84 protein-coding genes, 4 tRNA genes and 2 pseudogenes are annotated in these 87,248 nt (G+C 69.6%); 64 read left to right on the top strand and 26 right to left on the bottom strand.

Annotation, left to right across the window (positions count from 1 at the left end):
- The 4 genes from Asi03nite_RS19025 to Asi03nite_RS19010 form a co-directional block, all read right to left on the bottom strand.
- On the bottom strand, window positions 1-1,127 hold a 1,127-nt coding region (locus Asi03nite_RS19025), incomplete at its 3' end, for a class I SAM-dependent methyltransferase (protein WP_203681461.1).
- Between the two features lie 294 nt (window positions 1,128-1,421).
- Window positions 1,422-3,227 carry a DEAD/DEAH box helicase gene (locus Asi03nite_RS19020; protein WP_203681459.1) on the bottom strand — a complete coding sequence of 602 codons (1,806 nt, stop codon included), beginning with the start codon at window positions 3,225-3,227 and terminating at the stop codon, window positions 1,422-1,424.
- A 215-nt stretch (window positions 3,228-3,442) separates the two neighbouring features.
- Window positions 3,443-3,667, bottom strand: coding sequence for a DUF3107 domain-containing protein (locus tag Asi03nite_RS19015; protein ID WP_203681457.1), 225 nt, complete (start codon window positions 3,665-3,667; stop codon window positions 3,443-3,445).
- Between the two features lie 39 nt (window positions 3,668-3,706).
- Complete coding sequence (locus tag Asi03nite_RS19010) at window positions 3,707-4,366, bottom strand: TetR/AcrR family transcriptional regulator (protein WP_203681455.1); 660 nt, start codon at window positions 4,364-4,366, stop codon at window positions 3,707-3,709.
- A gap of 305 nt (window positions 4,367-4,671) precedes the next feature.
- On the opposite strand from Asi03nite_RS19010, the gene Asi03nite_RS19005 reads away from it, so the two are divergent.
- The 6 genes from Asi03nite_RS19005 to Asi03nite_RS18980 all read left to right on the top strand — a co-directional run bounded on the left by Asi03nite_RS19005 (window position 4,672) and on the right by Asi03nite_RS18980 (window position 13,040).
- A complete protein-coding gene (locus Asi03nite_RS19005; RefSeq protein WP_239102775.1) occupies window positions 4,672-6,378 on the top strand; it encodes a Daple in 1,707 nt (568 codons plus the stop codon).
- Window positions 6,378-7,337, top strand: a complete 960-nt coding sequence (locus Asi03nite_RS19000) for an alpha/beta fold hydrolase (RefSeq protein WP_203681451.1) — start codon at window positions 6,378-6,380, stop codon at window positions 7,335-7,337. The genes Asi03nite_RS19005 and Asi03nite_RS19000 overlap by 1 nt, the downstream gene beginning before the upstream one ends.
- 293 nt (window positions 7,338-7,630) lie before the next feature.
- Window positions 7,631-8,302 (top strand): DUF3152 domain-containing protein, encoded by a 672-nt coding sequence (locus Asi03nite_RS18995; protein ID WP_239102774.1) that lies wholly within the window; start codon window positions 7,631-7,633, stop codon window positions 8,300-8,302.
- A 126-nt stretch (window positions 8,303-8,428) separates the two neighbouring features.
- Window positions 8,429-10,777, top strand: a complete 2,349-nt coding sequence (locus Asi03nite_RS37940; protein ID WP_239102773.1) for a DUF3152 domain-containing protein — start codon at window positions 8,429-8,431, stop codon at window positions 10,775-10,777.
- A 109-nt stretch (window positions 10,778-10,886) separates the two neighbouring features.
- Window positions 10,887-12,068: an adenylyltransferase/sulfurtransferase MoeZ gene (gene moeZ, locus Asi03nite_RS18985; protein WP_203681448.1), complete on the top strand. Its 1,182-nt coding sequence runs from the start codon at window positions 10,887-10,889 to the stop codon at window positions 12,066-12,068.
- A gap of 165 nt (window positions 12,069-12,233) precedes the next feature.
- Window positions 12,234-13,040, top strand: coding sequence for a prenyltransferase/squalene oxidase repeat-containing protein (locus Asi03nite_RS18980; protein WP_203681447.1), 807 nt, complete (start codon window positions 12,234-12,236; stop codon window positions 13,038-13,040).
- 131 nt (window positions 13,041-13,171) lie between these two features.
- Here Asi03nite_RS18980 and Asi03nite_RS18975 read toward each other — a convergent pair whose 3' ends face one another.
- The 6 genes from Asi03nite_RS18975 to proB form a co-directional block, all read right to left on the bottom strand.
- Complete coding sequence (locus Asi03nite_RS18975) at window positions 13,172-14,497, bottom strand: UDP-glucose dehydrogenase family protein (protein ID WP_203681446.1); 1,326 nt, start codon at window positions 14,495-14,497, stop codon at window positions 13,172-13,174.
- Between the two features lie 14 nt (window positions 14,498-14,511).
- On the bottom strand, window positions 14,512-15,600 hold the full coding sequence (locus Asi03nite_RS18970) for a right-handed parallel beta-helix repeat-containing protein (protein WP_239102772.1): 1,089 nt from the start codon (window positions 15,598-15,600) through the stop codon (window positions 14,512-14,514).
- Window positions 15,597-17,480: a right-handed parallel beta-helix repeat-containing protein gene (locus Asi03nite_RS18965; RefSeq protein ID WP_203681445.1), complete on the bottom strand. Its 1,884-nt coding sequence runs from the start codon at window positions 17,478-17,480 to the stop codon at window positions 15,597-15,599. Before Asi03nite_RS18965 ends, Asi03nite_RS18970 begins: the two co-directional genes overlap by 4 nt.
- Window positions 17,481-17,482: 2 nt before the next feature.
- Window positions 17,483-18,751, bottom strand: coding sequence for a glycosyltransferase family 2 protein (locus Asi03nite_RS18960; protein ID WP_203681444.1), 1,269 nt, complete (start codon window positions 18,749-18,751; stop codon window positions 17,483-17,485).
- 503 nt (window positions 18,752-19,254) lie between these two features.
- On the bottom strand, window positions 19,255-20,499 hold the full coding sequence (locus Asi03nite_RS18955; protein ID WP_203681442.1) for a glutamate-5-semialdehyde dehydrogenase: 1,245 nt from the start codon (window positions 20,497-20,499) through the stop codon (window positions 19,255-19,257).
- Window positions 20,500-20,509: 10 nt separating this feature from the next.
- Complete coding sequence (gene proB, locus Asi03nite_RS18950; RefSeq protein WP_203681440.1) at window positions 20,510-21,622, bottom strand: glutamate 5-kinase; 1,113 nt, start codon at window positions 21,620-21,622, stop codon at window positions 20,510-20,512.
- A gap of 62 nt (window positions 21,623-21,684) precedes the next feature.
- Here proB and Asi03nite_RS18945 point away from each other — a divergent pair, with 62 nt between their 5' ends.
- Both Asi03nite_RS18945 and Asi03nite_RS18940 read left to right on the top strand, forming a co-directional pair.
- On the top strand, window positions 21,685-22,008 hold the full coding sequence (locus tag Asi03nite_RS18945) for an MGMT family protein (RefSeq protein WP_203681438.1): 324 nt from the start codon (window positions 21,685-21,687) through the stop codon (window positions 22,006-22,008).
- On the top strand, window positions 21,986-22,792 hold the full coding sequence (locus Asi03nite_RS18940; protein WP_203681436.1) for a class I SAM-dependent methyltransferase: 807 nt from the start codon (window positions 21,986-21,988) through the stop codon (window positions 22,790-22,792). Before Asi03nite_RS18945 ends, Asi03nite_RS18940 begins: the two co-directional genes overlap by 23 nt.
- 6 nt (window positions 22,793-22,798) lie before the next feature.
- Here the strand turns inward: Asi03nite_RS18940 and Asi03nite_RS18935 are convergent, their stop codons facing one another.
- The gene (locus tag Asi03nite_RS18935) at window positions 22,799-23,482 is read right to left on the bottom strand and encodes a TetR/AcrR family transcriptional regulator (protein WP_203681435.1); all 684 of its coding nucleotides are present in this window, start codon (window positions 23,480-23,482) and stop codon (window positions 22,799-22,801) included.
- A gap of 102 nt (window positions 23,483-23,584) precedes the next feature.
- Here Asi03nite_RS18935 and Asi03nite_RS18930 point away from each other — a divergent pair, with 102 nt between their 5' ends.
- Window positions 23,585-24,508: an NAD-dependent epimerase/dehydratase family protein gene (locus Asi03nite_RS18930; protein ID WP_203681434.1), complete on the top strand. Its 924-nt coding sequence runs from the start codon at window positions 23,585-23,587 to the stop codon at window positions 24,506-24,508.
- Window positions 24,509-24,548: 40 nt separating this feature from the next.
- Here Asi03nite_RS18930 and Asi03nite_RS18925 read toward each other — a convergent pair whose 3' ends face one another.
- Window positions 24,549-25,940 (bottom strand): gamma-glutamyltransferase, encoded by a 1,392-nt coding sequence (locus Asi03nite_RS18925; protein WP_203681433.1) that lies wholly within the window; start codon window positions 25,938-25,940, stop codon window positions 24,549-24,551.
- 30 nt (window positions 25,941-25,970) lie between these two features.
- Here Asi03nite_RS18925 and Asi03nite_RS18920 point away from each other — a divergent pair.
- The 11 genes and pseudogenes from Asi03nite_RS18920 to Asi03nite_RS18870 all read left to right on the top strand — a co-directional run.
- Window positions 25,971-26,366: pseudogene (locus tag Asi03nite_RS18920) on the top strand (MFS transporter); the annotation flags it as partial.
- Window positions 26,367-26,405: 39 nt separating this feature from the next.
- Complete coding sequence (locus Asi03nite_RS18915; protein WP_203681432.1) at window positions 26,406-26,942, top strand: NADH-quinone oxidoreductase subunit B; 537 nt, start codon at window positions 26,406-26,408, stop codon at window positions 26,940-26,942.
- A 10-nt stretch (window positions 26,943-26,952) separates the two neighbouring features.
- A complete protein-coding gene (locus Asi03nite_RS18910; protein WP_203681431.1) occupies window positions 26,953-28,254 on the top strand; it encodes a DUF2252 domain-containing protein in 1,302 nt (433 codons plus the stop codon).
- 123 nt (window positions 28,255-28,377) lie between these two features.
- On the top strand, window positions 28,378-29,001 hold the full coding sequence (locus tag Asi03nite_RS18905) for an NADH-quinone oxidoreductase subunit C (RefSeq protein WP_203681429.1): 624 nt from the start codon (window positions 28,378-28,380) through the stop codon (window positions 28,999-29,001).
- A complete protein-coding gene (locus Asi03nite_RS18900; RefSeq protein ID WP_203681427.1) occupies window positions 29,001-29,960 on the top strand; it encodes a complex I subunit 1/NuoH family protein in 960 nt (319 codons plus the stop codon). Before Asi03nite_RS18905 ends, Asi03nite_RS18900 begins: the two co-directional genes overlap by 1 nt.
- Before the next feature lie 145 nt (window positions 29,961-30,105).
- Window positions 30,106-30,705 (top strand): NuoI/complex I 23 kDa subunit family protein, encoded by a 600-nt coding sequence (locus Asi03nite_RS18895; RefSeq protein WP_203681425.1) that lies wholly within the window; start codon window positions 30,106-30,108, stop codon window positions 30,703-30,705.
- Window positions 30,702-31,250: an NADH-quinone oxidoreductase subunit J family protein gene (locus tag Asi03nite_RS18890; RefSeq protein ID WP_203681423.1), complete on the top strand. Its 549-nt coding sequence runs from the start codon at window positions 30,702-30,704 to the stop codon at window positions 31,248-31,250. Before Asi03nite_RS18895 ends, Asi03nite_RS18890 begins: the two co-directional genes overlap by 4 nt.
- Window positions 31,250-31,609: an NADH-quinone oxidoreductase subunit NuoK gene (nuoK, locus tag Asi03nite_RS18885; protein ID WP_203681421.1), complete on the top strand. Its 360-nt coding sequence runs from the start codon at window positions 31,250-31,252 to the stop codon at window positions 31,607-31,609. The genes Asi03nite_RS18890 and nuoK overlap by 1 nt, the downstream gene beginning before the upstream one ends.
- Window positions 31,606-33,522, top strand: a complete 1,917-nt coding sequence (locus tag Asi03nite_RS18880) for an NADH-quinone oxidoreductase subunit 5 family protein (RefSeq protein ID WP_203681419.1) — start codon at window positions 31,606-31,608, stop codon at window positions 33,520-33,522. The genes nuoK and Asi03nite_RS18880 overlap by 4 nt, the downstream gene beginning before the upstream one ends.
- Complete coding sequence (locus Asi03nite_RS18875) at window positions 33,522-35,045, top strand: complex I subunit 4 family protein (protein WP_203681417.1); 1,524 nt, start codon at window positions 33,522-33,524, stop codon at window positions 35,043-35,045. The genes Asi03nite_RS18880 and Asi03nite_RS18875 overlap by 1 nt, the downstream gene beginning before the upstream one ends.
- On the top strand, window positions 35,042-36,496 hold the full coding sequence (locus Asi03nite_RS18870; RefSeq protein ID WP_203681415.1) for an NADH-quinone oxidoreductase subunit N: 1,455 nt from the start codon (window positions 35,042-35,044) through the stop codon (window positions 36,494-36,496). Before Asi03nite_RS18875 ends, Asi03nite_RS18870 begins: the two co-directional genes overlap by 4 nt.
- 7 nt (window positions 36,497-36,503) lie before the next feature.
- Here the strand turns inward: Asi03nite_RS18870 and Asi03nite_RS18865 are convergent, their stop codons facing one another.
- The 11 genes and pseudogenes from Asi03nite_RS18865 to Asi03nite_RS18820 form a co-directional block, all read right to left on the bottom strand.
- Entirely contained in the window at window positions 36,504-36,800 is a 297-nt protein-coding gene (locus Asi03nite_RS18865; RefSeq protein ID WP_203681413.1) for a GNAT family N-acetyltransferase, read from the bottom strand.
- A gap of 12 nt (window positions 36,801-36,812) precedes the next feature.
- Window positions 36,813-37,430, bottom strand: coding sequence for an MOSC domain-containing protein (locus tag Asi03nite_RS37935; RefSeq protein ID WP_239102777.1), 618 nt, complete (start codon window positions 37,428-37,430; stop codon window positions 36,813-36,815).
- A gap of 78 nt (window positions 37,431-37,508) precedes the next feature.
- Window positions 37,509-37,931, bottom strand: a pseudogene (locus Asi03nite_RS38550) (GNAT family N-acetyltransferase); the annotation flags it as partial.
- A 373-nt stretch (window positions 37,932-38,304) separates the two neighbouring features.
- On the bottom strand, window positions 38,305-39,312 hold the full coding sequence (locus tag Asi03nite_RS18855; protein ID WP_203681409.1) for an LLM class flavin-dependent oxidoreductase: 1,008 nt from the start codon (window positions 39,310-39,312) through the stop codon (window positions 38,305-38,307).
- Window positions 39,309-39,887, bottom strand: a complete 579-nt coding sequence (locus Asi03nite_RS18850) for a TetR family transcriptional regulator (RefSeq protein WP_203681407.1) — start codon at window positions 39,885-39,887, stop codon at window positions 39,309-39,311. Before Asi03nite_RS18850 ends, Asi03nite_RS18855 begins: the two co-directional genes overlap by 4 nt.
- A gap of 192 nt (window positions 39,888-40,079) precedes the next feature.
- On the bottom strand, window positions 40,080-40,556 hold the full coding sequence (locus tag Asi03nite_RS18845) for a DUF1707 SHOCT-like domain-containing protein (RefSeq protein WP_203681405.1): 477 nt from the start codon (window positions 40,554-40,556) through the stop codon (window positions 40,080-40,082).
- Window positions 40,557-40,685: 129 nt separating this feature from the next.
- Window positions 40,686-41,933, bottom strand: coding sequence for an MFS transporter (locus tag Asi03nite_RS18840; protein ID WP_203681403.1), 1,248 nt, complete (start codon window positions 41,931-41,933; stop codon window positions 40,686-40,688).
- 185 nt (window positions 41,934-42,118) lie between these two features.
- The gene (gene htpX / locus Asi03nite_RS18835) at window positions 42,119-43,024 is read right to left on the bottom strand and encodes a zinc metalloprotease HtpX (protein WP_203681401.1); all 906 of its coding nucleotides are present in this window, start codon (window positions 43,022-43,024) and stop codon (window positions 42,119-42,121) included.
- Between the two features lie 375 nt (window positions 43,025-43,399).
- Window positions 43,400-44,731 carry a hypothetical protein gene (locus Asi03nite_RS18830; RefSeq protein WP_203681399.1) on the bottom strand — a complete coding sequence of 444 codons (1,332 nt, stop codon included), beginning with the start codon at window positions 44,729-44,731 and terminating at the stop codon, window positions 43,400-43,402.
- 362 nt (window positions 44,732-45,093) lie between these two features.
- A complete protein-coding gene (locus tag Asi03nite_RS18825; RefSeq protein WP_203681397.1) occupies window positions 45,094-45,651 on the bottom strand; it encodes a Uma2 family endonuclease in 558 nt (185 codons plus the stop codon).
- Between the two features lie 409 nt (window positions 45,652-46,060).
- Window positions 46,061-46,141 (bottom strand) — tRNA-Tyr (locus tag Asi03nite_RS18820).
- 147 nt (window positions 46,142-46,288) lie between these two features.
- On the opposite strand from Asi03nite_RS18820, the gene Asi03nite_RS18815 reads away from it, so the two are divergent.
- The 4 genes from Asi03nite_RS18815 to Asi03nite_RS18800 all read left to right on the top strand — a co-directional run bounded on the left by Asi03nite_RS18815 (window position 46,289) and on the right by Asi03nite_RS18800 (window position 51,681).
- On the top strand, window positions 46,289-46,780 hold the full coding sequence (locus Asi03nite_RS18815) for a YajQ family cyclic di-GMP-binding protein (RefSeq protein WP_203681395.1): 492 nt from the start codon (window positions 46,289-46,291) through the stop codon (window positions 46,778-46,780).
- 1,069 nt (window positions 46,781-47,849) lie between these two features.
- Entirely contained in the window at window positions 47,850-48,296 is a 447-nt protein-coding gene (locus Asi03nite_RS18810) for a hypothetical protein (protein ID WP_239102771.1), read from the top strand.
- Window positions 48,293-49,375 (top strand): LPO_1073/Vpar_1526 family protein, encoded by a 1,083-nt coding sequence (locus Asi03nite_RS18805; RefSeq protein WP_203681393.1) that lies wholly within the window; start codon window positions 48,293-48,295, stop codon window positions 49,373-49,375. Before Asi03nite_RS18810 ends, Asi03nite_RS18805 begins: the two co-directional genes overlap by 4 nt.
- 515 nt (window positions 49,376-49,890) lie before the next feature.
- A complete protein-coding gene (locus Asi03nite_RS18800; RefSeq protein WP_203681391.1) occupies window positions 49,891-51,681 on the top strand; it encodes a hypothetical protein in 1,791 nt (596 codons plus the stop codon).
- A 116-nt stretch (window positions 51,682-51,797) separates the two neighbouring features.
- Here the strand turns inward: Asi03nite_RS18800 and Asi03nite_RS18795 are convergent, their stop codons facing one another.
- Both Asi03nite_RS18795 and Asi03nite_RS18790 read right to left on the bottom strand, forming a co-directional pair.
- The gene (locus Asi03nite_RS18795; protein ID WP_203681388.1) at window positions 51,798-52,625 is read right to left on the bottom strand and encodes an inositol monophosphatase family protein; all 828 of its coding nucleotides are present in this window, start codon (window positions 52,623-52,625) and stop codon (window positions 51,798-51,800) included.
- On the bottom strand, window positions 52,622-53,551 hold the full coding sequence (locus tag Asi03nite_RS18790; RefSeq protein ID WP_239102770.1) for a DUF5919 domain-containing protein: 930 nt from the start codon (window positions 53,549-53,551) through the stop codon (window positions 52,622-52,624). The genes Asi03nite_RS18795 and Asi03nite_RS18790 overlap by 4 nt, the downstream gene beginning before the upstream one ends.
- 749 nt (window positions 53,552-54,300) lie before the next feature.
- Here Asi03nite_RS18790 and Asi03nite_RS18785 point away from each other — a divergent pair.
- From Asi03nite_RS18785 to Asi03nite_RS18770, 4 genes are all read left to right on the top strand, one after another.
- Complete coding sequence (locus tag Asi03nite_RS18785) at window positions 54,301-54,462, top strand: hypothetical protein (protein ID WP_203681386.1); 162 nt, start codon at window positions 54,301-54,303, stop codon at window positions 54,460-54,462.
- A 717-nt stretch (window positions 54,463-55,179) separates the two neighbouring features.
- Window positions 55,180-55,473, top strand: a complete 294-nt coding sequence (locus Asi03nite_RS18780; RefSeq protein ID WP_203681384.1) for a hypothetical protein — start codon at window positions 55,180-55,182, stop codon at window positions 55,471-55,473.
- A 129-nt stretch (window positions 55,474-55,602) separates the two neighbouring features.
- The gene (locus tag Asi03nite_RS18775; RefSeq protein ID WP_239102769.1) at window positions 55,603-56,235 is read left to right on the top strand and encodes a LysE family translocator; all 633 of its coding nucleotides are present in this window, start codon (window positions 55,603-55,605) and stop codon (window positions 56,233-56,235) included.
- Between the two features lie 65 nt (window positions 56,236-56,300).
- Window positions 56,301-57,110: a sulfurtransferase gene (locus tag Asi03nite_RS18770; RefSeq protein ID WP_203681382.1), complete on the top strand. Its 810-nt coding sequence runs from the start codon at window positions 56,301-56,303 to the stop codon at window positions 57,108-57,110.
- Window positions 57,111-57,113: 3 nt separating this feature from the next.
- Here Asi03nite_RS18770 and Asi03nite_RS18765 read toward each other — a convergent pair whose 3' ends face one another.
- The gene (locus Asi03nite_RS18765; RefSeq protein WP_203681380.1) at window positions 57,114-57,437 is read right to left on the bottom strand and encodes a hypothetical protein; all 324 of its coding nucleotides are present in this window, start codon (window positions 57,435-57,437) and stop codon (window positions 57,114-57,116) included.
- 259 nt (window positions 57,438-57,696) lie between these two features.
- Here Asi03nite_RS18765 and Asi03nite_RS18760 point away from each other — a divergent pair, with 259 nt between their 5' ends.
- The 36 genes from Asi03nite_RS18760 (at window position 57,697) to Asi03nite_RS18585 (ending at window position 87,129) form a co-directional block, all read left to right on the top strand.
- Window positions 57,697-57,849: a hypothetical protein gene (locus tag Asi03nite_RS18760; RefSeq protein WP_203681378.1), complete on the top strand. Its 153-nt coding sequence runs from the start codon at window positions 57,697-57,699 to the stop codon at window positions 57,847-57,849.
- A gap of 44 nt (window positions 57,850-57,893) precedes the next feature.
- A complete protein-coding gene (locus Asi03nite_RS18755; RefSeq protein WP_203681376.1) occupies window positions 57,894-60,443 on the top strand; it encodes a putative bifunctional diguanylate cyclase/phosphodiesterase in 2,550 nt (849 codons plus the stop codon).
- A 95-nt stretch (window positions 60,444-60,538) separates the two neighbouring features.
- A tRNA-Thr gene (locus tag Asi03nite_RS18750) sits at window positions 60,539-60,611 on the top strand.
- A 47-nt stretch (window positions 60,612-60,658) separates the two neighbouring features.
- Window positions 60,659-60,731: transfer RNA gene (locus Asi03nite_RS18745), tRNA-Met, on the top strand.
- Window positions 60,732-60,838: 107 nt separating this feature from the next.
- Window positions 60,839-61,006, top strand: coding sequence for a 50S ribosomal protein L33 (gene rpmG / locus Asi03nite_RS18740; protein WP_014440704.1), 168 nt, complete (start codon window positions 60,839-60,841; stop codon window positions 61,004-61,006).
- Between the two features lie 72 nt (window positions 61,007-61,078).
- A complete protein-coding gene (locus Asi03nite_RS18735; protein WP_203681374.1) occupies window positions 61,079-61,528 on the top strand; it encodes a MaoC family dehydratase N-terminal domain-containing protein in 450 nt (149 codons plus the stop codon).
- Between the two features lie 152 nt (window positions 61,529-61,680).
- Window positions 61,681-62,076 (top strand): MaoC/PaaZ C-terminal domain-containing protein, encoded by a 396-nt coding sequence (locus Asi03nite_RS18730; protein WP_203681372.1) that lies wholly within the window; start codon window positions 61,681-61,683, stop codon window positions 62,074-62,076.
- 80 nt (window positions 62,077-62,156) lie between these two features.
- Window positions 62,157-62,229, top strand: a tRNA-Trp gene (locus tag Asi03nite_RS18725).
- A gap of 103 nt (window positions 62,230-62,332) precedes the next feature.
- Entirely contained in the window at window positions 62,333-62,716 is a 384-nt protein-coding gene (gene secE, locus Asi03nite_RS18720; RefSeq protein WP_203681370.1) for a preprotein translocase subunit SecE, read from the top strand.
- A gap of 44 nt (window positions 62,717-62,760) precedes the next feature.
- Complete coding sequence (gene nusG / locus Asi03nite_RS18715) at window positions 62,761-63,477, top strand: transcription termination/antitermination protein NusG (protein WP_203681368.1); 717 nt, start codon at window positions 62,761-62,763, stop codon at window positions 63,475-63,477.
- Window positions 63,478-63,566: 89 nt separating this feature from the next.
- Entirely contained in the window at window positions 63,567-64,289 is a 723-nt protein-coding gene (gene rplA / locus Asi03nite_RS18710) for a 50S ribosomal protein L1 (RefSeq protein WP_203681366.1), read from the top strand.
- 762 nt (window positions 64,290-65,051) lie between these two features.
- Window positions 65,052-65,600, top strand: a complete 549-nt coding sequence (gene rplJ / locus Asi03nite_RS18705) for a 50S ribosomal protein L10 (RefSeq protein WP_203681364.1) — start codon at window positions 65,052-65,054, stop codon at window positions 65,598-65,600.
- 57 nt (window positions 65,601-65,657) lie between these two features.
- Entirely contained in the window at window positions 65,658-66,044 is a 387-nt protein-coding gene (rplL, locus tag Asi03nite_RS18700) for a 50S ribosomal protein L7/L12 (RefSeq protein WP_203681362.1), read from the top strand.
- A gap of 596 nt (window positions 66,045-66,640) precedes the next feature.
- Complete coding sequence (rpoB, locus tag Asi03nite_RS18695; RefSeq protein ID WP_203681360.1) at window positions 66,641-70,081, top strand: DNA-directed RNA polymerase subunit beta; 3,441 nt, start codon at window positions 66,641-66,643, stop codon at window positions 70,079-70,081.
- 87 nt (window positions 70,082-70,168) lie between these two features.
- Window positions 70,169-74,059, top strand: a complete 3,891-nt coding sequence (locus Asi03nite_RS18690) for a DNA-directed RNA polymerase subunit beta' (protein WP_203681359.1) — start codon at window positions 70,169-70,171, stop codon at window positions 74,057-74,059.
- Between the two features lie 132 nt (window positions 74,060-74,191).
- Window positions 74,192-74,539, top strand: coding sequence for a hypothetical protein (locus Asi03nite_RS18685; protein WP_203681356.1), 348 nt, complete (start codon window positions 74,192-74,194; stop codon window positions 74,537-74,539).
- 156 nt (window positions 74,540-74,695) lie between these two features.
- Window positions 74,696-75,106, top strand: a complete 411-nt coding sequence (locus Asi03nite_RS18680; protein WP_307834017.1) for a hypothetical protein — start codon at window positions 74,696-74,698, stop codon at window positions 75,104-75,106.
- A 425-nt stretch (window positions 75,107-75,531) separates the two neighbouring features.
- Window positions 75,532-75,906, top strand: a complete 375-nt coding sequence (gene rpsL, locus Asi03nite_RS18675; RefSeq protein ID WP_007465318.1) for a 30S ribosomal protein S12 — start codon at window positions 75,532-75,534, stop codon at window positions 75,904-75,906.
- Window position 75,907: 1 nt separating this feature from the next.
- On the top strand, window positions 75,908-76,378 hold the full coding sequence (gene rpsG, locus Asi03nite_RS18670; protein WP_043531103.1) for a 30S ribosomal protein S7: 471 nt from the start codon (window positions 75,908-75,910) through the stop codon (window positions 76,376-76,378).
- Window positions 76,379-76,462: 84 nt separating this feature from the next.
- Window positions 76,463-78,559: an elongation factor G gene (gene fusA / locus Asi03nite_RS18665; RefSeq protein ID WP_373872138.1), complete on the top strand. Its 2,097-nt coding sequence runs from the start codon at window positions 76,463-76,465 to the stop codon at window positions 78,557-78,559.
- A 118-nt stretch (window positions 78,560-78,677) separates the two neighbouring features.
- Window positions 78,678-79,871, top strand: coding sequence for an elongation factor Tu (gene tuf, locus Asi03nite_RS18660; protein ID WP_203681352.1), 1,194 nt, complete (start codon window positions 78,678-78,680; stop codon window positions 79,869-79,871).
- A 378-nt stretch (window positions 79,872-80,249) separates the two neighbouring features.
- A complete protein-coding gene (gene rpsJ, locus Asi03nite_RS18655) occupies window positions 80,250-80,558 on the top strand; it encodes a 30S ribosomal protein S10 (RefSeq protein WP_007073037.1) in 309 nt (102 codons plus the stop codon).
- Between the two features lie 12 nt (window positions 80,559-80,570).
- Complete coding sequence (rplC, locus tag Asi03nite_RS18650) at window positions 80,571-81,221, top strand: 50S ribosomal protein L3 (RefSeq protein WP_203681351.1); 651 nt, start codon at window positions 80,571-80,573, stop codon at window positions 81,219-81,221.
- Entirely contained in the window at window positions 81,218-81,865 is a 648-nt protein-coding gene (gene rplD / locus Asi03nite_RS18645) for a 50S ribosomal protein L4 (protein ID WP_203681350.1), read from the top strand. Before rplC ends, rplD begins: the two co-directional genes overlap by 4 nt.
- On the top strand, window positions 81,862-82,164 hold the full coding sequence (gene rplW, locus Asi03nite_RS18640; RefSeq protein ID WP_203681349.1) for a 50S ribosomal protein L23: 303 nt from the start codon (window positions 81,862-81,864) through the stop codon (window positions 82,162-82,164). The genes rplD and rplW overlap by 4 nt, the downstream gene beginning before the upstream one ends.
- Window positions 82,165-82,178: 14 nt before the next feature.
- Window positions 82,179-83,018 carry a 50S ribosomal protein L2 gene (gene rplB, locus Asi03nite_RS18635; RefSeq protein WP_203681348.1) on the top strand — a complete coding sequence of 280 codons (840 nt, stop codon included), beginning with the start codon at window positions 82,179-82,181 and terminating at the stop codon, window positions 83,016-83,018.
- 13 nt (window positions 83,019-83,031) lie between these two features.
- A complete protein-coding gene (gene rpsS / locus Asi03nite_RS18630) occupies window positions 83,032-83,313 on the top strand; it encodes a 30S ribosomal protein S19 (protein ID WP_203681346.1) in 282 nt (93 codons plus the stop codon).
- A 37-nt stretch (window positions 83,314-83,350) separates the two neighbouring features.
- Window positions 83,351-83,809, top strand: coding sequence for a 50S ribosomal protein L22 (gene rplV, locus Asi03nite_RS18625; protein WP_203681344.1), 459 nt, complete (start codon window positions 83,351-83,353; stop codon window positions 83,807-83,809).
- The gene (rpsC, locus tag Asi03nite_RS18620; RefSeq protein WP_203681343.1) at window positions 83,809-84,666 is read left to right on the top strand and encodes a 30S ribosomal protein S3; all 858 of its coding nucleotides are present in this window, start codon (window positions 83,809-83,811) and stop codon (window positions 84,664-84,666) included. Before rplV ends, rpsC begins: the two co-directional genes overlap by 1 nt.
- Window positions 84,667-84,669: 3 nt before the next feature.
- Entirely contained in the window at window positions 84,670-85,095 is a 426-nt protein-coding gene (rplP, locus tag Asi03nite_RS18615; protein ID WP_014687763.1) for a 50S ribosomal protein L16, read from the top strand.
- Window positions 85,095-85,328 (top strand): 50S ribosomal protein L29, encoded by a 234-nt coding sequence (gene rpmC, locus Asi03nite_RS18610; RefSeq protein WP_067696129.1) that lies wholly within the window; start codon window positions 85,095-85,097, stop codon window positions 85,326-85,328. The genes rplP and rpmC overlap by 1 nt, the downstream gene beginning before the upstream one ends.
- Window positions 85,325-85,600, top strand: coding sequence for a 30S ribosomal protein S17 (rpsQ, locus tag Asi03nite_RS18605; RefSeq protein WP_203681342.1), 276 nt, complete (start codon window positions 85,325-85,327; stop codon window positions 85,598-85,600). Before rpmC ends, rpsQ begins: the two co-directional genes overlap by 4 nt.
- Window positions 85,601-85,692: 92 nt before the next feature.
- A complete protein-coding gene (gene rplN, locus Asi03nite_RS18600; RefSeq protein ID WP_093618755.1) occupies window positions 85,693-86,061 on the top strand; it encodes a 50S ribosomal protein L14 in 369 nt (122 codons plus the stop codon).
- A complete protein-coding gene (gene rplX / locus Asi03nite_RS18595; protein ID WP_203681469.1) occupies window positions 86,058-86,378 on the top strand; it encodes a 50S ribosomal protein L24 in 321 nt (106 codons plus the stop codon). The genes rplN and rplX overlap by 4 nt, the downstream gene beginning before the upstream one ends.
- A complete protein-coding gene (gene rplE, locus Asi03nite_RS18590; protein ID WP_444978644.1) occupies window positions 86,375-86,941 on the top strand; it encodes a 50S ribosomal protein L5 in 567 nt (188 codons plus the stop codon). The genes rplX and rplE overlap by 4 nt, the downstream gene beginning before the upstream one ends.
- Before the next feature lie 2 nt (window positions 86,942-86,943).
- Complete coding sequence (locus tag Asi03nite_RS18585) at window positions 86,944-87,129, top strand: type Z 30S ribosomal protein S14 (RefSeq protein ID WP_203681340.1); 186 nt, start codon at window positions 86,944-86,946, stop codon at window positions 87,127-87,129.
- Window positions 87,130-87,248: the final 119 nt, after the last annotated feature.

Here is an 87,248-nt window from a genome sequence, read left to right as displayed (position 1 = left end):
AGAGCGGCCAGTGCCGGCGCGACCTCCCACTGCCCGACCAGCGCGTCGTACTCCGCGCGCTGTTCGGCGGTGGGCGCCGCACCCGTGCGCCGGGCGCGCAGCATCAGGTTGCGCGGCGTGTGCGCGGAGTCGATGAACTCCACCACGTCCACCTTGTAACCGTTGAGCCGCAGCAGCCCGGCGCGCAGCGAGTCGGTGAGCACGTCGGCGAAGCGTTCCCGCAGGATCGCGTGCCGGGTGAACTCGCCGAACGGCGAGGGCGCGGCATTGCCCTTGAGCTGGGCGGCGATGTCGTGGTGGCAGCACGGCGCGGCCAGCACCCAGCGCGCCTCCCACCGCACCGCGCGGGCCAGCGCCTGGTCGGTGGCGGTGTCGCAGGCGTGCAACGCCAGCACGAGATCCGGCGTGAACGGCAGCTCGGCCGCTTCGATGGTGCCGGCCACGAACGTGACCTCGGCCGAACATCCGAGCCGGGCGGCGACCTCGGTGTTGCGTACCCGCTGATCCTCGCGGACATCGACCCCGGCGACCTGGACCGCGACGCCGCGCCCGGCCAGATAACGGTAGGCGGCGAAGGTCAGGTAAGCGTTCCCGCAGCCCAGATCGACGACGCGCAGCGTCGGCGGCAGCTCGTCGGGCAGCGTGGCGGCCAGCGCGCGCAGGAACGCGTCGATCTGCCGGCGCTTGGCCGCGTTGCCCCCGATCACCTCGAACAGCGGGTCGCCCGGATCGAGGAGCCACTGCTTGGCCCGGTCATGGGCGTGCGGGGCGGCGACCGAGGAGGACGCCGAGCGGTGCACCTGCGCGTCACCCTTCTTGGTGATCCGGACCTGCACCGTGGCCGACTCGGTCTCCACATGCCAGTTCCCGAACGGCTCGGCGAGCAGCTCGTCCACCGCGGACGCGGCCTCCGCGCCGGGCGCGACGTTGCGTGTGAAGGGCCGCGCCCCGTCGTCGGTGACGATCTGCAGCCGCGGACCGCTCTTCAGCGTGACGGGGCGAACCTGCGCGCGTGTGACCGACGGCACATGCCCGCGGCGGCGGCCGGCCGCGACGGCACGGGTCAGCCCCGGGGTCAGCAGAAGTTCGCGCACCTCGGCGAGCGCTTGTTCGAGCGGTTGTGGCATGACTCCATTCTGCCCGCCCGGTGAGATGGTCCGGCGGGGCTGTGAACCAGGGCTCACCGCTGCCAGGTCGTTCGGCCGGGAAGAGACACGATCCGATGAAGGCGAGCCGGGGGGTGCGCTATCGGATGAAGGCGAGCCGGGGGGTGCGCTATCGGATGAAGGCGAGCCGGGGGTGCGCCATCCGATGAGGGCAAGCCGGAGGAGGCCCCATCCGATCAGGGCAAGCGGGACGACGCACGATCCGATGGGCAAGCGGCCTGGGATCGTACGAACGATCCCAGGCTTCTTCGCCGATCAGTTCTCCGCGGTGCCCACCCCGGCCTCGGAACCGCCGGTCATGCTCTCGGCCGGCTCACCGGTGGCCCGGGTGCTCCGGCGGCGACGGCGCGGCGGGGCGTCGCCGGACGCGGCCTCGGCGGGGGCCGGCGGCTCTTCGGCGGCCGGAGTCCCGGCGGCCGGGGCCTCGGTCTCGGAGAAGATCACCGTGGCGGCCGACGTGGTCCGGCGGCGGCGGGTGCGAGCCCGCGGCGCCGCCTCGTCGGCGGGGGCCGCCGGCGCCTCGGTGGGAGCGTCCGACGACGGTCCGGAGGCTTCCGGCGTACCGCCGAGGTTGGCATCCTCACCCTCGACGACCCGCCGCCGGCGTCGCTGCCGCTTGGGCCGCTCCGCCCCCTCGTCGGCGGCCGGCGGGGCCGAGCCGTCCGGCGAGGCCGGGGCCGAGCCGCCGCGGGCGCGCCCGCCGCGGCCACCGCGGTCGCCACGGTCGCCACGCGAGCGGCGTCCCCGGCCCCCGCCGCCGAGATCCTCCTCGACCTCTGCGGAGAGACCGGCCCGGTTGCGCTCGGCGGTGGGCAGGGTGCCCGAGATGTCGGACGGGATGTCCAGGTCGGCGTAGAGCGCGGGGCTGGTGTGGTACGTCTCCGGGGGCTCCGGCATGCCGAGCGCGAGCGACTTGTCGATCAGCACCCAGCGCGGCATGTCCTCCCAGTCCACGAACGTGACCGCGACACCCGTGGCGCCCGCGCGGCCGGTCCGGCCGATGCGGTGCGTGTAGGTCTCCGGGTCCTCCGGACAGTCGTAGTTGATCACGTGGGTGACGCCGGAGACGTCCAGCCCGCGGGCCGCGACGTCGGTGGCGACCAGCACGTCGATCTTGCCGCTGCGGAACGCCCGCAGCGCCCGTTCCCGGGCGCCCTGGCCCAGGTCGCCGTGTACCGCGGCGACCGCGAAGCCACGGAAGTCGAGCTCCTCGGCGACCTTGTCGGCGGCCCGCTTGGTCCGCGTGAAGATCATCGTGAGGCTGCGGTCCTTGGCCTGCAGGATCCGGGCCAGCATCTCGATCTTGTTGAGCGGGTGGGTGCGGTAGACCACCTGCTTGGTCAGCGGGTTGGGCCCGCTGTCGGTGGTGTGACCGGCGTGGATGGTCATCGGGTTGTGCAGGAACCGGCGGGACAGCGCCACGATCGGGTCCGGCATGGTGGCCGAGAACAGCATGGTCTGCCGCTGCTCGGGGAGCATCGCCAGGATCTTCTCGACGTCGTCCAGGAAGCCCAGGTCGAGCATCCGGTCGGCCTCGTCGAGCACCAGCGCGCCGACCGCGTTCAGCTTGAGCTGCTTCTGCTTGGCCAGGTCGAGCAGGCGGCCGGGCGTGCCGACGAGGACCTCGACGCCTTTCTTCAGGGCGTCGACCTGCGGTTCGTACGCCACGCCGCCGTAGATCGGCAGCACCCGGACGCCGCGGGTGCTGCCGGCGGCGGCCAGGTCCCGGGCCACCTGCAGGCCCAGCTCGCGGGTGGGGACGACGATCAGTGCCTGCGGCCGGCCGTCGGCGCCCTCGGAAGGGGCGAGGACCCGCTCCAGCAGCGGCAGGCCGAAGCCGAGTGTCTTGCCGGTGCCGGTCGGGGCCTGGCCGATCAGGTCGGAGCCGCGCAGCGCGATGGGCAGCGCGTACTCCTGGATGGCGAAGGCGTGCGTGATGCCGGCCTTGGCCAGCGCCTCCACGGTCTCGGGACGGACGCCCAGCTCAGCGAAGGTCGGGCTGTCCGGGCGAACCGGAGCACGGTTCGTCACGGGGACTAGAGCTTGCTCATTGTCGGTCATGAAGTTTTACGGGTGCCCTCTCGTGGTGCGCCCGTCGAGTGTCTGGGGCGCGGTTTGGTTTGGCGCGGGCCGCACGCTCGGAAGCGGGCCACACGCGGGGCCGTCGAGAACAGATCGACGGCGACACCAGCCACTCTACCCGACTCAATAGCAGACACACCCAAGAGCAGTTACGGGAGGGAACCCTGGGACCAGGGCGCCCTCCCGTGACCGCATCAGCGGGTGGTGAAGCCGAACGGCCGGTGCGAGGCCTCGGCGATCTCCACGTAGGCCAGCTTGGCGACCGGGACGATCACCTTGCGGCCCTTCTCATCCGTGAGCGAAAGGACGCCGTCCTTGGCCAGAGCCTCGGACACGGCCTGCTCGACCTCCGCCGGAGTCTGAGCGCTTTCCAGCACGAGCTCACGCGGCGACTGCTGCACGCCGATCTTGACCTCCACGGAGTCCTCCTCTGTCAACCCGTGTACCGCTTCGAAAGGCTATCCGATTTCCGGTGCCGTTCCGGCAGTTGAACCGCCCTGCAGGGGGAAGCTCGCGATCCCACGCCAGATCAGAGCGGCGACGAGGCTCTCGGCTTCAGCTTTGGGCGTACGCCGGCCGTTCGCCAGCCAGTACTGCGCGGCGGCCCCGGAGGCCCCGGCGAGCCCGGAGGCGAGCAGTCGCGCCTGGTCCGGCCGGAGCCCGGTGTCCGAGATGATGGTCTCGGTCAGCGCCTCGATGCAGCCCTGCTCGACCCGCTCGACCCGCTGCCGGACCTGCGGGTCGTTGCGCAGGTCGGACTCGAAGACCAGGCGGAACGCCTCGCTCTCGTGATCCATGAAGTCGAAGTACGCGCGGACCGCGCCCTTCACCCGCTCCTTGTTGTCCGGGGTCGCCTCCAACGCGTCCCGGACCTTGGCGATGATGGCGTCGCAGTGCGTGTCCAGCAGCGCCAGGTAGAGCTCGAGCTTGCCGGGGAAGTGCTGGTAGAGCACGGGCTTGGAAACGCCCGCGCGCTCCGCGATGTCGTCCATCGCGGCGGCGTGGTAGCCGTGCGCGACGAAGATCTGCTGGGCGGCCGCCAGCAGTTGCTTTCGGCGTGCCGATCGAGGCAGCCGGGTGGGGCGAGTGGTCTGAGCCCCGCCGGACGCGGCGGTCATATCTGGTGAACCTCCAGGGGGTCGGTCCCCGCGGTCTGTCGGCGCGGATTGCCCGGATCGGCGCTTGTCGCGGTCGTGCGGGCAATTGTCGCGACGCTGCAACTTATCGCCACTGCAACCACACGGTAGCCTCAGCGGGGGCGAGCGAGGAGCACGCGGTGGATGAAACAGGGCATTCCGGAGACACCGGAGCCGCGGGTGGCGGCAACGGTGCCGACGCGTATGACCGCAATCGGATGAACGGCTGGGCGAGCGGCGAGAGCCCGTGGCCGAACCCGGGACCAGCGCTGGAAGAGGAGGCCGACGTGCCTCCGTGGCGGCGCGGCAACCTCGGCCGGCAGGCCTTCCCGGAGCGCCCCTTCGGGCCGGCCCCGAGCTCGGCCGTGCCGGCGCAGGTGCCCCCGCCGCCGGGCTTCGTGGACCCGCCGCAGCCCACCGAGATTCCCCCTTCCGGGGGCACCGAGACGTCCCCCTGGTCCGGCGATCGCAGCCGGTTGGCTGACATTCTCGGACACCGGCCGCGCCCGGTCGACCCGACATCGCCCGCCCCGTCCAGCGCGCCCCCCTTTCCGTACGAGGGGGACCTCGACGACTCGTACCGGGCCGCCCCGCCTGTGCAGCGCGCCGCCGTGCCGATGGCCCGGCCCGCCCCGCAGGCGCGCACCGAATGGACGCCCGGTGAGCCGGGCCCGACCCAGGGAGATCCACTGAGCCGTACCGACGCGCCGTCCGAACCGATCCGCTCCCGGCATGCGCTGGTCAACGACACGTTGGCGCAGGGCCTGCCCCGGGTGGAGCCCACCGCGCAGGTGGGGGACCCGCGATCGGCGGAGAACGAGATGCCGGCGTACGACGCCGCCCTCTCGCGTCGTGGTTACCAGCCGGCCGCGCCGTATCCTGCGGACAGCTACGGCTCCGCGCTGGAGGAGCCGAGCGGAGTCCTGCCGCAGCGCGTGCCGGCCCAGCCGGACGTGCCCCGAGTCCCGGAGCCGCCCGTCGTGGAGCCATCGGCCGAGGCCCCCGCCCTGGCACGGATCGCGACGCACCTGCGCCGCGGTGACGTGGTGCCCGCGCAGGAGCGCCAGGAGGGCTTCGACGTACAGGCCATCCTGGCCGCGGTGCGCGAGGTGGCGGGGGTCCGCGACGCCTCGCTGCGGGCCACCCCGGCCGGCGCGCACAGCCTCCGGCTGGACCTCGCCGACGGCGCCGACGCGGCCGAGGTGAGCCGTCAGGTCGCCCGCCTGCTCCAGGAGCGGATGGGCCTGGACGCGGCGATGCCCGGGGCGTTCGGCGCGGCCCCGGCGGCGCCGCCCGCCCCGATCGTGCCCGCCCAGGCCACCCGGCCCGGCCGTGCCCCGGTCCGGCCGGTCTCACCGGCCCCGCCGGTGGCCGCCGCGACCTCCGCGCCCCCGGCCCCGGCGCCGGTCTCCGCCGCCCCGGTCTCGGCCGCCCCGATCTCCGCGGCTCCGGTGACCCCCACGCCGCTGATGGCGCCCCCGCCGCCGCTGCCCACCCCGAGACCGAAACCGGAGCCGGCGCCCGCGGCCTTGGCCCCGCGCGACCTCAACAAGCCGCGCCCGCTCGATCCGGGCGACCGGCCCGGACCGCGTGTCCTGATCGAGAACGTGCACGTCAACACGTTCGGAGCGGACGCCACCGTGGAGGTCCGGCTGCGCGCCGGCGACCGGGCCGCCTCGGGCGTCGCCACCGGCCCGGCCGTCGACGGCTACCTGCTGCGCCTGTGCGCCACCGCCACCGCCGGCGCTGTCGACGAGTTGCTCTCCGCCTCGACGCACGCCGACGGCCCGGCCCGCTGCTTCGTCGAGCACGCCTCCGCGGTCTCGTTCGGCTCCACCCAGGTCGCCGTCGTGGTGCTGCTGCTCTCCTGCGCCGGGGGCGGCTGGGTCGAGCAGCTCTCCGGCTCGGCCGTGGTCACCGGCGACGACCGGCACGCCATGGTGCGCGCCACATTGGCTGCGGTGAACCGCCGCGTCGAGGCACTGTTGGCCTAGTGAGGGGAGCGGTGCTGGCCGGCGACAGCGAGCTGTTGCCGGAGGGTGAGGTGCCGCCACCCTGGCCCGCGCGGCGGGTCACGGTGGGCGGTGCGATGCTGCACGTCCGGGACACTCCGGCCACCCGGCCGGACGCCGAGCCCGCGGTGTACGTGCACGGCCTCGGCGGCTCCTCGCAGAACTTCACCGACCTGGCCGGCCTGCTCGCCGACCGGTTTGCCGGGCAGGCCGTCGACCTGCCCGGCTTCGGGTACAGCGACCCCAGCCCGAGGTACTCGATCCCGGCCTTCGCGGCCACCCTGACCGACTACCTGGACGCCGCCGGCCGCGGCCCGGTCCACCTGGTCGGCAACTCGCTCGGCGGCTCCATCTCGGTGCGGGTCGCGGCGCTGCGCCCGGACCTGGTGCGCACCCTCACGCTGATCTCGCCGGCCATGCCGTTCCTGGACCCGCGTCGCACCGCGCAGGGGCCGATGCTGCCGTTGCTCGCGTTGCCCGGCGCGGAGCGGCTGATGGCCTGGGGCCTGACCCGGATCACCGCGGAGCAGATGGCCGAGCAGGTGCTGGCCGCCTGCTTCGGGGACACCAGCAAGGTCCATCCGCAGCGCCGTGCCGAGGCGCTGGAGGAGATCCAGCTGCGGTACACCATCGACCACTACCCACGGGCCTATCTGGGCACGTTGCGCGGCCTGGTGGGCAGTTTCCTGAGGGCCTACCTGCCGGGGGTGAACTCGCAGTGGCGGCTGGCCGCGCGGGTGCAGGCGCCGACGCTGGTGGTCGGCGGCCTCAACGACAAGCTGGTCGACCCGCGGGTGCCGGCGCAGGTGGCCCGGACGATCCCGGACGGGCGCCTGCTGATCCTGCCCGGCGTGGGGCACGTCGCGCAGATGGAGGTTCCGCGGATCGTGGCGCGCGGGATCGTCGGGATGGTGAACGACGTGCGCGCCGGCACCCGATAGTGCGTGCCTCACAAGATCGACTCGGGCGAGTGCGAATGGCGCTCGTGTGCGAGGCTGAGCGCGAAATGATCGCTCCTGTCACGCCGGCGCGCGCGCCGGACCAGCCGCCACCCGCAGGCGATCGGTGGCGCCAGTGGTGGCTGGCGCTTTTCTCGGTCACGTTGGTGCTGCTCACCGTCGTTTCGGTGGCCTCTCGGCAGCCGGATCCGCCGGCTCCCGTATCGGCTCCGGCCGCGCCTTCGCCCTCGGCGCCGGCGCCGATCCTGGAATCCGCGGCAGCCCAGATTCCCGCGGTGCCCCCGGCTCCCTCGGCCTCGCCTTCGGCCTCGGCCTCCCCGGCGTCCATCGATCCCGGGATCCTGCAACTGCCCGGGATGGTCCCGGCGCGGGGTTCGGGCCGTTTCTCGTACGCCGTGAAGCGCGGTTCCGTGCTGGGCGGCAAAGGAGGGCTGCGCCGTTTCCGGGTGGCCGTGGAGAACGGCGGCGGCGAGGACCCGGAGGCGTTCGCCGCCCAGGTGGTGAGCACGCTCGGCGACACACGCAGCTGGATCGGCAACCGGAACCTGCGTCTGCAGATGGTTGGCGCGGACGAGCCGGCCGACTTCACGGTGTTCCTGGCCACCCGGGACACCGCGGGTGACATGTGCCGGCGGGGCGGGACGAACATCCGGATCGGCGGGGTGCCGTACACGTCCTGCCGGGTGACCGGCGCGGCGATCATCAACCTGGACCGGTACCGGAAGTCGGCGAAGCCGTATCTGACCGCCAAGGTTCCGCTGGCGGTGTACCGCAACTACGTGATCAACCATGAGGTCGGCCACGAGCTGGGGCACCACCACGAGGGATGCCCGGAGAACGGCGGTCCGGCCCCGGTGATGGTCCAGCAGACGCTGACCACCCGGGGGTGCGTGCCGTTCGCCTGGCCACGCCTGCACAACCGGCCCTTCACCGGTCCGGCCCTCTGATCGCCCGATCGCGCCCGCCGGTCCGGTCCGGCCCTGAGATCCCCTACCTGTGGGACTCGGTTCCCCCGGTGGGGAATCCGATTCTGCTGTGACAAGTGGCTCAGTTCTGGCAGGCTGACCCTTGTTATGGCAAACGCGACAAATGCCTCCCCTGAGCCGGTGGCCGGCCCGGACTCACCGGGCCGGCGGACCCGCAACGAGCCGTCCCGGGCGAAATCGACGTCCGCGGCGACCGCGGCCCCGGCCAAGGGCGTGATCACGGCCCGGACCGGCGCCGCGAAGAAACCCGCCCGCCCGCGCCCCGCCGCGGCCGAAGCGGCCAAGCCCTCCGCGCGCTCGCGGCCCGCGGCCGTCGAAGCGGCCAAGCCGCCCGCGCGCTCGCGGCCCGCCGCGGCCGAAGCGGCCAAGCCCTCCGCGCGCTCGCGGCCCGCGGCCGCCGAAGCGGCCAAGCCCTCCGCGCGCTCGCGGCCCGCCGCAGTCGAACCGGCCAAGCCGCCCGCGCGCTCGACGCCCACCCAGCCGGTGGCTACGCCCTCGACGGCCAAGCCGGCCGCCACGGGAGCGTCCAAGGCCAAGCCGGCAGCCGACCCCGTCCCCGGCACGGCGGCCCGGAGCGGCCCCACCACGCCAGGCGGCCGGCATCGTCGCGCCGCCGAGCCGCTGGAGCCCGTCGGCCGGCACCGCGCGGAACAGCAGCCCCACCACGCCCAGCCGCAGCCCTCCGGCCCGCCGGTGGACCCGGAGACCGGGCTGCCCCCGGGCATGACCCGCGGCATCCTGGAACTGGCCGCCGAGCGGCTGGCCGCGGCCCGGGCGGCGGCCCGGTCCGGCGACGACGGGCAGCCCGAGGCCGTGGAGCCGGAACCCGAGCCCACCCCGGCCGGGCGTCAGGGGCAGCCCGAGCCCGAGCCCGCCACGGAACAGCCGGCGCAGGCCGATCCCGCCGCGGCGGACGTCCAGCCGGGCCGGTCCACCCGGCGCCGCCCGGTCGCCCGCTCGGCCTCGCCCATCGACGCCCTGCCGGCCGCGCGCGCCGCAAGGCGGGAGGCGGAGACGACGGAGACGACGGCCCTGGCGTATCCCGCGCCAGCCGGCCCGACGCCGCTGAGCCACGCGGGCCCGGCTGCGCCGACGGCCGATCCTGATCCCGGTCTCGCCCCGACGGCTGATCCGGACCCCGCGCCGGACGCCCCGGCCGGGCGGACCGGGACTTCGGCGTACCCGGGCCTGGACGAGGACGAGATCACCCGACCGATCCGGCCGCACGACACCGCCGAGCTCCCGCGCATCCTCGCGGAACCCGAGCACGAGGACGCCGCCTGGTTCTGGTCCACCACCGACCACCCGCCGGCCGGCCTCCCGGAGAGTCTGCGGCTCCCGGTGGGCATCCCGGAGGGTCTGTGGCACCCGGCCGAGCACGAACCGCCCCAGGACGACCGGCCGACACGCGAGCAGCCCGTCCTCACCCGGCCGGCGCACGAACAGCCGGTGCTCACCTCGCCGGCACACCAGCCGCCAGCCCTCGACCAGCCGGGCGACGATCACCAGAGCCGTGCCGAGGCCGCGGAACCGCGCCCGGAGACCACCGACCCGGTCGTCGAGACCGACCGGAGCCTCGCGGAGGACGCCGGCGGGCACACCGGCATCCGGGCCAGGCTGACCCCGTCCGGCCGCAAGCTGTTGCGCCGTCGCCGCCGGGTGACCTTCCTGGCGTACCTCCTGATCGTTTTCTTGATCTTGATGGTCGGCCATGAGCTGCGGGACCCGCAGCGGCCCACCGCGGTCGAGCACGAGGCCGCCCCACGGGTGGAACAGCCGCACCAACCGCCCCGGCTGACGCCGGAGCAGGAGAAACGAGAACAGGTGGGCTCGGTGCGGGGAGTTCTGCCGACCGCCGCCGAGGCTTCCGGCCGGGCCGGGGATTTCCGGTACGCCCGGACGCGCGGCCCGGTTCTCGGGAGGTCCGGTCGGATGCACCGGTTCAAGGTGGCCGTCGAGGAGACGGTCGGCGACGTCGACCCGGACGACTTTTCCGCGATGCTCGACCGCACGCTGGGTGACGAACGGAGCTGGATCGGCAGCGGCGATCTGCGCCTGCGCCGGGTCCCGGAGTCGTCCGGCGACGCGGAGTTCACCGTCTTCCTGGCCTCGCCGGCGACGTCGGAGAAGATGTGCGCCGAGGGTGGCCTGCACACCGAGGGGTACACCTCGTGCCGGGTGCCCGGCCAGGTGATCATCAACGCCGAGCGCTGGGCGGCCGCGGTGCCGGACTACGGCGACGACCTCGACGCCTACCGTCAGTACACGATCAACCACGAGATCGGCCACCAGCTCGGGCACGGTCACGAGTCCTGCCCGGGACGGCGCAGGCCGGCCCCGGTGATGCTGCAACAGACGTACGGCCTGGACGGCTGCACCCGGAACCCATGGCCCTACCTCGACGGCAAGCGGTACTCCGGCGAGGCCCGTCGCTGATTATTCCGGGATCCCGCATGTCGGGCCGTGGCCGACGTCATGGGCAGATCGGCGCCGAACGAGCGACAATGGGCGGCGATCCTTACCAACCGAACCCGGGGAGTGAACTGTGGCTCTGCCCCCGCTCGTCGAGCCGGCCGCCGAGCTGAGCGTCGACGAGATCCGCCGCTATTCGCGTCACCTGATCATCCCCGATGTCGGGATGGACGGGCAGAAGCGGCTGAAGAACGCCAAGGTCCTCGCCGTCGGCGCGGGCGGCCTCGGCTCGCCGACCCTGATGTACCTGGCCGCGGCCGGCGTGGGCACGCTGGGCATCATCGACTTCGACACGGTCGACGAGTCCAACCTGCAGCGTCAGATCATCCACGGTGTCTCCGACGTCGGCACGCCCAAGGCGGAGTCGGCGGCGCGCAGCATCGCGGAGATCAACCCGCTGGTGAACGTGGTCATCCACAACACCGCGCTGGACCGCGACAACGTCAAAGAGATCTTCAGCCAGTACGACCTGATCGTCGACGGCACCGACAACTTCGCGACGCGCTACATGGTGAACGACGCCGCGGTGCTGCTCGGCAAGCCGTACGTGTGGGGTTCGATCTACCGGTTCGACGGCCAGGCCTCGGTCTTCTGGGAGGAGCACGGTCCCTGCTACCGCTGCCTCTACCCGGAGCCCCCGCCGCCCGGCATGGTCCCGAGCTGCGCCGAGGGCGGCGTCCTCGGCGTGCTCTGCGCGTCGATCGGCTCGATCCAGGTCAACGAGGCGATCAAGCTGATCACCGGCATCGGTGAGCCGCTGGTCGGCGGCCTGATGGTCTACGACGCCCTGGAGATGTCGTACCGCAAGATCAAGGTCCGCAAGGACCCGAACTGCGCGCTCTGCGGGGAGAACCCGACAGTCACCGACCTGCTGGAGGACTACGAGGACTTCTGCGGCGCGGTCTCCGACGAGGCGCAGGAGGCGGTCACCGGCTCGACGATCACCGCCCGCGAGCTCAAGGAGTGGCAGGACAGCGGCAAGGACGTGTTCCTGGTCGACGTCCGCGAGCCGGCCGAGTGGGAGATCAACCGGATCCCCGGCGCGGTGCTGATCCCCAAGGGCGAGATCCTGTCCGGCGAGGCGCTGGCGAAGTTCCCGCAGGACCGGCAGATCGTGCTGCACTGCAAGTCGGGCGTGCGCTCGGCGGAGGCGCTGGCGGCGATCAAGGCGGCCGGCTTCAAGGACGCCGTGCACGTCCAGGGCGGCATCGTCTCCTGGGTGAACACGGTCGACCCGTCGCTGCCGTCGTACTGATGATCGTTTCGGGACCGGCGCCCCGGGCTGCGGCCTGGGCGCCGGCCCCGGACAGTCTCGGGACTGACACTCCTCAGTGTGACAGTTTGGCGACGGAATCGGACCATTGCGACAGATGGCCGAAGGCGTCGGCGAAACACGGAATCGGCGGGTAGCGTCGTCACCGTGGTCGATATCGATGCCGCGATCCGTTACGTCGTGGCCCATGGTGACCCGGTCGAACGTGCGCGTTTGTCGTATCTGCGGACCGGTCAGCCGGCGTCCCCGGAGATCATCGATCGGATCGCCGGCGGGCAGATGCCGGAGGGCGGCTGGCCCGCCTCGGCCGAGGGACAGGTCCCCTCGGTCGACGCCACCTGCTTCCGCCTCGGCGAGCTGGATGATCTCGGTGGCCTGCAGGCGGGTCCGGTGGCGGAGCGCGCGCTGCACTGGCTGGCCGGCGCCCAGCGACCGGACGGCACCTGGCAGGAGCACGATTCGCTGGCCGGCGAGGCCCCGGCGTGGGCGCTGCCCGGCGACCCGGAGGCCACGCTCTACCTGACCTCGGTGGCCGGTTTCTGGCTGACCGCGGCGGCCGTCGAGATCGATCCGTATCAGACGCGCGGCCGGTATGGGGACGTGCTCGCCTCGGCGGCCGGTTTCGTCGCGGGCCAGCTACGGCCGGACGGCAGCTGGCCGTCCTTCCTGGCGGCCGGCTGGCACGCCGCCGGGCTGCTCCACCAGCAGCAGTACTTCTACGAGTCGGCCCGGGTGCAGCAGGTGCTCGGCGAGCGGCTGCCGGACATGTCCCCGGCCGACGTGGCGGCGATGGCCGCCGCGCTGCGCCGGGTGAACCTCGGCGACGACTGGCTGCTGCGCAACGCGCGCAAGAGGCTGGCCGAGACGCAGCGGCCGGACGGCGGCTGGGACAGCAACGAGGGTCCGGTCTTCGACGTGAACATCACGCTCACGGCCCTGCGCGCCTGCCGCTGACCCCACGGCATCGCGCGGCCCGGCTTTCGGCCGGCACTGATGGTTGTCTCGCGCCGGGATGACGACTATCAGCCCCAGCCGGAACAGCGGCGGCCCCGGACCGTGCCCGGGGCCGCTACCTGCCGAAGGGGTCAGGGACGGCCGAGCGCCCGGTACTCCCAGCCCGCGGCCCGCCACGACGCCGGGATCAGCGCGTGCCGCCCGTCGATGATCTTCCGGGAGGTCACGACCTGGCCCATGATCTCCGGGTCGATCTCCCGGAACTCGGTCCACTCGGTCAGCAGCACGACCACGTCCGCGTCCATCGCCGCATCCAGCGCGCTCGCCCCGTACCGCAGCTCGGGGTGCGCCCGCCGCGCGTTGTCGTTGGCGGCCGGGTCGAAGACGGTCACCGTCGCGCCCATCCGGTGCAGCGTCGCCGCCACGTCCAGAGCCGGCGCGTCCCGGATGTCGTCCGAGTTGGGCTTGAACGCCGCGCCCAGCGCCGCCACCCGCTTGCCGGCCACGTCCCCGCCGGCGAGCTCGAGCACGAGGTCGACGGTCCGCGCCCGCCGGCGCCGATTGATGCCGTCGATCTCGCGGAGGAAGCCGACCGCCTGCCCGACGCCGAGCTCCTCGGCCCGGTGCGCGAACGCGCGGATGTCCTTGGGCAGGCAGCCGCCGCCGAAGCCGAGACCGGGGCGCAGGAACTTGCCGCCGATCCGGTCGTCGTAGGCGAGCGCCTCGGCCAGGTCTGTCACGTCGGCGCCGGTCGCCTCGCACACTTCGGCCATCGCGTTGATGTACGAGATCTTGGTGGCCAGGAACGAGTTCGCGGCCACCTTGACCAGCTCGGCGGTCTGCAGGTCGGTCACCTTGACCGGCACACCCTGGGCGAGCACCGGCTGGAACGCCGACCGCAGCTGCGCCTCGGCCCACGGCGAGGTGACACCGAAGACCAGCCGGTCCGGCTTCATGGTGTCCTCGACGGCGAAGCCCTCGCGCAGGAACTCCGGGTTCCACGCCAGCTCGACCTGGTCGCCGGCCGGGGCGGTGGCGCGGACCAGTTCGGTGAGCCGGGCCGCCGTGCCGACCGGAACTGTCGACTTGCCGACCACCAGGGCCTTGCGGGTGAGGTGCCCGGCGAGCGCGGTGACCGACGCGTCGACGTACGTCATGTCCGCCGCCTCGGAGTCCTTGCGCTGCGGCGTACCCACGCAGATGAAGTGCACGTCGCCGAACTCGCCGGCCTCGGCGAACGAGGTGGTGAACCGTAGCCGGCCGCTGTCCAGGGCCTTGGCCAGCATCTCCGGCAGCCCGGGCTCGAAGAACGGCACCTCGCCGGCGTTCAACCGGTCGATCTTGCTGGCGTCGACGTCGACGCCGAGCACCTCGTAGCCCATGACGGCCATGCAGATCGCGTGCGTGGCGCCGAGGTAGCCGGTGCCGATGACGGTGAGGCGGGGAAGCTTGCTCATCTCTGGGTGCTCCTCTAGGCGCAGTCGACGTTGGCGAGGCCCTTCGCGGCGCCTACGACCTGGTTGTCGCAGCTCACGCGGTTGTCCTCGACGGGGGCGAAGTGGAATCCGTAACCGGAGCCGTTCAGCTGGGCGACGTTTCCGGTGAAGGTGTTGCCGCGGCCCCAGCCCTTGACGACCGAGTGGGTCTGGAACCCGTCCTCGGGGCTGTTCGTGCCGGTGTTCTTGCTGATGGTCCAGTTGTTGCCCTTGACGTCGACCCAGGAGTCGGCGTCCTCGAGCAGGCCGGAGCCGTCGAACGTGTTGCCGGTGACGGTCCCGCCGGTGGTGCCTTCCTTCACGTCCACCGCCTCGGCGGTGGTCGCGCTGATCTTGTTGTCGCGGACCACGTTGCGGTCGCTGTTGTCCGGCTGGCCGCCGGTGATGGTCGGCCAGTTGGAGACCGCCGAGCCCACGTAGACGCCTTCGCCGAACTTCTCCCGGCGCTGGCCGGTGTTCGAGATGGTGTTCTTCTCCACCACGTTGTCGCTGGAGAACTTCCGCAGGTGGATGGCCTCGTCGCCGATGCCGGTCACGGTCAGGCCGGAGATCACCGCGTGGTTCGTGCTGTCGGCCATGACCCCCTTCTGCGAGTTGCGGACCGTGAAGCCGGTGAGACGCCAGTAGTCGGCGCCGTCCAGGTGGACGGCGTACCCCTTCTTGATGCCACCGCCGTCGATGACGGCGCCGGCCCCGCCGCACAGGGTGATCGGCTGGGCCTCGGTGCCCTTGGCGGTGGCGACGAACCGGCCCTCGTAGACGCCGTCGGCGAGCTGGATGGTGGCGCCCGGGGTGGCCTGGCTGAGCGCCGCCTCGAGCTGTTCGGCGGAGGCGACCTGCACGGTGGATCCCGAGCAGCCGGAGGCCCCGCCGGTGGCCGGTCCGGAGCCGAGCGGCCCGGTCTCGGGGGTCCCGGAGTCGAGCGGGCCGGTGTCGACCGGCTGGGTGGGCAGCCCGGCGGGCGCGCCGGTGGTGGGCACGACAACCGGGTCGTCCTGTCCCGAGCAGCCGCTCAACAAAACCGCGGTGACCGCGCCGAGGGTGGCCAGGGTGCGGGCCCTCATCGGCCGGCTCCGACGAGCCGGACGGTGGTCTCGCCGGGGCCGCCCGTGGCGGCGTTCTGCTTGCCGCTGAGCTCCTGGAGGGTCCGGCTGTTGGCGTACGGGCTGGAGATCCCCTCGGCCCGCCGTCGCCGGAGCCCGAGCACCGCAGAGATGATGATGAGCAGCAGGATGCCCGCCCAGAGCAGCGTCATGGGGCTGGCGTAGTGCCGGAACCGCACCCAGAACGCGCTGGTGTCGTGCCAGGCGCCGATCTGGTTGTGCTCCGACTTGATCTTGCCTTCCACGCGGGACAGGTCGACCGCGCTCGGCCCGACTCCGGCCACCACGTTGTAGGACACCTTGCTGCCCCCGGTCGCGCCGACCAGCGCGATGCCGTGGTGGGTGGCCTCGTTGATGGTGTTCCCCTGTACGTCGCCGGACGATCCGCGAATATAGATCGCGGTGTCCGCCTTGGCAATGATGTTGCCGGTGACGGTGGCCTTGGTGACCCCGTCACGTAGGGCGACGCCCTGCCGGTTCGGGCCGGTGACCCGATTGCCGCTGATCGTCACGTGGTCGGCGCCGGCGCGTGCGACGATGCCCATGTCGTTGCCGGTGACCTCGTTGTTCTCCACCGAGATGTTGAGGCCGCCGATCACCTCGACCCCGTAGTGGTGGTTGTCCCGGGACACCGAGTTGGCGATCGAGTTGTTGCCGTAGCTGCCGACGTACTCGCCGGACGCGGAGGCGCCGGTGGCCAGTGGCAGGCCGTCGACGGTGAAGCCGTTGCCGCCGTTGCGCTCGGTCGTGCTGGCGGAGACCCGGACCTCCTGGGCGGCCCGGGAGAGGACGATGCCGTCGCCGCCGTTGTCGCTGGAGACCACCCGCTCCACCACGGCGCTGGACGCGAAGCGGTGCAGCAGCAGCCCGTCGTACAGGCTTTTCGTGATCGAAGTGTCGCTCAGAGTGATGCCGTTGGCGCTGGAGATGAACATCCCGAACGCGTTGCCGGTGATCGTGGAGTGGTCGATGTCGCCGGACACGTAGGACAGGCCGGGCACGTCGAACCGGGTGTCCGGGATGTTCAGGGCGCCGCTCGGCTGGGCGAAGACGTCACCCGCGCCGGGCGCCGCGGTGGCCGACCTGTCCTCGGACAGCCGCTGGTCCTTGGCCTCGTGCCGCTCCGTCTTGGTCAGGTGGGTGGGCCCCACGACGTCACCGGTGTCCGGCCGGTCGGTGCCGGTCAGGCTGACCCCGCCGGTGCGGCCGCTCCAGAAACCGAGATCGGAGACCTTGGTGTACGTCATGGAGAACTGCCCACCGATGGCCCGCAGATAGGCCCGCCCGTCGTTCACGTCGGTGTCCGGCCGCGTGGTCCGCCGGTCCCAGCTGGTGATCGTGGTGGGCGCCTGCGGGGTGCCGTCGATGGTCAGCGACCCGCCGAACGACACGATGGACACGAACCCGTTGGTGTTGGAGGCCAGCCGCAGCGTGAGGCCGCCCGGGTTGGAGAGCCGCAGCTTGGCGCCCGAGTTGAGGTAGATGTTCTCGGTCAGCAGGTAGCTGCCGTCGGACTGCCGGGTGAACGTCTGCGGCGCGAGCTTGAGCAGGTCGGTCACGGTGTACGGCTCGCGGCGCTGGGTCAGCACGAGGGTGTAACCCGCGCTGGTGTTGAGCCGGTACGGGTTGCTCCAGTTGGCGCCGCGGGTCGGGGCCACCGCGGCGACCGCGCGCACCTCGGTGAGCCGGCGGTCCTCGGCGGCGACCAGGGCGGCCTGCCGGTCCGCGTTCGTGGTGTCGATGGCGCCGGCCTCCTCGGCGAGCGCCGGTGCGGGCAGCGCGGCCAGCGACAGGCCGGCGGTGACAGCCGCCAGGGTGCTGGTCAGGATTCGGAACGTCATGCTCAGGCCTTCGCTGGTTCGGGCTCGCGGTTCAGGGTGGCGGCGTTCTGGCCCTCGCCGCCGATGCTGTCCGCGGTGCGCGTCAGCCAGCCCTGCTTGTTCATGGTGACGAAGGCGTACAGCTTGATCGGCAGCGCGATGAAGATGACCACCAGCGCGGTCACCGGCAGCAGCAGGATCTCCTGCGGGTGCCGGCGCAGGTGCGAGTAACCGCGCAGGCCGCGGCCGAGCAGCAGCCAGATGAGGGTCAGCGCGATCGAGTGGACGGTCAGCTCGAGCCGGCTGAAGATCAGGTACCCGAGGGCCATGCCCATGGTGACCGGGGTCAGCAGGATCTGCAGCACGGTCAGCTTGGTGACCATCGGGACCCGCCAGAGCCAGCCCTTCCACACCGCTGTCAGGTAGCAGCGGTACGAGTTCCGGCTCCACCGCACCCGCTGCTTGACGAACGCGCTGAACGAGGACGGGAACATCGACAGCGCCTTGGCCGACGACTGGTGCACGGTCTTGTAGCCCTGGGCCAGCACCAGCCAGGTGAGCCGCCCGTCGTCGCCGGCGACGCAGCGCCGGCCGAGGAAGAACTCGTCCTCCAGGTGCTTGAGCACCGGCAGGATCGCCGAGCGGCGGTACGCGGCGGTCCGCCCGGAGAGGCAGGCCACCGCCCCGGCGCGGCCCATGGCCGGCACGTAGTCGTAGTAGCGCAGGTTGACCAGCCAGTCCGCGACCCGCCGCCAGATGCTGGTGGTCCGCTGGTAGACGTTCTGCTGGGTGCCGACGCCACCGACGGCCGGGTCGGCGAACGGCATCTGCACCGCGTCCAGCAGTCCGGGCAGCCAGCGGGTGTCCGAGTCGGCGAGCACGACCAGCTCGGAGCGGGCGGCCCGGATGCCGACGCCGAGCGCCGAGCGCTTTCCACGGTGGACGAACGGAATGACCCTCAGCCGCGGGTCGCGGACCTGGGAGAGGCGTTCCAGCACCTCGGTGTCCTCGACGTCCGGGACGATGATGACCTCGGCCGGGTTCTGCGACAGCCAGCTGTCCAGGCATTCCAGCAGGATGTCCGGGTCTTCCCGGTAGGCCGGCACGACCACCGACACCGAGGTCCGGAAATCGTTGACGGTCGGTCGGGCGAATCGCGACAGAACAGCGCGGTAAATCCAGAGGAACCAGACGAAGATCCCGGCGAGACCCAGCGGCATGATGTCGCGCCAGCTCAGCTCCCCGACGGTTTCGACGATTGCGGACCAGATGACGTCAAGAAAGTGGGACACGGCTTTTCCTAGGTGCCTCGGATGAACTGAGGGCAGTACCGGCGAACCGGGCTCAGCGCGAGTCGGCAGTGCGTTACCGCGCGATGACGAGCGGCATTGCTCGCATATTCGTGGTCATTTGTTTCGTCGCCGTTTCCCCGGTTTTTTGGGGAGATCGACGACTCTGAGCAGCCCAGGGCACGACGCTCCGCCCAAGATCCTCGCGTCCGACTTTTCATCGGCCATCAACCGATCGGGTGGCTTCTTAGGAGATTTGCGGCACTCTCCACCGGCGATTGGCCGGTCCCGGATCGAGCGTTGAGTGAACGAGCAGGGCCATCACCCCCGATCGGGTGATGGCCCTCGGTCATTCGGTTGTCCGCCGCTCGGCCATTCGGAAAGCGGTTCCGGGCCGGCGGATTTCGGTTGTTGTCCGGGCATTGACCGCGCGTCGCCGCGGAACGGTCACCAGGGCACTACACACCGATTAGGGACTGGTGATTTCCGTCATGTCGAACAATCGGTCAGCCGCGGATGTGGCCGTTCCCGGTGACGATGTATTTGGTCGAGGTCAGCTCCGGCAGGCCCATCGGGCCCCGGGCGTGGAGCTTCTGGGTGCTGATGCCGATCTCCGCGCCGAATCCGAACTCCCCGCCGTCGGTGAACCGGGTCGACGCGTTGACCACCACCGCTGCCGCGTCCACACCGGCCGTGAACCGGCGGGTCGCGGCGAGCGACTCGCTGACGATCGCCTCGGTGTGGCCGGTGCCGAACTGCCGGATGTGGTCCAGCGCGTCCTCCAGCGAGTCGACGACCGCGACCGAGATGTCCGCGGACAGGTACTCCGTGCCCCAGTCCTGCTCGGTGGCCGGGACCACCGCGTCGCTGTAGCCGGCCACCCGGGAATCACCGTGGACCGTGACCCCGGCCTCGGCCAGCGACGACAGGATCAGCGGCAGGAACGCGCCGGCGATCTCGGCGTGCACCAGCAGCGATTCGGCGGCGTTGCAGACCGAGTTCCGCTGGGTCTTCGAGTTGATCGTGATGGCGAGCGCCTTCTCCAGGTCGGCGGCGGCGTCCACGTACACGTGGCAGTTGCCCACCCCGGTCTCGATCACCGGCACCGTGGACTGCTCGACCACGGTCCGGATCAGGTCGGCGCCGCCGCGCGGGATCAGCACGTCGACCAGGCCGCGGGCGCGCATCAGCTCCTTCACCGAGTCCCGGGTGGTGGCGTCCAGCAGCTGGATGGCGTTGGCCGGCAGGCCCGCGTCGGCGACCGCCTTGCGCAGCACCGACACGATCGCCGCGTTCGACGAGAAGGCCGAGCCCGAGCCGCGCAGCAGCGCCGCGTTGCCGGACTTCAGGCAGATGCCGGCGGCGTCGGCGGTCACGTTCGGCCGGCCCTCGTAGATCATGCCGACCACGCCGAACGGTACCCGGACCTGCCGCAGCTCCAGCCCGTTGGCCAGGGTGGAACCACGCACCACGTCACCGACCGGGTCCGGCAGGGCGGCCAGCTGGCGCAGGCCGTCGGCCATCGCGGCGATCCGCTCCGGGCCCAGTGCGAGCCGGTCGATCATCGCCTCGGAAGTGCCCTTCTCCCGCGCGTTCGCCACGTCCACCGCGTTCGCCGCGACGATGTCGTCGGCCCGCTCGACCAGCCGGTCGGCCATCAGCAGCAGCGCCGCGTCCTTCTCCGCGCGGGTGGCCCCGGCGAGGTCGACCGCGGCGACCCGGGCCGCGGCAGCCTGCTCCAGCACGCTCATGAGAAACCCTTCATAGGAGTACGAGATCGTCGCGGTGGACGACCTCACGTTCATATCCCGGCCCGAGGGCGGCTGCCAGTTCCGGAGTGGAGCGCCCGAGCAGCGCCGGCAGTTCCACGGCGTCGTAGTTGACCAGCCCGCGCGCCACCGGCGTGCCGGACCCGGCGTCCACCAGGTCCACCGGGTCGCCGGCCGCGAACGATCCGTCCACCGCTGTGATCCCGGCCGGCAGCAGCGACTTGCGCCGGGCCACCACGGCGGCCACCGCGCCCTCGTCCAGGTGCAGCCGGCCACGCGGCGCGGTGGCGTGGGCCAGCCAGAACAGCCGGGCCGCGGGCCTGGTCCCGGCCGCCTCGAAGAGCGTGCCCACCTCGTCGCCGGCCAGCGCGGGCGCGGCCAGCGGGGCGGCGGTCAGCACCACCGGGATGCCGAAGCCGGTGGCGATCCGGGCCGCCTCGACCTTGGTGACCATGCCGCCGGTGCCGACGCCGGACCTGCCGGCCGAGCCGATCGCGATGCCGGCCAGGTCGCTCTCGCCGCGGACCACCGGGATCCGCCGCGCGGCCGGGTCGGCCGGGTCGCCGGTGTAGAGCGCGTCCACGTCGGAGAGCAGCACCAGCAGGTCCGCGTCGACCAGCGCGGCGACCAGCGCGGCCAGCCGGTCGTTGTCGCCGAACCGGATCTCCTCGGTGGCCACCGTGTCGTTCTCGTTCACGATCGGCAGCGCGCCCAGGTCCAGCAGTTTCCGCAGGGTCTGATACGCGTTGCGGTAGTGCGCGCGGCGGGTCACGTCGTCGACGGTGAGCAGCACCTGCGCGACGGTCAGGCCGTGCCGGGCGAAACCTGCGGTGTACCGCGCGATCAGCAGGCCCTGGCCGACCGCGGCGGCGGCCTGCTGGGTGGCCAGGTCACGTGGTCGCCGGGGCAGGTGCAGCGGGGCCAGCCCGGCGGCGATCGCGCCGCTGGAGACCAGCACCACCTCCCGGCCCTCGCCGGCGAGCCCGCCGAGGGTGCCGACCAGAGTGTCCAGACGCTGCTCGTCGATGCCGCCCGCCGCGGTGGTCAGGGAGGACGAGCCCACCTTCACCACGATCCGGCGCGCACCGGTCACCACTTCCCGCACTCCGCCCATTCTGCTCGGCCGCCCGGTGAACAGCCGCGTCAGATCCCATATCGTGGCCGGTGATGACACCGGAGGAGTACGTCGAAGCCGTCCTCGAAGTGGTCGAGAGCATCCCGGAGGGCCGGGTGATGTCGTACGGCGCGATCGCCGACGCGCTGGCCGACCGTTCCGGCCGCAACTCGCCCCGCCAGATCGGCGCGATCATGTCGCGGCACGGTGGCGGGGTGCCCTGGCACCGGGTGGTGAACAGCGCCGGGCGGCTGCCACCCGGGCACGAACGGGAGGCTCGGGCGCGGCTGCTGTCCGAGGGCGTACCGTTGCGCGGCGACCGGGTAGTGATCGACGAGGCCGGGTGGACCCCTGATGCGGACCGGACAGGCGAGTAGGACTGCGTACGCGGCGGCGCGCTACCGTGCCGCGCACCAGGTGCTGGAGCAGGGAGCGATCTTCGAGGACCCGCTGGCGCTGCGGATTCTCGGGCAGCCGGCGGACGAGCTGCTCGGCGACGCCCCGCGGCGCGGGATGCGGATGTTCATCGCGGCCCGGCACCGGTTCGCCGAGGACCACCTGGCCGCCGCGGTGACCCGTGGGGTGGGCACGGCAGTGGTGCTGGGCGCGGGCCTGGACACGTTCGCGTACCGGAATCCGCACGCGGACCTGCGGGTCGTCGAGATCGACCATCCGGACACGCAGGCGTGGAAGCGGGAGCGGCTGGCCGACGCCGGGATCGGCGTGCCGGCGAACGTGCGGCACGTCGGGGTCGACTTCGAGCGGGAGAGCCTGGCCGATCGCCTGGAGCTCGACGGGCCGGCGTTCTTCCTCTGGCTCGGCGTGGTGCCCTACCTGACGGCCGGCGCCTTCGCGCAGACGCTCGGCCTCATCGCCGGCCGGCCCGGCAACGAGGTGGTCTTCGACTACGCGCAGTCCCCGGAGCGGATGCCGGCCGGGCGGCGGACCGCCCTGGAGGCCCGGGCCGCCCGGGTCGCCCGGATCGGCGAGCCCTGGCTGACCTTCTTCGAGCCCGAGGAGATCGCCGCCGACCTACGGGTCCGTGGTCTCCACGAGATCGAGGACCTCGGTCCGGCGGGCCTGGCGGCGCGCTACTTCAACCGCCCGGACGTGCCCCCGGAGACCCCGGGCGGCCATGTCCTGCACGCCCGGCGGCGGTGAGGCCGGTCAGGACAGGCCGGCGAACGCGGCCGTGGCGCGCATCTGCCACTCGAAGAAGCCCCGCCGGTCGTCGTCGATGCCGTTGTTGAGCTGGCCGAACAGCTCCGCGCTGACCGCGCCGCACAGGTGGATGAAGCCGTAGAGCCCGGCGCCCACCAGATGCGCCGGCACGTCCGGCCCGAACTGCTCGGCGATCGCCACCAGTTCCTCGCCGAACCGCCCGGCCGGCTGCGGCGGCACCGTGGCGATCCGCCCGTCGGCCAGCCCCAGCCGGATCGTCTCGGCCAGCGCGAAGATCACCCGGGTGGCGGGCACGACGGTGTCCCGCGGCGCCTGGTATCCCGGCACCGGGCTGCCGTAGATGAGCGCCCACTGGTGCGGGTTCGCCAGCGCCCAGTCCCGGACCGCGTGCCCGATCGCCACCCACTTCTCCGCCGGGTCCTCGTGCGCCGCGGCCGCCTGCTCGGCGTCCTGCCCGACCGCGTCGTACGCGTCGATGATCAGCGCGGTGAGCAGCTCGTCCCGGCTGGCGAAGTAGCGGTACACCGCGGAGGAGGCCATGCCCAGATCGCGGGCCACCGCCCGTAACGAAAGGTCCGCCCCGTCGGTTGCCAGATGGCGCCGGGCCACCTGCTTGATCTCTTCGGTCATCTCGGCCCGGACGCGGGCGCGCAGGTTGGCGGCTTTCATATATGCCAGTGTGACACAACGAGAGCACTGCTCTTGCAAAAGCCGCCAACGATGTGCAACTGTTGTTCCTGTCAGAGAGCAGTGCTCGCAAAGGAGAACGCCATGCACGTCATCGTCGGTTCCGGCCCGATCGGCTCCAACGTCGCCCGCCTCCTCGTCGACCGGGGCGAGCAGGTCCGGATCGTCACGCGCAGCGGCAGTGGCCCGGAGCATCCGCTGATCGAGCGGGTCGCCGCCGACGCGTCCGACGCCCGCCGGCTGACCGAGCTGACCCAGGGCGCCGAGGTGCTCTACAACTGCGCGAACCCGAAGTACACCGAGTGGGCCGACAAGTGGTTCCCGATGAACGACGCGATGATCGCCGCGGCCAAGGCGACCGGAGCGGTCTACGCCATCACCGGCAACCTGTACGGCTACGGCCCGCAGCCCGGCGGCCGGATGACCGAGGACTCGCCGCTCGCCGCGACCGGCCGCAAAGGCCGGATCCGCATCAAGATGTGGCAGGACGCGCTGGCCAGTGGGGTCCGCACGTTCGAGGCCCGCGCCTCGGACTACATCGGCGCCGGTGCGGCCAGCGTCTTCTCGCTGGTGCTGCTCCCGGCCATCCAGAAGGGGCGGCCCGCCTTCGGCCCGGCCGACATGGACGTGCCGCACACCTTCACCTACACCGGGGACATGGCCCGCACGCTGGTCACGCTGGCGCGCGACGAGCGGGCCTGGGGACAGGCCTGGCACGTGCCCTCACCCGAGCCGGTCACGATCCGCGAGATGTCCTCGCGGTACTGCGAGATCGCCGGGGTTCCGCAGGTGAAGGTGCACGCGATGCCGCGGTTCCTGATGCGCGCGGCAGGCCTGGCGGTCCCGATGGCGCGCGAGCTGGCCGAGATGGACTACCAGTTCTACGCGCCCTTCCGGATGGACAGCTCGCGCACCGAGCGGACGTTCGGTCTGGCCCCGACCGACCTGGACGTGGCGCTGCGCGAGGTCGTCGACGCCGCCGACCTCACCGCCGCCCGCAAGATGTGAGCAAGCCCGCGCGGACGTGGGACGCCGCGCGGATGCCGGGTCAGAGCAGCAGGCCGACGCCGCCACGCCGCGGGTCACCGGCGGCGCCGGCCTGGCCCACCGCGGTCACCCCACCGAAGTAGTGGTTGAGGTCGGGCCACTCGACCACCTGCCAGCCCGCCGCCCGCAGCGTCTCCAGCTCGGCGGGGGAGCACCCGCGCTCCGCGTGGACGGTGTCCTCCACCGCGTGGAAGCGGGGCCGGGCGATCGCCTCGCCCACGTCCAGCCCGTCCACCAGCACCCCGAGCAGCGTGTCGATCAGGGCGGTCCGGATCCGCGACGCCCCCGCCGAGCCGGCCGCCACGGCCAGCGAGTCGTCCGGCCCGATCACCACGAGCGGGCACATGTACGACGACATCCGCCGCCCCGGCACGAGCTCCCCGGTGAGCAGCTCACCCTCGCCCAGCATGGAGTTCAGGTTTATCCCCAGCCCCGGCAGCCAGACCCCGGCGCCCAGCCCGAGCGTCGTGGTGATCACGCAGGCGTTGCCCTCCGCGTCGACCACCGAGACGTTGGTGGTGTCGCCGAGGCGCTGCGCCCCGAGGTTGCGCAACGTCGAGGCGACCTCGGGGGCCCGGCCGGGACGGGTGAGGTCGGCCGGCAGGGCCCCGATGGTGTCCACGGTGCGGTTCAGGTCGTGCCGGGCGCAGACCCGGTAACCGGAGAGCGTCGCGTGATCCACCGGCACCTCGGCCACCCGGTACCCGGCCAGGTCGGCGGGCCCGAGCGTGCCGCCGGCCGCCCGCACCGTGGAGACCATCAGCTCCGCGTACTCCCCGGCGTAGAAGACGCCGGGACCGTCGGCGGCGAGCGCGTCCATCGCGGTCGACAGTCCCTGGTGGAAGAGCAGTTCGTCGCTCTCCAGCAGCCGGCCGCCGGGCTGGTAGGAGGCCGCGCCGTCGCCGTACGCCAGCGCCGGGGCGCACGATTTCAGCGTGCGGGCGTGCGCCGCGGGCAGCAGCACCCCGGTCCGGGCCAGGCCGGCCGCCGGGGCGACCACCTCGGCCCAGGACAGCCGGCCCCAGCGCCGGTGCACCTCGCCCAGGCCGGCCGGCACCCCGGGCACGGCCACGCTGGCCCCGCCGATCGAATAGATCTGTGGCAGCCCGCCGAAGAACACGTCGACCGCCACCATCGGCTCCGGTTTCCGGTCCCCGTCCAGGCCCGGCACCGCGACGAAGAAGTCGAGGCAGGTCACCTCGCCGCTGCGCGCGTCGAAGTAGGTGGCGAACCCGCCGCCACCGAGACCGGTGTAGATCGTCTCGGCGACACAGCAGGCCAGCACCGCGGCGACCGCCGCGTCGGCGGCGGTCCCGCCCGCTTCGAGAATCCGCACTCCGGTGCGGGCGGTCGCCGGATGGCTGGCGGCGACGCCGGCCGCAACGCTTCCCATGCGAGCGAGCGTAGGCGGCAACGCCCGATCATGGTTACGATGCGCGTCGATGACGCCCGGTGGTCCCCCTCCCGTGGTAACCCGGCCGGGTGTCCTGCCCAGGGGGTTTTGGCTGGATATGCCCTGGGCTCCCTGGTCACCGGGGCTTTCGGGACCGTGCCAGATTTGTTACTTCTGCCCCATCTGACGGACACGCTCGGTGTCGCGGCCGGCATATCGGGCCTGCTCGTGCCGGTGCCGAAGGCCTGGGGCGTACTGGTCAACCCGCTAGCCGGTCGGATCTCGGACCGGCGCGGTTCCCGGCGCCCGTTCCTACTGGTCGCCGGACTAGTCCCGGGGGTGTTCGCCGCCGCCTCCGCGGCGCCGTTCGCCGGCGGGTCGGCCTCCGCGGCGTACCTGGCGCCGCGGATCGCCCGCACACCGACGACCCGACCGAGCCCCGCGCGGATGCAGTAAGTTGATTCGGTGGCCCTACCAGGAGTGCTCGGAGAACCCATCCGCTTCGTGCTGAACTGGGGTCGCCGCTATTCCCTGTGGGTGTTCAACTTCGGTCTGGCATGCTGCGCCATCGAGTTCATCGCGTCCAGCATGAGCCGGCACGACTTCATGCGGCTCGGTGTGATCCCGTTCGCGCACGGCCCGCGCCAGGCCGACCTGATGGTCGTCTCCGGCACGGTCACCGACAAGATGGCCCCGGCCATCAAGCGCCTCTACGACCAGATGCCCGAGCCGAAGTACGTCATCTCGTTCGGCTCCTGCTCGAACTGCGGCGGCCCGTACTGGGACTCGTACTCGGTCACCAAGGGCGTCGACCAGATCATCCCGGTCGACGTCTACGTCCCGGGCTGCCCGCCCCGTCCGGAAGCGCTGCTGCACGGCATCCTCCGCCTTCAGGAGAAGATCGCCGCCGAGCAGTCCGGGCCCGGCGGCGTGCCCCGCCCCGACCCCCTGAGCAGAGACGCCGCCGCGTTGACGGCCCCCGTGGTGGCCCCGCCGGTCTAGCGTGATCGGCATGAGCCAAGCGTCTCGTGCCGACTTCATCGTCGATGTGCTCGCCCGGGAGTTCGGCGAGCTGATGGCGATCGATCCGGCGGCGTTTCGCCGCAAGTTCCGGAAGATGGCGGCGTCCCCGTTCGCGTTCTACCGGGGCAGCGCCGCGCTGTTCTACGCCGACCAGGCCGGCGACTACCGTGACGACAGCTACCTCGACGGGCGGACCAGCCGGGTGTGGATCCACGGCGACCTGCACGCCGAGAACTTCGGCACCTACATGAACTCCTCCGGCCGGCTGGTGTTCAACGTCAACGACTTCGACGAGGCGTACGTCGGCCCGTTCTCCTGGGACCTGAAGCGCTTCTCCGCGAGCGTCGCCCTGATCGGGTACTCCAAGGCGCTCTCCGACGACAACATCACCACGCTGGTCACCACGTTCGCCGAGGCCTACCTGACCGAGCTGCGGGCGATCGCGCGGGGCGGCGACGACGCGATCGGCTCGATCACGCTGGAGAACGCGACAGGGGTGCTGCGCCGGGTGCTCCAGGAGGCCCGGCTCAACACCCGCGTCGACCTGCTCGGCGCGCAGACCACGATCGACGACTACGACCGCCGGTTCTCGCTGGGCGAGGGCGTCCACGAGGTCGACCCGGACACCGCGGCACGGGTGACCGAGGCGTTCGAGCGGTACCTGGAGTCGCTGCCCGAGTCGGGACGGCTGATCTCCACCCGGATCAAGGACATCAAACTGCGCAAGGGCGTGGGGATCGGCTCGGCCGGGCTGCCGTCGTACAACCTGCTCCTGGAGGGGCACACCGAGGCGCTGGAGAACGATGTCGTCATCTACATGAAGCAGGCCCAGGTCCCGGCCGTGGCGCGGTGGATCGACGACGAGCGGGTCCGGTCGTACTTCAGGCATCAGGGCCACCGCACCGCCGAGTCGCAGCGGGCGCTGCAGGCGCACGCCGACCCGTGGCTCGGGTTCACCGAGCTGAACGGGGTCGGACAGCTGGTCGCCGAGGTCTCGCCGTACGCCGCGGACCTGGACTGGTCGGACGTCAACGAGCCGGAGGAGCTGTCCGGCGTGCTCGCCGACCTGGGCCGTGCGGTGGCCCGGATGCACTCGGTCGCCGACGACGAGTCCAGCCACGACCTGGTCGACTTCTCGACCGAGGAGGCGATCGTCGCGGTCGTCGACAAGGACGAGGCGGGTTTCGTACGGCACCTGGTCGATTTCGCGCACCAGTACGGTGACCAGGCCCGCGAGGACCACCAGGACTTCGTCGACGTGTTCCGCAACGGCCGCATCCCCGGCCTCTGACCGGCCTACCGCGGGATGAACCGCGCGGGCGCCGACCGGTCCTCGGCGATGGCTGTCCCGGCGACCACACGTGCGTGCCCGGCGGCAGGTTGCCGACCGGCCCGGAACCATAGGATGGCCGTCATGACGCCCGAAGAGGTCGGAGAGCGACTGGTTCACCTGCTGGCGACGGACGATCCGGCCCCGGGCGACGTGACCGCCGGGCTGTCCGGCGGCGGTCCCGGCCATGCCCGGGCGGTCGTCGACGTGCCGGTGGCCCGCTGGTGGCACGCCGCCGGGATCGCCCGCGACCCGGGTGCCCTGGGCTGCGACTTCTTCGACTGGCTGTCCGCGGTGGACGAGCTCGACGAGGGGTTCTCGGTCGTCGCCCACCTCTGGTCCACCCGCCGCCGGCACGGTGTGCTGCTGCGCACCCGGGTGCCGCGTGCCGACCCGGAGGTGGAGTCCCTGGTGGACCTCTATCCGGGCGCCGCGTGGCACGAGCGGGAGACGTTCGAGATGTTCGGCGTCGTCTTCGCCCGCCACCCGGATCTGCGGCCGCTGCTGCTGCCGCCGGAGTTCGAGGGGTATCCGCTGCGCAAGGAGTTCGTGTTGGCCTCCCGGGTGGCGAAGCCGTGGCCGGGCGCCAAGGAGCCGGGGGAGTCCGACCACGGCCCGGCCAAGCGTGCCCCGATGCGCCCACCGGGCGTGCCGGATCCGAGCGAGTGGGGCCCGGCTCGGTCGCGGGCGGCCGGGGGGACCGACTGATGCCGCTCTGGCTGGACCTTCTCGTCCGGGTCGTCGCCGTGATGGTCGCCTTCCTGGTCCTCCCGCTCGTCGTCGGCCAGGCCGAGCACAAGGTGATGGCGCACATGCAGGGCCGGGTCGGCCCGATGTACGCCGGCGCCTTCCACGGCTGGGCCCAGCTCGTCGCGGACGGCGTCAAGTTCGTCCAGAAGGAGGACGTGCACCCGCACGGCGCCGACCGCACGGTGTTCCGGCTGGCCCCGATCGTCGCGCTGTTTCCCTATCTGCTCGTCGTCCTGACCATCCCGCTCGGCCCGCACGGCCTGGTCGCCCAGCGCCTGGACATCGGGTTGTTCCTGGTCCTGGCGATCCTGGGGTTCGGCGTGGTGGCCGTGCTGATGTCCGCCTGGGCCTCGGCCAACAAGTACAGCCTGCTCGGCGGCCTGCGCGGCGCCGCCCAGCTGCTCGGCTACGAGCTCCCGCTGGTCCTGGCCGCGGCCAGCGTCGCGATGGCGGCCGGCACGCTCAGCCTGCCCGGCATCGTCGAGGCGTGGCGCCCCTGGTGGCTGATCTGGCAGGCCCCGGCCGGCCTGGTCTTCTTCGTCGCCGGCCTGGCCGAGATCCGCCGCCCGCCGTTCGACATGCCGATCGCCGACTCCGAGCTGGTGTTCGGCTACATGACCGAGTACACCGGTCTGCGGTTCGCGTTCTTCCTGCTCGCGGAGTACGTCGGCATCGTCGTGATCGCCGCGCTGACCACGGTCCTGTTCCTGGGCGGCTGGCACGGCCCGTTCGCCGACCAGCTGGGCTGGCTCTGGACGCTGCTGAAGGTCTTCGCGCTGTCCTTCGTGATCATCTGGTTCCGGGTGAGCTATCCGCGCCTGCGCGAGGACCAGCTGCAGCGCCTCTGCTGGCTGGTCCTGGTCCCGGTCTCCCTGGCCCAGCTGGTCCTCACCGTCGCGGTGAAGTCCCTGACCTGATCGGAGATGCCCCGGAAAATCGCTGATCGCCATGGTCGCCGAGCCTCGGGGAGGGGTGGTGACGACACCCGCGGGCGAACGCTACTCCAAGATACGGCCGGGTCGACCTCGCGTCACTCGAACGAAGCGGGCAGGATATGCCCTTGTGACTGATGACGGTGAGCGCGGCCTGCCCGGCAAGGGTCTGATCAATGGCCTTGCCGTCACGCTCAGGACGATGACCAGGAAGACCACCACCCAGCAGTACCCGGACGTCGAGCCGGAGCTCCCGCCACGCTCCCGTGGCGTGATCGCGCTGCTCGAGGAGAACTGCACGGTCTGCATGCTGTGCGCCCGGGAGTGCCCGGACTGGTGCATCTACATCGACTCGCACAAGGAGGAGGTCGTTGTCCCGGGCGCCGCGCGCGCCCGGCAGCGCAACGTGCTGGACCGTTTCGACATCGACTACGCCCTCTGCATGTACTGCGGGATCTGCGTCGAGGTCTGCCCGTTCGACGCGCTGCACTGGACGCCCGAGTTCGAGTACGCGGAGACCGACGTCCTCTCGCTGCTGCACGACAAGGACCGGCTGGGCGAGTGGATGCGCACGGTGCCTCCGCCGCCGGCGCACGACGTGCTCGGCGAGCCCTCCAAGGAGGAGGCGACAGCGGCGCGCAAGGCCGCCGGTCCGGGCGCGGCCACCGCCGCGAAGACCGCAAGACCCGCGGCGGTACGCCGGGAGCCGCGCCAGGAGAGCGACAAGTGACGGTCGCGGACGTCCTCATGATCGCCCTGGGCGCCGTCGCCGTCGGCTCCGGCACCCTGGTGGTCACCAGCGCCCACCTGGTCCGCTCCGGCCTGTACCTGGTGGTCAGCCTGGGCGCGACCGCCGGTCTGTACCTGGTTCTCGGCGCCGAGCTGGTCGCCTGGGTGCAGGTCCTGGTCTACGTCGGCGCTGTCGTCGTGCTGTTGCTGTTCGCGGTGATGCTGACCCGCGCCCCGATCGGAGCGAGCGCCGGCCTGGACCGCCCGGCCGGCCCGTCCGCCCTGATCGGCGCCGGTGTCGGGTTCGGCCTGGCCGCCCTGTTCGCCGACGCGTTCCGCTGGATCGAGTACCCGCGAGCCGACCCGGGCACCGCCGAGCGGATCGGCGGGGAGATCTTCGGCACCTGGGTGCTGCCCTTCGAGGTGCTCTCCATCCTGCTGCTCTCCGCGCTGGTCGGCGCGATCGTGCTGTCCCGTCCCGACATCGGCGCCCGCCGCGCGCCGGAGCAGACCCCGGAGGAAGCGGACGAGGAGGTGCCGGCCTGATGCACGTGACGATTCCGTACGTCGTCGCCGCCGCCCTCTTCGGCCTGGGCGTCCACGGCGTCATCCGCCGCCGCAACGCGATCCTGGTGCTGATGGCCGTCGAGCTGATGCTGAACGCGGTGAACCTGATCCTGGTCACCGCGGACGTCGCGGTGCGCTCGGCGCTCGTGGGCGTCCCCGGCGAGGCGTGGGCCAACCCGAACTCGCAGGCCGGCTCGGGCGGCGTGTTCGCGCTCTTCGTGATCGTGCTGGCCGCCGCCGAGGTGGGCGTCGGCCTGGCCATCGTCCTGCAGTACTACCGGATGCGGAAGGCCGTGGCGATCGACGAGGTGCCGCTGGCGGACGAGGTGCAGGAGTGACGGCCGCCGGCGTGTTCGGGACGCTGCTTCCCGGCGTACCCCTGATCCTGGGCCTGCTCGGCCTGACGCTGCGGCCGGCGGACGGCGGACCGCGGCGGGCCGCCGCCGCTATCGGCATCGCCGGAGCGGCGCTCGCGCTGATCGACGCGATCGTGCTGCTCGTGCTCAGCACGAGCCGCGGCGCGCCGCTGGAGGCCGGCACCGGCTGGGCGAACCTGGGCGGCATCGAGGTCACGCTGGCCTTCTCGGCCGGCCCGGCCGCGCTCTACGTGGCGCTCGCGGTCTGCGCGGTGGCCCTGTGCGTGCAGGTCTACTCGGTCACCTACCTGCACGACGATCCCCGCTACGCGCCCTACGCCGCCCAGGTCAGTCTCTTCACCGGCGCGATGCTGCTGGTGGTGACGTCCGGCGACCTGATCGGCCTGCTGATCGGCTGGGAGGTGATGGGCGCCTGCTCGTACCTGCTGATCGGCCACGACCGCCGGCTGCCCGAGGCGCCGGCCGCCGCGGCGAAGGCGTTCCTGGTCACCCGGGTGGGTGACGTCGGCTTCCTGCTCGGCATCGCGTTCCTGATCGCGGAGGCCGGCACGTCGCGGCTCAGCGGCGTCCTGGCCCACGACTACTCCAGGGGCGCCTTGACCGCCGCGTTGCTGCTGCTCCTGGCCGGGGTGGCGGGCAAGAGCGCGCAGTTCCCGCTGCACACCTGGTTGCCGGACGCGATGGCCGGCCCCACGCCGATCTCCGCGCTGATCCACGCCGCGACCATGGTCGCCGCCGGCGTCTACCTGGTCTTCCGCACCTTCCCGCTGTTCCAGCGGTCGCCGGCCGCGCTGGCGGCGCTGGCGCTGATGGCGGCGATCACCATCCTGCTCGGCGCGCTGTCCGCGACCGCCCAGGACGACCTGAAGCGGGTGCTGGCCTGGTCCACGGTCTCGCAGATCGGCTACATGACCGGCGCGCTGGCCGTCGGCTCGCCCGCCGCCGCGCTGTTCCACCTGCTGACCCACGCCGCGTTCAAGGCGCTGCTGTTCCTCGCGGCGGGCGCGGTGATCCACGCGGTGGGCACCAATCACCTGTCCCGGATGGGTGGGCTGCGCGAGCACATGCCTGCCACCTTCTGGTCGTTCGTGATCGGCCTGGGCGCGCTCGCCGGGGTGCCGCCCCTTGCCGGTTTCTGGTCCAAGGAGAACGTGCTGACCGCTGCCGCGCACGCCACCGACGGCGGCGAGACGGTGCCGGCCTGGGCCGCCTGGCTGGTCTGGGTCGCGGCGCTGCTCGGGGTCGGCGTCACCGCCTGGTACGCGACCCGGCTGCTGCTGCGGGCGTTCTTCGGACCTTCCCGGGCGTACGGCCCGGCCGGCCCGGACTGGGAGATCGGCTTCGACGACGCCCGGTACCGCGGGCCGGCCGTGCCGCACGATCCGCCGCCGCTGATGCGCTGGCCGATCCTGCTGCTCGCGGTCCCGGCCGCGTTGCTCGGCCTGGCCGCCTTCGCCCCCGGTTTCCGGCACGCCCTGGAGCTGACGGACCCGCACCTGGGCGTCGCCGTCCTGCTGCCGTTGCTGCTGCTCGCGACCGGCGCCGGGACAGCCTGGTGGCTCTGGTGGGCGGTGCCGGGCGTGGACCCGGCCGTCGCGCTCGGCCGGGCCGGGCCGCTGTTCGCTTCCGGGTTCCATCTGGACCACATCCAAGGCCTGATCGTCGTACGGCCGGTGAAGGCGCTCGCCCGCGTCGCCACCGCCACCGACGAGCGGGTCGTGGACGCGGCCGTGCAGGGCGCCGGTCGCGCGACCCGTGGCCTGGGCGGCCTCTTCGCCGGCGCGCACCGGGCCACCCTGTCCGGCGCCGCGGCGCTGGTCCTGTTCGGGGCGCTGATCCTCGGCGTCGTCGCGTGGTTGGGAGCTCTGGCCTGATGTCTGTCTCCGGGACCTCCCCGACGGCGCAGGCGCTGCTCGTCGCGCTTCTCGCGGTCCCCGCCGTGGGCGCGGCGGTGGTCGCCGTGCTCCCCGCCCGCCGCGACCGGCAGGCCCGGATCGTCGCCATGATCTTCGCGGCGGTCACGTTCGTGCTGACCGTCCTCCCGGTCCTCGCCGGCCGTCCGGGGAGCCGCCCCGGCGCGCCGGTGACGCCCTGGGTGGACCTGGATCTGCCCTGGGTGCCGGCGCTCGGGTTGCGTTTCCACGTCGGGGTGGACGGGGTCTCCTACCCCTTGGTGGTGCTGACCGGGCTGCTCACGCTGCTCTGCTGCGCGTACACGGTGCGCAAGGTGCCCAGGGGTTCCGGCTCCGGCCGTACCCTCTCGGCGTTGCTCCTGGTCCTGGAAGTCGGCGTGCTGGGCACGTTCCTGGCGCTGGACCTGATCCTGTTCTTCGTGTTCTTCGAGGTCGTCCTGCTGCCGATGTACGCGGTGATCACCGGCTGGGGCGGCCCCGGACGCCGGGCGGCGGCCCGGAAGTTCGTGCTCTACACGCTGCTCGGCTCGGTTCTGCTGCTGCTCGGCGTGGTGCTGGTGGTGACGAAGGCCGGCACCGGCGACCTGATCGGCCTGACCGGCGCGTCCACCCTCACCCGGACCACCCAGTGCGTGGTGTTCGCCCTGCTCGCTGTCGCGTTCGCGGTGAAGGCGCCGCTCTGGCCGCTGCACACCTGGCTGCCCGACGCGCACACCGAGGCGCCGACGGTCGGCTCGGTGATCCTGGCCGGCGTCCTGCTCAAGATGGGCACCTACGGCCTGATCCGGATCGGTGTCGGCGTCGCCCCGGACGGCGCCGCCTGGGCCGCCCCGGCGCTGGGCATCCTCGCCGTGATCGCGATCATCGCCGGTTCGCTGATCTGCCTGCGGCAGCGCGAGCTGAAGCGGCTGATCGCCTACTCCAGCGTCGGCCACATGGGCTTCGTGCTGCTCGGCATCGCCACGCTGACCGTCACCGGCCTGCAGGCCGCCCTGCTCGGCAACGTCGCGCACGGCCTGATCACCGGTCTGCTGTTCTTCCTGGCCGGGACGATCAAGGACCGTGCCGGCACGGGGTCGCTGGACCAGCTCAGCGGCCTGCGGGAGACCGCGCCCCGGCTGGCCGGCCTGTTCGCGTTCGCCGCGTTCGCCTCGCTCGGCCTGCCCGGTCTGGCCGGGTTCTGGGGCGAGGCGTTCGCGGTCGTCGCCGCGGTCCACCGGGGCGGCCCGCTCTGGTCGACGCTGGCGGTGGTCGCCGCGATCGGCGGCGCCCTGACCGCCGCGTACTTCGTGCGCCTGCTGCGCCGGCTGACGCACGGCCCCACCACGCCCACGGTGCATTCGCTGCGCCCCACGATCGCCGCCGCCGAGTGGTTCGCCTGGACCCCGCTGATCCTGCTGACCCTGGCGGTCGGCGTGCTCCCGGCGCTCGTCCTGGCCGGGACCGCGCGTCCGCTGACCACCCTCCTCGGAGGCCACCCGTGAGCCAGCCGGTCAACCACTTCGCCCTGCTCCCGCTGTACGCGGCGGCCAGCACCGCGATCCTCGCCCTCCTGGCCGACCTGTTCGTCGCCCGGCGCACAGCGGTCCTGGCGGTCACGGCGCTCGGCGGACTGGCGACGGCGGTCCTGGCGCTGGCCGTCGGCCCCGCGCCTGGCACGTTCTGCACCACCGGCGCCTGCTCCTGGGTGCCGACCTGGCCGGCCGCGGTCACCGCCGTCCTGTTCGCCGCCCTGACCGTCGGGGTGCTCGGCTTCTCCGTGCCGGCGCTGCGCCTGGGCCTGGCCCCGGCCGGTGAGTTCTGCTTCCTGCTGGCGTGCTCGATGACCGGCGGCGTGACGATCGCCTACGCCGGCGACCTGATCACCCTGATCGTCGGCCTGGAGACGCTCACCCTCCCGCTGTACGTGCTGGCCGGCCTGCGCCGATTCGCCCCCGGCGAGCGGGCCACCACCGCCGGCGCCTCCGCCTCGCTGACGTTCTTCCTGGTCAGCGTGATCTCCACGGCGGTCGCGCTGCTCGGCGCGGCGTTGAACTACGCCGCCACCGGCACCCTGCACCTGGCCCTGCTGCGCGGGGCGAGCGGCCCGTTCGCCCCGCTGGCCGGCGTCGGCGTCGCCCTGCTGGTGATCGGTCTGGCCTTCAAGGTCGCCGCGGTCCCGCTGCATGCCTGGGCCCCGGCCACGTACGACGGCGCCCCGATCCCGATCGCGGCCTACCTCTCCACCGCCTCCAAGCTCGGTGGCGTCCTGGCCCTGGCCGCGGTCGTCGCCCACCTGGACGCCCGGGCCGTGCTGGCCGTCCTCGCCGTGCTGACCATGACCATCGGCAACCTGGTCGCCCTGCGCCAGACCCGGATGGTCCGGCTGCTGGCCTGGTCCTCGATCGCGCAGGCCGGCTACATCCTGGCCGCCCTGGCCCTGGGGGCGCCCGGCATTCCCGCCGCGCTGGCCTACGCCGTCTTCTTCATGGTCCTGGAGTTCATCGCCTTCGGTGTGGTGGTCGCCCTGCGCGCGCCCGGCGCCGACGGCGGCCCGCTGCTGGACTACCGCGGCGCCGCCCGCCGGAGCCCGTGGCTGGGCGCCGCCCTGGTGCTGTCACTGGCCGGCCTGGCCGGTCTGCCGCCCGGCCTGGCCGGCCTCTTCGCCAAACTGTCCGTGGTGAACACCCTGGTCCAACACGACTGGGCCTGGCTGGCCGCGGTCGTGGTGCTGAACGCGGTGATCGCGCTGGCCTACTACGTCCGGGTGGCCGCGTCCCTCTACTCGCTGCCGCCGCGGATCGGGTTCAGCGTCGCCGATCCGGTCCTGCTGGACGCGGCCCTGCACCCGCGACTCCCGGTCGCCCGCCCGGTGGCCGCGACGCTGGCCGTCGCGGTCGCCGTGGCGGTGGTCCTCGGGTTCGCCCCGCAGTTGCTCTTCGACGCCCTCACCTGAGCGGTGGTCATCTGACCCGGCGGGTGTTGCGGGCGACCAGGGACTCGAACTCGGCGTGCTGGTCCAGCCAGCCGGAGACGAACGGGCACATCGGGACCACCGTGCGGGACTTCGCGCGGGCGTCCTGCATCGCGAACCGGACCAGCGCCGACCCCACGCCCTGCCCCTCGAACTCCGGGTCCACCTCGGTGTGCGTGTACACCACGATCGGCCCGGTCATCTGGTAGGTCAGCACCCCGGCCAGGACGCCGGCCTCGTCCCGGGCCTCGAAACGGCCCTTGTCCGGCACATCCACGATCTCCATCCGGCCATCCAATCACCCGAGCTTCGCCAGCTGCTCCCGGACGTCGGCGATCAGCGACGGCGGCAGCTCCGGCGCGTCGAGCAGCCGCGCCATCCGAGCGCGGTCGTGCATGTAGATCTCGTAGGACTCGGCCAGCGTCAGGCCGTGCGCCGGCCGGTCCACCACGGTGATCCGGTCGCCCGGGACCAGGGCGCCGGGGGTGACCACGCGCAGGTACGCCCCGGTGCGGTTGGCCAGGGCGAACCGCTTCAACCAATGCCGCTCGCCCATCCGGTTCTGGAACGTCAGGCACGGGATCCGCCCGAACGTGACCTGCAGCACCAGGCCGGACCCGAACCGCCACTTCTCGCCGATCACCCCGCCGACCAGGTCCAGCCCGGAGGTCGTCAGGTTCTCGCCGAACATCCCGGGCGGCAGGTCCCGGCCCAGCTCGGCGGACCACCACGCGTAGTCCTCGGCGCCGTACGCGTAGACCGCCTGGTCGTCCCCGCCGTGGTGCCGGGTGTCGCCGATGTGGTCGCCGACCACGCCGCTGTGCAGCCCGGTGGTCTTCGGGCCGGGCGCGCGCACCTGCACCGGCTCGGAGACCGGCCTTTTGATGATCCCGGTGGTCGCGACGTCCTTGCCCATGCCGGGCTCGGACGAGCCCACGTTCACCGACCGCGCGACCGCCGGGAAGGTGACCACGGCGCGGTCCTCGACCGGCCGGTAGCCCAGACGGTGGTAGAGGGCGTTGCTGGTCGGGTTGTCCAGGTCGGTGTAGAGCACGACCTCGGTGGCGCCGTCGTCGAGCGCGGCCCGGGTGGCGGCCGCGGTGGCTCCGCCGGCGTATCCACGGCGGCGCAGTCCGGGCGGCGTCCAGACGTGCAGGATGCGGGCCATCCCGGCGAGCGGCCGGCTGCGGGTGGCCATCGCGACCGGAACGCCGCCGTCGGTCCACAGGGTGATGCCGGAGTGCGCGAGGTGATCGTCGACGACCGCGGCGACGTCCGGCCGCGCCTCGCCGATGAATGCGGAGAACGCCTCCAGCCACTCGATCAGCAGGCCCCGGTCGTGCTCGGTGGCGGCCCGCGCGGCGCCCGGCGGCGTCGGCGGATCCAGCCGCTCCAGGCGGTGCAGCCGGGTCCGCATGCCGGGGACCGTCTCCCGGGAGCCGGCGAACGCGGGGACGTCGCCGGCCAGCATGTTGATGCCGCCGATCGGCCGGTCCCGGAGGGCCGCCGGCGCGGCCCGCACCGCCTCCGGGGGCAGCGCGCTGAACAGCACCGGATGTGGGGGAGTCTGCAGGAGCACTCCGGCCACCACCCCGTCCGGCCCGGTCCACCAGCCGAAGTACGGATCGGCGGGCCCGTACGCCCGCGGTCCTCGCAAGCGCAGGTTGTCGATCAGCGTGAGGAAAACGGTGTGCCGGACCGGCGACGACCGGAGGAACTCCCCGGTGACCGAGGCGAACCGTTCCAGGTCGGAGGTGATTTCCCAGGACATCGGGTCATCGTAGAGCCGGTCACAGTCCCCACGCCTTCGCAATTCGCGCCAGGCTGTCCCGCCGCGTCGCCGGGTCGTAGACGGTGCCGGCCAGGATCAGCTCGTTCGCCCCGGTCCGCTCGACCAGCGCGTCCAGCCCGGCAACCACCTCGTCCACGGTCCCCGCGTACTGCGTGCCCGGCAGCGAGTCCAGCATCTGCAGATCCAGATCGGACAGCTGCCGCTCCGCCGCGGCCTCCGGCGAGACGATCGGCCCGAGCCGCCCGGTGCGCAGGCTCAGCGCCATGATCCGGCTCGGGCCGGCCAGGTACCGCGCCTCCTCGGTGGTCTCCGCCGCGATCACCGAGGCGCTCACCATCACGTGCGGCTCCGGGAACCGCTCGGACGGCTGGAACCCGGAGCGGTACAGCCGCAGGGCGCTGTCCACGTCGGACGCGATCGCGAAGTGATACGCGTAGCAGAAGGGCAGGCCCAGCGTCGCTGCCAGCTGCGCGCCGTAGGTGGACGATCCGAGGATCCACACCTCGGGGTACGACTCGGGAGCCGGCGTGGCGTGCAGCCGCCCCGCCTTGCCGGCCGCCCGCCCGTCCCCGAGCAGCCCGAGGACCGTCTGCAGGTGCTCCGGGAACTGCTCCACGGTGAGATAGGGCGAGACCCCGCGCAACGCCGCCGCCGTCGCCTGATCGGTTCCGGGCGCCCGCCCGATGCCCAGGTCCACGCGGCCCGGGTAGAGCGCCTCCAGCAGCGCGAACTGCTCGGCCACGACGAACGGCATGTGGTTCGGCAGCATCACCCCGCCGGAACCCACCTTGATCCGCCCGGTCTGCGCCGCCACCGCCCCGATCAGCACCGGCGGGTTGGTCGACGCGACGGCCGGCATGTTGTGGTGCTCGGCCACCCAGAACCGGGCGTAGCCCAGCTCGTCGGCCGCCTTGGCGATCTCGATCGTGCCGCGCAGCGCGTCACCGCTGCCATGCCCTTCGCGAACAGTGGCCAGGTCCAGCACGGAAAGCGGTACACGGGTCATGACATCGTCCATTCCGGAGATTGCAGGAGGACTCGCAGGTCGGCGAAGCCCTCGTCGATCAGGCGGTGCAGGCCGGCGATGCCGGTCTCCGCGTCCCAGCGCGGCAGCACCGTGTTGAGCACCGTGCGAGCGGTGTTGATCAGGAGTTCCAGCTGCAGCGGGGTGGCGTCGTCCGCGCGCTGCTGCGCCCACCGGTGGACGGCGTCCCAGAACCGGTCGCAGACGTCCCGGGAGCAGACCGCCAGCTCAGGGGAGGCCCGCAGCACCCGCCGCTGGCGAACCATTCTTTCCGCGGTGGCCGTCGTGTGTTCCCGGATCAGCTGGTGGAGCGCGTCCCACAGCGGCTCGCCGGCCGGTCGCCCGGCGGTCAGCTCGGCCCACAGCGCGGGGTCGTCCGGGTCGGGGTCGAAGAGCACCGACTCCTTGCCCGCGAAGTAGTTGAAGTAGGTCCGTCGCGAGATGCCGGCGGCGGCCACGATGTCGTCCACCGACACCGCGTCGAAGCCGCGCTCGGCCATCAGCCCGAGGGCGGAGTCGCGGATCAGGCGCCAGGTCTCGGGGCTGCGTTGTCGCACCCTACCGACACTAGCGCGACGTGCACTCAGTGCAAGTTACCCTCGCTCCCCGGCCCACAGGTCTTCGCTCGCCAGCCGACCCCCGGCGGCGTGCCCCTCAACGGGGCCGAGGGACCTCCGGCTGCCGGCCGGCGCCAGGGGCACCCCCGGGCGGGGCCAGCGGCCTCGGGGAGATGATTCGCGCGGCCGGGGTCAGGGGCGTCGCTGCTGGTGCCGGATCACCTGGACGCCGGCCGTCACCGCGGCGAGGGCCGCGCCGGGCACCAGCATCCAGGCCGGCCACGGGTAGACCCAGTCGTCCACGGTCTCCCGGACCAGCACGTACACCACCAGGTTCACCGCGGCCAGCGACGCCCAGACGGTCCACAACACCACCAGCGCGACAGGCAGGCGCCGGGCGGCCTTGCGAGCCTCGGCCGCCTGCCGCGCGTGGACCTGGGCGGCGCTCATGCCGGGCCGGGGCAGATCCTGCACCAGAACAAGCAGTTCCGCGTACGTCCGGGCGGCGTACGCCCCGGCGACCCGCTCGTCGTACTCGTGCAGGGACAGCCGGCCCTCGTCGAGCGCGCCCTTGAGCTGGTCGGCGATCTGCTGACGATCGGCGTCGGCCGCCCGCAGCGTCTCGAGCGGCTCGGAGCGCCGACTGGGGCCGGTGACATCTCTCGCCATGACCGGGGCTCCTTCGCGTACGCCGGGTCTGGGCGTCAGGCTATCCAAACATCGCAACCCGGTGGTGCCGGTGCTCATCCGACACGAAGCGCCGGGGCGGCTCGCACCCCGTACCGAAGCGGAAATCCCCTAAGCGACCAGCTCCTCCGCGGCCCGGCGGTCGGCCCGGGCCATCGAACCCTGCGGGATCGCGGCGACCGCCGCGGCCAGCAGCAGGACGCCGCCGGCGAAGACGAACGACCACGGCAGACCGCCCGGCTGGTCCACGATCACCCCGGCCAGCGCGCCGCCGGCGGCGCTGCCGGAGACCGACACGGTGACCATCCAGGTGTACGCCTCGTTCAGCATCCCGGCCGGCGCCAACCGCCCGACCAGGTTGTTCTCCACGGTCAGCGCGGGCGCGATGGTCGCGCCGCCGAGCACCAGAGCGACGCCCAGGTGCAGCGGGCCGGGCATCAGCGCCAGGATCAGGAAGCTCACCGACACCGCGCCCAGCAGCCAGGCGAACTGCCGGCTCAACGCCATCGCCGGCCGGCGCGTGCCGAACCAGATGCCGCCGATCGCGCTGCCCACACCCCAGACGCCGAGCAGCACCCCGCCGAGCGCCTCACCCCCGCCGTGCTGCTCGGCGTAGGCCGGCACGATCACGCCGGCCGCGCCGAACGCGACGCCGAGAGCGCTGACGCAGAGCAGCAGCGCCGGGAAACCGCCGGCGCGCAGCGGGCCGAGCCCGCGGGCCGCGTGGTCCGGGTGAGGGGCGCCGCGGTGCCGCATCACCGGCAGCCGGGCGATCGACGCCGTGCCGAACAGCGTCGCCACCGCCGAGCAGGCCAGCGCCGTGGCCGGCTCCCCGGTGACCACCAGGAACGCCGCCACCAGCATCGGCCCGAGCACGAAGACCAGCTCGAAGAGCGAGGTCTCGGCGGCCATCGCGGCGGCCCGCAGGCCGTGCTGCCCGCTGCCGGCCGAGGTCATGTCGTTCCAGGCGCGCCGGATCGCCGCGGTCAGCGGAGGATACGTCGCGCCGGCCGCGGCCGAGGCCACGAAGATCCACTCCAGCGCGCTCTCCCCGCCCCGGCTGGCCAGCAGCAGCCCGCCCAGCGCCAGCGGGTGCAGCACCGCGGTGGCGAACAGGATCGGCGCCGGCCCGATCCGGTCGGCGAGCCGTCCCGCGACCGGGCTCAGCGCCGCCCCGGCCAGCGCGTAGACACCGCCGGCCAGCCCGGCCGCCGCATACCGCCCGGTGGCCTGCTCGACCAGCAGCAGCAGGCCGAGTGGCGTCATGCCGATGCCGAGCCGGGCCAGAATCCCGACGACCAGCAGGGTCCGCCCGCCCGGTAGCTGCCACACGCCAAGGTACTGACGCAACGCGGTCACAGGCGGGACCTCCCTGTCCGATGTTTCGATGTAACGACCAGATCGCTTTCCGACGCTAACTCCCCTCGGTCGCGACACCCCCGGAAAAAATCGCCGCTGTCGCGCGTCTCACTGGCCTTTCCCGGACAGCGAGCGGCGGCCGCGCTTGCTGCGCGGCCGCCGGCTCTTTCGGTGGTACGGGTGGATCAGCCCAGGTACGGTCGGAACGCCCCGCCCGTCAGCGACGCCTGCTCGCGCAGCCGCCGGATCCGCTCGGCCATCGGCGGGTGGGTGGAGAACAACGCCGCCAGGCCCTGCGCCCGGAACGGGTTGGCGATCATCAGATGCGCCGCGCTGGTGAGCTGACCGTCGGCCGGCAGCGGTGCCCGCTGCGTACCGAGATGGATCTTCTCCAGCGCGCTGGCCAGCGCGAGCGGGTCCCCGGTGAGCGTGGCCCCGGAGGCGTCCGCCTGGAACTCCCGGTTGCGGCTGATCGCCAGCTGGATGATGGACGCGGCCAGCGGGCCGAGGATCAGCATCAGCAGGAGCGAGGCCGGGTTCGGCGAATCCTCGTCGTCCGACCCGCCGAACGGCAGGAAGATCGCCAACTGGGCGAGCATCGTGACGATCCCGGCGAGCGCGCCCGCCACGCTGGAGATCAGGATGTCCCGGTTGTAGACGTGCGACAGCTCGTGCCCGATCACCCCGCGCAGCTCACGCGCGTCCAGGAGGCGGGTGATGCCGACGGTGACCGCGACCGCCGCGTGCTCCGGGTCGCGTCCGGTGGCGAAGGCGTTCGGCTGCATCGACGGCGAGACGTACAGCCTCGGCATCGGCTGTCCCGCCCGCTGCGCCAGCTCCCGCACGATCTGGTACAGCGCCGGGAACTCGGCCTCGCCGACCGGCTGCGCGCCCATCGCCCGCAGCGCGATCCGGTCCGAGTAGAAGTAGCTGACCGCGTTGGTCACCAGCGAGAAGATCACCGCGATGACCAGCCCGGTACTGCCGCCGAGCCAGTAGCCCACGGCCAGGATCAGGCCGGTGAGCAGCCCGAGCAGGGCGGCCGTCTTGAGTCCGTTGTGATGGCTGTGCACGTTCGACTCCTTCGGCATGCGGGTTCGTGGCCCGCACCCAAGAGAACGCGAGATTACTGCGCGTTCATCCACGGAGACGCTGTGAATTCCCTGAACCACCCCCCACCACCTCTGGAAACGCCCCCGACCGGCGGCATCCCCGGCGCCCCTTCAACCCTCGGCATCTCGCGCAGCCCCGGCACGTCCGGCACCCCTCGGTTCCCGGCTTCGGCCGGCCCCGGATGTGCCCCCTCCCAGACCCCAGGCGTCCGGCAGCCGGATCCCAGCTGGCGCGTCGGGGCTGCTGACCGGGCCTATCAGGCCCAGCCGTGGAGCCTCGGCTGTAGGCCGGCGGTCGCTGCGAGTCGCACGCCGTGGAAAGTGGGTCCCCGGTCGTCCCGGGGACCCCGACGGTCACTGCACGAAGATCTTCTTGCTCGCCGCGGCCTGGAAGTTGGCCGGGTCACCCGGGTACCGCGCTCGCCACCAGCCGGGACGGCCCTCGGTCAGCCGGCCCTCGAACTCGTAGCCGGTGCCGTCCCAGTACGACTGGTCGTCGTCACCGACGGTGAGCCAGTCGCCGGCGCCGGTCTCGGAGAACTGGAACTCGACCGGAATGGTCCCCGGCGTCATGCTCCCCGGGAACTGGACGTGGCCGTGCAGGTGCACCGCGCCGCTCGCCTCCCGCGAGGCCGTGAAGTCCGAGATCGACGACGGCTGGAGCACGGCGATCGGCACGTCGCGCTGACTGCGGGCCACGTACGGGTCCGGGTAGCCGTCCGGGCGGTCCGGCGCGGAGTAGGAGGCGCGCAGAATGGTGCTCGAATACGGCGTCGCGGTCAGCGTGTAGGTGCCGTCGGCGGCGACCGGCACGCCTTCGAGGTAGGTGCAGTAGTCCTGGGCGTTGCACGAGAGCACGTTGACCCGGCCGGTGGAGACCGGCGCCCACCCGTCCGGGGTGTTCCACGTGGCCGTCCCGGAGACGGTGACCGACTCGCCGGCCTTCACCTTCCTGGCCGAGACCGTCGCGGTCACCTTGGTCGCGCGCGGCTTGATCGAGACGACGGGCGTGTCGTAGGACGACGACAGGTGGTACGGGTGCGCCTGGTCGTACGAGTAGTTGATGAAGATGTTGCGGTCGCTGTCGACGATCGGCACCGTGGCGGTGAACTTGCCGTCCGCGCCGGTGGTCGCCTCCTGCCAGTCGCTGCTCAGCAGCGAGATGGGCGCGCCGGCCACCCGCCGGATCTCCATCGTGCCGGGCTGGCGGCCTTTGAGCACGCCGGTCACGGTGACCGACCGCTTCTCGTAAGTCGCCGTGGCCGGTTTGACCGTGACCGAGTCGATGTACGTCACGACCACGTAGGCCAGATCCCCGGCATTCGTCACGCTGGTGGTGACGCCGTTGGTGTCGGTCACCTGCACGTCGACCGGGTAGTAACCCATCTGGGGCAGGACGAACGCTTCCTGCGTGGCCCAGACCTGGGTCTCGTCCTCGGGCTGGCCGCGGTAGCGCCAGAACGAGTCGCTGGAGGCGATGACCTTGCCGGTGTTGTCCTTGACGTCGGCGTGCACCTTCGACACCCCGTCGGCGGACCGGATGCCGACGAGCAGGACGCCGGTGTTCCCCTCGAACTCGCTGGTCGCATACTGAATTTCCGGGCCGGCCGCGGCCTGCGCCGCCGCCGGGACCGCGAAGACCGTCAGCGCCGCCAGCACGGCCATGACAAGCCGAGCTGATCTCATGTTTCCTCCCCGCATGAACGTCGCTCACATCGAGCGGTCGCGATCATACGGACCGGCTACGACACTTCCCGCAGGGCGGACTCCAGCCAACGTGAAGATCGTTTCCACGGCGGTCCGAAGGTCCGGGTGGTCGCCGGTCATGGCCTGACGCAGGTTTGCCAGGAGATGCCACCATGCAAGAGAAGACGCCGTTCACCACCTGAGCGAACCGCCAGCCTGCCCGGCGGGACCTTACTGCTCATATATCGACCGCTGAGGTCGCATGTCGGGTGCCGGTGGTCCCGGGGCGAGGCTAAGTTGCTGCCGCGCCGCTTCGCGGCTTGCCCTCGAATAGGTGGTGTCGGCGGGAGTGAACCGCGCTGTCAGCGGCGAACGAGCGAACGCGTGTCGAGGTCGAACCGGAACGGGTACTCGGAGGTCAAGCTCGCGCCAGTCTTCACGACGGTTTCCTCGACGTAGTGCTGGCCATCGAGACGGTTGAGACGTAGCGTCAGCGAGTCCGGCGCCTCGTGCTCGACGAGGAGGTACCACCCGATGCCCGCAGCAGCGTAGAGCTGCATCTTGAGCACACGGTCCATGGCGGCGTTGCTCGGCGAAACGATCTCACCGATCAGAAGCACCCGGGAAGCGTCTGCCGTGACGCCCTCCTCGTCCTGATCCACCACAGCCAGGTCGGGAATGACGATCCGGCCGGTGTTCAGTCGGACGTTGATCGCCTCATAGACAAAGAGCCCGGCTGCCTCGGCGGCTTCCTCCAACGCGTTCGCCAGTCGGCGGGAGAGGCGCTGATGGCTCATGCTCGGCGCGGGGCTCACCACCAGGCTCCCATCGATGAGCTCGATCCGGTCCGTCGTCTCGCCGAGCGCAAAATACTCGTCCTCAGTCCATGGACCGACGTGGTCAACCACTCCCACGCTCATCGACGACGTCACCTCCAGTAGCGGCTCATAAGAAGGGTGCTTCCGTCCACGGTACGGCACGTCAGTCGGCGCGGCGTCCCTGGAAAGCGGCAGGCTGGCGTGAGTAGAAGGGGATCCGAAGCGTTGGCCATGCCACCCGGATGCCCCAATGCGCCTGCGGAATCGGATGCATGCCTACGCGCTCACCTACTTACTGACTTCCTCAGCCGCGTCGCTTCTGCCGGCACGCAGGATGCGGTTCCGGCGGGCTGGGTGAAGGCTCACCCAGCCGGGGAGCGAGTGGGGAAGTGTTCCCGCTATGTTCCCGTGGAGGGTCGTAGACGGCCGGATCTTGCCGGACTGCCTAGATCACAACGAGAACGGCCCCGGACCGCGTTTCCGCTGGTTCCGGGGCCGTTCTTCCTGCCTGTGGCGGGTAGAGGATTCGAACCTCTGTAGCTTTCGCGACGGATTTACAGTCCGCTCCCATTGGCCGCTCGGGCAACCCGCCTGGGCAACTGCTGCGGTTCCCCGCAGCAGCGGTCATGAGCATAGCCGTACCGCGGGGCCCACCCGCAACCGGGTACGGTCGGCATGTCGCGGGGCCGTGACCGGCCCGCCGCGACATCGACACGCATCCAGCCGCAGGAGTCTGATCATGGCAGCCAACCCGTCGTTCGACATCGTCAGCAAGGTCGACCGGCAGGAGGTCGACAACGCTTACAACCAGGCGGAGAAGGAGCTGAGCACCCGGTTCGACTTCCGGGGCACCGGCACCGAGCTCGCCAAGTCGGGCGAGGCCTTCACCATCACGTCGGAGACCGAGGAGCGGGCGACCGCGGCGCTCGACGTCTTCAAGGAGAAGCTGGTGAAGCGGAACATCTCGCTGAAGTCGCTGGACGCGGGGGAGCCCCGGCAGTCCGGCAAGACGTTCAAGATCGATCTCAAGGTGGTGGAGGGGATCGAGTCCGACAAGGCGAAGGCGATCAGCAAGAAGATCCGCGACGAGGGGCCGAAGGGTGTGCAGGCCCAGATCCAGGGCGACCAACTCCGGGTCACCGGCAAGAAGCGGGACGATCTGCAGGCCGTGATCGCCCTGCTCAAGGCCGAGGACTTCGGCGTCGCCCTGCAGTTCACCAATTACCGATAGTGGCATTCGGCCGGTCCTGATCACAGGACCGGCCATGCATGCTGAGCTGGGTAAACGCCGTTGGTCATGGTCATCTTTGGTCAACGTTTTGGAACGTCAGACGGCCCAGAGACGGCCCAGGGCGGCCCCAGCGCCCCGAGATCATCGGATCTGAACCCATCCCCTGCGGCCCGGCCGGTTCGTGGCTGCTTCGAGCTTCAGGACGCTTCTGCGGCCGGCCTTCTCCTCGCGCTGATCGCCGACTGCCGTGACCCACCTGTCTCAGGGGCAAGCCGCGGAGCGGCGCGGCAGCCGATCGCCGGAAGCGCGGCGGCGCCGGACCACCGAAGCGATCGTCGCGGCCTGGACCACCTACACCCTGATTTGGCTCTGAGCGACAGGACCTCAACGATGGCCATGCCTCGGAAGGGCAGCCGCCTCATCACGGTGGACGGCACCTCGTACCGCTGGGCGATCCGACCCCGGCCGACGTACGACGAAGGCCTCGCCCAAGCACCGATGACCTTTGTCGTCGAGCTGGCAGACGCTCCGGGCCAGGTTCTCGTCGTAGCGACGACGTCACTAAGGCCGGACAACTGGTTCAGCCTGCCGGGCGGGTCGGTGACGCCCCGAATTGTGGAGACGAGCGTGCAAGCAGCTCTCGCAGCCGGGTGGGAGCCAGGCAGGAGCGGCGACGCCTTCCGCCTTGCTGTCCACGACTGATCAGGCGTCGTGACACCCTGGCCGGCGCGCCGGCCGATGCCGGCCGAAGGCCGCCAGCAGGCCGAGCGCGACCGGCCCGCGCCGCGCTTGCGCGGCGCCTTGATTCAGAAGAGGCCGATTCGGCAGTGTCACGCTGTCGCACGGTGTCCCGTCACGGCTGATGCTTGACACTCGCGTCCCACTTGACGCTTGACATGATCGTCCGCGGTGACGCTCAGATGCCTAACGCTCAGGGACGAGCAGAGTGCGCTGATTGCGGCATGTGAGTGCGTGGAGCGATCTGCCCTGATCGCGGATCTGACGATTCGGAGCCTAGGGAATTAGTAGTCGCCGCCCACCGTTGGGCACATCCGGTTGGTGGCTCCCAGTGGATGTGCGGCTGGTATATATAGAACTCATGGACGTTGATATTGCGCAGACCGCTGCAGCGTTGATGCCGTACGTAACGGCAGCGGTGTCTGCGTACGGAGCCACAACACTGGACAAATTACGCGATGCGGTGGTGGATAGCGCAACCAACGCTACAGTGGGGGTCGGGCATCGGCTGTTGAACCGAATCTTGGGCAGAGAGCAGTCCCGACAGGTGATCGAAGGTGCCATTCTCGATGCTGCTGCCGGCGAGGAGGATAGCGAAGCTGCGTTGAGGCTACAGATTCGAAAAGCGTTGGCAGCCGACCCCGCTCTTGCACGCGATGTTTTGGCACTTCTTCCGGAATCTGCGACACGCGTAGAGGCTGCCGGGGAGCGATCGATTGCGATTGGCCACAATTCCGGCGTCGCCAGCACGGGCGATAACGCGTCGATTCAGCGATGATTGAACCGAACTCCGATAATCTGCATGCTTCAGGCGGCAGATCGGTAGCCGCGGCAAATATTAGTGGAGTTGCCTCCACTGGCGATGGCGCCATAATTGTCTCTCAACAGATGTTCGGAATCTCCTATAGCGATGCGCGGAACATTGCTATGGACGTATTTAAAGACAACTTCGAAAGACTAAAGGGCGACGCTATTGGGTTGGCTCAGGAGCGCGCCGAAAAGGTGACCGATGAATTCTTAAGAAAGCTTCATGAAATGTACCCTGAGGCTGTTAAGAACTTCAGCCAACCGGGTCTGCAGAGGTCCCTGTACAGGGTGCAGGAAGCAGCCGCCTGCTCTGAGGAACGGGATCTAGATGAAGTGCTCGTCAATGTCCTTGTCGAGCGATCGAAGGAGGAAAAAGCTTCTTTGAAGCGCGTTATTTTGGACGAATCGCTGCAAACTATACCGAAACTCACAGCTCCACAGATCAACTCTTTGTCATTGATTTTCTCCCTCAGGTACACGCGTATTGTTGCGCCACCAATCGAATCCGCCGCTGCGACCCTGGCGCTAAGCATGACCCGATACGGGGCGGCCTTGGGACCTATAGCGTCGAGTGAGATGGCCTTGCAGCATCTTGCATACGCGGGATGTCTGTCGATTAGTATCAATCAATTGCGACTGGGCCGTTCGTTAGCCCAAAATTACCCCGGAGTCTTCTCGCGAAGATTCGATCGAAACTCGATCGGACCTGAAATTGCTGCAGCTTTCAAGGAGGATCCAAACGACTCTGCCCTACTCTACTGCCCGATTTCTGATGAAGAGTCTTTAAGTGCGTACCTCGACAATATGAATATGGCCGATCAAAAAGAGCCGATCAAGAACGCTCTTCACTCAAATCTTCTGAGCGATTCCGAAGTGGAAGCTAAAATGATCGAGTTGCAGCCCACGCTGCAGGAGACTTTCTCCTTGTGGAATGATAGCAGTTTGAAGCACTCCGAATTAACGAGCGTGGGCACCGCCATCGGTTATACGAATCTGCGACTCAAGACCGGCTTTGCCGCACCCTTGGATATCTGGATATCCGAAAGCTAGCCGCCCCCGTCGCTTGCAGGAGCGCATTCACCCCAATAATTTTGCTCGAATCCAAGTGACCTACACCGATCTCAGCATGAGCCAACGACCGGAGTTGCACGCCTGGATCACGCGGTGTGACGTCCGCCGTGCTTGTCATAGATCACCCGTGAAGGATCACCTGGGTCGGAAACGTCAAGCATCAGATGGGGCTAGACCCATGCTGTCGCCAGGAGTGCGGTCATCCCGTGCGCAACTCCCATATATTGGGAAATGATCGTCATCAAATTGCCGGAGTCGGTTACTTGACCTTCAAGCAAGCAACGGTCCTCCGCGGCCTCCGCGTCGAGCAGCTCCAACTTACGAACTTTGCTCTTGCCCCGATCTAGTCACATTTGGCTGCTTGCGGAGCCCTCGGCGATTGAAAACACTTGCAACTTTCCTCGCCTCACATGCACTATTGCATGACTTTACATGAGAGGTAAAAAAAGATGGGGCGGGCGAGTCGAAGGCGAGCGGCGCGACGAAGGATCCGTATGCAATATAAGGAAGTTATTGAATCCGGACTGGCGGATGCTCGGGGACGCCAGGTTCCGCCAACGATCGATGCATATGAAAAGTTGCCTAATGCGACAGAGGTAAAGGTCGCGCTCGTCGCGCGACACAATATGCGGATGATGACGCTGCCGCAGCTGAACTCAAACGGATTTGTAGTCCTCCGAGCCGCTATCGGGCCAGCTGCAAGCTTGCGTCTCGCGATTCGCCGATTGGGAGGCTCGCGTGACCGAATGCCTGCCGATATGGGGGCCACGTGGGCGGAACATCTTGCATGGGGAATTGACAGCGTGATGGCAACCGCCAGACTCGCCTACGCCGGGCAGCTTGTCGGCGCGGCAATGTTGATTCGTCAGCAGATTGAGCGGTGGACCGAAAATCTTGCATTCAACTCAGGAAAGCACCAGAAAGCTGGCGAGGATCGAGCACAATTTATCGCACGCGTTTGGAGCATCGCACCGGCGCGGGCCTGGAGAATGCCATCTAAGACGAGTTCGGGGACTTACCCTGATTTCATCTCGACCCGATCGCCAGCTCGACTCTTTTCTGACCTGAGTGAGTTCTTGCATGGACGCTTGTACCCTCAGGCGCTGGCGTGGGATGCACGCCAATTGCTAGCGCCCGAAGGGTTCACGCACGCAGAGGTGAGCGGAGCCTATCGGCTTATCGCGGAAGCATGCGCACTCGTTATCACATGGCTCCGTGTGTGCGTGGCATCTCATGCGCATGAATCCGGAAAGCTACGAATCGAGCGCTCTATCGATCTATTGCCTCACGGCATTCCGGCGGGTCAGAATCCTCCGCCGCGATACTCGATCTATCCGCTGGTGCCGCATACTGGTTTGAGACCCGAAGTCTTAAGAAATCTTGCAACGGCACAGCATATCGTCGACGCTATCCTCGGAGGAGAACGTCCCGCAGGTCGCCTTTACAACGATGGCGAGCTACTTGATATCTGCTTCATTGAAACTAGGGCACGTGCCGCTTTCGGCGCAGTCGAAGCATTGAAGCGCGAAAAGGTGCGTTGGGGAAAGCTTAACCTGGATTATTTGCTTCATCGAGAGAACCACTACATCATCTCGTCAGAGATGGCTTCTATCGCTAGCCAGTGGGAAAGTGGCGAGATTTCCACGAGCCTTGCCCTCGCAGCATCAGCATTAAGATCGGCATACTGGCTATGGCTTGAGGATGATGATCGCGCCATGTCCATGCTGCGAATTGTGCTCGAACAGACTGCTCGCGTTCGCACGTGGAGGATGAAGCCAGAAAAGGCAAGGTATCTGGAGGAGTCCGCATCCACCATGCCGCGCGACTGGCTTGAGGAGGCAGGGCTTCGCCGGCTTTCCGCCCTCAACCGAGCCCTAGGAGAACTCGCCCATTTTCGAGCAGGCGGAAAGTGGTTTGGCGCCCGCGAACTTCTGGCGGAACTTCAGCTTCCGGACAAGCGGATAGAGGACTATCTGCATACCGGAAGAGGGAATGCGCTTAACTGGATGGCACTCCTACTTGCTAAAGAGGCGGTAGCCGTAGTCGGGCACCGTTCGACATCTCTCGCCGTGCTTATGGGGACTATTGTTAGCTGGTTTGACTTTGATAAGCCCGGGCGTGAGCGAGAGTATCAAAGGTTCCTATATTTCGCATGGACATTGCGGAAGGCAAAGATTGAACGTGCGGATTTGATTGGCCCCGCAGAGGATCGTGCAAATCTTCGCAAGCTTTTCGGCGATCCGGAGCGCGCGCATGTACCGCAACTGTTCATTGGTGAACACTAACGAGACCTTGGTGAACGCCTCCTGAGCGGTGCAAAGGCATCACCGCAGTCCGAGTGGAGTCGTTCCGGTCACCGGGCATGGCCATGCCGGGCCACCGCCTGGACGCGGCAACTCGGTTAGGGAGTAGCCGCGTGGGTTTTCGCTTCGTGATGACTGCGGACCGGTTCACTGACGAGGTCAAGAAGCGAGGGAAGCAATCCCCCGTTGGTTGCGATGGTCGCGGTTGATCCGATGCTGTGGGGTGACCCATCGCGGTCGGCAACCACTGCGCCGGCTTCCCGAGCGATGATGACGCCAGCTGCGGTGTCCCACGGCTTGTTGGCAAGCATCACCACTGCATCGACCCTTCCCTCAGCGAGCCAGGCGAGGTCGATAGCGGCGGAGCCGTGCATACGGACACGCTGCATGGTGGTGGCGAGTCTCTGAGTCAGGGCGAACCTGTCTAGGTTCTTCTCTTCGGAGTCCTCGCCTACGGCGTAGTCGCCGATGGCTACAACGGCTTCGCCGACCGCCCTGGTCGTGGTGGCTTTGATGGGCTTGCCGTTGGCCTCGGCACCGCTGCCCTCCGCCGCGGAGTAACGAGAGCCAAGAAAAGGCAAGTCGATAACGCCAAGCACGGCCTGGTTGTCGGCAATTAGGCCCAGCGAGATGGCGCACAGCGGTGAGCCGTGGACGAAGTTGACGGTGCCATCGACGGGATCAAGCGCCCACATCAGACCGTCCGAGGTTCCCGTGGTGCCGTTCTCTTCACCGAGGAAACCGATGTCCGGGGTCTGCTCGGCCAGGAAGGCCCGCACCTGCTCTTCGATGGCGTAGTCGACCTCAGAAGCCATGTCGCGGTCGCCCTTGGCCGTCAGGGCGCCGGGCTGCATGGTGCGCATGATGTCGCGGGCCAGGTCGACGGCCTGGTGGGCGATCGGGAGTAGGCCGGCGTAGTCGGTCATCGGGGCTGGCCACCGCTCCAAAGCTCGTCAAAGGTGCGCTCGAATACGTGGTACAGCCCTGCGGCCGGCCACCGCTTCCGGATCACCATCGTCGGCGACTCGACGCCTCGGGCGTGCGGTAGGTACTGCTGCGCGATGCAGAGCGAGTCGTTGATCAAGGTGATGTTGACACGGATGGTCTGGTCGTAGGTCGCTACCTCGATGCGGTCCCGAATGTCGGCCGGGAGTCGGTCGCGGACGCGGAGCAGGCCTTGCAGGTTGAGCGTCGTGAGGGCGCCGAGATTGCCCGCGGTCATGTCTTCCTCGATCTCGCGCTGACGCATCGCGCCGCCGGCCGGATCGAGGAACAACAGGCGGAGGCGGGCGCCGTTCGCGACGAGCTGGGCGAGCTGGCTGTCGGCGTACTGCTGGCAGATCAGGTTGAGGGATAGCCCGACGGCGCGGATGTCGGTGGCGCAGTCGAACAGGGCGTGCGGCGGCATCTTGGAGGTGAACTCCGACCGGCTGGGGTAGACCGCTTCCACGTCGGCGTACCGCTCGGCCTGGGCTTCCTCAGCGAGGGCCTGTGCATACGGCGCGGGCTGGGCCGCTATCACGTCGCCGGATGGTGTCGTGGTGGGCGCGATGCCGTGGCTGCGGTCGCCGAGCAGCAGCACCACGCGGGCCTCGCTGGGCATGCACAACCCGGTGGAGATCCTGGTCAGGACGTCGATGCTGCTGACCCGGCGGCCTCCGCCGATGATCTCGCTGACCTGGGCCTGGCTGAGGCCGGTGGCGACGCCAAGGTGGGTCTGGCTGACCCGGGTCTCGCGCTGGATCAGGCGAAACACCTGAGCGATGTCGCGAGCGGCCAAGGCGTCGAGCATCCCGTCCGTTTCCCATAGATGCTCCGGTACGGCGAACGTTGTCGCTGCCCGCGTGCTCAAGGGCGCCTCCCCTGGTCGCTCGGGTGTATCCGCATACCGGATAGCGGCCCGTGGCCTGATATCCGGTTGCCGGATAGAAGTTACTCCTTGATGGACTACCGCGTGTGATGGGTTAGACGCTGTCGCGCGACCACGATCAGCACATGGCGAATTCCTCGGGGGCGTGCCGGTCGTGTGAAGGACGCAACTGGCGGTTGGCGTCGCAGCGTCGTTCCTTGCGAGTTGGCGAGTCCGTCGTGCGGCTCGTGCGGCGTGCTTGCCCTGACTGCTCGCCGAGGCGACCGCGACGGGCCGCCTGATCGGGAACCGGCGTGGCCGACCGCGCTGCCCGAGGAATCGCCGTTCTGCCGCTGCTCGTTGCCGGTGGGTCCGTGCTGGCCCGTGGTGGTGGCTGTCCTGTTGATCGATCGGCTGGGAGTCGAGATGCGGCACAGGCAAGCTAAGCGGAGGTGGCTCCGTCGGGCGCGGTGTACCTGCGGTCTGCCGTGGCCGTGTCTGGAGTTGACGTTGGCGGCCATTCGGAGCCGGCCCCAGCCGAACATGCCGGGATGGGCTGCGCCTACTAGGGCGATGCCGCAGGTAGGTCGGGCTGGGAACCTTACGCCGGCGCAGGAGTATCGCGCCCGCGTTCGGTCCGGTGAGCCCGAGCGGCGGATCGCGTGAGCCGGCTGGCGGGCGATGAGGTCCCCGCATCGCCGGACATTCCTTCCGGCGTCGCGCTCTCCCGGACATCACTCGGTGGAGTGGCTGTGACGTACAAAGGTGTAGTCCTGGGCTGGATGTACGGCCGGGCCGACAAGTGGCGGGCCTACCTGCGGACCGGGCCGCTGACTCCCGGCACGCCGCTCGGTCAGTTCACCCGTTTGGAAGCGATCCAGCGGATTCTGAGCGCGAGCGGCGAGTCGGAATGACAGCGGCCTCGACGATCGCCGAGGTCACGGGTAGGCGCTGCGTGTCGCCGAGCGATTCGCGATGACCGGTGACCCGTGGCCGGATAGTCAAGAGCTACAGGGCCGGTTTCAGGCGCAGCTCGCCTTGGAGGGCCGCTACCCGGGTTGGCAGATCTTGCACACACCTCGCAAGCGGTGGGTGCGCTATGTCGAAGTGCCAGAGGGCTCCTTCTACGCCGTCCATGACCGCTTGGGTGAGCCTCCTCTGATCGCCGTCGACCTCGACCAGCTCGCCCGCCTCATCGAGCTGCGCCAACAACAGCTCCGAGCGGTCAACAGGTGGGTTACGCGCTCGGACCTCCGGAGACTCGATCTATGACCATGCCGGCGGTCCTGAGCCGGCGCCGAGGCTTCGATGTGCCTGGTGTCCTTGACGGTGAGGCGGCCCGGGTCGGGTAGCTGTCTGTCGGCGCTGTTCCCTCGCGAACTTCCTTTATCGTATTGACAAGTCAAGTTGTCGTCTCAACGAGTAGACGAGGGTCCGATGGCCATCAACGTGCCCCCGCCCTTGCCGTGGAGGCGAACTCGTAGCTGAAGGTGAGCCGACCTCCGCCGGCCCAGCGACGGCCCGGACGGGTCCGAGGATCACGGAACCGCAGCTTGAGGCGCTGCGCCTCGCAGGACACGAATTACCGACAACTGGCTGAACGCCGCCTGGGCCGGTCGCACACTGGGGCGATGAGTTCCGAGGTGCTGGGCGGCGTGCTGGGTCTCGCGCTCTTCGTCTTCGGCGTGCGCATGCTGGTCCTGGGCCGTGCGCCGGCCCTGATCGCCCGCTCCTTCCGGTCGATGCGGGACGCCGGGTACTACCACCTGCTCTTCGGGCTGGCCCTGCTGATCTACGTGGGCGGGCTGCACCTGCCGGGTCTGCTGGCGGGGCAGGTCGCCGCACTGGTCGCGGTGTTCCTGGTCGGTGTGGCCCTGGTCCGGTTCCGGCCGCGGGGTGGTCGGGGGCCGACCCGCAAGGCGTGAGGTCGACCCGCAAGGCGTGAGGTCGACAGGAGCGAGCCGACCCGTACTGGCGTGAGATCGATGATGGTGTGCGGCGTGAGGCCAAGGACACTCTGGTCTGAAGTACGCCCCACCGGCTAATAACAGCGTATGGACCTGACTCACGCCGTCGTCTCTTTCGCCCTGCTGGGCGCCCTCCTGACCATCACCCCGGGCCTGGACACCGCCCTGGTCCTGCGCTCCGCGGTGACCATGGGCCGCCGCGCCGCCTTCGCCACCGCCCTGGGCGTGAACACGGGCGCGCTGATCTGGGGCGCGGCCGCCGCTGTCGGCGTGTCGGCCCTGCTCACGGCGTCGACCGTCGCCTACACCGCGGTGCGGGTGGCCGGCGCGGCGTACATGGTCTATCTCGGCGTACGGATGATCGTCTCGGCTCTGCGGAAGGACGGCCGCAACCCGGAGATCACCGTGACCGCCGAGCCCACCTGGTTGAGCACCTTCGGCAAGGGCCTGTTCACCAATCTGCTCAATCCCAAGGTCGGCGCGTTCTACGTGGCGGTTCTTCCACAGTTCATCCCGGCCGGGGAGTCCCCGCTCGGCGTGGGTCTGCTGCTCGCCCTGGTGCACGACCTGGAGGCGCTGCTCTGGTTCTCGCTGATCATTTCCGGCGCGCAGGCCGCGCGCGGGTTCCTTGCCCGGCGGGCGGTGCGGCGTACCGTCGACGCCGGGACCGGCGCGGTCCTGATCGGCTTCGGCGTCCGCCTCGGCCTCTCCAGCGAGTGAAGGCGACGGGGCCGACAGGCGGGACCAGGCCGATAAGTAAGGCAAGCGATGGGAGAGGCGGCAAGATGATCGACCCCGTGGTGGACCTGGACTGGCTGTGCGCCCACGCCGGCGAGGTTCTCCTGGCCGACGTCCGGTGGTACCTCGACGGGCGGTCCGGCCGCGCCGCGTACGAGAAGGGTCATCTGCCCGGCGCGGTCTTCATCGACCTGGACACCGCGCTGGCCGGCCCGGCGTCGCCGGCCGAGGGCCGGCATCCGCTGCCGGATCCGGAGGTGTTCGCCGCGGCGATGTCCGCCGCCGGCGTCGGGGACGCGACGACAGTGGTGGCCTACGACGACGCCGGCGGCGTCATCGCCGCGAGATTGATCTGGTTGCTGCGCGCCGCCGGGCGCGAGGCCGCTCTGCTCGACGGGGGATTACTGGTGTACGACGGTGAGCTCACCACCGGCGTCCCGGTCCCGCCGCCGGCGGTCTTCACCCCGCGCCCCTGGCCGGCCGGCCGGCTCGCCACGCTCACCGAGACGGCCGAGGGCGGTCACGTGGTGCTCGACGCCCGGGACGCGCCCCGGTTCCGCGGCGACACCGAGCCGGTCGACCCGCGTGCCGGGCACATCCCGGGCGCCCGCAACCTGCCCTGCCGGGACAACGTGACGGCGGACGGCCGTTTCCTGCCGGTCGCCGAGCTGCGGGAGCGGTTCGCCGCGGTGGGCGCGACCGAGGGCGCGGACGTCATCTCGTACTGCGGTTCGGGTGTGACCGCCTGCCACAACCTGATCGCGATGGAGCACGCCGGTCTCGGCGCCGGCCGGCTCTATCCGGGTTCGTGGTCGCAGTACAGCCATACCGACCGTCCGGCCGCGACCGGCGCCTGAGGTTCATTCCGGTCCGGCCTGGTCGTCGAGCCAGCGCTGGTGCGCCTCCCAGGCGGCCTGCTTGCTGGTGCCGAGCGCGGCCCCGATCTGGGCCCACGAGGCGCCGGCCGCGCGGGCCGACCGCACCATGGCCTGCCGGCCGTAGCCGGCCTTGCGGATCACCACTTCGCTGAGCGCCAGCATCTCCAGGTTCTCCGCGGGGGAGAGGGCGTTGCCGTGGTCGTCCGGGTTCATCGCGGCGAGCGCGTCGCGCATCCGCAGGTCGTCGTAACGCCGCGTAGCCGTGGTGAGCGTGTGCTGCCGTTCCAGGTCGTCAGGCGTCGTCATGGGGAACCAGCCTTTCGTCAGGACAGCTTGACGTCAATATACCTTGACGTGGTAAGACGAATTGACCTCACTTCTCCACTTAAATCGCCTATAAAGCCGTCAATCCTTCAGCGTGGACAGTCCCCCACGCCTCAGCCGTTCGGCCAGGATTCGTCGGAGCGTCGCGCCGACCCGCCGTCGAACACTCCCTGTCGCACAATCGGTGTGGCACGATCAGGGAACCCTTTAGCGCAACCTTTCCCCAACAGAGGAGCGGGACATGTTCTCAAGAAAGCTGAGCCGCCTCGCGAGCTTGGTTTTCGTGCTGGCCGCCGCCTTCGGAGGAATCGGTGCGGCAGCTGGTGCCGGAGATGCCACCAACACGGACACTTCGGCCGTCGTTTACCAGACCCAGGACTGGATCTGGAACTGACAAGACGAGCGGGGCAGCCCGCCGCCCGCTGACGAGGGAGCGCAATGGTCGGCCGTTCGCGACCGCGACAGGGTGCGGCGGACTATGCGTGGCTCATCACGGGCCCCATGGGGCTGTTCTCGCTCGCTTGTGCCGCCTTCTTCTGGGTCGAGGACCCGCATTGGTATGAGGACTGGTTGGGCGGCCTGCTCATCCTCGGCCTCAACATCGTCACTCAGCGTGCCGCCTTCAACATCGTCGTCCGGCGGAGCACGTTCGAATTCAGCGTGACCGAGGTCCCGCTGGTTCTGGGCCTGTACTACCTGTCGCCCGTGATGATGATCCTCGCCGTCACGGGCGGCCTGCTCTTCACGCAGGTCTGGTCCAACTTCACGCCTGTCAAACTGTGGTTCAACGTCGCCAAGGCCGCGGCCAGCGTCTGCGCCTCGCTGCTGGTGATCGTGGCCTTCGGTGGCGCGCACGACGCCTTCGCCGCCACGCACGACGCGGGTCCGGGCACCTGGGGCGTTCTCTGCGCGGCGATCGCGGTCAACCAGATGGTCTCCCTGATGGGCCTGGCCGGCGTGATGAGCGTGGTGAACGGTCTGCGCGCCGGGCAGGACGTGATCCGGGCCAGCTGGTCCGGGCTGGCCATCGCGGCCACCAACGCCGCGGCCGGTCTGCTCTTCCTGGTCGCCCTGGAGGCCAGCCCGTGGTCGGCGTTGCTGCTGGTGATCCTGGTCGCCGCGCTGATCCTGGTCTTCCGGTCGTACGCCGACTTCTTCCGCCAGCACCGGACCCTCGCCGACGTCTACGAGCTGACCCAGGCGGTCCAGCAGGAGAGCTCCGACAACGCCTTGCCCGACGTGCTGCTCGGCCGCGTCCGCGCGCTGATGCGCGCGGAGTACGCGACGCTCTGGCTGGCGCCTCAGGGCCGATATCCGGAAGTGCTGCTCAGCGCCCAGGTCGACAACAAGGGCCTGCTGGACGTGTCGCCGGTGCCGGCGGAGGTCCGCGAGCTGGTGCTCAAGGAGCACCGCCCGGTCGCGGTCGGCCCCCGGTTCGGCGGGACCGGGCAGTTCGCCGCCCAGCTTCGCGCCGCCCGGGTGAAGGACGTCGTGCTGATCCCGCTGCGGTCGGGCCAGGCCACGGTGGGGACCCTGGAGGTGGTCAACCGGCTCGGCGACAACCGCTTCTTCCGCGACGGCGACGTGCAGGTCCTGGAGACGGTCGCGGCGCACGTCGCGGTGGCGGTGGAGAACTCGCGGCTGGTCGACCGGCTGCGCTACGACGCGTACCACGATCGGCTGACCGCCTTGCCGAACCGCCGCCGCATGATCGACGCGCTGGCCGAGTCGGTGCAGGTCCGGGTCGAGGACGAGGTCGTCGCGGTGCTGCTCTTCGACGTCGACGGCCAGCGCAACGTCAACGAGTCGATGGGCCACGCGGCCGGCGACAAGCTGCTCGCCGAGGTGGCCGAGCGGCTGCGCGGCATCGCCGGGCCGGGCGCGCTGGTCGGCCGGGTCGGCGGCGACGAGTTCATGGTCACCCTGCGCACCGAGGGCATCGAGGCGACCGTCGAGCTGGCCACCCAGATGCGCGAGCGGTTGCGCGGCCCGATGGCGGTCGGCTCGCTCACCCTGGACGTGGACACCGCCGTCGGTGTCTCGGTTCACCCCGACCACGGCAGCGATCCGGAGACCCTGCTGCAGCGTGCCGAGCTGGCCGCCAACGCGGCCAAGGTCCTGCCGTACGGCGTGCAGCCCTTCCACCCGGCGCTGGAGTCCCGCGCGGTCCGCCGCCTGGGCATCGCCGCCGACCTGCGCTGCGCGATCGACAACGACCAGTTGGAGGTCTACTTCCAGCCCAAGGTCACGCTGGCCGACCGGCACGTGCTGGGCCTGGAGTGCCTGGCCCGCTGGGTGCACCCGGCGCACGGCGAGGTCGCCCCGGAGGACTTCGTGGCGGTCGCCGAGCACACCGGCCAGCTGGCCCGGCTCACCGAGGTGGTGCTCACCGCCGGCCTGCGGCACTGCCGGGCCTGGGCGGACGCCGGACGGCCGCTCTCCATCGCGGTGAACCTCTCCGCCCGCACCCTGCTCGACTCCCGCTTCCCGGACCTGGTCCAGGAGTTGCTGGAGCAGCACCGGGTGGAGCCCTGCCAGGTCACCTTCGAGATCTCCGAGCCGGGCATGCTCAACGACATCGAACGGGTCCTGCCCACTCTCTACCGGCTGCGTGACCTCGGTGTCCGGCTGAGCGTCGACGACTTCGGCACCGGCGCCTCCTCGCTGGGCTACCTGCGGCAGTGGCCGGTGCACGAGGTGAAGATCGACGACACGTTCGTGCAGGGCATGGCGACCGACTCGGGGGATCTGGCGATCGTCCGGGCGATCGTGAGCCTGGCCCGCGAGTTCGGTCTCACCGTGGTCGCCGAGGGTGTGGAGAGCGAGCTCACCCTGGAGCTGCTCGAGGAGATGGGCTGCGAGATCGGCCAGGGGTATCTGTTCAGCCGGCCGCTGCCGGTCGAGCGGCTGGAGGCGTGGCTGAGCGCGCAGACCGAGCCGGAGTCCACTCCCACCGGCGAGGTCCGCAGGCTCCGGGCAGTTATCTGACCTGCGGTTTTGTGACGTCGGGGGTGCCGATTTCACCCCTCGGACCGGGCCGTGTAGTCTTACTTCTGCAGCGAGCGAGAGATCGCAAGCGGCAAGCCCCCTTAGCTCAGTCGGCAGAGCGTCTCCATGGTAAGGAGAAGGTCTACGGTTCGATTCCGTAAGGGGGCTCTACCGGGTTCGTCCCGCCGGGCTGGCGATGGATGTGAGCCTGGCTCGGCGGTGTAGCTCAGATGGCAGAGCAAGCGGCTCATAATCGCTGTGTCGCCGGTTCAAGTCCGGCCACCGCTACTTCTGGTGGGGCCTCAAATCCGAGGCCCACTTTGCAGAGCGATCGACCGAGCGTATACGCTGGTTCGTCGTCAAGTTAGATCCCGTTAGCAGGAAGGCACCCCGCCGTGGCCAAGGCGACCGACGTACGTCCGAAGATCACCCTGGCGTGCACGGAGTGCAAGGACCGGAACTACATCACCAAGAAGAACCGGCGCAACGACCCCGACCGCATCGAGCTGAAGAAATTCTGCCCGCGCGACGGGAAGCACACCCTGCACCGCGAGACCCGCTGAGGCCTCGCAGCCCCGAAAGTCTCTCTGCGCCGCCCGGAGTTACTCCGGGCGGCGCATTGTAGTTTGTGGGGTATGCCCCTGGATCAGACGTTTGCCGGCCGCACCTGGCCGCCCACCGACACCTACCTCGTCGGCCGGGAGAAGATCCGTGAGTTCGCCCGCGCGATCGGCGCCACCGAGGCGGAGTATCACGACCCCGAGGCCGCCCGGGCGCTCGGCTACCCGGACGTGGTGGCCCCGCCCACCTTCCCGGTGACCATCACGATGTCGGCCAACCGCCAGGTGGTGAACGACCCGGCGCTCGGCCTGGACTACACCCGCGTGGTGCACGGCGAGCAGAGGTTCGCCTACACCCGGCCGCTGGTGGCCGGCGACGAGGTGGTCTGCGTGAACACGGTGGACGAGATCACCACCCGGGGCGGCCACTGGTTCATCACGATCCGCACCGAGGTCCGCACCGAGGCCGGCGAGCCGATCGTGACGGCGTGGTCGAAGCTGGTCCAGCGCGGTGAGGGGTCATGATCGCCCGCGCCGAGGCCGAGGAGCCGATCGAGGCGTCCTGGCCGGAACCGGTCCAGGTTTCATGACCGCCCGCACCGGGCCGCGGCCGGCGGCACCAGGCGACAGCCCGGCCGGCGAGGGCCGGAAGGCCATGACGAGGGAGACGCAGACCGATGAGTGACGCCTTGCAGCCGCAGACCTTCCGGGTCACCCGGGCCGATCTGGTCCGTTACGCCGGCGCCTCCGGCGACTTCAACCCGATCCACTGGAGCGAGCGCGTCGCCACCGGCGTCGGCCTGCCCGGGGTGATCGCCCACGGCATGTTCACCATGGCCCTGGTCGGCCGCGCGGTCACCGCGTGGGCCGGCACGGGTGACACGGTGAAGGAGTTCTTCGTGCGGTTCAGCCGGCCCGTCCCGGTCCCGGACACCGACGAGGGCACCGAGGTCGTCGTCACGGCCACGGTGAAGGAGGTCACCGAGGACGGGGACACCAGGCTCGCCCTGACTGCCACATGCAACGGAGACAAGGTACTGTCTCTGGCACAGGCGCTTGTCGGTAAGCGGTAGGCCCGGGTTGGGATAACCACGGGCATACCCGTACACTGGTGCGCCGTGGGGCTGTGACTCGAAAGACGACGGTCTCACGAAGGGGTGTAGCTCAATTGGCAGAGCAGCGGTCTCCAAAACCGCAGGCTGCAGGTTCAAGTCCTGTCACCCCTGCGCAATCCTCCTCGACGTGCCCGCCCGGTGCGCGGTTCGCACAGTCCGCATCGGTCGAGTGCTGACGGGAACCCAACACCACCGACGACGGAAGTAGGGCGAAGTGGCCGACAAGGACCGGCCCGGTGACGACGTCCCGGGCGACGACGAGCTGCTCGCCGACGCCGCCGACGGTGACGACACCGATGAGGCCGCTGACGCCCCGGTGAGCCGTGGTGGCGGGACTGCGGTCGCCGAGCGTACGAAGGACGACGAGACCCCGAAGGCGAAGAAGGAGCGCAAGCGCACCGGCTTCTTCGGGCGGATCGGCGGGTTCTTCCGCGAGGTCGTCAGCGAGCTCCGCAAGGTCATCTGGCCGACGCGCAAGGAGCTGCTGACCTACACCGGCGTCGTGATCGCGTTCGTCACGGTGATGACGGCGATCGTGGCGGTGCTGGACTACGGGTTCGGTAAGGGCATCCTCTACGCGCTCGGCGGCAAGTCGTAGCCCTTTGATCCCGAACCGAGTGACTTATCTGGAAGTGAGCGAGCGTGCCTGAGTACGACGACGAGACCGCGCAGTTTGCTGACGAGCAGTCGTCGCTGGTCGCCGACGAGTCGGCCGGGGAGGCCGACGAGACGCCGGTGGAAGTTCGGGCGCCCGAGGTCGACGAGGACTACGACCCGGTCAAGGAGCTGCGGCAGAAGCTGCGGTACGCGCCCGGCGACTGGTATGTGGTGCACTCCTACGCCGGCTACGAGAACAAGGTCAAGACCAACCTCGAGACCCGGATCACGAGCCTGGACATGGAGGACTTCATCTTCCAGGTCGAGGTGCCGACCCGTGAAGAGGTCGAGGTCAAGAACGGCAAGCGCAACCAGGTGCAGGCCAAGGTCTTCCCCGGATACATCCTGGTCCGGATGGACCTGACCCCCGAGTCGTACTCGTGCGTGCGCAACACGCCGGGCGTGACCGGCTTCGTGGGTGCCACCGACCGGGTCGACCGGCCGGCCCCGCTCTCGCTCGACGAGGTGCTCAAGTGGCTGGCCCCGGCCGTCCAGGCCGAGGAGAAGAAGGCGAAGCCCGAGGTCAAGGTCCTGGACTTCGAGGTGGGCGACTCGGTCACGGTGACCGACGGCGCGTTCGCCTCGCTGCCGGCGTCGATCAGCGAGATCAACGCCGACCAGCAGAAGCTGAAGGTCCTGGTGTCGATCTTCGGCCGGGAGACCCCGGTCGAGCTGAACTTCAACCAGGTCACCAAGATCTGATCGCCGGAGTCCCGGCGGTTTCAGTGGGAGGGGCCGCGCGCGCGAGCGCGACGGAGCGGCCCCGCCAACAACCACAGGAGTATCGAGAGATGGCACAGCGCAGCAAGGTCTACCGGGCCGCGGCCGAGAAGATCGACACCGACAAGCTCTACGAGCCGAAGGACGCGATCGCCCTCGCCAAGGACACCAGCTCGAAGAAGTTCGACGCCACGGTCGAGGTCGCGATGCGCCTCGGTGTCGACCCGCGCAAGGCGGACCAGATGGTCCGGGGCACGGTCAACCTGCCGCACGGTACCGGCAAGACCGCCCGCGTCATCGTCTTCGCCCAGGGCGCGAAGGCGGAGGAGGCCGTCGCGGCCGGCGCCGACGAGGTCGGTTCGGACGAGCTCGTCGCCCGGATCCAGGGTGGCTGGCTGGAGTTCGACGCGGCGATCGCGACGCCGGACCAGATGGCCAAGATCGGTCGCATCGCCCGGATCCTCGGCCCGCGTGGCCTCATGCCGAACCCGAAGACCGGCACCGTCACCATGGACGTGACCAAGGCCGTCAACGAGATCAAGGGCGGCAAGATCACCTTCCGGGTGGACAAGCACTCGAACCTGCACATGATCATCGGCAAGGCGTCCTTCACCGCCGAGCAGCTGGTGGACAACTACGCCGCCGTGCTCGACGAGGTGCTGCGGGCCAAGCCGTCCGCGGCCAAGGGCAAGTACCTGAAGAAGGTCACCTTCAGCACCACCACCGGCCCGGGCGTCCCGGTCGACCCGAACGCGCAGAAGAACCTGCGTGGCAGCGAGGCCGGCCAGGCCTGATCGCCTGATCGCTGACGCGACGAAAGCCCCCGGGGACATCCCCGGGGGCTTTTTCGTGGAACCCATGCGGCCGTGCGTCTCTGACGGGGTCTGGTCGCGGGTACGCCCGGCGCGCTCCGTCCCGGGGCGCGGCGCGGAAGGCGGGCGTGGCCCCGGTCCTGCCGCGAGCGGCCGGGCGCGTGCTCGGCCTGACCAGTCCCGGTCGCCCCGTGGCTGGTCCTACCGATGATGGCCACCGCCCCCGCCCCCGCCCCCGACCGCGGCGCCACCCCGCCGGTGGGCGCCCCGACCTGGCTGGCCGCCTGGTCCTTGGCGTGGTCGGCGGCGACCCTGGCCGCCTACGCCGGTCCCGCGCCTGGCCCGCTCCCCAGCCGCCGGCCGGTCGTCATGGGTGTCCCGGAGGCCCTCAGACACCCATGACGACCAGCCGGCGGCTGGGGCGGACGTCGCGGGAGAGGTGGCCGGGCGGGGCCCGCGGGGGCGTACCGGGAAGGCGATTTGGTTTTTCCGGGTCCGGCCGCGTACGCTCGCTAATCGAAGTTCCACCCATAGACCGCTGGTCGCCGCAGCAACCGTCGTCACGACGGACGCCGCGGCCGAAGGTCCCGCAACGAGCGGGCGACCTGCGCAGGGAGAACGGTTCGTGATGTGTCGGTGTGCGCCCCGCGCGTGTGCCGGGATCCGCCCCGTGCCCTGCGCCGGGGCGTTTTGCTTGTTCGGACCCTCTCGACCAGTGGCACGAGCACTGAGGAGAGGAGGGACATGGCGGACAAGCCGGTCCGGGCCGACAAGGCCACGGCCGTCGCCGAGCTGACGGAGAGTTTCCGTGACTCGACGGCCACCGTGTTGACCGAATACCGCGGCCTCACCGTCAAGCAGCTCACCGAGCTGCGGCGGGCGCTGGGCCAGCAGGCCAAGTACGCCGTCGCCAAGAACACGCTCGCGAAGCGTGCCGCGGGCGACGCCGGCATCGAGGGCCTCGACGCGCTGTTCACCGGTCCTACCGCGCTCGCCTTCGTGAGCGGTGACGTGGTCGAGGCGGCCAAGGGCATCCGTGCCTTCGCCAAGGCCAACCCCGCTCTCGTCATCAAGGGCGGTGTCTTCGAGGGCAAGGCGCTCACGGCGGACGAGGTCAACAAGCTTGCCGACCTCGAGTCCCGTGAGGTTCTGCTGGCCAAGCTGGCCGGCGCCATGAAGGGCAACCTCACCAAGGCGGCCGGGCTGTTCCAGGCCCCGCTGTCGCAGGTGGCGCGTCTCTCGGCGGCCCTGCAGGAGAAGCGCGAGAAGGAAGGTTCCGCCGAGGCCGCCTGAGCGGCCCCGCGGTACCCACGCACGTTTTACATCAGTTGCTAGGAAAGGTTGCCTGACATGGCGAAGCTCAGCACCGAAGAGCTGCTCGACGCGTTCAAGGAGATGACGCTGATCGAGCTCTCCGAGTTCGTGAAGCAGTTCGAGACCACCTTCGAGGTCACCGCCGCGGCTCCGGTCGCGATCGCGGCCGGCCCGGCTGCCGGTGGCGGCGCCGCCGAGCCCGAGGCCGAGAAGGACTCGTTCGACGTCGTTCTGGAGAGCGACGGCGGCAAGAAGATCCAGGTCATCAAGGTCGTGCGTGAGCTGACCGGCCTGGGCCTGAAGGAGGCCAAGGACACCGTCGAGGGCGCGCCGAAGGCGATCCTCGAGGGCGTCAACAAGGAGAAGGCCGACGCCGCCAAGGCGAAGCTCGAGGCCGAGGGCGCCAAGGTCACCCTCAAGTGATCTAACGCTCCTCAGCGTTTTCCTTCGATGGCGGAGATCCGGACCGGGTCTCCGCCATCGGCGTTCGTGCCCCTGTCCACCCTGGTCAAGGACACGGGTTCGAGCAGGTCAGCACCAGTGCGACAAAGTCCGTCAAACCCTGTTTTTCATGCAGTAGGGTCCCTTTGGTGCGCCGGCCGGACGACCGGGCCGGTCCGACCCGCGGCACAGCCCTTGACTGTGTGTCCCCTTACAGGCACGCTGATGGCAGCAAGTTTCCGCGCTTGCGACAGCCGCCCCGTGGGTAACCGGTTGACCCAACCACGGTCGGCACCCGAGGAAGCGTTGCCCGCGTCTCCAGAGCGGCCCCGGCCACGGCACTGACCATGAATGCACAGGTCAGCGGCGTCGGGGACACGTTCCGCAGGCCACCTCGGGTGTGGGCTGGACAGCGGTTAGCCGAGCGGCTACACTGCTAGTTTGCGCTGCCTTCTGTCTTGACGCCTGTTGCTGCATCCACGTCTGTGGATCTCGACGGGTGTCTTTTGGAGTGCACGCAGACCAGTTGCACCAGCAACTCAGCCGCATAGCAGCACCGGTCCTCGGAAGGACGCATCTTGGCAGCTTCCCGCCCTGCGAAGACCAGCCGTACGTCGAGCGCTTACGCACCCCGCCGGGTCTCTTTCGGCCGGATCACCGAGCAGCTAGAGGTCCCCAACCTCCTCGCCCTCCAGACGGATTCGTTCGACTGGCTGGTCGGCAACGAGGCTTGGCAGGCCCGGACGACGGACGACCCGCACGCCCACTCGGGCCTCGCAGAGATCCTCGAAGAGATCAGTCCCATTGAGGACTTCTCCGGCACCATGTCGCTGTCCTTCTCGGCTCCGCGATTCGACGAGGTCAAGGCCTCGATCGAGGAGTGCAAGGAGAAGGACCTGACCTACTGTGCCCCGCTGTTCGTGACCGCGGAGTTCACCAACAACACCACTGGCGAGATCAAGAGCCAGACCGTGTTCATGGGTGACTTCCCGATGATGACCCCCAAGGGGACGTTCGTCATCAACGGCACCGAGCGGGTCGTGGTGAGCCAGCTCGTCCGCTCGCCGGGCGTGTACTTCACCAAGGAGCCGGACAAGACCTCCGACCGCGACCTCACCAGCGTCAAGGTCATCCCGAGCCGGGGTGCCTGGCTGGAGTTCGACATCGACAAGCGCGACACCGTCGGTGTCCGCATCGACCGCAAGCGCCGCCAGGCCGTCACCGTCCTGCTGAAGGCGATCGGCTGGTCCGCCGACCAGATCCGGGAGCGCTTCGGCTGGTCCGAGCTGCTCATGACGACGCTGGAGAAGGACCACATCGCCGGGCAGGACGAGGCCCTGCTCGACATCTACCGCAAGCTGCGTCCCGGTGAGCCCCCCACCCGGGAGAACGCGCAGACCCTGCTCGACAACCTCTTCTTCAACCCGAAGCGGTACGACGTCGCCAAGGTCGGCCGGTACAAGTTCAACAAGAAGCTCGACATCGACGTCCCGATCGTCCGGGGCACGCTGACCGAGGAAGACATCGTCAAGACCGTGGAGTACCTCTGCCGGCTGCACGCCGGTGAGGAGGGCTACGAGGCCGACGACATCGACCACTTCGGCAACCGTCGCCTGCGCACCGTCGGCGAGCTCATCCAGAACCAGGTCCGGGTGGGCCTGTCCCGGATGGAGCGCGTCGTCCGGGAGCGGATGACGACCCAGGACGTCGAGGCGATCACGCCGCAGACCCTGATCAACATCCGCCCGGTGGTGGCGGCGATCAAGGAGTTCTTCGGCACGTCGCAGCTGTCGCAGTTCATGGACCAGACCAACCCGCTGGCGGGCCTGACCCACCGGCGCCGGCTGAGCGCGCTCGGCCCCGGCGGTCTGAGCCGTGAGCGGGCCGGCTTCGAGGTCCGTGACGTGCACCCGTCGCACTACGGCCGGATGTGCCCGATCGAGACGCCCGAGGGCCCGAACATCGGCCTGATCGGCGCGCTGTCGACGTTCGCGCGGGTCAACCCGTTCGGCTTCATCGAGACGCCCTACCGCAAGGTGGAGAACGGTGTCGTCACCGACGAGGTGCACTACCTCACGGCTGACGAGGAGGACCGCTTCATCAAGGCCCAGGCGAACGCGCCGCTCGCCAGCGACAACACGTTCGCCGAGGCCCGCGTCCTGGTCCGCCGGAAGGGCGGTGAGGTCGACTACGTGCCCGGCACGGAGGTCGACTACATGGACGTGTCGCCGCGGCAGATGACCTCGGTCGCCACCGCGATGATCCCGTTCCTCGAGCACGACGATGCCAACCGGGCCCTCATGGGCGCGAACATGCAGCGTCAGGCCGTGCCGCTGGTCAAGGCCGAGGCGCCGCTGGTCGGCACCGGCATGGAGTACCGCGCCGCGGTCGACGCCGGTGACGTGGTCGTCGCCGAGGTCGCCGGTGTGGTCGAGGACCTGTGCGCCGACTACGTGACGGTGCACCAGGACGACGGCCACCGCCGGACCTACCTGCTGCACAAGTTCCGCCGCTCGAACGCCGGCTCCTGCGTCAACCAGAAGCCGGTGGTCTTCGAGGGTGACCGCGTCGAGGCCGGCCAGGTCATCGCCGACGGCCCGTGCACCGACGAGGGGGAGATGGCCCTGGGCCGCAACCTCCTGGTCGCGTTCATGTGCTGGGAGGGCCACAACTACGAGGACGCGATCATCCTGTCGCAGCGCCTCGTGCAGCAGGACGTGCTCACCTCGATCCACATCGAGGAGCACGAGGTCGACGCCCGGGACACCAAGCTCGGCCCGGAGGAGATCACCCGCGACATCCCGAACGTCAGCGAGGAGATGCTGGCGGACCTGGACGAGCGCGGCATCATCCGGATCGGCGCCGAGGTCGTGCCCGGCGACATCCTGGTCGGCAAGGTCACGCCCAAGGGCGAGACCGAGCTGACCCCGGAGGAGCGGCTGCTGCGCGCGATCTTCGGTGAGAAGGCCCGGGAGGTCCGGGACACCTCGCTGAAGGTTCCGCACGGCGAGACCGGCACCGTGATCGGTGTCCGCACGTTCTCCCGCGAGGACGGCGACGAGCTGCCCCCGGGTGTCAACGAGCTGGTCCGGGTCTATGTCGCGCAGAAGCGGAAGATCCAGGACGGTGACAAGCTCGCCGGCCGCCACGGCAACAAGGGCGTCATCTCCAAGATCCTGCCGGTCGAGGACATGCCGTTCCTCGAGGACGGCACTCCTGTCGACATCGTGCTCAACCCGCTCGGTGTGCCCTCGCGTATGAACATCGGCCAGGTCCTGGAGACCCACCTCGGGTGGATCGCCAAGACCGGCTGGTCGGTCGAGGGCGACGACGAGGAGTGGAAGCGCCAGCTCCGCTCGATCGATGCGCACGAGTCCCCTGCCGACAGCAACGTCGCGACCCCGGTCTTCGACGGTGCCCAGGAGGAGGAGATCAAGGGCCTGCTCGAGTCGACCCTGGTGAACCGGGACGGCAAGCGGCTGGTCAACGGCGACGGCAAGGCGCAGCTGTTCGACGGCCGCTCCGGTGAGCCGCTGCCGGACCCGATCTCGGTCGGTTACGTCTACATCCTCAAGCTGAACCACCTGGTCGACGACAAGATCCACGCGCGGTCGACCGGTCCGTACTCGATGATCACGCAGCAGCCGCTCGGTGGTAAGGCCCAGTTCGGTGGCCAGCGGTTCGGCGAGATGGAGTGCTGGGCGATGCAGGCCTACGGCGCGGCCTACGCGCTGCAGGAGCTGCTGACCATCAAGTCCGACGACGTTCTCGGCCGCGTGAAGGTGTACGAGGCCATCGTCAAGGGCGAGAACATCCCGGAGCCGGGAATCCCGGAGTCGTTCAAGGTGCTTCTCAAGGAGCTCCAGTCGCTGTGCCTGAACGTTGAGGTGCTCTCCAGCGACGGTGTGGCCCTGGAGATGCGCGAGACCGACGACGAGGTCTTCCGGGCCGCGGAGGAACTCGGCATCGACCTGTCCCGGCGCCCGAACGAGGGCGTCAGCAGCGTCGAAGAGATCTGACGGAGAGCGGCCCCGGTCACTTTCGACCGGGGCCGCCCCCGCCGGCCTTGAATTCACCCGAGCAACGAAACACGAGGGATAGTCCAAGTGCTCGACGTCAACTTCTTCGACGAGTTGCGCATCGGCCTGGCTACTGCTGACGACATCCGGCAGTGGTCGCACGGCGAGGTCAAGAAGCCCGAGACGATCAACTACCGCACCCTCAAGCCGGAGAAGGACGGACTCTTCTGCGAGAAGATCTTCGGCCCGCAGCGGGACTGGGAGTGCTACTGCGGTAAGTACAAGCGCGTCCGGTTCAAGGGCATCATCTGCGAGCGCTGCGGCGTCGAGGTGACCCGGTCCAAGGTCCGGCGTGAGCGCATGGGTCACATCGAGCTGGCCGCCTCGGTCACGCACATCTGGTACTTCAAGGGTGTGCCGAGCCGCTTGGGCTACCTGCTCGACCTGGCGCCGAAGGATCTCGAGAAGATCATCTACTTCGCCTCGTACGTGGTCACCAGCGTGGACGCCGAGTCGCGTCACCGCGACATGTCCACCATCGAGAACGAGATCTTCGCGGAGAAGCGGCAGTCGGAGAACGGCCGCGACTCGGAGATCGAGAAGCGTGCCGCCAAGCTGGAGCAGGACCTCGCCGAGCTCGAGGCCGAGGGCGCCAAGGCGGACGTGCGCCGCAAGGTCAAGGAAGCCGGCGAGCGCGAGATGCGCCAGATCCGGGACAAGGCGCAGCGCGAGATCGACCGCCTGGACGAGGTGCTCGACACCTTCCGCAAGCTCGACGCCAAGCAGCTGGTCACCGACGAGCTGCTCTACCGCGAGCTGCGCGACCGCTTCGGTGAGTACTTCACCGGCGGCATGGGCGCCGAGGCGATCAAGGCCCTGCTCGAGAACATGGACCTGGACGCCGAGGCGGAGAACCTGCGGGAGATCATCCGCACCGGCAAGGGCCAGCGGAAGATCCGGGCGCTCAAGCGGCTGAAGGTCGTCGCGGCGTTCCTGAACACCCGCAACTCGCCGCTCGGCATGGTGCTCGACTGCGTTCCGGTGATCCCGCCGGACCTGCGCCCGATGGTGCAGCTCGACGGTGGCCGGTTCGCCACCTCCGACCTGAACGACCTGTACCGCCGGGTCATCAACCGGAACAACCGGCTCAAGCGCCTGATCGACCTGGGCGCGCCGGAGATCATCGTCAACAACGAGAAGCGGATGCTGCAGGAGGCCGTCGACGCGCTGTTCGACAACGGCCGCCGCGGCCGGCCGGTCACCGGGCCGGGCAACCGCCCGCTGAAGTCGCTCTCCGACATGCTCAAGGGCAAGCAGGGCCGGTTCCGGCAGAACCTGCTCGGCAAGCGCGTCGACTACTCCGGCCGTTCGGTCATCGTCGTCGGCCCGCGGCTCAAGCTGCACCAGTGCGGTCTGCCCAAGCAGATGGCGCTGGAGCTGTTCAAGCCGTTCGTGATGAAGCGCCTGGTGGACCTCAACCACGCGCAGAACATCAAGTCCGCCAAGCGGATGGTCGAGCGTCAGCGGCCGGTCGTGTGGGACGTGCTGGAGGAGGTCATCAGCGAGCACCCGGTGCTGCTGAACCGTGCTCCGACCCTGCACCGCCTGGGCATCCAGGCCTTCGAGCCGCAGCTGGTCGAGGGCAAGGCGATCCAGATCCACCCGCTCGTCTGCACCGCGTTCAACGCGGACTTCGACGGTGACCAGATGGCGGTGCACGTGCCGCTGTCGGCCGAGGCGCAGGCCGAGGCCCGGATCCTGATGCTCTCGTCGAACAACATCCTCAAGCCGGCCGACGGCAAGCCGGTGACCATGCCCACCCAGGACATGATCATCGGTCTGTACCACCTGACGCACCTGACGCCGGGCGCCAAGGGCGAGGGCCGGGTGTTCAGCTCGGACGCCGAGGCCCGGATGGCGTACGACAACGGCGAGCTGCACCTGCAGGCGCCGGTGAAGATCCGTCTGCACGACGTGATCGGCGTGGACAACGGCGCGAAGCAGGCCGCCTGGGTGGCTCCGGAGGAGTGGGTCGAGGGCGAGCCGCTGCTCGTCGAGACCACGCTCGGCCGGGTCATCTTCAACGAGACGCTGCCCCCGGGCTACCGCTTCGTGAACTACGAGATCCGCAAGGGTCAGCTGTCGGCGATCGTCAACGACCTCGCCGAGCGTTTCCCCAAGGTGGCGCTGGCCGCCACCCTGGACGCGCTCAAGGAGGCCGGCTTCCACTGGGCCACCTGGTCCGGTGTGACGATCGGCATGGGCGACGTCATCGGTCCCCCGCGCAAGCCGGAGATCCTGGCTCGCTACCAGGTCGAGGCGGACCGCATCGACAAGCAGTACCAGCGTGGTCTGATGACCGCCGAGGAGCGTCGCGGCGAGCTCATCGAGATCTGGACCAAGGCGACCAACGAGATCTCCAAGGAGATGGAGACCGCGCTGCCGCAGGAGAACCCGCTCTGGGTCATGATCAACTCCGGCGCACGCGGTAACCTGCTCCAGCTCCGGCAGATCGCCGCGATCCGTGGTCTGGTGGCCAACCCCAAGGGTGAGATCATCCCGCGGCCGATCACCTCGTCGTACCGCGAGGGCCTGACCGTGCTGGAGTACTTCATCTCCACCCACGGCGCCCGCAAGGGTCTGGCCGACACCGCGCTGCGTACCGCCGACTCGGGTTACCTGACCCGGCGTCTGGTGGACGTCTCGCAGGACGTCATCATCCGCGAGGAGGACTGCGGCACCGACCGTGCCATCCCGATGGCGGTCGGCGAGCGCGAGCCGGACGGCACGCTGGTCGTGCACACCCACTCGGAGACCGGCGCGCACGCCCGCACGCTGGCCGACGACATCACCGACGAGAACGGCAACCTGGTCGTCGCCCGGGGCACCGACCTCAACTCGATCCTGGTCGACAAGCTGGTCGCCGCGGGCGTGGAGAACGTCCGGGTGCGCAGCGTGCTGACCTGCGAGTCGAAGCTGGGCGTCTGCGCGGCCTGCTACGGCCGTTCGCTGCCGACCGGCAAGTCGGTCGACATCGGCGAGGCGGTCGGCATCATCGCCGCCCAGTCGATCGGTGAGCCGGGTACCCAGCTGACGATGCGTACCTTCCACACCGGTGGTGTCGCGGGTGAGGACATCACCCAGGGTCTGCCGCGTGTGCAGGAGATCTTCGAGGCCCGCGTGCCGAAGGGCAAGGCGCCGATCGCCGACACCCCCGGCCGTATCCGGATCGAGGACGGCGAGCGGTCGCGCAAGATCGTCGTGATCCCGGACGACGGCAGCGAGGAGATCGTCTACGACAAGATCTCCAAGCGCGTCAAGCTGCGGGCACACGACGGCGACCACGTGCAGGTCGGCGAGAAGCTCACCGAGGGCACCATCGACCCGCACGAGCTGCTGCGCATCATGGGCCCGCGCGCGGTCCAGGTCCACCTGACCAGTGAGGTCCAGGAGGTCTACCGCTCGCAGGGTGTGCTCATCCACGACAAGCACATCGAGATCATCATCCGCCAGATGCTCAAGCGGGTGACGGTCATCGACTCCGGCGCGACCGAGTTCCTGCCGGGTGTGCTGGTCGACCGGGCGCTCTTCGAGTCGGAGAACCGCCGGCTCGTGGGCGAGGGTGGCGAGCCCGCCGCCGGCCGTCCGGTGCTGATGGGTATCACCAAGGCCTCGCTGGCGACCGACTCCTGGCTCTCGGCGGCCTCCTTCCAGGAGACCACCCGGGTGCTCACCGACGCTGCGATCAACTCGCGCAGCGACTCGCTGGTGGGCCTCAAGGAGAACGTCATCATCGGTAAGCTCATCCCGGCCGGTACCGGTATCTCGAAGTACCGCAACATCCGGGTCGAGCCGACCGAGGAGGCCAAGGCCAAGGTGTACTCGATGACCGGGTACCCGGAGACCGACTACGGCTTCGGGCCGGCCAGTGGCCAGGCGGTTCCGCTGGACGACTTCGACTTCGGTTCGTACCGCTGACGAGGCCGTACCGTTACGGGGCCGTGCCGCCGGCGGGTCGTACCGCTGGTGTCGTACAGCTGAAGAGAGTTTGATCCGCAGGGGTGGTCGCGCATCGCGCGGCTGCCCCTGCGGCGTTCCTAAGATGGACGGGTGACCGTTCCCGTTGCCCCCGCCCGTCACCCGCTGGACCCGGAGCCGGCGCCCTCGACGAAGGCCCGGGCGGTCTTCGTGCTGGGCCTGGTGGGCCTGCTGACCGGCCCACTGGTGGGTGGGGTGATCCCGGCCACCGTCGCGCTGCTGCTGGCCCGGCAGACCTCCCGGGAGGCGTTCGCGGCCGGTGGCTACCTGACCGGTGGCGCGTGGATCCGCCGCGGCCGCAAGCTCGCCTGGACCGGCCTCGTGCTGGCCCTGACCGCGCTGGTGGTCGCCCTGATCGCCGGCCTGCTGCACCTGGCCGCGTCGCCCGTCGGGCCGGACTTCGCGCCCGGTACCGACTGACCTCCGCGGCCTTCCGGCCGGACCTCGCGCCCGGTCGCCGGCGGCGCCACGGCACGCCGGCCGGGCTGCGCGGCGGCTCGTCCGGGTGACATGCTTCTGAACATGATGCAGCCGCCGCCTCCTCCGCCGTATGGTCCGCCGCCCTACGGCCCCCCGGTGCCCCAGCAGCCGGTGAGCGGCTGGGAGCCCGAGCGGGTGGACGTGGTGAGCGGCACCGGCTTCGGCCTGGTCCAGCTCCGTGTCGTGCCGATCACGTCGGGCCTGGCGATCGGCTCCCTGATCGCCGGCATCGGCGCGATCCTGGTGTCGATCATCGTCGTCTGCTTCGGCTTCGGCGGCGCCGGAGCGTGGGTGGCCGGCGCATTCACGCTGCTCAGCGTCCTGGCCGGTGGGGGAGCGGCGGTTGCCGCGACGCTCGCGCTGCGGCAGATCCGGCGCTCCGGCGAGCCCGGCCGGGTCCGGTTCACCGGGCACGGGCTGGCGATCGCCGGCTTCGCGTGCGGGGGCGCCGGCGCCGGAATATCGCTCCTGGCGTTGTTGCTCGGATTGGTGTTACAGAGTTCATAACGGTGCCCGCCGCGTGGATCCGGCACCGCGGCGTTGGCACGGCGGGGCACCCGGTACACTGGTATACGGAGATGTCCATCGTGGGAGCCCGGGTCAATTAGTGCTGTTCATTTTGACCTGGGTGCTTAGGGTGGGTACTCTTTCCCCTCGTGCCCGGGCTCGCCCGGGCAACTCGTGCGTGCACCCGATTCGGAAGGTACGACGGGGATAGCGGCACGACGGGCAGGGTTCGTTGCACGATCCTGGCCCGACAAAGACAAGACCTGGAACGCGTGGGTCGACCACGCGCGAAGGGACCGTGAGCCGGACGACACGCCCGACCGCGGGTGCGGGACACTCCCCCTCGGGGAGGGCTCCGCGCACAGAGGCAGAAAAATACGGTGCGGCCGTAAACAGGAAGCGGCCGAAGGGAGCGGAGAAACCCGGTGCCCACGATCCAGCAGCTGGTCCGCAAGGGCCGCCAGGCGAAGACGACCAAGACGAAGACGCCGGCTCTGAAGGGAAGCCCTCAGCGGCGCGGCGTGTGCACGCGTGTGTACACCACGACCCCCAAGAAGCCGAACTCGGCGCTGCGCAAGGTCGCTCGCGTGAAGCTGAGCAGCCAGATCGAGGTCACGGCGTACATCCCGGGCGTTGGCCACAACCTGCAGGAGCACTCCATCGTGCTCGTGCGTGGCGGCCGTGTGAAGGACCTCCCGGGCGTCCGCTACAAGATCGTCCGCGGTTCGCTCGACACCCAGGGTGTCCGCAACCGCAAGCAGGCGCGCAGCCGTTACGGCGCGAAGAAGGAGAAGAGCTGACATGCCGCGTAAGGGCCCCGCTCCGCGTCACCCGGTGGTCGCTGACCCGGTGTACAACTCGCCGCTGGTGACCCAGCTGGTGAACAAGATCCTGATCGGCGGCAAGCGTCAGCTCGCCGAGCGCATCGTGTACGGCGCCCTCGAGGGCGCCCGCGAGAAGAGTGGCACCGACCCGGTGGTCATCCTCAAGCGCGCGATGGACAACGTCAAGCCGACCCTCGAGGTCCGCAGCCGCCGTGTCGGTGGCGCGACCTACCAGGTCCCGGTCGAGGTGCGCACGCCGCGCCAGACCACCCTCGGTCTCCGCTGGCTGGTGCAGTACTCCAAGGCCCGCCGGGAGAAGACCATGATCGAGCGGCTGCAGAACGAGCTGCTGGACGCCAGCAACGGCCTCGGCGCCGCTGTCAAGCGTCGCGAGGACACCCACAAGATGGCGGAGTCCAACAAGGCCTTCGCGCACTACCGCTGGTAAGACCCTGCTGAGGCCCGGCTCACCGCCGGGCCGTGGCAGTCGTACCGGTCCACGAGACGACGACGAAGAAAAGTAGGGATGGAAGTGGCCGCCGCAGACGCGCTCGCCAAGGTACGCAACATCGGCATCATGGCGCACATCGACGCTGGTAAGACCACGACGACTGAGCGGATCCTGTTCTACACCGGCATCACGTACAAGATCGGTGAGGTCCACGAGGGCGCCGCCGTCATGGACTGGATGGAGCAGGAGCAGGAACGCGGTATCACCATCACTTCCGCCGCCACCAAGTGCGAGTGGAAGGGTCACACGATCCAGATCATCGACACGCCCGGCCACGTCGACTTCACGGTCGAGGTCGAGCGGTCGCTGCGGGTGCTCGACGGCGCGGTCGCGGTCTACGACGGTGTCGCCGGCGTGGAGCCGCAGACCGAGAACGTGTGGCGGCAGGCGGACAAGTACCACGTCCCCCGGATGTGCTTCGTCAACAAGCTCGACCGGACCGGCGCCGACTTCTTCCGCTGCGTGCAGATGATGATCGACCGGCTGAACGCGACTCCTCTGGTGCTGCAGATCCCGATCGGGCTCGAGGGCGACCACATCGGCGTCGTCGACCTGATCGGCATGCGCGCTCTCACCTGGCGTGGCGAGACCCAGAAGGGTGAGGACTACGCGATCGAGGAGATCCCGGCCGATCTGGTCGACTCCGCGAACGAGTGGCGCGAGAAGCTGGTGGAGACCCTCGCGGACGTCGACGACGCCGTGATGGAGAAGTACCTCGAGGGCGAAGAGGTCTCCGAGGACGAGATCAAGGCCGCCATCCGGCGTGCCACGATCGCCAGCAAGGCCAACCCGGTGCTCTGCGGCTCGGCCTTCAAGAACAAGGGTGTGCAGCCGATGCTGGACGCCGTCGTCGAGTACCTGCCGTCGCCGCTGGACATCCCGGCGATCGAGGGCACCGCGACCGACGGTGAGACCCCGCTGCTGCGCAAGCCGTCGAACGACGAGCCCTTCTCGGCGCTGGCCTTCAAGATTCAGACCGACAAGCACCTCGGCAAGCTGACCTACGTCCGGGTCTACTCCGGCACGCTCGAGTCCGGTTCTCAGGTGGTCAACTCCACCAAGGACCGCAAGGAGCGGATCGGCAAGATCTACCAGATGCACGCGAACAAGCGTGAGGAGCGCACCACCGCGCAGGCCGGCGACATCATCGCCGTCCAGGGTCTGAAGCAGACCACCACCGGTGACACGCTCTGCGACCCGGCGAACCCGGTCATCCTGGAGTCGATGACCTTCCCGGAGCCGGTCATCCAGGTCGCCATCGAGCCGAAGACCAAGTCCGACCAGGAGAAGCTGGGCACCGCGATCCAGCGCCTCGCCGAGGAGGACCCGACGTTCCGGGTCTTCAACGACGAGGAGACCGGTCAGACCATCATCGCCGGCATGGGCGAGCTGCACCTCGACATCCTCGTGGACCGGATGCGCCGCGAGTTCAACGTCGAGGCCAACATCGGCAAGCCGCAGGTGGCCTACCGCGAGACCATTCGCGGCACGGTCGACAAGCTCGACTACGTGCACAAGAAGCAGACCGGTGGCTCGGGCCAGTACGCGAAGGTCATCGTCCGGGTCGAGCCGCTGCCGCTCGACGCCGACGGCCCGACGTACGAGTTCGTCAACGCGGTCACCGGCGGTCGTGTCCCCAAGGAGTTCATCCCCTCGGTGGACGCGGGCGCGCAGGACTCCCTCCAGTACGGCGTTCTCGCCGGCTACCCGCTGGTGGGTGTCAAGTTCACGCTGCTCGACGGTCAGTACCACGAGGTCGACTCGTCCGAGATGGCGTTCAAGATCGCCGGCTCCATGGCGATGAAGGAGGCGGCTCGCAAGGCCGACCCCGCGCTGCTGGAGCCGATGATGTCCGTCGAGGTCACCACCCCTGAGGACAACATGGGTGACGTGATCGGCGACCTCAACTCCCGTCGTGGCATGATCCAGTCGATGGAGGAGCGTCACGGCGCCCGCGTCGTGAAGGCTCTGGTGCCGCTCTCGGAGATGTTCGGCTACGTCGGCGACCTGCGGTCGAAGACTGCGGGCCGGGCCAGCTACAGCATGCAGTTCGACTCCTACGCCGAGGTTCCCGCGAACGTGGCGAAGGAGATCATCGCTAAGGCCACCGGCGCCTGACGCGTTGAGGCACGTGCGGCCCGTCGAGGGCCGCACGTGCACGAGCAGTCGACAGAGTCCTGAGCGCCTTATCGGCGTGCCGGGCGAAAAGTAATGATCAGTCCACAGGAGGACACCAGTGGCGAAGGCGAAGTTCGAGCGGACTAAGCCGCACGTCAACATCGGCACCATTGGTCACATCGACCACGGTAAGACGACGCTGACTGCGGCCATCACCAAGGTCCTGCACGACGAGTTCCCCGACCTGAACCCGTACACCCCGTTCGACGAGATCGACAAGGCGCCGGAGGAGAAGGCCCGCGGCATCACGATCTCCATCGCGCACGTCGAGTACCAGACCGCGGCGCGCCACTACGCGCACGTGGACTGCCCCGGCCACGCCGACTACATCAAGAACATGATCACCGGTGCCGCCCAGATGGACGGCGCGATCCTGGTCGTGGCCGCCACCGACGGCCCGATGCCGCAGACCAAGGAGCACGTCCTCCTGGCCCGTCAGGTCGGCGTTCCGTACATCGTCGTCGCCCTGAACAAGAGCGACATGGTCGAGGACGAGGAGCTCCTGGAGCTCGTCGAGCTCGAGGTCCGCGAGCTGCTGAGCACCTACGAGTTCCCGGGCGACGACCTGCCGGTCGTGCGCGTGTCGGCGCTCAAGGCGCTCGAGGGCGACCCGGAGTGGACCGGCCGGCTCATGGAGCTGATGAACGCGGTCGACACCGCGATCCCGCAGCCCGAGCGTGAGACCGAGAAGCCGTTCCTCATGCCGATCGAGGACGTCTTCACGATCACCGGTCGTGGCACCGTGGTGACCGGTCGCGCCGAGCGCGGCATCCTCAAGCCGAACGAGGAGGTCGAGATCGTCGGTATCCGCGAGAAGTCGACCAAGACCGTTTGCACCGGCATCGAGATGTTCCGCAAGCTGCTCGACGAGGCCCGCGCGGGTGAGAACGTCGGTCTGCTGCTGCGCGGCATCAAGCGCGAGGACGTCGAGCGCGGCATGGTCGTCGTGAAGCCGGGCACCACGACTCCGCACACGGAGTTCGAGGGCCAGGTCTACATCCTCTCCAAGGAGGAGGGTGGCCGGCACACCCCGTTCTTCCAGAACTACCGGCCGCAGTTCTACTTCCGCACCACGGACGTCACCGGCGTCGTCACGTTGCCCGAGGGCACCGAGATGGTCATGCCCGGCGACTCCACCTCGATGGCCGTGAAGCTGATCCAGCCGATCGCCATGGAGCAGGGCCTGAAGTTCGCGATCCGTGAGGGTGGCCGCACCGTCGGCGCCGGCACGGTCACGAAGATCATCAAGTGATTTCAAGGGGTGCCCGCTGCGGTGGGCACCCCTTGTTGGTGACCCCGATTAGCAATGCTGCGTTCGATCCGGCATACTAGTCAGGTTGCGTCCGCGCGGGGTGGATAGCTGCATGGGTTGAGTAGACCTCTCAGCTGTCCGCCCTCGCCGGGTGTCCGGGTGTGTTTGCATGCCGCCCGACACCACAGATCCCCGCGATCGCGTTCGCCCCAGCAGTACCGGGGCGGAAGCCGGAAGCTGAGTGCCCAGCACTTTGCGAAGAGGCGCGACACGCCCGACCGCGGGGGTCGGACAACGCAGGATCAACGGTCCTGCGGGCATGCGGAGGCCACCCGCTTCCGCACGTAGCGGCATCGAGAGAAGGAAACAGAAGCCACCATGGCGGGACAGAAGATCCGCATCCGGCTCAAGGCCTATGACCACGAGGTCGTCGACTCCTCGGCGCGGAAGATCGTCGAGACGGTGACGCGAACCGGGGCGCAGGTCGCGGGCCCGGTGCCGCTGCCCACGGAGATCAACCGTTTCTGCGTGATCCGTTCGCCGCACAAGTACAAGGACTCGCGCGAGCACTTCGAGATGCGCACGCACAAGCGTCTGATCGACATCATCGACCCGACTCCGAAGACGGTCGACTCGCTCATGCGCCTCGACCTGCCGGCTGGCGTCGACATCGAGATCAAGCTGTAGGGATCCGGACAAATGGACAGGCAAGTAAAGGGGATCCTGGGCGCCAAGCTCGGCATGACCCAGGTCTGGGACAACAACAAGGTCGTCCCGGTGACCGTGGTTCAGGCCGGCCCGTGCGTCGTGACCCAGGTCCGTACTGACGAGAAGGACGGCTACTCGGCTGTCCAGCTGGCCTACGGCGCGATTGACCCCCGCAAGGTCAACAAGCCCGAGAGCGGCCACTACGCGAAGGCCGGTGTGTCGCCGCGGCGTCACCTCGTCGAGCTTCGCACCGTCGACGCGAGCGAGTACGAGCTCGGCCAGGAGGTCACCGTCGAGGCGTTCGCGGCGGGCACGCCGATCGACGTCACCGGTAAGACCAAGGGCAAGGGCTACGCCGGTGTCATGAAGCGGCACGGCTTCCACGGTCTGCGCGCCAGCCACGGTGTCGAGCGCAAGCACCGCTCGCCGGGCTCGATCGGCGCCTGCGCCACCCCGGGTCGCGTCTTCAAGGGCGTCCGGATGGCCGGCCGGATGGGCGGCAAGCGCTACACCGTGCAGAACCTGACGGTTCAGGCGGTCGACACCGAGCGCAACCTGCTGCTGGTCAAGGGCGCGGTGCCCGGTCCCAAGGGCGCGCTGATCCTGGTTCGTACCGCGGCGAAGAAGGGCGGTGCCAAGTGAGCTCGGTCGACATCATCAACGCCGAGGGCGCGAAGACCGGCTCGGTCGAGCTGCCCGCCAACGTCTTCGACGCCCAGGCGAACATCCCGCTGATGCACCAGGTCGTCGTGGCGCAGCTGGCCGCGGCCCGGCAGGGTACGCACAAGGCGAAGTCCCGCGGCGAGGTCGCCGGCGGCGGCAAGAAGCCGTACAAGCAGAAGGGCACCGGTCGCGCCCGCCAGGGCTCGATCCGCGCGCCGCAGTTCACCGGCGGTGGCGTGGTGCACGGCCCGGTGCCGCGCGACTACAGCCAGCGGACCCCGAAGAAGATGAAGGCCGCCGCCCTGCGTGGCGCCCTCTCCGACCGGGCCCGTGACGGCCGCGTGTTCGTCGTCGAGTCCTTCGTCGCCGGCGAGACGCCGTCGACCAAGGCCGCGGTGGCCACCCTGCGGAAGGTCGCTCAGACCAACAAGATCCTCGTCGTGCTGGACAGCCAGGACGAGCTGAACTGGATCTCGCTGCGCAACGAGCCGACCGTTCACCTCATCGAGGCCGGCCAGCTGAACACGTACGACGTGCTGGTCGCCGACGAGGTCGTCTTCACCAAGGTCGCGCTGGACGAGTTCCTGGGCGGGGCCGAGAAGTCCGAGGAGGGCGACAAGTGAGCACGATCGCCGACCCGCGCGACGTCATCGTCGCCCCGGTGGTCTCCGAGAAGAGCTACAGCGTTCTCGACCAGAACTGGTACACGTTCCTCGTCCACCCGGACGCGAACAAGACCCAGATCAAGATCGCGATCCAGCAGATCTTCAACGTCCGCGTGCTGACGGTGAACACCGCGAACCGCGAGGGCAAGCGCAAGCGCACCCGGACCGGCTTCGGTCAGCGCAAGGCGACCAAGCGCGCGATGGTGAAGCTGGCTGACGGTGACCGTATCGAGGCCTTCGGCGGCCCGGTCAGCTAAGGGGTTTGTGAATCATGGCTATCCGTAAGTACAAGCCGACCACGCCGGGCCGCCGCGGCTCGAGCGTCGCCGACTTCGCCGAGATCACCCGGTCCACCCCGGAGAAGTCTCTGCTGGTCCCGCTGCCCAAGAAGGGTGGTCGCAACGTCCACGGCCGCATCACCACGCGGCACCAGGGCGGTGGCCACAAGCGGCAGTACCGGCTGATCGACTTCAAGCGGAACGACAAGGACGGCGTGCCGGCCAAGGTCGCTCACATCGAGTACGACCCCAACCGCACCTCCCGCATCGCGCTGCTGCACTACGCCGACGGCGAGAAGCGCTACATCCTGGCGCCGAAGGACCTGAAGCAGGGCGACCGCGTCGAGTCCGGCGTGGGCGCGGACATCAAGCCCGGCAACAACCTGCCGCTGCGCAACATCCCGGTCGGTACGACGGTCCACGGCGTGGAGCTTCGTCCCGGCGGTGGAGCCAAGCTGGCCCGGTCGGCCGGCGTGGGCATCCAGCTGCTCGGCCGTGAGGGCGCGTACGCCACGCTGCGTATGCCCTCCGGCGAGATCCGTCGTGTCGACGTCCGTTGCCGGGCGACGGTCGGCGAGATCGGCAACGCCGAGCAGTCGAACATCAACTGGGGTAAGGCCGGCCGCATGCGGTGGAAGGGCAAGCGCCCGACCGTCCGTGGTGTCGCCATGAACCCCGTCGACCACCCGCACGGTGGTGGTGAGGGTAAGACCTCCGGTGGTCGTCACCCGGTCAACCCGGCTGGTAAGCCGGAGGGCCGTACCCGCCGCAAGGGCCAGGAGAGCGACAAGCTGATCGTTCGCCGCCGCTACGCCACCCGCAAGCGCGGGTAACGGGAGTTAAAAGATGCCTCGCAGCCTGAAGAAGGGCCCGTTCGTCGACGACCACCTGATCAAGAAGGTGGAAGTCCAGAACGAGAAGAACTCGAAGAACGTCATCAAGACCTGGTCGCGGCGCTCGACGATCATCCCCGAGATGCTCGGTCACACCATCGCGGTCCACGACGGGCGCAAGCACGTCCCGGTGTTCATCACCGAGGCGATGGTCGGGCACAAGCTCGGCGAGTTCGCTCTGACCCGCACGTTCAAGGGTCACGAGAAGGACGACCGCAAGAGCCGTCGTCGCTAAGCAGATACACGGATTAGAGGATCAAGGAGCTACAGCGATGCCAGCAAAGGGCGACGCTCCGGTGCTTCCGGGCGCGCGGGCGGTTGCGCGACACGTGCGCATCTCGCCGAACAAGGCGCGCCGGGTGGTCAACCTCGTCCGCGGTCTGCCCGCGAAGGAGGCGCTGACCGTCCTGCAGTTCGCGCCGCAGGCCGCCAGCGAGCAGGTCTACAAGGTGCTTGCCAGCGCCATTGCGAACGCTGAGAACAACGAGCGGCTCGACCCCGACGCCCTCCTCGTGAGCGAGGCGTTCGTCGACGAGGGTCCCACGCTCAAGCGGTTCCGTCCGCGGGCGCAGGGCCGGGCGTACCGGATCCGCAAGCGCACGAGTCACATCACCATCGCGGTCGAGGCGGTCCAGACGGCCCGCCCGGCGAAGAAGGCCGCGGCGAAGAAGGCCGCTCAGCCGGCCGAGCCGCAGGCTGCCGAGTCCCAGAGCACGGAGGGTGCCGAGTAATGGGTCAGAAGGTTCACCCCACCGGGTTCCGCCTCGGCATCTCCACCGACTGGAAGAGCCGCTGGTTCGCGGACAAGCTCTACAAGGACTACATCGGCGAGGACGTCAAGATCCGCCGCATGATGTCCAAGGGCCTGGAGCGCGCCGGCATTTCCAAGGTGGACATCGAGCGGACCCGCGACCGGGTTCGCGTCGACATCCACACCGCCCGGCCGGGCATCGTCATCGGCCGCAAGGGCCAGGAGGCCGACCGGATCCGCGGCGAGCTCGAGAAGCTCACCGGCAAGCAGGTCCAGCTGAACATCCTCGAGGTCAAGAGCCCCGAGTCGGACGCGCAGCTGGTGGCCCAGGGCGTCGCCGAGCAGCTGTCCTCCCGGGTCAGCTTCCGCCGGGCGATGCGCAAGGCCATGCAGTCGGCCATGAAGAACCCGATCTGCAAGGGCATCCGGGTGCAGGTCTCCGGCCGCCTCGGCGGCGCGGAGATGAGCCGCACGGAGTTCTACCGTGAGGGTCGCGTTCCGCTGCACACGCTGCGGGCGAACATCGAGTACGGCTTCTTCGAGGCTCGTACCACGTTCGGCCGGATCGGTGTGAAGGTCTGGATCTACAAGGGCGACGCCGTTCCGGGTCGCGAGGTCGTCACCGAGGCGCCCGCGCGTCCGCGCCGGGACCGGTCCGACCGTCCCGAGCGTCCGCGTCGTGGCCGTTCCGGTTCGTCCGGCACGACCGCGGGCGGCACCGAGGCCGGCCGGGCCGCCGCCCAGGCGCGGGGTGGCGACACCCCCGCCGGCGAGAACCTCAACGACGCCGCGGTCGCCGCGGCTCCGGCTCAGGCCGAGACGCAGCAGGAGGGCTGACACATGCTGATGCCGCGTAAGCCCCCGAAGGGCTTCCGCAAGCCGCACCACCCGGACCGCCACGGCGCGTCCAAGGGCGGCAACCGGGTCGTCTTCGGTGAGTTCGGTATCCAGGCTCTGGAGCCGGCGTACGTGACCAACCGGCAGATCGAGTCGGCGCGTATCGCGATGACCCGTCACATCAAGCGTGGCGGTAAGGTCTGGATCTCGATCTTCCCGGACCAGGCTCTGACCAAGAAGCCGGCCGAGACCCGGATGGGTTCCGGTAAGGGTTCTCCCGAGTGGTGGGTGGCGAACGTCAAGCCGGGCCGGATTCTCTTCGAGATGTCCTTCCCGAACGAGACGGTCGCGCGTGAGGCGATGCGCCGCGCGATCCACAAGCTCCCGATGAAGTGCCGCATCGTGACGCGCGAAGTGGGTGAAAGCTGATGGCAGCGGGCGTTAAGGCAGCCGAGCTGCGCGAGAGTTCCGACGAGGAACTGGTCGCGAAGCTGCGGGAGGCCAAGGCGGAGCTGTTCAACCTTCGCGTGCAGCGCGCGACCGGCCAGCTCGACAATCACCGTCGGCTGCAGGTCGTCCGCAAGGACATCGCGAAGATCTACACGATCATGCGTGAGCGTGAGCTTGGTCTCTCGGTCGCGCCGGATGAGGTGACGGCATGAGTGAGAACACCACCACCGCTCCGCGCGCACAGCGCAAGGTGCGGGAGGGTCTCGTGGTCAGCGACAAGATGGACAAGACCGTCGTCGTCGAGGTCGAGGACCGGGTCAAGCACGCGCTGTACGGCAAGGTCATCCGCCGTACGCGCAAGCTGAAGGTGCACGACGAGCAGAACGCCGCGGGCATCGGCGACCGGGTTTCGATCATGGAGACCCGTCCGCTCTCCGCCACCAAGCGGTGGCGGCTCGTGGAGATCCTCGAAAAGGCCAAGTGAGTACGCTGGGCCGGCTGCGGCCGGCCCAGCGGACCATCGTTCCGCCAAGCTTCGGTGGGTCACCGGAGAACTGGCAGACATAGGAGACAGACGTGATCCAGCAGGAGTCGCGACTGCGCGTCGCCGACAACACGGGTGCCCGGGAGATCCTGTGCATCCGCGTACTCGGTGGCTCCGGTCGCCGTTACGCGAGCATCGGCGACGTCATCGTGGCCACGGTCAAGGACGCCATTCCGGGTGCCGGTGTGAAGAAGGGTGACGTCGTCAAGGCGGTCGTCGTCCGCACCAGCAAGGAGCGGCGCCGTCCCGACGGCTCGTACATCCGCTTCGACGAGAACGCCGCCGTCATCATCAAGGACGGCGGGGACCCCCGCGGTACCCGCATCTTCGGCCCGGTCGGGCGCGAGCTGCGCGACAAGCGGTTCATGAAGATCATCAGCCTGGCGCCGGAGGTGCTCTGACCGTGAAGATCAAGAAGGGCGACACGGTCGTCGTCATCGCCGGCAAGGACAAGGGTGCCAAGGGTAAGGTCATCGCGGCCTTCCCGCGGCAGGACAAGGTCCTGGTCGAGGGCGTCAACCGAGTCAAGAAGCACGAACGAATCCGCACCACCCAGCGTGGCTCGAAGACCGGCGGCATCGTCACCCAGGAAGCCCCGATCCACATCTCCAACGTGCAGGTGCTGGACGACCAGGGCAAGCCGACCCGCATCGGGTACCGGATCGACGACAACGGCACCAAGGTCCGGATCGCGCGTACGACCGGTAAGGAACTCTGATGACTGCCGAGACCAAGACGCTGCCCCGTCTCCAGGGGAAGTACCGCTCCGAGGTCGTGCAGGCGCTGCAGGAGCAGTACAAGTACGCCAACCCCATGCAGATCCCCGGCCTGGTCAAGGTCGTCGTGAACATGGGTGTCGGCGAGGCTGCCCGCGACGCCAAGCTGATCGACGGCGCGGTCCGCGACCTGACCACCATCACCGGCCAGAAGCCGCTGGTGCGCCGGGCGACCAAGTCCATCGCGCAGTTCAAGCTCCGTGAGGGCATGCCGATCGGCGCGAAGGTCACCCTGCGGGGCGACCGGATGTGGGAGTTCCTGGACCGGCTGCTGTCCATCGCGCTGCCGCGTATCCGTGACTTCCGCGGGCTCGACGGCCGCAAGCTGGACGGCCACGGCAACTACACCTTCGGTCTGACCGAGCAGTCGGTGTTCCACGAGATCGATCAGGACAAGATCGACCGGACGCGGGGCATGGACATCACGGTGGTCACCACCGCCACGACCGACGACGAGGGCCGGGCGCTGCTGAAGCTCCTGGGCTTCCCGTTCAAGGAGAACTGAGCATGGCTAAGAAGGCGCTGATCCTGAAGGCTGCCGCGAAGCCGAAGTTCGCGGTGCGCGCCTACACCCGCTGCCAGAAGTGCGGCCGTCCGCACTCGGTCTACCGCAAGTTCGGCCTCTGCCGGGTTTGCCTGCGGGACATGGCTCACCGTGGTGAGCTGCCCGGCGTGTCCAAGGCCTCCTGGTAAACCCCGTCCTACCACCTGCCCGCCGCTGCACAGCGGAACTCCGGGCGGAACCTGAAATACCGCTTCGCCGTAGGCCTGGTGCCTTACCGGGAACCCCGGCGAGAAAGGTTGACGAATAC

It is taken from the genome of Actinoplanes siamensis (assembly GCF_016862395.1).
GTDB lineage: Bacteria > Actinomycetota > Actinomycetes > Mycobacteriales > Micromonosporaceae > Actinoplanes > Actinoplanes siamensis.
This window is presented reverse-complemented; position numbering and strand designations above follow the sequence as displayed.

Coding starts and splice junctions, on each gene's coding strand:
- Asi03nite_RS18765 (WP_203681380.1), bottom strand. CDS start 57,437: ATGACGACGCCTGACGACCTGGAACGGCAGCACACGCTCACCACGGCT.
- Asi03nite_RS18875 (WP_203681417.1), top strand. CDS start 33,522: ATGTCTGTCTCCGGGACCTCCCCGACGGCGCAGGCGCTGCTCGTCGCG.
- Asi03nite_RS18935 (WP_203681435.1), bottom strand. CDS start 23,482: ATGAAAGCCGCCAACCTGCGCGCCCGCGTCCGGGCCGAGATGACCGAA.
- rpmC (WP_067696129.1), top strand. CDS start 85,095: ATGGCAGCGGGCGTTAAGGCAGCCGAGCTGCGCGAGAGTTCCGACGAG.
- Asi03nite_RS18755 (WP_203681376.1), top strand. CDS start 57,894: ATGGTCGGCCGTTCGCGACCGCGACAGGGTGCGGCGGACTATGCGTGG.
- nuoK (WP_203681421.1), top strand. CDS start 31,250: ATGCACGTGACGATTCCGTACGTCGTCGCCGCCGCCCTCTTCGGCCTG.
- Asi03nite_RS18905 (WP_203681429.1), top strand. CDS start 28,378: ATGACGCCCGAAGAGGTCGGAGAGCGACTGGTTCACCTGCTGGCGACG.
- Asi03nite_RS19010 (WP_203681455.1), bottom strand. CDS start 4,366: ATGACCGCCGCGTCCGGCGGGGCTCAGACCACTCGCCCCACCCGGCTG.
- Asi03nite_RS18865 (WP_203681413.1), bottom strand. CDS start 36,800: ATGGAGATCGTGGATGTGCCGGACAAGGGCCGTTTCGAGGCCCGGGAC.
- rpsS (WP_203681346.1), top strand. CDS start 83,032: ATGCCTCGCAGCCTGAAGAAGGGCCCGTTCGTCGACGACCACCTGATC.
- Asi03nite_RS18845 (WP_203681405.1), bottom strand. CDS start 40,556: ATGGCGAGAGATGTCACCGGCCCCAGTCGGCGCTCCGAGCCGCTCGAG.
- Asi03nite_RS18975 (WP_203681446.1), bottom strand. CDS start 14,497: ATGAGCAAGCTTCCCCGCCTCACCGTCATCGGCACCGGCTACCTCGGC.
- Asi03nite_RS18730 (WP_203681372.1), top strand. CDS start 61,681: ATGAGTGACGCCTTGCAGCCGCAGACCTTCCGGGTCACCCGGGCCGAT.
- Asi03nite_RS18780 (WP_203681384.1), top strand. CDS start 55,180: ATGAGTTCCGAGGTGCTGGGCGGCGTGCTGGGTCTCGCGCTCTTCGTC.
- rpsQ (WP_203681342.1), top strand. CDS start 85,325: ATGAGTGAGAACACCACCACCGCTCCGCGCGCACAGCGCAAGGTGCGG.
- Asi03nite_RS18925 (WP_203681433.1), bottom strand. CDS start 25,940: ATGGGAAGCGTTGCGGCCGGCGTCGCCGCCAGCCATCCGGCGACCGCC.
- rplB (WP_203681348.1), top strand. CDS start 82,179: ATGGCTATCCGTAAGTACAAGCCGACCACGCCGGGCCGCCGCGGCTCG.
- Asi03nite_RS18585 (WP_203681340.1), top strand. CDS start 86,944: ATGGCTAAGAAGGCGCTGATCCTGAAGGCTGCCGCGAAGCCGAAGTTC.
- Asi03nite_RS18775 (WP_239102769.1), top strand. CDS start 55,603: ATGGACCTGACTCACGCCGTCGTCTCTTTCGCCCTGCTGGGCGCCCTC.
- rplV (WP_203681344.1), top strand. CDS start 83,351: ATGCCAGCAAAGGGCGACGCTCCGGTGCTTCCGGGCGCGCGGGCGGTT.
- Asi03nite_RS18940 (WP_203681436.1), top strand. CDS start 21,986: ATGCGGACCGGACAGGCGAGTAGGACTGCGTACGCGGCGGCGCGCTAC.
- rplC (WP_203681351.1), top strand. CDS start 80,571: ATGGACAGGCAAGTAAAGGGGATCCTGGGCGCCAAGCTCGGCATGACC.
- rpsC (WP_203681343.1), top strand. CDS start 83,809: ATGGGTCAGAAGGTTCACCCCACCGGGTTCCGCCTCGGCATCTCCACC.
- Asi03nite_RS18855 (WP_203681409.1), bottom strand. CDS start 39,312: ATGACCCGTGTACCGCTTTCCGTGCTGGACCTGGCCACTGTTCGCGAA.
- Asi03nite_RS18965 (WP_203681445.1), bottom strand. CDS start 17,480: ATGACGTTCCGAATCCTGACCAGCACCCTGGCGGCTGTCACCGCCGGC.
- Asi03nite_RS18760 (WP_203681378.1), top strand. CDS start 57,697: ATGTTCTCAAGAAAGCTGAGCCGCCTCGCGAGCTTGGTTTTCGTGCTG.
- Asi03nite_RS18795 (WP_203681388.1), bottom strand. CDS start 52,625: ATGACCGACTACGCCGGCCTACTCCCGATCGCCCACCAGGCCGTCGAC.
- Asi03nite_RS18910 (WP_203681431.1), top strand. CDS start 26,953: ATGAGCCAAGCGTCTCGTGCCGACTTCATCGTCGATGTGCTCGCCCGG.
- Asi03nite_RS18735 (WP_203681374.1), top strand. CDS start 61,079: ATGCCCCTGGATCAGACGTTTGCCGGCCGCACCTGGCCGCCCACCGAC.
- Asi03nite_RS18970 (WP_239102772.1), bottom strand. CDS start 15,600: ATGAGGGCCCGCACCCTGGCCACCCTCGGCGCGGTCACCGCGGTTTTG.
- Asi03nite_RS18770 (WP_203681382.1), top strand. CDS start 56,301: ATGATCGACCCCGTGGTGGACCTGGACTGGCTGTGCGCCCACGCCGGC.
- Asi03nite_RS37935 (WP_239102777.1), bottom strand. CDS start 37,430: ATGGGCAAGGACGTCGCGACCACCGGGATCATCAAAAGGCCGGTCTCC.
- Asi03nite_RS18825 (WP_203681397.1), bottom strand. CDS start 45,651: ATGAGCGTGGGAGTGGTTGACCACGTCGGTCCATGGACTGAGGACGAG.
- rplJ (WP_203681364.1), top strand. CDS start 65,052: ATGGCGGACAAGCCGGTCCGGGCCGACAAGGCCACGGCCGTCGCCGAG.
- Asi03nite_RS18930 (WP_203681434.1), top strand. CDS start 23,585: ATGCACGTCATCGTCGGTTCCGGCCCGATCGGCTCCAACGTCGCCCGC.
- Asi03nite_RS18955 (WP_203681442.1), bottom strand. CDS start 20,499: ATGAGCGTGCTGGAGCAGGCTGCCGCGGCCCGGGTCGCCGCGGTCGAC.
- Asi03nite_RS18815 (WP_203681395.1), top strand. CDS start 46,289: ATGGCAGCCAACCCGTCGTTCGACATCGTCAGCAAGGTCGACCGGCAG.
- Asi03nite_RS37940 (WP_239102773.1), top strand. CDS start 8,429: ATGGCAAACGCGACAAATGCCTCCCCTGAGCCGGTGGCCGGCCCGGAC.
- rplA (WP_203681366.1), top strand. CDS start 63,567: ATGGCACAGCGCAGCAAGGTCTACCGGGCCGCGGCCGAGAAGATCGAC.
- Asi03nite_RS18800 (WP_203681391.1), top strand. CDS start 49,891: ATGCAATATAAGGAAGTTATTGAATCCGGACTGGCGGATGCTCGGGGA.
- Asi03nite_RS18945 (WP_203681438.1), top strand. CDS start 21,685: ATGACACCGGAGGAGTACGTCGAAGCCGTCCTCGAAGTGGTCGAGAGC.
- Asi03nite_RS18805 (WP_203681393.1), top strand. CDS start 48,293: ATGATTGAACCGAACTCCGATAATCTGCATGCTTCAGGCGGCAGATCG.
- rplL (WP_203681362.1), top strand. CDS start 65,658: ATGGCGAAGCTCAGCACCGAAGAGCTGCTCGACGCGTTCAAGGAGATG.
- Asi03nite_RS18900 (WP_203681427.1), top strand. CDS start 29,001: ATGCCGCTCTGGCTGGACCTTCTCGTCCGGGTCGTCGCCGTGATGGTC.
- htpX (WP_203681401.1), bottom strand. CDS start 43,024: ATGCCGAAGGAGTCGAACGTGCACAGCCATCACAACGGACTCAAGACG.
- rpsJ (WP_007073037.1), top strand. CDS start 80,250: ATGGCGGGACAGAAGATCCGCATCCGGCTCAAGGCCTATGACCACGAG.
- rpsG (WP_043531103.1), top strand. CDS start 75,908: ATGCCGCGTAAGGGCCCCGCTCCGCGTCACCCGGTGGTCGCTGACCCG.
- Asi03nite_RS19020 (WP_203681459.1), bottom strand. CDS start 3,227: ATGACCGACAATGAGCAAGCTCTAGTCCCCGTGACGAACCGTGCTCCG.
- Asi03nite_RS18830 (WP_203681399.1), bottom strand. CDS start 44,731: ATGAGATCAGCTCGGCTTGTCATGGCCGTGCTGGCGGCGCTGACGGTC.
- rplP (WP_014687763.1), top strand. CDS start 84,670: ATGCTGATGCCGCGTAAGCCCCCGAAGGGCTTCCGCAAGCCGCACCAC.